This is a genomic window from Ruegeria sp. AL7 (genome assembly GCF_056536105.1).
In genome coordinates this window covers 1,362,764-1,478,106 of the sequence record NZ_JBQFJF010000001.1, presented here as the reverse complement: position 1 = coordinate 1,478,106, position 115,343 = coordinate 1,362,764, and the positions used below count along the sequence as shown (strand labels likewise).

At 56.7% G+C, this 115,343-nt stretch carries 102 protein-coding genes and 3 pseudogenes (1 of these 105 cut by a window edge); 62 read left to right on the top strand and 43 right to left on the bottom strand.

Annotated elements, in window-relative coordinates; genetic code table 11:
• Positions 1–1,190, top strand: partial view of an MATE family efflux transporter gene (locus ACR3E2_RS07350; RefSeq protein WP_480484274.1) — the 3' portion only. The gene continues 181 nt to the left of window position 1, outside the view; the window shows 1,190 of its 1,371 coding nt (coding positions 182–1,371); its start codon lies off the left edge, out of view; the stop codon is at positions 1,188–1,190.
• On the opposite strand, the gene ACR3E2_RS07345 is transcribed toward ACR3E2_RS07350, so the two are convergent.
• Both ACR3E2_RS07345 and ACR3E2_RS07340 read right to left on the bottom strand, forming a co-directional pair.
• On the bottom strand, positions 1,187–1,588 hold the full coding sequence (locus ACR3E2_RS07345) for a hypothetical protein (protein WP_480473472.1): 402 nt from the start codon (positions 1,586–1,588) through the stop codon (positions 1,187–1,189). The two genes, ACR3E2_RS07350 and ACR3E2_RS07345, sit on opposite strands and share 4 nt — an antisense overlap.
• Before the next feature lie 2 nt (positions 1,589–1,590).
• Positions 1,591–2,793 (bottom strand): pyridoxal phosphate-dependent aminotransferase, encoded by a 1,203-nt coding sequence (locus ACR3E2_RS07340; RefSeq protein WP_480484208.1) that lies wholly within the window; start codon positions 2,791–2,793, stop codon positions 1,591–1,593.
• Between the two features lie 92 nt (positions 2,794–2,885).
• Between ACR3E2_RS07340 and ACR3E2_RS07335 the strand changes: the two genes are divergently transcribed.
• From ACR3E2_RS07335 to ACR3E2_RS07325, 3 genes are all read left to right on the top strand, one after another.
• Positions 2,886–3,278 carry a helix-turn-helix domain-containing protein gene (locus tag ACR3E2_RS07335; protein WP_267366820.1) on the top strand — a complete coding sequence of 131 codons (393 nt, stop codon included), beginning with the start codon at positions 2,886–2,888 and terminating at the stop codon, positions 3,276–3,278.
• Positions 3,279–3,307: 29 nt separating this feature from the next.
• Positions 3,308–3,532: a succinate dehydrogenase assembly factor 2 gene (locus tag ACR3E2_RS07330; protein ID WP_480484273.1), complete on the top strand. Its 225-nt coding sequence runs from the start codon at positions 3,308–3,310 to the stop codon at positions 3,530–3,532.
• Between the two features lie 78 nt (positions 3,533–3,610).
• Positions 3,611–4,108 carry a MarR family winged helix-turn-helix transcriptional regulator gene (locus ACR3E2_RS07325; RefSeq protein WP_480484207.1) on the top strand — a complete coding sequence of 166 codons (498 nt, stop codon included), beginning with the start codon at positions 3,611–3,613 and terminating at the stop codon, positions 4,106–4,108.
• On the opposite strand, the gene ACR3E2_RS07320 is transcribed toward ACR3E2_RS07325, so the two are convergent.
• From ACR3E2_RS07320 to ACR3E2_RS07310, 3 genes are read right to left on the bottom strand one after another with little or no spacing between them, the layout of a single operon-like run.
• Positions 4,109–4,822, bottom strand: a complete 714-nt coding sequence (locus ACR3E2_RS07320) for a DUF1194 domain-containing protein (protein WP_480484206.1) — start codon at positions 4,820–4,822, stop codon at positions 4,109–4,111. It lies immediately after the preceding gene.
• Positions 4,819–5,520, bottom strand: a complete 702-nt coding sequence (locus tag ACR3E2_RS07315) for a DUF1194 domain-containing protein (protein WP_480484205.1) — start codon at positions 5,518–5,520, stop codon at positions 4,819–4,821. Before ACR3E2_RS07315 ends, ACR3E2_RS07320 begins: the two co-directional genes overlap by 4 nt.
• The gene (locus ACR3E2_RS07310) at positions 5,517–5,945 is read right to left on the bottom strand and encodes a VOC family protein (RefSeq protein ID WP_209503395.1); all 429 of its coding nucleotides are present in this window, start codon (positions 5,943–5,945) and stop codon (positions 5,517–5,519) included. Before ACR3E2_RS07310 ends, ACR3E2_RS07315 begins: the two co-directional genes overlap by 4 nt.
• Before the next feature lie 176 nt (positions 5,946–6,121).
• Between ACR3E2_RS07310 and thyX the strand changes: the two genes are divergently transcribed.
• Positions 6,122–7,030, top strand: a complete 909-nt coding sequence (gene thyX / locus ACR3E2_RS07305) for an FAD-dependent thymidylate synthase (RefSeq protein ID WP_480484204.1) — start codon at positions 6,122–6,124, stop codon at positions 7,028–7,030.
• A 61-nt stretch (positions 7,031–7,091) separates the two neighbouring features.
• Positions 7,092–7,400 (top strand): hypothetical protein, encoded by a 309-nt coding sequence (locus ACR3E2_RS07300; RefSeq protein WP_480484203.1) that lies wholly within the window; start codon positions 7,092–7,094, stop codon positions 7,398–7,400.
• Between the two features lie 84 nt (positions 7,401–7,484).
• Here ACR3E2_RS07300 and ACR3E2_RS07295 read toward each other — a convergent pair whose 3' ends face one another.
• Positions 7,485–7,691, bottom strand: a complete 207-nt coding sequence (locus ACR3E2_RS07295) for a cold-shock protein (RefSeq protein WP_008758035.1) — start codon at positions 7,689–7,691, stop codon at positions 7,485–7,487.
• Positions 7,692–7,905: 214 nt separating this feature from the next.
• Here ACR3E2_RS07295 and ACR3E2_RS07290 point away from each other — a divergent pair, with 214 nt between their 5' ends.
• Positions 7,906–8,223: an ArsC/Spx/MgsR family protein gene (locus tag ACR3E2_RS07290; RefSeq protein WP_480484202.1), complete on the top strand. Its 318-nt coding sequence runs from the start codon at positions 7,906–7,908 to the stop codon at positions 8,221–8,223.
• Between the two features lie 41 nt (positions 8,224–8,264).
• Positions 8,265–8,633: a hypothetical protein gene (locus tag ACR3E2_RS07285; protein WP_480484201.1), complete on the top strand. Its 369-nt coding sequence runs from the start codon at positions 8,265–8,267 to the stop codon at positions 8,631–8,633.
• 1 nt (position 8,634) lies between these two features.
• Here ACR3E2_RS07285 and ACR3E2_RS07280 read toward each other — a convergent pair whose 3' ends face one another.
• From ACR3E2_RS07280 to thrS, 5 genes are all read right to left on the bottom strand, one after another.
• Positions 8,635–9,153, bottom strand: a complete 519-nt coding sequence (locus tag ACR3E2_RS07280; protein WP_267365394.1) for a DoxX family protein — start codon at positions 9,151–9,153, stop codon at positions 8,635–8,637.
• On the bottom strand, positions 9,150–9,911 hold the full coding sequence (locus ACR3E2_RS07275; protein ID WP_480484200.1) for an HvfC/BufC family peptide modification chaperone: 762 nt from the start codon (positions 9,909–9,911) through the stop codon (positions 9,150–9,152). The genes ACR3E2_RS07280 and ACR3E2_RS07275 overlap by 4 nt, the downstream gene beginning before the upstream one ends.
• The gene (gene bufB / locus ACR3E2_RS07270; protein ID WP_480484199.1) at positions 9,908–10,765 is read right to left on the bottom strand and encodes an MNIO family bufferin maturase; all 858 of its coding nucleotides are present in this window, start codon (positions 10,763–10,765) and stop codon (positions 9,908–9,910) included. Before bufB ends, ACR3E2_RS07275 begins: the two co-directional genes overlap by 4 nt.
• Positions 10,766–10,837: 72 nt before the next feature.
• Positions 10,838–11,140, bottom strand: a complete 303-nt coding sequence (locus tag ACR3E2_RS07265) for a BufA1 family periplasmic bufferin-type metallophore (RefSeq protein ID WP_209503410.1) — start codon at positions 11,138–11,140, stop codon at positions 10,838–10,840.
• Positions 11,141–11,361: 221 nt separating this feature from the next.
• Positions 11,362–13,320, bottom strand: coding sequence for a threonine--tRNA ligase (gene thrS / locus ACR3E2_RS07260; protein WP_480484198.1), 1,959 nt, complete (start codon positions 13,318–13,320; stop codon positions 11,362–11,364).
• Between the two features lie 211 nt (positions 13,321–13,531).
• On the opposite strand from thrS, the gene ACR3E2_RS07255 reads away from it, so the two are divergent.
• The 4 genes from ACR3E2_RS07255 (at position 13,532) to ACR3E2_RS07240 (ending at position 16,729) form a co-directional block, all read left to right on the top strand.
• A complete protein-coding gene (locus ACR3E2_RS07255) occupies positions 13,532–14,281 on the top strand; it encodes an alpha/beta fold hydrolase (protein WP_480484197.1) in 750 nt (249 codons plus the stop codon).
• Positions 14,281–15,273: an alpha/beta hydrolase gene (locus ACR3E2_RS07250; protein ID WP_480484196.1), complete on the top strand. Its 993-nt coding sequence runs from the start codon at positions 14,281–14,283 to the stop codon at positions 15,271–15,273. The genes ACR3E2_RS07255 and ACR3E2_RS07250 overlap by 1 nt, the downstream gene beginning before the upstream one ends.
• A 41-nt stretch (positions 15,274–15,314) precedes the next feature.
• Positions 15,315–15,929, top strand: coding sequence for a hypothetical protein (locus ACR3E2_RS07245; protein ID WP_480484272.1), 615 nt, complete (start codon positions 15,315–15,317; stop codon positions 15,927–15,929).
• A gap of 83 nt (positions 15,930–16,012) precedes the next feature.
• Entirely contained in the window at positions 16,013–16,729 is a 717-nt protein-coding gene (locus ACR3E2_RS07240) for an alpha/beta fold hydrolase (protein WP_480484195.1), read from the top strand.
• On the opposite strand, the gene ACR3E2_RS07235 is transcribed toward ACR3E2_RS07240, so the two are convergent.
• On the bottom strand, positions 16,720–17,307 hold the full coding sequence (locus ACR3E2_RS07235; RefSeq protein WP_480484194.1) for a DUF6151 family protein: 588 nt from the start codon (positions 17,305–17,307) through the stop codon (positions 16,720–16,722). The genes ACR3E2_RS07240 and ACR3E2_RS07235 overlap by 10 nt on opposite strands.
• A 5-nt stretch (positions 17,308–17,312) precedes the next feature.
• Positions 17,313–18,584, bottom strand: a complete 1,272-nt coding sequence (gene phaZ, locus ACR3E2_RS07230; RefSeq protein ID WP_480484193.1) for a polyhydroxyalkanoate depolymerase — start codon at positions 18,582–18,584, stop codon at positions 17,313–17,315.
• Positions 18,585–18,695: 111 nt separating this feature from the next.
• Between phaZ and ACR3E2_RS07225 the strand changes: the two genes are divergently transcribed.
• The 3 genes from ACR3E2_RS07225 to phaR all read left to right on the top strand — a co-directional run bounded on the left by ACR3E2_RS07225 (position 18,696) and on the right by phaR (position 21,762).
• Complete coding sequence (locus ACR3E2_RS07225) at positions 18,696–20,498, top strand: PHA/PHB synthase family protein (RefSeq protein ID WP_480484192.1); 1,803 nt, start codon at positions 18,696–18,698, stop codon at positions 20,496–20,498.
• 130 nt (positions 20,499–20,628) lie between these two features.
• Positions 20,629–21,075 (top strand): phasin family protein, encoded by a 447-nt coding sequence (locus tag ACR3E2_RS07220; RefSeq protein ID WP_209503426.1) that lies wholly within the window; start codon positions 20,629–20,631, stop codon positions 21,073–21,075.
• 135 nt (positions 21,076–21,210) lie between these two features.
• Positions 21,211–21,762 carry a polyhydroxyalkanoate synthesis repressor PhaR gene (gene phaR / locus ACR3E2_RS07215; protein WP_480484191.1) on the top strand — a complete coding sequence of 184 codons (552 nt, stop codon included), beginning with the start codon at positions 21,211–21,213 and terminating at the stop codon, positions 21,760–21,762.
• A gap of 48 nt (positions 21,763–21,810) precedes the next feature.
• Here phaR and ACR3E2_RS07210 read toward each other — a convergent pair whose 3' ends face one another.
• From ACR3E2_RS07210 to ACR3E2_RS07190, 5 genes are all read right to left on the bottom strand, one after another.
• Positions 21,811–23,025 (bottom strand): DegT/DnrJ/EryC1/StrS family aminotransferase, encoded by a 1,215-nt coding sequence (locus ACR3E2_RS07210; protein WP_480484190.1) that lies wholly within the window; start codon positions 23,023–23,025, stop codon positions 21,811–21,813.
• Positions 23,026–23,138: 113 nt separating this feature from the next.
• Complete coding sequence (locus ACR3E2_RS07205) at positions 23,139–24,443, bottom strand: NAD(P)/FAD-dependent oxidoreductase (RefSeq protein WP_480484189.1); 1,305 nt, start codon at positions 24,441–24,443, stop codon at positions 23,139–23,141.
• 8 nt (positions 24,444–24,451) lie between these two features.
• Entirely contained in the window at positions 24,452–25,810 is a 1,359-nt protein-coding gene (locus ACR3E2_RS07200) for a glutamine synthetase family protein (protein ID WP_209596891.1), read from the bottom strand.
• A complete protein-coding gene (locus ACR3E2_RS07195) occupies positions 25,810–26,490 on the bottom strand; it encodes a type 1 glutamine amidotransferase (RefSeq protein ID WP_480484188.1) in 681 nt (226 codons plus the stop codon). Before ACR3E2_RS07195 ends, ACR3E2_RS07200 begins: the two co-directional genes overlap by 1 nt.
• A 59-nt stretch (positions 26,491–26,549) precedes the next feature.
• Complete coding sequence (locus ACR3E2_RS07190) at positions 26,550–27,869, bottom strand: glutamine synthetase family protein (protein ID WP_480484187.1); 1,320 nt, start codon at positions 27,867–27,869, stop codon at positions 26,550–26,552.
• A 754-nt stretch (positions 27,870–28,623) separates the two neighbouring features.
• Between ACR3E2_RS07190 and ACR3E2_RS07185 the strand changes: the two are divergent.
• The 6 genes and pseudogenes from ACR3E2_RS07185 to ACR3E2_RS07160 form a co-directional block, all read left to right on the top strand.
• Positions 28,624–29,357 (top strand): annotated as a pseudogene (locus ACR3E2_RS07185) (transposase); the annotation flags it as partial.
• 500 nt (positions 29,358–29,857) lie between these two features.
• Positions 29,858–31,201, top strand: a pseudogene (locus ACR3E2_RS07180) (IS3 family transposase).
• A 74-nt stretch (positions 31,202–31,275) separates the two neighbouring features.
• Positions 31,276–31,437: pseudogene (locus ACR3E2_RS07175) on the top strand (P-type conjugative transfer protein TrbG); the annotation flags it as partial.
• Positions 31,434–32,570 (top strand): TraB/TrbI/VirB10 family type IV secretion system protein, encoded by a 1,137-nt coding sequence (locus tag ACR3E2_RS07170; protein WP_480480261.1) that lies wholly within the window; start codon positions 31,434–31,436, stop codon positions 32,568–32,570. The pseudogene ACR3E2_RS07175 and the gene ACR3E2_RS07170, both read left to right, overlap by 4 nt.
• Before the next feature lies 1 nt (position 32,571).
• Positions 32,572–32,796, top strand: coding sequence for a DUF2274 domain-containing protein (locus tag ACR3E2_RS07165; protein ID WP_480480263.1), 225 nt, complete (start codon positions 32,572–32,574; stop codon positions 32,794–32,796).
• A gap of 426 nt (positions 32,797–33,222) precedes the next feature.
• Positions 33,223–35,220, top strand: coding sequence for an ankyrin repeat domain-containing protein (locus ACR3E2_RS07160; RefSeq protein ID WP_480480265.1), 1,998 nt, complete (start codon positions 33,223–33,225; stop codon positions 35,218–35,220).
• 109 nt (positions 35,221–35,329) lie between these two features.
• On the opposite strand, the gene ACR3E2_RS07155 is transcribed toward ACR3E2_RS07160, so the two are convergent.
• The gene (locus ACR3E2_RS07155; protein WP_480480267.1) at positions 35,330–37,468 is read right to left on the bottom strand and encodes a toll/interleukin-1 receptor domain-containing protein; all 2,139 of its coding nucleotides are present in this window, start codon (positions 37,466–37,468) and stop codon (positions 35,330–35,332) included.
• Between ACR3E2_RS07155 and ACR3E2_RS07150 the strand changes: the two genes are divergently transcribed.
• The 4 genes from ACR3E2_RS07150 (at position 37,403) to ACR3E2_RS07135 (ending at position 44,050) form a co-directional block, all read left to right on the top strand.
• Entirely contained in the window at positions 37,403–40,360 is a 2,958-nt protein-coding gene (locus tag ACR3E2_RS07150) for a S8 family serine peptidase (RefSeq protein WP_480480269.1), read from the top strand. The two genes, ACR3E2_RS07155 and ACR3E2_RS07150, sit on opposite strands and share 66 nt — an antisense overlap.
• A 20-nt stretch (positions 40,361–40,380) precedes the next feature.
• A complete protein-coding gene (locus ACR3E2_RS07145) occupies positions 40,381–42,045 on the top strand; it encodes a trypsin-like peptidase domain-containing protein (RefSeq protein ID WP_480480271.1) in 1,665 nt (554 codons plus the stop codon).
• Between the two features lie 141 nt (positions 42,046–42,186).
• Entirely contained in the window at positions 42,187–43,257 is a 1,071-nt protein-coding gene (locus tag ACR3E2_RS07140) for a hypothetical protein (protein ID WP_480492707.1), read from the top strand.
• A gap of 103 nt (positions 43,258–43,360) precedes the next feature.
• Positions 43,361–44,050, top strand: coding sequence for a toll/interleukin-1 receptor domain-containing protein (locus ACR3E2_RS07135; RefSeq protein WP_480480275.1), 690 nt, complete (start codon positions 43,361–43,363; stop codon positions 44,048–44,050).
• Positions 44,051–44,182: 132 nt separating this feature from the next.
• On the opposite strand, the gene ACR3E2_RS07130 is transcribed toward ACR3E2_RS07135, so the two are convergent.
• Positions 44,183–45,757, bottom strand: a complete 1,575-nt coding sequence (locus ACR3E2_RS07130) for a DUF4062 domain-containing protein (protein WP_480492706.1) — start codon at positions 45,755–45,757, stop codon at positions 44,183–44,185.
• A gap of 114 nt (positions 45,758–45,871) precedes the next feature.
• Here ACR3E2_RS07130 and ACR3E2_RS07125 point away from each other — a divergent pair, with 114 nt between their 5' ends.
• Positions 45,872–49,189, top strand: coding sequence for a hypothetical protein (locus ACR3E2_RS07125; protein WP_480480279.1), 3,318 nt, complete (start codon positions 45,872–45,874; stop codon positions 49,187–49,189).
• 100 nt (positions 49,190–49,289) lie between these two features.
• Here ACR3E2_RS07125 and ACR3E2_RS07120 read toward each other — a convergent pair whose 3' ends face one another.
• Positions 49,290–52,430 carry a toll/interleukin-1 receptor domain-containing protein gene (locus ACR3E2_RS07120; RefSeq protein ID WP_480480281.1) on the bottom strand — a complete coding sequence of 1,047 codons (3,141 nt, stop codon included), beginning with the start codon at positions 52,428–52,430 and terminating at the stop codon, positions 49,290–49,292.
• A gap of 918 nt (positions 52,431–53,348) precedes the next feature.
• On the bottom strand, positions 53,349–54,524 hold the full coding sequence (locus tag ACR3E2_RS07115; protein WP_480480283.1) for a tyrosine-type recombinase/integrase: 1,176 nt from the start codon (positions 54,522–54,524) through the stop codon (positions 53,349–53,351).
• A 108-nt stretch (positions 54,525–54,632) separates the two neighbouring features.
• Here ACR3E2_RS07115 and dusA point away from each other — a divergent pair, with 108 nt between their 5' ends.
• Genes dusA through ACR3E2_RS07095 form a run of 4 tightly spaced genes read left to right on the top strand, consistent with a single transcriptional unit; the run spans position 54,633 to position 58,030 of the window.
• Positions 54,633–55,643: a tRNA dihydrouridine(20/20a) synthase DusA gene (dusA, locus tag ACR3E2_RS07110; protein WP_480480285.1), complete on the top strand. Its 1,011-nt coding sequence runs from the start codon at positions 54,633–54,635 to the stop codon at positions 55,641–55,643.
• Positions 55,644–55,661: 18 nt separating this feature from the next.
• The gene (locus ACR3E2_RS07105) at positions 55,662–56,486 is read left to right on the top strand and encodes a sulfite exporter TauE/SafE family protein (RefSeq protein WP_480480287.1); all 825 of its coding nucleotides are present in this window, start codon (positions 55,662–55,664) and stop codon (positions 56,484–56,486) included.
• The gene (locus tag ACR3E2_RS07100; RefSeq protein WP_480480289.1) at positions 56,483–57,265 is read left to right on the top strand and encodes a hypothetical protein; all 783 of its coding nucleotides are present in this window, start codon (positions 56,483–56,485) and stop codon (positions 57,263–57,265) included. Before ACR3E2_RS07105 ends, ACR3E2_RS07100 begins: the two co-directional genes overlap by 4 nt.
• A gap of 39 nt (positions 57,266–57,304) precedes the next feature.
• Positions 57,305–58,030: a SpoIIAA family protein gene (locus ACR3E2_RS07095; RefSeq protein ID WP_480492705.1), complete on the top strand. Its 726-nt coding sequence runs from the start codon at positions 57,305–57,307 to the stop codon at positions 58,028–58,030.
• 622 nt (positions 58,031–58,652) lie between these two features.
• On the opposite strand, the gene ACR3E2_RS07090 is transcribed toward ACR3E2_RS07095, so the two are convergent.
• Genes ACR3E2_RS07090 through ccmI form a run of 3 tightly spaced genes read right to left on the bottom strand, consistent with a single transcriptional unit; the run spans position 58,653 to position 60,586 of the window.
• Positions 58,653–58,886, bottom strand: coding sequence for a DUF1289 domain-containing protein (locus ACR3E2_RS07090; RefSeq protein ID WP_209503450.1), 234 nt, complete (start codon positions 58,884–58,886; stop codon positions 58,653–58,655).
• Positions 58,887–58,904: 18 nt separating this feature from the next.
• A complete protein-coding gene (ruvX, locus tag ACR3E2_RS07085) occupies positions 58,905–59,369 on the bottom strand; it encodes a Holliday junction resolvase RuvX (protein ID WP_267365234.1) in 465 nt (154 codons plus the stop codon).
• Positions 59,366–60,586, bottom strand: a complete 1,221-nt coding sequence (gene ccmI / locus ACR3E2_RS07080) for a c-type cytochrome biogenesis protein CcmI (protein ID WP_480480293.1) — start codon at positions 60,584–60,586, stop codon at positions 59,366–59,368. The genes ruvX and ccmI overlap by 4 nt, the downstream gene beginning before the upstream one ends.
• 176 nt (positions 60,587–60,762) lie before the next feature.
• On the opposite strand from ccmI, the gene ACR3E2_RS07075 reads away from it, so the two are divergent.
• The 6 genes from ACR3E2_RS07075 (at position 60,763) to ACR3E2_RS07050 (ending at position 67,688) form a co-directional block, all read left to right on the top strand.
• Positions 60,763–62,007 (top strand): sarcosine oxidase subunit beta family protein, encoded by a 1,245-nt coding sequence (locus ACR3E2_RS07075; protein WP_480480295.1) that lies wholly within the window; start codon positions 60,763–60,765, stop codon positions 62,005–62,007.
• 75 nt (positions 62,008–62,082) lie between these two features.
• Entirely contained in the window at positions 62,083–62,412 is a 330-nt protein-coding gene (locus tag ACR3E2_RS07070) for a sarcosine oxidase subunit delta (protein WP_480473438.1), read from the top strand.
• A gap of 67 nt (positions 62,413–62,479) precedes the next feature.
• Positions 62,480–65,494, top strand: a complete 3,015-nt coding sequence (locus ACR3E2_RS07065; protein ID WP_480480297.1) for a sarcosine oxidase subunit alpha family protein — start codon at positions 62,480–62,482, stop codon at positions 65,492–65,494.
• Positions 65,487–66,053 carry a sarcosine oxidase subunit gamma gene (locus ACR3E2_RS07060; protein ID WP_480480299.1) on the top strand — a complete coding sequence of 189 codons (567 nt, stop codon included), beginning with the start codon at positions 65,487–65,489 and terminating at the stop codon, positions 66,051–66,053. Before ACR3E2_RS07065 ends, ACR3E2_RS07060 begins: the two co-directional genes overlap by 8 nt.
• A gap of 698 nt (positions 66,054–66,751) precedes the next feature.
• Complete coding sequence (locus ACR3E2_RS07055; protein ID WP_480492704.1) at positions 66,752–67,228, top strand: hypothetical protein; 477 nt, start codon at positions 66,752–66,754, stop codon at positions 67,226–67,228.
• Between the two features lie 7 nt (positions 67,229–67,235).
• A complete protein-coding gene (locus ACR3E2_RS07050; RefSeq protein WP_480492703.1) occupies positions 67,236–67,688 on the top strand; it encodes a hypothetical protein in 453 nt (150 codons plus the stop codon).
• A 71-nt stretch (positions 67,689–67,759) separates the two neighbouring features.
• Here ACR3E2_RS07050 and ACR3E2_RS07045 read toward each other — a convergent pair whose 3' ends face one another.
• Positions 67,760–68,515, bottom strand: coding sequence for an FkbM family methyltransferase (locus tag ACR3E2_RS07045; protein ID WP_480480303.1), 756 nt, complete (start codon positions 68,513–68,515; stop codon positions 67,760–67,762).
• 100 nt (positions 68,516–68,615) lie between these two features.
• On the opposite strand from ACR3E2_RS07045, the gene ACR3E2_RS07040 reads away from it, so the two are divergent.
• Positions 68,616–69,215: a superoxide dismutase gene (locus ACR3E2_RS07040; RefSeq protein ID WP_209503468.1), complete on the top strand. Its 600-nt coding sequence runs from the start codon at positions 68,616–68,618 to the stop codon at positions 69,213–69,215.
• Positions 69,216–69,219: 4 nt separating this feature from the next.
• The gene (locus ACR3E2_RS07035; RefSeq protein WP_480480305.1) at positions 69,220–70,098 is read left to right on the top strand and encodes a metallophosphoesterase; all 879 of its coding nucleotides are present in this window, start codon (positions 69,220–69,222) and stop codon (positions 70,096–70,098) included.
• Positions 70,099–70,202: 104 nt separating this feature from the next.
• On the opposite strand, the gene ACR3E2_RS07030 is transcribed toward ACR3E2_RS07035, so the two are convergent.
• On the bottom strand, positions 70,203–70,754 hold the full coding sequence (locus ACR3E2_RS07030; RefSeq protein WP_267366848.1) for an LOG family protein: 552 nt from the start codon (positions 70,752–70,754) through the stop codon (positions 70,203–70,205).
• 127 nt (positions 70,755–70,881) lie between these two features.
• On the opposite strand from ACR3E2_RS07030, the gene ACR3E2_RS07025 reads away from it, so the two are divergent.
• Genes ACR3E2_RS07025 through ACR3E2_RS07015 form a run of 3 tightly spaced genes read left to right on the top strand, consistent with a single transcriptional unit; the run spans position 70,882 to position 74,603 of the window.
• Positions 70,882–72,264, top strand: coding sequence for a LysM peptidoglycan-binding domain-containing protein (locus ACR3E2_RS07025; RefSeq protein ID WP_480480308.1), 1,383 nt, complete (start codon positions 70,882–70,884; stop codon positions 72,262–72,264).
• Between the two features lie 58 nt (positions 72,265–72,322).
• Positions 72,323–74,146 (top strand): ABCB family ABC transporter ATP-binding protein/permease, encoded by a 1,824-nt coding sequence (locus ACR3E2_RS07020; protein ID WP_480480310.1) that lies wholly within the window; start codon positions 72,323–72,325, stop codon positions 74,144–74,146.
• A gap of 43 nt (positions 74,147–74,189) precedes the next feature.
• Complete coding sequence (locus tag ACR3E2_RS07015) at positions 74,190–74,603, top strand: DUF2147 domain-containing protein (protein ID WP_480480312.1); 414 nt, start codon at positions 74,190–74,192, stop codon at positions 74,601–74,603.
• Positions 74,604–74,646: 43 nt separating this feature from the next.
• Here ACR3E2_RS07015 and ACR3E2_RS07010 read toward each other — a convergent pair whose 3' ends face one another.
• Both ACR3E2_RS07010 and ACR3E2_RS07005 read right to left on the bottom strand, forming a co-directional pair.
• Positions 74,647–78,498, bottom strand: coding sequence for an efflux RND transporter permease subunit (locus tag ACR3E2_RS07010; protein WP_480480314.1), 3,852 nt, complete (start codon positions 78,496–78,498; stop codon positions 74,647–74,649).
• A complete protein-coding gene (locus tag ACR3E2_RS07005) occupies positions 78,495–79,721 on the bottom strand; it encodes an efflux RND transporter periplasmic adaptor subunit (RefSeq protein ID WP_480480316.1) in 1,227 nt (408 codons plus the stop codon). The genes ACR3E2_RS07010 and ACR3E2_RS07005 overlap by 4 nt, the downstream gene beginning before the upstream one ends.
• 225 nt (positions 79,722–79,946) lie before the next feature.
• Here ACR3E2_RS07005 and ACR3E2_RS07000 point away from each other — a divergent pair, with 225 nt between their 5' ends.
• The 5 genes from ACR3E2_RS07000 (at position 79,947) to ACR3E2_RS06980 (ending at position 85,306) form a co-directional block, all read left to right on the top strand.
• A complete protein-coding gene (locus ACR3E2_RS07000; RefSeq protein WP_480480318.1) occupies positions 79,947–80,618 on the top strand; it encodes a hypothetical protein in 672 nt (223 codons plus the stop codon).
• Between the two features lie 44 nt (positions 80,619–80,662).
• A complete protein-coding gene (locus tag ACR3E2_RS06995) occupies positions 80,663–81,985 on the top strand; it encodes a PQQ-like beta-propeller repeat protein (protein WP_480480320.1) in 1,323 nt (440 codons plus the stop codon).
• Positions 81,986–82,034: 49 nt separating this feature from the next.
• A complete protein-coding gene (gene der / locus ACR3E2_RS06990) occupies positions 82,035–83,498 on the top strand; it encodes a ribosome biogenesis GTPase Der (protein ID WP_480480322.1) in 1,464 nt (487 codons plus the stop codon).
• A gap of 165 nt (positions 83,499–83,663) precedes the next feature.
• Positions 83,664–84,647, top strand: coding sequence for a fatty acid desaturase (locus ACR3E2_RS06985; protein ID WP_480480324.1), 984 nt, complete (start codon positions 83,664–83,666; stop codon positions 84,645–84,647).
• Between the two features lie 92 nt (positions 84,648–84,739).
• A complete protein-coding gene (locus ACR3E2_RS06980; RefSeq protein WP_480480326.1) occupies positions 84,740–85,306 on the top strand; it encodes a helix-hairpin-helix domain-containing protein in 567 nt (188 codons plus the stop codon).
• A gap of 58 nt (positions 85,307–85,364) precedes the next feature.
• Here ACR3E2_RS06980 and serS read toward each other — a convergent pair whose 3' ends face one another.
• Both serS and ACR3E2_RS06970 read right to left on the bottom strand, forming a co-directional pair.
• Positions 85,365–86,657 carry a serine--tRNA ligase gene (serS, locus tag ACR3E2_RS06975; protein WP_480480328.1) on the bottom strand — a complete coding sequence of 431 codons (1,293 nt, stop codon included), beginning with the start codon at positions 86,655–86,657 and terminating at the stop codon, positions 85,365–85,367.
• A gap of 72 nt (positions 86,658–86,729) precedes the next feature.
• A complete protein-coding gene (locus tag ACR3E2_RS06970; protein ID WP_480480330.1) occupies positions 86,730–88,394 on the bottom strand; it encodes a mechanosensitive ion channel family protein in 1,665 nt (554 codons plus the stop codon).
• Between the two features lie 201 nt (positions 88,395–88,595).
• On the opposite strand from ACR3E2_RS06970, the gene yajC reads away from it, so the two are divergent.
• The 10 genes from yajC (at position 88,596) to ACR3E2_RS06920 (ending at position 95,596) form a co-directional block, all read left to right on the top strand.
• Positions 88,596–88,883, top strand: coding sequence for a preprotein translocase subunit YajC (gene yajC / locus ACR3E2_RS06965; RefSeq protein ID WP_209503494.1), 288 nt, complete (start codon positions 88,596–88,598; stop codon positions 88,881–88,883).
• 33 nt (positions 88,884–88,916) lie between these two features.
• The gene (secD, locus tag ACR3E2_RS06960) at positions 88,917–90,578 is read left to right on the top strand and encodes a protein translocase subunit SecD (RefSeq protein WP_480480332.1); all 1,662 of its coding nucleotides are present in this window, start codon (positions 88,917–88,919) and stop codon (positions 90,576–90,578) included.
• Position 90,579: 1 nt separating this feature from the next.
• Positions 90,580–91,554 (top strand): protein translocase subunit SecF, encoded by a 975-nt coding sequence (gene secF, locus ACR3E2_RS06955; protein ID WP_480480334.1) that lies wholly within the window; start codon positions 90,580–90,582, stop codon positions 91,552–91,554.
• Complete coding sequence (locus ACR3E2_RS06950; protein ID WP_480480336.1) at positions 91,547–92,299, top strand: sulfite exporter TauE/SafE family protein; 753 nt, start codon at positions 91,547–91,549, stop codon at positions 92,297–92,299. Before secF ends, ACR3E2_RS06950 begins: the two co-directional genes overlap by 8 nt.
• A gap of 12 nt (positions 92,300–92,311) precedes the next feature.
• Positions 92,312–92,665, top strand: a complete 354-nt coding sequence (locus ACR3E2_RS06945) for an Mth938-like domain-containing protein (protein ID WP_480480338.1) — start codon at positions 92,312–92,314, stop codon at positions 92,663–92,665.
• Positions 92,666–92,809: 144 nt separating this feature from the next.
• Entirely contained in the window at positions 92,810–93,424 is a 615-nt protein-coding gene (ccmA, locus tag ACR3E2_RS06940) for a heme ABC exporter ATP-binding protein CcmA (RefSeq protein ID WP_480480340.1), read from the top strand.
• Positions 93,421–94,077 carry a heme exporter protein CcmB gene (gene ccmB, locus ACR3E2_RS06935; protein WP_480480342.1) on the top strand — a complete coding sequence of 219 codons (657 nt, stop codon included), beginning with the start codon at positions 93,421–93,423 and terminating at the stop codon, positions 94,075–94,077. Before ccmA ends, ccmB begins: the two co-directional genes overlap by 4 nt.
• Positions 94,078–94,138: 61 nt before the next feature.
• Complete coding sequence (locus ACR3E2_RS06930; protein WP_267366837.1) at positions 94,139–94,912, top strand: heme ABC transporter permease; 774 nt, start codon at positions 94,139–94,141, stop codon at positions 94,910–94,912.
• Entirely contained in the window at positions 94,909–95,067 is a 159-nt protein-coding gene (gene ccmD, locus ACR3E2_RS06925) for a heme exporter protein CcmD (RefSeq protein ID WP_480480344.1), read from the top strand. The genes ACR3E2_RS06930 and ccmD overlap by 4 nt, the downstream gene beginning before the upstream one ends.
• Positions 95,060–95,596: a DsbE family thiol:disulfide interchange protein gene (locus ACR3E2_RS06920; protein ID WP_480480346.1), complete on the top strand. Its 537-nt coding sequence runs from the start codon at positions 95,060–95,062 to the stop codon at positions 95,594–95,596. Before ccmD ends, ACR3E2_RS06920 begins: the two co-directional genes overlap by 8 nt.
• An 18-nt stretch (positions 95,597–95,614) precedes the next feature.
• On the opposite strand, the gene ACR3E2_RS06915 is transcribed toward ACR3E2_RS06920, so the two are convergent.
• Both ACR3E2_RS06915 and acnA read right to left on the bottom strand, forming a co-directional pair.
• Positions 95,615–95,899, bottom strand: coding sequence for a putative quinol monooxygenase (locus ACR3E2_RS06915; RefSeq protein ID WP_480480348.1), 285 nt, complete (start codon positions 95,897–95,899; stop codon positions 95,615–95,617).
• Between the two features lie 126 nt (positions 95,900–96,025).
• Complete coding sequence (acnA, locus tag ACR3E2_RS06910; RefSeq protein WP_480480349.1) at positions 96,026–98,716, bottom strand: aconitate hydratase AcnA; 2,691 nt, start codon at positions 98,714–98,716, stop codon at positions 96,026–96,028.
• A 226-nt stretch (positions 98,717–98,942) separates the two neighbouring features.
• On the opposite strand from acnA, the gene ACR3E2_RS06905 reads away from it, so the two are divergent.
• Positions 98,943–99,644, top strand: coding sequence for a DUF1223 domain-containing protein (locus ACR3E2_RS06905; protein WP_480480351.1), 702 nt, complete (start codon positions 98,943–98,945; stop codon positions 99,642–99,644).
• On the opposite strand, the gene ACR3E2_RS06900 is transcribed toward ACR3E2_RS06905, so the two are convergent.
• The 4 genes from ACR3E2_RS06900 to purB form a co-directional block, all read right to left on the bottom strand.
• A complete protein-coding gene (locus ACR3E2_RS06900) occupies positions 99,645–100,568 on the bottom strand; it encodes a lysophospholipid acyltransferase family protein (RefSeq protein ID WP_480480353.1) in 924 nt (307 codons plus the stop codon).
• Positions 100,569–100,688: 120 nt separating this feature from the next.
• Positions 100,689–101,789 carry a flagellar motor switch protein FliG gene (locus tag ACR3E2_RS06895; protein ID WP_480480355.1) on the bottom strand — a complete coding sequence of 367 codons (1,101 nt, stop codon included), beginning with the start codon at positions 101,787–101,789 and terminating at the stop codon, positions 100,689–100,691.
• A gap of 69 nt (positions 101,790–101,858) precedes the next feature.
• Positions 101,859–102,401, bottom strand: coding sequence for a tetratricopeptide repeat protein (locus tag ACR3E2_RS06890; protein WP_480480357.1), 543 nt, complete (start codon positions 102,399–102,401; stop codon positions 101,859–101,861).
• A gap of 378 nt (positions 102,402–102,779) precedes the next feature.
• A complete protein-coding gene (gene purB / locus ACR3E2_RS06885) occupies positions 102,780–104,084 on the bottom strand; it encodes an adenylosuccinate lyase (RefSeq protein ID WP_480480359.1) in 1,305 nt (434 codons plus the stop codon).
• 439 nt (positions 104,085–104,523) lie between these two features.
• Here purB and ACR3E2_RS06880 point away from each other — a divergent pair, with 439 nt between their 5' ends.
• Together ACR3E2_RS06880 and ACR3E2_RS06875 are read left to right on the top strand one after the other, a co-directional pair.
• Entirely contained in the window at positions 104,524–105,000 is a 477-nt protein-coding gene (locus ACR3E2_RS06880; protein WP_480492702.1) for a hypothetical protein, read from the top strand.
• 11 nt (positions 105,001–105,011) lie between these two features.
• Entirely contained in the window at positions 105,012–105,344 is a 333-nt protein-coding gene (locus ACR3E2_RS06875; protein ID WP_480480363.1) for a hypothetical protein, read from the top strand.
• 32 nt (positions 105,345–105,376) lie between these two features.
• Here the strand turns inward: ACR3E2_RS06875 and ACR3E2_RS06870 are convergent, their stop codons facing one another.
• Entirely contained in the window at positions 105,377–106,591 is a 1,215-nt protein-coding gene (locus ACR3E2_RS06870; RefSeq protein ID WP_480480365.1) for a bifunctional alpha/beta hydrolase/OsmC family protein, read from the bottom strand.
• 275 nt (positions 106,592–106,866) lie between these two features.
• Between ACR3E2_RS06870 and ACR3E2_RS06865 the strand changes: the two genes are divergently transcribed.
• A complete protein-coding gene (locus ACR3E2_RS06865; RefSeq protein WP_480480366.1) occupies positions 106,867–107,061 on the top strand; it encodes a hypothetical protein in 195 nt (64 codons plus the stop codon).
• A 10-nt stretch (positions 107,062–107,071) separates the two neighbouring features.
• Here the strand turns inward: ACR3E2_RS06865 and dddP are convergent, their stop codons facing one another.
• The gene (gene dddP, locus ACR3E2_RS06860; protein ID WP_480480368.1) at positions 107,072–108,415 is read right to left on the bottom strand and encodes a dimethylsulfonioproprionate lyase DddP; all 1,344 of its coding nucleotides are present in this window, start codon (positions 108,413–108,415) and stop codon (positions 107,072–107,074) included.
• Between the two features lie 122 nt (positions 108,416–108,537).
• Here dddP and ACR3E2_RS06855 point away from each other — a divergent pair, with 122 nt between their 5' ends.
• Positions 108,538–109,281: a heme-dependent oxidative N-demethylase family protein gene (locus ACR3E2_RS06855; protein ID WP_480480370.1), complete on the top strand. Its 744-nt coding sequence runs from the start codon at positions 108,538–108,540 to the stop codon at positions 109,279–109,281.
• A 36-nt stretch (positions 109,282–109,317) separates the two neighbouring features.
• On the opposite strand, the gene ACR3E2_RS06850 is transcribed toward ACR3E2_RS06855, so the two are convergent.
• The 4 genes from ACR3E2_RS06850 to ACR3E2_RS06835 form a co-directional block, all read right to left on the bottom strand.
• The gene (locus ACR3E2_RS06850) at positions 109,318–110,220 is read right to left on the bottom strand and encodes a hypothetical protein (RefSeq protein WP_480480372.1); all 903 of its coding nucleotides are present in this window, start codon (positions 110,218–110,220) and stop codon (positions 109,318–109,320) included.
• Positions 110,221–110,420: 200 nt separating this feature from the next.
• On the bottom strand, positions 110,421–111,209 hold the full coding sequence (locus ACR3E2_RS06845; protein WP_480480374.1) for a lytic murein transglycosylase: 789 nt from the start codon (positions 111,207–111,209) through the stop codon (positions 110,421–110,423).
• Between the two features lie 287 nt (positions 111,210–111,496).
• Positions 111,497–112,903, bottom strand: coding sequence for a type I glutamate--ammonia ligase (gene glnA, locus ACR3E2_RS06840; RefSeq protein WP_267366350.1), 1,407 nt, complete (start codon positions 112,901–112,903; stop codon positions 111,497–111,499).
• Between the two features lie 33 nt (positions 112,904–112,936).
• Positions 112,937–113,275: a P-II family nitrogen regulator gene (locus tag ACR3E2_RS06835; RefSeq protein WP_209503542.1), complete on the bottom strand. Its 339-nt coding sequence runs from the start codon at positions 113,273–113,275 to the stop codon at positions 112,937–112,939.
• Positions 113,276–113,444: 169 nt separating this feature from the next.
• Between ACR3E2_RS06835 and ACR3E2_RS06830 the strand changes: the two genes are divergently transcribed.
• On the top strand, positions 113,445–115,088 hold the full coding sequence (locus tag ACR3E2_RS06830; protein WP_480480376.1) for an NAD(P)H-hydrate dehydratase: 1,644 nt from the start codon (positions 113,445–113,447) through the stop codon (positions 115,086–115,088).
• The last annotated feature ends 255 nt before the right edge of the window (positions 115,089–115,343 follow it).

The window sequence follows — 115,343 nt, the reverse complement described above, 5'->3', positions numbered from 1 at the left end:
TTTTGTTTGGTGCGGGATTTGGATGGGCCGTCATGCCCATGGTTGCCACAGCGGCGGCGGAAGGGGATGAAACCAGCATTCGCCGCTCGACCCGGATGGGGCTATGGTTGTCGTTGCTGTATGCCGTGGTTGTCATGCCCTTGCTGTGGTGGTCCTATCCGATCCTGATCGCCATGAAACAGGAACCGCAAATTGCTGAAACCGCAGCCGAATATCTGCGAGTTGCCGGTTGGGGATTGTTTCCGGCCCTCATTGTGATGGTGTTGAAAAGCTATCTGGCGGCATTGGAGCGAACGCAGATTGTTTTGTGGATCACAATTGCGGCGGCGGCTGTGAACGGGCTGACCAATTATGCGCTGATCTTCGGCAACTGGGGTGCCCCCGAACTGGGCGTGACAGGGGCGGCAATCGCCTCAATCACGACACAAGTTGTTTCGCTGATCGCGGTCGTTATCTATGTGATCCGGACGTTGCCGGAGCACAGCCTATTCCAACGGTTCTGGCGACCGGATTGGGAAATGTTTGCCAGCGTATGGAAGTTGGGTGTACCCATCGGCTTGACCACATTGGCCGAAGTTTCACTGTTCGCGACTTCTGCGGTGATGATGGGCTGGCTGGGTCAGGTCCCGCTGGCTGCGCATGGGATCGCCCTGAATCTGGCTTCTGCCACTTTCATGGTTCACCTGGGGTTATCAAATGCGGCGACCATCCGGGCTGGCAATGCGCTGGGTCGTCGGGACAGGGCGCATCTGGAAAAGGGTGCAATTTCCGTGACTGGTATGTCGCTGGTCATGTCGGTGGCAACCATCATTCTGTTCCTGACCTGCGCCGAGCCTTTGATTTCCCTGTTCATGGAAACAGATGACCCGCAGCGGGGCCAAATCCTGACTATCGGTACCGGATTGCTTGCCATGGCGGCTTTGTTTCAGCTGGTCGACGGCGCGCAGGTGATTGCGCTGGGCCTGCTGCGCGGGTTGCAGGATGCCAAGATCCCAATGGTCATGGCGGCGCTCAGCTATTGGGTCGTAGGGATTCCCGCGTCGTATTATTTCGGCTTTGTCCGTCATATGGACGGCATCGGCGTCTGGCTGGGCCTGGTGCTTGGTCTCGCCTTCGCAGCCGTGCTTCTCATGACCCGATTCTGGATGTATTCGGTACAGCAGATACAGGCATCGGCCGAGCCCGCCTAGTCTTTGTCCAGCCGATCTGCCTTTTTTCGCACCAGTACCGTACGCAGGTCGTGCATGGCCATCAATAACCTGTCTGTCACATCCTCCAGCTGCGTGTCGCTTGCCTTGGACTGTGCCCATTGCGTGGTCAGATTCAGATAGTCGACCGCGCGATGGATATCGTCAATGTCGCGCTGGGCCAGCAGGGCCCGGCGCTCTTCCATCCATTGGGCAATCTCGGCCTGATCCCGGTCTGACAACGTCCGCTGCCCGTGCGGCTTGACCTCGCCATTGCGGATATTGATGACGGCAATCTGGTCCATCTCGATCCGGCGCTGACGGTTTTCCGTATCGATCCGAAACACCGCAGCACCGTTTTCACGTATGCGAAAGTAATACTCAGGCAGTTCGGCGGACATGGTCACCTCAGAGAAGCACAAAAACGCTGGATGCGGCTGCAAGCTTCGGTCAGTGCCGCGTCGGACGTAGCATAGCTGACGCGGAAATTCGGCGACAGGCCAAAGGCGGCGCCAAATACAACGGCCACGTCGGCTTCTTCCAGAAGTGCGGTTGCAAAGGCTTCGTCGTCTACCAGAACGGTCCCAGCGGGCGTCGTCTTCCCGATCAATCCGGCGATAGACGGATAGACATAAAAGGCCCCTTCGGGTGTGGGGCAGGTGACGCCATCAATCTCGTTCAGCATCCGAACCACCAGATCGCGCCGGCGCCTGAATGTCTCGTTATTCGGGGCCAGAAAATCCTGAGTTCCGTTCAGGGCCTCGACGGCAGCCCACTGACTGACCGAGCAGGGGTTCGAGGTGGATTGCGACTGGATCTTGCGCATGGCCGCGATGATTTCGACCGGACCGGCAGCATAACCGATGCGCCAACCGGTCATGGCATAGGCTTTTGAAACCCCGTTGCAGGTGAGGGTTCGGTCAAATAGACCGGGTTCAACCTCGGCCGGGGTGCAGAACTCAAACCCGTCATAGGCCAGATGTTCGTACATGTCGTCCGACATGATCCAGACATGCGGATGACGCATCAGAACATCGGTCAGCGCCTTCAGTTCATCCCGACTGTACCCTGCGCCCGTTGGGTTCGAAGGCGAGTTAAAGATGAACCACTTTGTCTTGGGCGTGATGGCGGCTTCCAGTTGTTCTGGGGTCAGCTTGAAACTGTTTTCCAGCGTCGTCTCGACCACAACAGGGGTGCCACCGGCCAAAAGCACCATATCGGGGTAGCTGACCCAGTACGGTGCAGGGATGATCACCTCGTCGCCTTCATTCATCGTCGCCATCAGAGCATTGTACAGCGTTTGCTTGCCACCGGTCCCGACCGAGATCTGGGCCGGCGAATAGTCCAGCCCGTGGTCACGTTTCATCTTGGCACATGCCGCTTGTTTCAACTCGGGGATACCGTCCGGCGCGGTGTATTTGGTTTTGCCTGCTGCGATGGCCGCAACAGCGGCGTCTTTGATGTTCTGGGGCGTGTCAAAATCCGGCTCACCAGCGCTTAGGCCGATGACATCACGTCCGGCGGCCTTCAGCTCGGCTGCCTTGGCTGTCATGGCGATGGTGGGTGAAGGTTTGACGCGTGACAGTGTCGCAGACAGAAAACTCATGCTCGGCCTCGGTTTGTATGTTCAGCCCGACTGTCATAGGGTGCGTCCGAGTGACGATCAAGCAGTATAGACAATGTGAGATGGAGACCCGAATGAATGATGAAAACGACTGGTACGGTCCGGATTCTGCGACATTCGGAGACCGTCTGGCAGGCGCACGCGAAGCCGCGGGAATGACGCAGGCGCAACTGGCGCGGCGTCTTGGGGTCAAAAAGGCGACAATTTCAGATTGGGAAAACGATCTGTCCGAACCCCGGGCCAACAGGCTGTCAATGATGGCGGGCATGGTCAATGTCTCAATCATGTGGTTGTTGACCGGCGAGGGCGACGGCATGGATGCGCCCGTGGATGAGGGCGAAGGCGGGATGGAACTGTCCTCGGCCGTGGCCGAACTGCGCGCCATCCGTGCGGAAATGCGCGCCTGTTCTGAACGCGCAGCGCGTCTGGAAAAGAAAATGCGTCAGATGCTGGAGCAGAAGAATTGAGCGAACCCCGGGATGTGCGTATCAAGCGCATGCAAATGCGGTCGATGCGACGCGGCATCAAAGAGATGGACATTATCCTGTCCGCCTATGCGGGGGGCAATCTGGCCGACATGGATGCCGCCGGGCTGGATGTCTATGACGCGCTGTTGCATGAAAACGATCAGGACCTTTATCAATGGGTCACGGGGCAGGTGCAGCCTCCGGCGCGATTTGCCAGCCTGATTGCAGACATAGCGCAAACCTTTCAGAAATAAGGCAAAGTTCCGCTTAACCGATTTTTCGGATTTTCGGTTCATCGTGTGTCAAACAGCGCGACTGAATCGGAGGGTCGGATGAGTATGGAAATGCAGGTCTCCACACCAGAGACTAAGGGTTTCATAACCAGCTATCTTGAGGCGCTGGCCCTGGTGGAGCGACTGCACCGGTTGTTGCTGGATGTCATCAAGGACGAGTTTGAGCGCGTCGGCGTATTGGAAATCAATGCGGTTCAGGCGTTGTTGCTGTTCAATATCGGTGATCACGAAGTCACGGCAGGCGAACTGAAAAGCCGTGGGTACTATCAGGGCAGCAATGTCAGCTATAACCTCAAGAAACTGGTTGAGATGGGCTATATGCACCACCAAAGATGCGAGATTGATCGCCGTTCAGTTCGCGTGCGCCTGACGCCGCAAGGCAGGGAAATCCGCAATATCGTGTCCAAGCTGTTTGCACGTCACGCCGAAGGCCTGCAAGGCAGGGGGGTGCTTGGGCTTGAAGGCATCGAAGATATCACCAGTTCGCTGCGTCGCGTTGAACGGTACTGGACGGATCAGATAAGGTATATCTATTGATCAGTGGCGGGCGTCAGACAGGACAAGACTGTCCAGCTCACGAAGAAGTTTGCGGGTCATGGCCTCTTCATACGCCTCAAAGCCCAGCGCCACTTCTACGAACGCGTTTGGCCCCAAAATGACCCAGGCTGAATAGTAAGCTGAAAGTTCACCGACCTGAACATATCTCCGATCACCTTCTTTCGGATCGTCGGCGCCGATCACCAGCCCGTTAATTGTGATCCCGTCATGTCGCAAACTGGCTTTCACATCACGTGGATGCGGTCCGAGGTTATGTTTGCCATCACCGGACAGATCCAGCGTACGGCGCCAGCACCCCCTTTGCTGATCAAGCAGGGAAGAGCCAAATAACATGGCCGACCCTAGCGCCGTTCCCTGCGGCGCTGTGCTGCGCGAGGTCCGGACCAAACGATCACTGATTGCGATCAGGTCGGCGGGGGACCGTACTTCTGTCCACTCCAACAGCATCCGTTCATGTCCCCGCTCGCTCCATTCGAAGATCGCCAGACGTAAGGAGGTTGCGCCGTCCGACAACATCAGCTGGCTGACCTCGGGGCGGCTCAGGGCCGACGCCAGCCCGTCCAGTTGCAGCCTGTATTCCCGGCTGTCCACCGAACCCGACACATCCAGCCCCAGCGCAAGGGCCTGCCGGCATTCGCCAAAGGCAGGTCCTGATATCAGGCAAGCCAGAAAGACGATCACCTGACGTATCATGGGCCTTCATTCCGTAATGCACCGATTTGCAGACCGCTCAGTTCCCGTTTCAGTTTCTTTCGCATGGCGCGCTCGAAATCTTCAAACCCGGTGGCAATTTCCAAAAAGGCGCCGGGCCCGTGCAGGACGTTATTTTCGAAGAAAGGGATCAAGAACAGCTCTCCCTCGAAATCCGCCGCGTTGATCACAAGCCCATTCACGACAGTGTTTTGGAAGGGAAAGTGCCGATAGGCGATCTGCGGCCCATAGCCATCGTTGTTCGTGCCGTCGCCGGACAGGTCAATGGTTTGAAACAAGCATTGCGGCGCTTGCTCCATAAGACTTGCACCGTATGCCAACGCATAGCCCATAGCTGTTGCCGATCCGCCGTCAGATCGGACGGATTGGCTGACCTGGCTGGATGCGAACAGCAGATCACCAACGTCATCGATCATTGTCCAGTTCAGGACGACATTTTGGGTTGAGCGGCCACTCCACTCATATACCGCCAGGGCAACGGGCATCGGTGAAGAAAAGAAGGCCTCTTGCACTTCGGGTGCAATCAAGGCGGCGGCTAACCCCTGCCGTTGCAACACATCTTCGGCCTCATCGACTGAAACGGAAATATCCATCGCCAAGGCCAGCGCCAAGCGACATTGCTCGGCCTTGACAGGGCTGGCCTGAACGACCAGCCCAAACGCTATCAGCCAACGGATCACCAGTGACCACTGCTCTCCATGCTGGCCCAGGGTTCGGCTGGTTCAAGTGCTTCGCCATTCTGCAGAAGCTCAACCGAGATATTGTCGGGCGATCGAACGAAAGCCATGCGACCATCCCTTGGCGGGCGATTGATCGTAACGCCGTTGTTCTGAAGATGTTGGCAAACCTCGTAGATATTATCGACACCGTAGGCCAAATGGCCGAAGTGACGGCTGTCGGCGGGCAACTCATCATCGCCGTCCCAATTGTACGTCAACTCGATCGGCGCGTCTTCTTGTCCCGGAGGGGCCATGAAGATCAGAGAAAATCGCCCGGCTTCACTGTCATACCGGCGTGTTTCTTTCAGACCCAGAAGCTCGTAAAACGCCATGGATTTTTCCAGATCCTTCACGCGGACCATGGTGTGAAGATATTTCAGCGCCATTTCGGCCATCCTTTTTCGACTCACATTGCCAAGAGCTTAGCGCTCCGCCTCGATGTGTCGATAGAGCCCTCAGCAGCAATTTGTTTTTTGCGTCCGCTGCGGCATATATCGCGGTTCCTGTGCCGGGATCGGCGATATATAGTAGCAGGCGACTCATTGCCAGAAAGGAAGATTCGATGCCGCTGTCCCCTGACCAACAGGCCGAGATCGACGCGCAACGCGCGCAATCGCATCCCACGCGTCGAGTTGTCTCGGCGGGAATGGAAGACCACCTGTACACGGCGCATCAGGTTCTGGATCATGGCTTTGTCCGCGTGATCGACTATATGGGGGACGATGCCGCCATCTGTCAGGCTGCGCGCGTTTCATATGGCACAGGCACCAAATCCGTTCAGAATGACGAGGGGTTGATCCGGTATCTGATGCGGCACTGGCATTCCACGCCATTCGAAATGTGCGAAGTCAAATTGCATGTGAAATTGCCTGTGTTCGTGGCGCGGCAGTGGATCCGGCACCGGACCGCCAATGTGAATGAATACTCGGCACGGTATTCAATTCTGGATCGCGAGTTCTATATCCCAGCCCCAGAACATGTGGCGGCACAGTCCGAAGTGAACAATCAGGGCCGTGGGGCAACGTTGGAAGGTGAAGAGGCCGCGCGCGTATTGGAAACCCTCAAGGCCGACAGCACGCGGTGCTATGACAATTACGAGTCCATGATCAGCCAGGACGGGCAGCAGGGGCTAGCACGTGAACTGGCCCGCATGAACCTACCCGCAAACGTTTATACGCAATGGTATTGGAAGGTGGATCTGCATAATCTGTTCCACTTCCTGCGCCTGCGGGCCGATCCGCATGCTCAGTATGAAATCCGCGTTTATGCCGAGGCGATGTGCAAGATCGTCGCTGATTGGGTGCCGTTTGCGTATAAGGCGTTCGAGGATTACCGGCTGGGTGCGGTGAACCTGTCTGCCCAGATGGTCGAAAGCCTGCAACGCATGCTGGCAGGAGAGGCGGTCACGCAAGAAAACTCGGGGATGACAGCGCGCGAATGGCGTGAGTTCGAGGCGATCATTCGCAAATAGAGCTGACGAGCTGCATAGCTTTTGTCTATACGTGTCGTCATGGAATTGTTACACTTGTTCCATGGCCCGCATTTTGCATTTTGCTCTGTTATGTCTGTTTTTTGGTCTCGCCTTGCCTGCGCAGGCCAAGTCCCCCATAGCTGAGGTTTTGTGCGAACCGACGCTCCGGTTGCACCAGAAACTGGAAAGGCAGTTCGGTGCGCGGCGCGTGGCATCGGGTGTTCGCGGGCCGGAACAGATTATGGAAGTCTGGGCAAGTCAGCACGGGGACTGGACCATGGTTGTCACCTACGCGACAGGCACATCCTGCATCGTTGCCATGGGCGAAAACTGGAATACCCACGCCGACGCCAAGCCCGCGCGAGGGTAATGGAACGAAACCGGTGGGGGATGGATAACGGCCGGAAATTGGCCGTCATCCTTAATGATCAACCGCGTGTTTAGCGGGATGTCGTTACAGTGGTTTCAAATCAGCTGCCATTTGGCGGCCGTCGCGTCCGTCCTGCAACTCGTACGAAACTTTTTGGTTGTCTGCGAGTCCGGTGAGGCCGGACCGTTCTACGGCCGAGATATGTACAAACACATCTTTGCCCCCTTCGTCAGGGGCAATAAATCCATAGCCTTTAGTGGTATTGAACCATTTCACGGTGCCGGTTGGCATGTCCCGTGTCTCCTTCTACTTACGCATTGTCCCACAAATTGGTGGGGGCTGTGGTCAGCGTCACCACGAAAAAGTTGTTTTGGCACTGGCTGAACAGTCCAATTCGTGTGTTTCGCCTTTTTCAACATTGCACGGTGAAGTAAAAAATCAAGAATAACCGCAAGAAGCGGGCAAGATTGCTTAAAATCAAAGCATGGGCAGGAGCGTCAAAGACATGCAGCTTTATGGATTGAAAAACTGTGACACCTGTCGCAAGGCATTGAAATCGCTGCCAGACGTCAAATTTTCTGATGTACGCAGCGACGGTGTGCCGGGTTCGGTGCTGTCACGGGCCTTTGCCGAGTTCGGCAATGACTTGCTTAATACCAGATCGACGACATGGCGCGGATTGGACGAAACCCAGCGTGCCAAGCCCCCTTTGGAGCTTTTGAAAGAGCACCCGACCCTGATGAAACGCCCATTGATCGAAGTCGATGGCAGGCTGTTGTTGGGTTGGACAGCTGAAACCCGTGCTCAGCTTGGCATTTCCTGAACGGGTGCTTATCTGCGTGAAAGCTACAATGAGGGTTTTCAATGCGTAATGCCGCAATGTTATTGGGTGTAATCGCCGGGTTGATCGGAATGATCGTCGGGTTCTTCGGCTATGCAAAGGTGGTCGTGGTTGACCATGTCGGCGAGATTGACGGAGTTCTAAGCCAGGTCGACAATCCTGATCTGGTGCAAGCCATTTCGATTATCGCGCCCTTGCTGGCAATCGCGGGCGGGGCCATGGCACCAGCGCGCGCGTTGATTGGCGGGGTCTTGTTGCTGGGGTCAGCGGCTGCGATGTACTACGCCTTTGGTTTTGGTGTTTTCACCATGTTCCCGATCACATTTGCCGGGATCGCCGGGATACTTGGGCTGGCCGCGGGAAAACCGGACCAGCCCAAGGCACATTTCTGAGTTACTTAAGGCGAAGGATCCGGTCGAGCGAGATCGGCCCTGCGCCGTTGATGACGATCACCAGCATCAGGAAGGTCCACATCGTGCGCTGATCCATCAGGGACGGCGCCGCGTCGAACAGGCTGCCCAGTTTCACGCCATGGCCGGTGACGTCGACAAGAGTCTGCACCCAGATGAAACCGATCATGCCCAAAGCCGCCAAACGCGAGAACAGCCCAACCAGTAGAAGTGCCGGGAGCACAAATTCGGCAACCGTTCCCATGAAGATGACGATGCGTTGGAAGAACGTCATTTGGGACACGTCATACAGAACAGCCTCCGCCGCTTTGGGGAATATCTGACCAAATGCACCTGCCGAAGGCGAAAAGATCGATCCGTCGATCTTCAGCATGGCTGAGTTCCAGTAATAAACCAGAAGAACCGCAACAAAGACCAGCCGTGCCAGCGTAGGGGTCAACCAGCCAGAGGCAAGGTCCAGTTTTCCCATGGTGTTATTGTAGGTTGAGATCAAAGCAGTCATGTCTCGGGCCTTTCGATAGTCACAGAGGTTATTGCACCGCCCTGCAACAGCAGTGCCAGAGTGGTTCCAAGATCAAATTCAGGCAGTTTGGCAGTCGTTTTTTCATATGCGTCACCGATTGTGTCGCCGTTCTGCATACAGGCGATCCAGTCTGCACCACCCGCCGGAAGTGGATTGGGTGTGGGATCGAACTCGGCGCGTGTGATCAACACGTCCTCTGCACCGGCATTCGGTTTCGGTGCGTTCTCTTCGCTGTTAAATCGCCAGATCGCGAAAATTGGCCAATCCGAGCGGATCACCTGCATGGCCGGTGCAAACTGCAACCGGGCCTGCATGACCTGTTCGGGTTCGACGGCTAGAACATCTGCCGGTGCAGGTTCGCTGTCGGCGGCGTGGTAGGACTTGCGCAAGGCAATCTCCAACCGGGCCACGTCCGGCAGGTATCCAAGATGGGCAAGTTGGGGCATTCCTGCCAGAAAATCAGGAAACGCCTCGCCATAAAACATCATCAGCGGAGATGAGGGCGGGTGCTGACGCAGGAAAATCCCGGCCAACCCATCCATGTTCTGCGCCCCTAGCAATTTGGCAATCACAGGAAACGCCTGATGCATCGCTTCGGTCAGCGACACCGCAACGTTGTTGCGGTAAACGCTGAATCTGCGACCGGCCGGTCGCGCACCGCCGTCCAGCAATCCACCGGGAACGGGCGCTGACGCATCCATCATGGCCGCGCGGAATTCAGATTGAGAAACGCTCATACCGGTATCCGGTCCAATGCGGTTTGCGCGCGAATGGCCTCATCCCGCAGAACGGGCCAATCAGGCACATCAGTGTCCCATTCGATCAGAACGGGTTTTGGCCCCGAACGCTCCAGCACATAATCCAGCAGGGCCCACACCGGATCGACCACTTCACGTCCGTGACTGTCGATTAGCAGCGGATGACCGTGATCGTCTTCATCCTCATCATGGCCGCCAAGGTGGATTTCCGACACCTTTTCAATCGGATAGGCGTCAATATAGCCTTGTGGTGAGAAATCCAGATTGGTCGCCGAGACAAAGACATTGTTTACGTCCAGCAACAAGCCGCAACCGGTGCGCTTGGCAATCTCCCTCAGGAAATCAGGTTCGGACCAGGTGCTTTCCTCGAAGGCCAGATAGCTGGACGGGTTTTCCAGCAGCATCTGACGCCCCACGGTGTCCTGCACCTGATCGATATGTTCACAAACCCGCGTAAGAGTTTCGTCGGTATAGGGCAGGGGCAGCAGATCGTTGTAGAAATGGCTGTCATGGGTAGACCAGGCCAAATGTTCGGAAAAGCTTGCAGGGTTCAGCCAGCCGACCAGGTGTTTCAACCGGGCCAAATGATCGGAGTCCAGCGCGCCTTCACCACCAATGGACAGGCCAACGCCATGGACCGAGATTGGGAACTTTTCGGAAAGGTGGCGCAGTTGCGCCAAGGGTCGCCCGCCGTCGCCCATATAATTCTCGGCATGGATTTCCAACCATGCGACGGGCTGTGCGTGTTCAAGTATCTGAGCGAAGTGTTGCGGCTTGTAACCAACGCCCGGCGCTGCGGGCAGGCGGTTTGACCGGCAGGTGTCATCCAACATGGGCCAGTTCCTTGATCACGAAAGGGAAAGGGCGGGCGATGGTGCCCGCCCCTTGAAATCGTCAGGCCAGTCTTATGCCGGCAGGTCGCGGTCCAGTGCTTCCAGCGAACCTTTGCGCGGTGTGCCGTTTGCTTCCGCAGGCAATTCGATGTCGGCGCAGGTGCCTGCGTCAACCAAGGTCCATGCGTTGCCCTGATAATCAACGGTCGAGGTGCCCGCGCAGGTGGTGCCGGGGCCTGCGGCACAGTCGTTCTGACCGGCCAACGATACGCCATAGCACTTTTCTTTTGCCTGTGCGCTTGCTGTGGTTGCGACACCCGATACGGCGGCTGCGACTGCGGTTGCGATAACCAGGGACTTAGCTGTGTTCGACATCTCGGTAATCCTCTTGATGACTGGGTATGTCTGCTTGTGACAATGACAAAGGTAGTGGCTTGGTGGGCAGAGTTGAATTCACGAGCCCGTGTCTCACAAGCGCGTCATGGGGCGGCCTGCCCCCTTGCAGCGTAATACACTGTTTTTGATGAAGAAAGGGTGAAATGTTACAATCCGACCCCTTAGTAGGGGTCGGATTTTTTTGGAAATGGTGCTGTTTGTTACAGCAGATCTGGCGGGGTGGCGGCGTGTGCCAGCTCTTTTGTTACAACATCAAGCGGTTGTACCTGGGTCTGTTTTTCACCCAGTCGCCGCACGCTTACGGTGCGTTCGTCAACTTCGCGGTGACCGACGGCCAGAATTACAGGTACTTTGCCGACCGAATGCTCACGGACCTTATAGTTGATCTTTTCATTGCGGATGTCGGCCTCGGCCCGCACACCCGCAGCACGCAGGGTTTCGACCACTTCGGTGACATAGTCGTCCGCGTCGGACGTGATGGACGCGACGACGACCTGACGCGGGGCCAGCCAGAACGGCAATTTGCCTGCGTGTTCCTCGATCAAGATACCGATGAAGCGTTCGAACGAACCAAGTGTTGCGCGGTGCAGCATGACCGGGCGGTGCTTGGCCCCGTCGGCGCCGATATAGGTGGCATCCAGCCGTTCGGGCAGAACGAAATCGACCTGGAAGGTGCCGCATTGCCAGTCACGCCCGATGGCGTCCGTCAGCACGAATTCCAGTTTCGGACCATAGAATGCACCTTCGCCCGGGTTCAGTTCCGGTTCGATCCCGGCGGCACGGGTGGCGGACAAAAGCGCCGCTTCGGCCTTGTCCCAGACATCGTCCGATCCGGCGCGGGTTTCGGGACGGTCTGAGAACTTCACCGAAAAATCCTCGAATCCCAGATCCTTGTAGATCACACTGAGGAAACGGATGAATTCGGCGGTCTCCGCCTCGATCTGTTCTTCGGTTGAAAAGATGTGGGCGTCGTCCTGCGTGAACCCACGCACCCGCATGATGCCATGCAACGCGCCAGAGGGTTCGTACCGGTTGCACGACCCGAACTCGGCCATGCGCAGCGGCAGGTCGCGATAGGATTTCAGGCCTTGCTTGAAAATCTCGACATGGCAGGGGCAGTTCATCGGTTTGAGCGCGTTAACGGCCTTTTCACGGGCATGTTCCTCGTCCACTTCGACGATGAACATGTTCTCCTGATACTTGTCCCAGTGGCCTGAACGTTCCCACAGTTTGCGGTCAACGACTTGCGGCGTGTTTACCTCGACATACCCACCCTTGCGCTGCTGACGGCGCATGTAATCCTGCAACTGGGTGTAGATGGACCAGCCATTGGGGTGCCAGAAGATCTGACCGGGGGCTTCTTCCTGCATGTGAAACAGGTCCATCTCGCGGCCCAGTTTGCGGTGGTCGCGCTTTGCGGCCTCTTCCAGCATATGCAGGTGGTCTTTCAGCTTTTCCTTGCCGGTGAAGGCCACGCCGTAGATGCGTTGCAGCATCGCGCGGTTGCTGTCGCCGCGCCAATAGGCACCGGCGATAGACATCAGCTTGAACGCATCACCGGGAACCTGACCGGTATGTTGCAGATGCGGACCGCGGCACAAATCCTGCCAGTGGCCGTGCCAGTACATGCGCAACGGCTCATCCCCGGGAATGGCTTCGATCAGCTCAACCTTGTAGGGCTCGTTATTGGCCTTGTAGAACTCGATGGCCCGCTCGCGGTCCCAAACCTCGGTGGTGACAGGATCGCGCTTGTTGATGATCTCTTTCATCTTTTTCTCGATGAGGCCAAGATCTTCGGGCGTGAACGGTTCTTCCCGGTCGAAGTCATAATACCAGCCGTTTTCGATAACGGGGCCGATGGTGACCTTGGTCGCAGGCCAGATTTCCTGCACGGCGCGGGCCATGATGTGGGCCAGATCGTGGCGGATCAGCTCGTTGGCCTGGACGTCATCCTTCATGGTGTGGATGGCAATCTGTGCATCGGCTTCGATGGGCCATTGCAGGTCCCAGTGTTTGCCGTCAACGGTGGCTGAGATGGCCTTTTTGGCCAGCGAACTTGAAATATCGGCAGCCACCTGCGCAGGCGTAACCCCTGCGTCATAGGAACGTGCGTTGCCATCTGGGAAAGTGAGAGAGACGGATTTTGAATCCAGGGCCATGTCGGCTCTCCTCGTCGGTTTGGCGCCCACTGAACGCCCGGTTGCGGGTTATTTGCGTCTGGCTGATGTGGCAGGTGGATATGCCTGTGTCAAGTGTAGGGGCGAGGGGCCAGCCCCTCGCGCTCCCCGGAGTATTTGAAAAAAGATGAAGTGGGCGGAATTGCACTCGGGGGTGGGGCGTGCATGATGCAGTAAAAGGAAAGAAGGTTTCATGGCAGCGACGAATTTTCTGGAGACGCCGCAGGGGCGGCGACTGGCTTATCACAAGACCGAAGGGGCAGGGCCGACCATCGTTTTTCTGGGTGGGCTCATGTCGGATATGGAAGGCACCAAGGCAGTCCATCTGGAAGCTTGGGCGCAGGCGCGGAGGCGGGCCTTTTTGCGGTTTGATTATTCCGGTCACGGCGAAAGCTCTGGTGCTTTCACGGATGGCTGCATTGGGGATTGGCATGAGGACACTGTTGCTGCGGTCGATGCCTTGACCAAGGGGCCGCTGATTGTTGTCGGCTCGTCCATGGGGGGGTGGCAGGCGCTTTTGCTGGCCAAGGCCATGCCGGACCGGATAGCAGGTATGGTCACGATCGCCGCCGCGCCGGATTTCACGGAAGATGGCTATTGGGCTTCATTCACCGATAACCAGAAAGCCGCCCTGGAAACGGTCGGGCATGTCGAGTTGCCGTCCGATTACATGGAGCCTTATATCGTCACCAAACGGATGATCGAAGATGGGCGGCAGCGTCTTGTTCTGCGCGACACGTTGAACCTGCCGTTCAAGGTTCGTTTCCTGCAGGGAACAGCGGATACAGCCGTTTCGACTGAAACGGCCGTTCGGTTGCTGGACCATGCAACAGGGCCGGACATGCAGCTTCTTTTAGTCAAGGATGCCGATCACAGATTCTCGGATGATGCATGTCTTGGCTTGATCGAGGCGGCGGTTCTGGATGTGTTGGGAGACGCGTAATGCGGCGTTTGGGATGGCTTCTGGGGCGCTTGTTCCTTGCGTTGATTGCCACCGGCGGCCTTGTCTACTGGTTTGGCCCGCGCGAAGAGGTGAACCTGCACCCAAGCTTTGATCCGCGCAAGTTTGGTGAGGGCGTACAGGTTTATTTCGAAAGCACCGAAGCCGCGTTTGACGATATCGTTCCGGGTGTCGAAAAACGAGTAATCTGGCAAGATGGCCATAACGAGCGGCGCACCCCGTATTCCGTTCTTTACATCCATGGCTTTTCAGCAAGTTCCGAGGAAATCCGGCCAGTACCAGACCTTGTAGCAGACGCGTTGGGGGCCAATCTGGTTTACACACGCCTGCAAGGTCACGGGCGAACCGGATCAGCCATGGCAGAAGGCACTGCCTCGGGCTGGATGCTGGACACTGCCGAGGGATTGGCAGCCGCACGTGCTGTTGGGGACAAGGTGATCGTGATCTCAACGTCGACCGGTGCGACGCTTGCAGCCGCCGCCGCTTTGGATGCCAGCCTCAGCAAAGATGTTGTCGGCATGGTCTTTGTCTCTCCCAATTTCGGGGTCAACACGTCTGTGGCATGGATCCCCACTTTGCCATGGGCAAGGGATTGGTTGCCGGTCCTGATGGGGGACGAACGCGATGTATCGGGGCCAGACCCGGAAAAGAACAAATATTGGTCTACCGTCTATCCGTGGGAGTCGGTCGTGCCGATGTCCGTTCTGGTCGAAAAAGTCTATGCGCTGGATTTCTCGAATGCCCTGGTGCCCGTGCTGTTCTGGTTCTCGGACAACGATCAGGTGGTGCGCCCTGACCGCACACACGAGGTCGCCAAAGCGTGGGGTGCGCCAACATCCGTCAAATTGGTGACAATGGGCCCTGAGGATGATCCGTCATCCCATGTTATTGCCGGTCGCCTGATGTCGCCAGGGCAGACCGACGCGGCTGTGGCCGGTATTCTGGACTGGCTAAAAGGGCTGGGGGTGGAATGATGGCGGCCTCGGGTCGAGGGACGATGCGTAAGCCGGGCAGTATGTGGAGCCTTGAGACGTTGGGGCGCGTTCGTCTGTCCCGGTATTTCTTCATGCGCGATTTCCTCTATTCCGAGATCGGGAACTTTCACCAGAAACAGAACATTCCAGACAACCCGGATCTGGCTATCGAGACAGGACGTGCGTTCTGCGAAACTCTGCTGGACCCGCTGGAAGAGACCTTTGGCAGGATCGCTGTGCGCTCGGGCTATCGCTCACCGTCGCTAAACAGGTTTGGCAATGAAAACAAACTGAACTGCGCCCGGAATGATCACCCGTTGGAATGCCACATCTGGGATCGTGGGGACGGGGATGCGCGGATTGCCGGGGCGTCTGTTGTAATTCCCTGGTTTGCGGATCAGTTTGCGCAGGGCCGGGATTGGCGGGATTTGGCATGGTGGATGCATGATCACCTGGATTATTCCGAAATCTGGTTTTTTCCGAAACTCTGCGCTTTCAATCTGGTGTGGCGCCCTAAACCGCAGCGGCGGATTGACAGCTACATTGCGCCACGCGGATGCCTTCTGAAACCGGGCGCTGAGCCCGAGGAAAGTGCGGCTTCACGACGGTCCCGCTATGCTGACTTTCCGGCTTTTCGGGCAATCGCCTATCCGTGACGTTCCGCTTGTTTGAATGTGATAAATTCTCAACCTGACTACAAACCCAAGGGCTCGGAATACCGAGCATATGGAGCCCCTGCGTGATCGAGCCGCTGGTACTGCTACCTGGACTGATGTGCGATGCCCGACTGTATCGCCCTCAGATTGAGGTGTTTTCGCGGACGCGACCCGTAACCGTTGCGCCAATCTCAGCAGGTGAGCGTATCGAAGAGATCGCCTCGGGTTTGCTGGACCAGCTTCCACATCGGTTTGCACTGGCCGGATTAAGCATGGGTGGTGTGGTCGCGTTAGAGCTGATCCGCCGGGCACCGGAACGTGTGTCACGCCTGTGCCTGATGGCCACTGATGCACAGGCGGACACGCCTCAAATGGCTGCCAGTCGCGAAGACCTGATCATTGGCGCGCAGGGTGGCCGGTTGGAGGAGGTCCTGCGGAAACTTGTGGGGTCCGACACGCTGGCACCGGGCCCGCAGCGCATTCCCATCCTGAACGGCTTGTTGGCAATGGCACAGGATTTGGGTGTTGAAACCTTCGTGCGTCAGATGCGTGCTCTGCAACGCCGCCCGGATCAACAAGCCGCATTGCGCCGCATCAAGGTGCCCACGTTGGTTCTGTGCGGTGCGCATGACACTCTGACACCGGTTAAACGACATTCTTTCATGGCAGAGCTCATTCCCGGAGCGGAACTGCTGGTTATTGAAAAGGCGGGTCACTTGCCGACCCTCGAAACGCCCGACATCGTCAATGAGGCGCTGCAAACCTGGTTGGACGCCCAGCAACGGTTTGATTACTGGTAAAGCGTCGCGCGTTCGGTCTTTGAAATGACAGTTGGCGTCACTACGGGTTTACCGGTTTCTCGGTCGAAAAACGGTGTGTTCTTCCATCGCCCAGACAGGCGCGATCCGACGGCCCTGCGCAACAGTCCAAAAATAGCGGGGCCGGGATTTTCGTGCTTTTGCTTTCCGTTCGGTTGGGGAACAAACCCACGTGTCGTGACGGGCCCAAGCGCTGAAGCACCTCCCGCAACCCTGCCGACGATAACGCCAGCAAACGGGAGTTTCGCGGTTTTGGGCGTTGCCGCCAAAGGTGCGTTACAGCAACTGGCGTACCAACGCAGCATGCCCTTGGGGCTGAGTTGCATCGCCGCAAGATACTGACTTCCGGTGCTGATTTCGATCGCATCCGGTGCGATCTGAAAAATCTCGACAGGCGCAGGTGCCGGGTCAGGTTGCTTGAAATATAGTTGAGCGGCACGGCAATCGTGACAGAAACACTCAACATGTGTCCCTTGCTGAACACCGCGGGGTGAAATGCGTCCCTGCAAGTTGCCGCATTGGCAGGAAAAGGTAAGGCCATTTTGCGCTGACCCACTCATTTCGGTTAGGCAACCTTGTTGGAATTGGCCGCGCGACGGTTTGGTTTTCGCGCATTTTCGTTCATGAAATCAATCACAAGAGGACGAATGTTGTCGCGCCAGCTGCGGCCTGCGAAGATACCATAGTGACCGGCGCCGGGTTCAACGTGGCTTGCCTTTTTGCTGTCGGGCAGGCCGGTGCACAAATCCAGCGCAGCAATACACTGGCCGGGTGCAGAGATGTCATCATTTGCACCTTCGACAGTCTTCACCGCAACATCGGTAATCTTACTGATGTCCACTTTGTGACCCGCGACCACGAACTCGTTTGTCGCAATCTCTCGATTCTTAAAGACCCGCTCGACCGTCGAAAGATAGAACTCGGCAGTCATGTCCATCACGGCCAGGTATTCGTCGTAGAAGCGGTTATGGGCATCCTGATCCGAGGCTTCGTCCCGCATGACGCGCTGGATCTGGTCGGAAAACGCTTTGGAGTGACGATCTGCATTCATGGACATGAACGAGGCCAATTGCAGCAGACCCGGATAGACCATACGTCCAACGCCTTTGTACTTGAAGCCAACGCGCTGGATCATTGTTTCTTCCAACTGGCCCATGGTGACGCGACGGCCAAAGTCTGTCACATCGGTCGGCGTTGCGTCCGGATCGACGGGGCCACCAATCAGCGTCAGAGTGCTTGGCTGCGCTTTGGGTTCGATTTCGGCCAGGTATGCCGTTGCGGCCAATGTCAGAGGCGCAGGTTGGCAAACGGCAACAACATGGGTGTCCGGTCCAAGCTCTTTCATAAAATCTACAAGGTAGAGCGTGTAGTCTTCGACATCGAATTTACCTGCGGACACAGGGATATCACGCGCATTATGCCAATCGGTGATGTAGACTTCGCAATTGACCAGAAGGCTTTTGACCGTCGAGCGCAGCAACGTTGCATAGTGCCCGGACATCGGGGCAACCAACAGCACTTTGCGGGGTTGTTCTTTCCGGCCATTGACGCGGAAATGTACCAGATCACCAAAAGGGCGTTCCAGAACAGTCGTGATTTCAACCAGATGATCCTTGCCATCTTCGCAGGTGAACGTGCGAATACCCCAATCGGGCTTTGCAACCATCCGCTGGAACGTACGCTCGGTCACTTCGCCCCAGGCGGCCATCCAGTTGAATGCGGGGTTCGGCACCATGGAAAACATCGGATAGGACGCCATCGCGCTGGCGGTTGCACCAAGCCACTGGTTGGTGTTTCGCGCAGTTTCCATCAGGTCGTAGGTCATCATATAGCGCATAAATGGGGCCTCCTGAGTGTCAGCCTGATAGTTCGGACCATTCGTCGCTTTGCCCCCCAGCACCCACGACGTTATTCTGCATAGCAGCGAGGTTAGGGGGGAATTGTTAAAATGACAACTAGTGAAGACCACATGCCAGACGTATCCGAAGAACACATTGAACGCCTTAAAGAAAATATGGATAAGGTCGAGAAGTTATCGAAGCGCCTGATTGAGGTCATGGCTGTAAAACGGCCCCACACGCCCGCGCTGGACGGCCCGAATCAAGAGCTTTTCGCACGAGCAGCAAGTGCCTATTGGGCAGAGGCTTGGCAAAATCCCGCCAAGTTGCTGGAACAGCAGATAGAATTTTGGGGCAAGTCAGTGTTGAACTTTGCCGAGGCGCAGAAAGCACTGACTGCGTCTGACGCGGAAAGCGAAGCACCCAAGCCAGAAGACAAGCGATTTTCGAACCCCCTTTGGGAGACCAATCCCTATTTCCGTCTGATCCGCCAGCAATACCAGACCAATGCGCAAGCGATCGCGCAGGCTGTTGCGTCCGTGGATGATCTGGATGCCAAAGACAAAAGGCGGCTGCAATATTTCTCGCAACAAATCGTCGACATGATGGCGCCGACAAATTTTCTGGCGACCAATCCGGATGCCTTGCAAAAAGCGGTCGAAACCGAGGGCCAGTCACTGATCAAGGGGTTGGAAAACCTTGTGTCAGATCTGGAGGCCAATAATGGAGAATTGGTCGTCAAACTGGCAGATGAAAGTGCCTTTGAGGTCGGCGGTAACCTGGCGACGACGCCGGGGGAGGTGGTTTATCGCAACCGGATGATGGAACTGATCCAGTACAAGCCAGCGACTGAAACGGTCTACGAGACCCCGATTGTTCTGTTTCCGCCCTGGATCAACAAGTTCTATATTCTGGACCTGAAAGCCCAGAACAGCATGATCAAATGGATCACCGAACAGGGGTATACCCTGTTTGTTGTAAGCTGGGTCAATCCGGACGAAAGCTATGCCGAAACAGGCATGGAAGACTACATTCAGGACGGTTTCCTGACTGCAATCGAGACGGCCAAGAAGATTTGCAAGGTCAAACAGGTCAACGCTGTGGGGTATTGCATCGCGGGCACCACCCTGAGCCTGACGCTGTCTCTGCTGAAACAGCGAGGAGACAAGTCGGTCAAATCGGCGACCCTGTTCACCGCATTGACGGATTTTTCCGATCAGGGAGAGTTCACGCCCTTCCTTCAAAACGATTTTATCGACGGAATCGAAGAAGAAGTGAAAAAGGAAGGTGTTCTGCGGTCGTGGATCATGGCGCGCACAATGTCCTTCCTGAGATCACGTGACCTGATTTATGGCCCGGCCATTCGCAGCTATATGATGGGTGAAGTGCCCCCGGCCTTTGATTTGCTGTACTGGAACGGTGACGGAGCCAACCTGCCGGCGAAAATGGCGGTGGAGTACTTGCGTGGACTATGCCAGCGCAACGAATTTGCCACCGATGGCTTTGAGTTGCTGGGGCATAAGCTAAAGCTTGGTGACGTTGATGTGCCCCTTATGGCCATTACATGCGAAACCGATCACATCGCGGCGTGGAAAGATTGCTATCGCGGTGTGCAAAAAATGGGCTCGCGATCAAAAACTTTCGTGGTTTCCGAGTCGGGTCATATTGCGGGTATTGTGAACCCGCCCAGCAAGAAAAAGTACGGGCATTACACCAACCCGGATTTGAAATCAGACGCCGCCACCTGGTTAAAGGAAGCCGATTTTCATGAAGGGTCATGGTGGCCCATGTGGGATGCCTGGCTGAAGAAACGATCAGGCAAGCAGGTACCGGCCCGTGAACCGGGCGATTCGAAGCACCCGAGCCTAGCTGCTGCACCCGGAACGTATGTAGTGGCAAAACCAAACGCCTGATTTCATTCTGAAACTTAATTATTTCTGCAGCGCAGCAAAAAAAACTTGCAATGCTGCGTTGCAGCAATCATATTGTCCTCAAGCTGATGAAACCCGGGGTGGGCCCGGACTGGCTAAAAGGATTAAGACAATGGCTAAGACCCAAGACTTTACCGCGATCATGAAAGACATGATGGGTGCATTCCCTGTGGACACAACCGCAATGGAAGGCGCATTCAAATCGACCGCCTCGCTGAACGAGAAGCTGTCGGGCGTTGCTCTGGAAGCAGCTGAGAAATCGGCAGAGATATCGAGCAAATGGACCAAAGACACGCTGGCTAAACTGACCGAGATGTCGAAAGCCAAGGCAGAGCCTGCCGACTACGCAAAAGCAGCAACCGATTTCGCAAGCGCGTCTGCTGAAGTTGCAGCCGAGAACATGGCCGCTTTCGCAGAAATCGCGAAAAAAGTTCAGACCGAAACCGTCGAACTGCTGATGGCTGCTGGTAAAGAAGCTGCGGAAGAAGCATCCGCCGCTGTTAAAAAAGCAACCAACGACGTGACCACAGCCGCTAAAAAAGCTGCTGCTGCGAAGTAAGAAAAGTCAGCGAAACGCACCCGACCCTCCCTATAGGTGCAATCGCGTTGGGCAGGTCCATTGACCTGCCCTTTCTTTTTGTGCTGCACTCGCATAACCTGTGCTGCAACGCATCATCCTTGGGGAGGGAACCCGGTGTCGGACCAAGAAAAACCGCTGCTGATCAAGCGCTATGCCAGCCGTCGGCTGTATAACACCGAGACCAGCGATTACGTGACGCTCGAAGATATCGCGGGGTTCATCCGCGACGGGCGCGAAGTACAGATTATCGACCTGAAGTCCGGCGACGACCTGACACGGCAGTATCTGCTGCAAATCATTGCTGAACATGAAAGCCGCGGCGAGAATGTGCTGCCTGTCAATGTTCTAAACGACCTGGTGCGCAGTTACATGCTGCCGGGCGGAGGCATGATGCCGCAATTCCTGCAAAGCTCGTTCGATATGCTGCGCGAAAGCCAAAGCAAGATGATGGAAAACATGAATGCCATGAACCCGATGTCTCAGATGCCGGGTTTTGACGCGTTGCAAGCGCAGCAGCAGGCATTTTTGAAGGCTATGACAGGTGGGTTGTCTGGCAGATGGTCCTCGCCAGAGAAGGAAAGCGAAAAGTCAAAGCCGAAAGAGGATCTTGACGATATCAAGAAGCAGTTAGCTGAACTACAACAGAAGCTTTCAAAGCTGAATTGAATTGAGCCCGAGTAAGAGGCCCACCAATTAAGTGGGCCAGTTTTAGTCTCAGGTGCCGTAGACCGGCATTGGGCCGGTCACTTCGCCGACGGCAGCCAGCAGAATATCCGCGATCACGTCCAGCTCTGCGCGTGTCAGGCGTACGGGCAGTCGGACGTCACACGCTTTCATCAGCATGTCACGTGTTTGCGGCAGTTCGAACGTTTCCGGCAGGAATTGCCAGTTCCAGAAGGCGCGTGCATTGTCCTGGCTCAGGCCAAAGACCTGAACTTTGACGCCGCGCGCCTCGGCTGCGGCGGCAAATGCGCGAATCTCGTGTTCCTGCAACCCAACCAGATTGAACTGAATCGAATCCGGCGCGCGCTGCTCAGGAGGCAGTGGCGCGGGCACGTCGATATGGGGTGAGATATTCAAGCGTCCGGCAACATAGTCGTGGTTCGCCAGACCATCGCGGACACGACGGGCCAGTTCCGGAATCTGCGGGCGGATCACAGCGGCGCTTAGGTTGTTCAAACGCAGGTTATAAAGCGGCAGTTTGTTCTGCCAGCGGACGAAGGCCTCTTCCAACTCGGGCGAGTTGTCACCGTGCGGTCCTTTGTGTTTCTTCCAGTTATGTTCGTACGCGCCCGACATGATGACGGCACGGGCCACCAGATCAGCATCGTTTGAGATCAGAATACCGCCTTCGCCCGCATTGATCATCTTGTAGGATTGAAACGAGAAACAGCCGACCTTGCCGATGGTGCCGATATTTTTGCCATGCCAGGTCGTGCCCAGCGAATGCGCGGCGTCTTCGATCACAGGGATGTCACGCGCGTCACACAGCGCCATGATCGCGTCCATATCAGAAGTGTGGCCGCGCATGTGACTGATGATCACCGCTTGAACACTATCCAACTTGGCCTCGAAATCAGCCATGTCGATGCGATAATTCTCGCCTACTTCGCACAGAACCGGAATGCAGTCCGCGTGGATGACTGACGAGGGAACCGCCGCAAAAGTGAAGCCGGGGATCAGGACGCGCGCATCGCGCGGCAGACCCAGTGCCTTGAGCGACAGGAACAGCGCAGCAGAGCAGGATGAAACAGCGAGAGCGTATTTTGTGCCCAGCAGTTCGGCAAACTCGGCCTCCAGCAAAGACACCGGGGCATCTTGCGGGGCGGTATAACGAAACAAGTCGCCCGACTGCATCAGGGCGTCGATGGCTTCTTTTGCTGCTTCTGGGATGGGTTCGGCGTCATGAACGTTTGGTGGAAGCGTCATATTTGGATTTCCCGAATTCTATCTTTGGTAAAGATAAAGCTATTCAGGTGGCAATCCAAGCCCTCAATCGCCGCGCCAGCGGAAATTCACCAATTTGTCACAAGTAACGTGGATCAGATCCCAAGCCGGTCCCGCAAGGCGAACCATGTCATTGCCAGCACCAGCAGCGGGTTGCGCAGGGCGGACCCGCCGGGGAAGGGCAGAGTTGGCACGCGGGCCATTGTATCGAACCCTTCTGCCTGTCCCTGAATGGCCAGCGCCATCAGTTGCCCGGCATGGGTCGCGGTGCCTACACCATGACCGGAATAGCCGGAAGCAGACAGAATGTTGGGTGCGATACGCACCAGATAAGGCATCCGCCGCATGGTAATGGCCAGCGTCCCACCCCATGCATAGTCGATTTTGGCGTCGCGCAGATGTGGGAAAATCTCGGTCATCGGCTTGCGGACCTTCGCAGCGACATCCGCAGGAAAACGATAGCCATAGCTTTCGCCGCCACCGAACAAAAGCCGGCCATCGGCGCTGAGGCGGAAATAGTTCACCACGAACTTGGTATCCGCGACCGCGACATCCTGAGTCAGGACCCGCGCAGCCTCGCTGCCAAGGGGTTCGGTCGCTGCAATGAAGTTGTTGATGGGCATGACACGGGCCGCGACGGTCCGGTTGAGATTGCCAAGATAGCCATTGCAGGCCAGCATAACATGGTCGGCCCTAACGTTCCCCCTGGCGGTCCGGATCAGGGCAGGCCGGGTTTCGTCAATACCGATGACTTCGGTACCCTCAAAGATGCGAACACCCGCTTTGGCCGCAGCCTGTGCCAACCCCAGCGCAAAGTTCAATGGGTGCAGATGAGCGGCCCCCATGTCCAGATACCCACCCTTATAAGCGGGCGAGGGGCACAGTTTGTGGCCTTCGTCTTCATCCAGCAGCTTGATCTGGTCATAGTGATACCGGTCGGACAGATGGCCTGCATGGTCATGCAGCTCTTTTCGTTCCGAAGCTGACAGACCCAGAACCGCGACACCGGGTTGCAAGTCGCACGCGATCTGATGCTTGGCGATCAGTGATTTGACCAGATCCTTGGCGTCTTCGGCCAGGTCCCACAGCTTTGCGGCATCCGGGTCGCCAACAAGACGCTCAAGGTCTTCCTGATCCATCCGCTGCGCGCTGCCCAGTTGACCACCATTGCGCCCCGAGGCACCAAATCCGACACGGTGGGCTTCAAGCAGAACGACATCGAACCCCGCCTCGGCCAGATGCAATGCTGCGGACAGGCCTGTGTAGCCGCCGCCCACAACGCAGACATCCGCCACAATATCTTCGGCCAAAACAGGAAAGCGTGCCGTTGGGTTTGCCGTCGCGGCATACCAGCTGGCAGGGTATTCGCCCTTGCGGTCATTGGAATAGAGCAGGTTCACGAAAAGTCTCAGACGTTGATCAGCAGATGTTCCCGTTCCCACGGAGAGATGACCTGCAGAAATTCTTCATACTCGGCCCGTTTCACGATGCCATAGACACGGGCAAACTCGGGGCCAAGGATTTCGTGCAGGGCGGTGGCTTCGTCAAACAGATCCAGTGCATCGCCCATGACCTGAGGGATATCCCCTTCGCCTTCATAGGCGTCACCATAGAATTGACGACGCGGACGCTCCTGTTCGACCAGACCCAGATAGCCGCACGCCAGCGACAGGGCGATGCCCAGATACGGATTGCAATCCATACCGGCGATGCGGTTTTCGACACGGCGCGATTCAGGTCCGGACAGAGGAACGCGAATGCCGGTAGTGCGGTTGTCGCGAGCCCATTCCAGATTAATCGGCGCCGCGTGGTCTTTCACGTAACGACGATACGAGTTCACATAAGGTGCCATCACGGCCAGACCGGCGGGCAGATGGTTCTGCAGCCCGGCAATGAAGTGATAGAACGCGTCCGTTTCGCCGCCCTGCGGGCCCGAAAAGATGTTCTGGCCGGTCTCCATGTCGATAATCGAATGATGGATATGCATGGCCGAGCCCGGCTCTTCCTCGATCGGTTTGGCCATGAAGGTTGCAAAACAATTATGCCGCAATGCCGCTTCGCGGATCAGGCGTTTGAAGTAGAAAACCTCATCAGCAAGTTTGACCGGGTTGCCGTGGCGCAGGTTGATCTCCAACTGGCCCGCACCGCCTTCCTGGGTGATGCCATCGATTTCGAACCCCTGATGCTCGGCGAAGTCATAGATATCGTCGATGACCGGGCCGAACTCGTCCACCGCAGTCATCGAATACGCCTGCCGCGCCGCAGCGGGGCGGCCAGAACGCCCCATCATCGGCTTGATTTCCTGTGCGGGATCGACGTTGGGGGCGACCAGAAAGAACTCCATCTCTGGCGCAACAACCGGTTTCCAGCCTCGGTTGTGATACAGCTGGACCACGCGTTTCAACACGTTACGGGGGCTATAAGGGATCGGATCACCATCCCGGTCATAGGCGTCGTGGATCACCTGCAGCGTCCAGTCCCCGGTCCAGGGCGCGGCTGAAGCCGTCGAATAGTCGGGCTTCAGGATCATGTCCTTTTCGATGAACCCGTCGTCACCCGCGGCTTCCCCCCAGTCCCCCGTGATGGTCTGGAAGAAGATGCTGTCGGGCAAGTGAAAGTAGGATTGCTTGGCGAATTTCGTCGCAGGCACGGCCTTGCCGCGTGCAATTCCGGGAAGGTCCGAGATGATACATTCAACCTCGTCCAGCCGCTGTCCGTGGAAATAGGCTTTGGCGGCTTCCGGCAGTTTATCAGTCCAATCAGCCATCAGGCTCTCTCTTTCTTTAAAAACTCGGCCATATGGCGCGCGATTGTGGCGTTGTCATCCGGAGCGGTTTCGCGATTTGCGGCTTCGCGCATCAGGTCTTCGGGGACGACGCCTTTTCCCCGTGTGCGCATCAGGCCCGCGACAAACCCATTGGTGAACTCAGGGTGGGCCTGAACTGTCCAGATCGTGTCTCCATAAGCCAGCATAGCGTTTTCGCAAAATGCGTTCTGACCCAGAACGCGCGCCCCTTCGGGTAGCTCGACAACCTGATCCTGATGCCAGGCATTCAGCCAGACAGTGTTGCCGTCAAATTCGTATTCAGTGCGTCCGACTGCCCATCCGCCCTTGAATTTCTCGACCTTGCCGCCCAGTGCCTGCGCGATGATCTGATGCCCAAAGCATACACCGATCAGTGGCTTTCCGCTTTGCTGTATCTCTCTGACCAAGTCTTCCAGTGGGGCGATCCATGGCAAGTCTTCGTACGCGCCGTGGCGCGAACCGGTAATGACCCAGCCATCTGCGTCATCCGCGCTGCTTGGGAATATGCCGTCGACTACGGCGAAGGTCTGGAACTCGAATCCGTTGCCACCGAGAAGTGCAGGAAACAGCTCATCATAGTCGCCGAATTCGCCATGCAACGCATCTGGTGTGTGGCCGGTTTGTAATATGCCGATTTTCATGTGTCACCAAATTTGATCAAATTCACTCTAGCTGAGTCCGAATGAGGCGGCAAGGGGGGTCAAACCGCCTCGAGATAGCTCAGCCAGTGATCTTCAGGAGTGATACGCTCAAATCGTTCAACTTCCTGTCGCTTAGTCATGGTCAGGTACTGGATCAGGTCAGCCGAGAAAAGTCGGGCGACCAGGGGGTCGGTTTCAAACCTGTCAATTGCAGTTGCCCAGTCCGGCATCAGTTGGGGCAGGTCTTCAATATCGTAAGCATTGCCTGTGATCGGGGCAGGGGGGTGCAGGCCGTCTTCGATCCCGACAAGGGCTGCGCCCAATACCGCCGTCAGCATCAGGTAAGGGTTGATGTCACCACCCGCGACGCGGTGTTCGATGCGCCGCGCTGCCGGTGCTCCACCCGGGATGCGAATTGCGGCTGTTCTGTTCTCATAGGCCCAGCAGGCCCCGGTCGGCGCATGCGCACCCGGTACAAGCCGGGTGTATGAATTGCCATGCGGAGCAAAAATCAACGTGCTGCCTGGCATGGCCGCCACACAACCCGCGACAGCGGAATGCAGAATGCTGGTCCCATCAGGCCCGCCATTGTCGAACACATTGCGACCGCGTTGGTCCAGCACTGAGAAGTGCACATGCATCCCATTGCCCGCATCATCGGCATAGGGTTTTGACATGAATGTTGCGGCAAACCCGTGTTTGCGCGCAAGGCCGCGTGTCAACGCCTTGAAAAGCCACGTATCGTCGGCGCAGCGCATGGCATCCTGATGATTCAGGTTGATTTCGAACTGGCCAACGCCACTTTCCGAGATGGCGGTTTGTGCGGGGATGTCCATGGCGGCGCAGCCATCGTAGAGGTCTGTAAAGAAATCCTCGAACGCATCCATTTCAGCGACCGACAGAACGGATTCGTGCAGCAGGCGGCGCCCGGTGATCGGGTTCAACGGAGGTTGCGGTTGCGCGCCCGAGGCATCGATGAGTGTGAATTCCAGTTCGGTCGCCGCGACGACCGACCAACCGCGTTTGGCATATCGGTCAAGAATGGCAGACAGAGCGTGACGCGGATCACCCGCAAACGGAGTGCCTGCATCGTCAAACAAGCTCATCGGAACCAGCGCCGTTTCTTTCGGAAGCCAGGGGACAGGCACCGGGCCCCGGTCGGTTGGTCGCAGCACGCCATCAGCATCGCCCGTTTCAAACACCAGCGGGCTGCCGTGGATGTCCGCGCCCCAGAGATCGACATTGAGCGCCGAGAACGGCATTCGCACTGCACCTTTCTCCAGCTTGCTCGCATATTCAGGGGGCACGCGCTTGCCCCGCATCTGACCGTTCAGGTCACAGGCAGTCACACGAAAACTGTGCAGGGCGCTCAGGTCCATTTGGGGCTCCGTCAATTCTGTTTCCCCGTGATGTACTTCAATGGATCGGATTTGTCACCAAATTTGATCAAATTTTGATTTTTGGGTCAGATGCGGCTGCTCGACATAGATTTTTGGTTGAGTGCAAAAGTGGTCCTGCCGACAAAGCTCGCGTCTCGCATTTCCAGCAGTGAAAACATCATGGGAGTATCTGTTAATCCATTGAACATATTCCACAATGGCGTTGTCTGCGGCAAGTCAGAGAGTGGTTAGATTTTCCCAGTGTTGAAAGCGCGGCGATCGGATTTGATGCGACGCCTGAATCCGCAAAGCAGCTTCTTTTGACCACTCCTCGAAAATTGGCTTATTTCGACGATTTTTCTATGATAGCTGCGGGTTTCGTACTCTTGAGGATAGTTGAGTTGACTGCACGTGGAAGAGATAACATTCAACACCATGCCACGCTGAGCATTGCGCCGATGATGGATGGAACAGGCAGTTCGAAATTTTCTTATTTATGTAAATACTTTGCGGGCCCAAAATAGCCATGTTGTAAAAAATGTTGTAGCTATCGGGCTCTTGTTCAGGAACGCTCCACTCCCCTATCAATACAAGCGCTCTCGTTATCATGTGCGTTGCCCGCTTGATCGCTGTCCACGGCGAGAGGCGTAGTCGGATCGCGCGTGTTCCAAGCATCTTCGGCCATGCAGAGCTTTTTCACGGGGTCATCACATATGAAAAAGGCGGAAGCGGTGCGCGCATCATGTCAGCTTCCATCTGGACCAACAGTGTCTACCTGCATGCGCGGATGGAGGTGCGGGCCGAGTGCATGCTGGTCATTCTGGGCGCCGCGCCCAAGGGCAAGAATGAGCTGGTCAGCTTGCACGTCGACGTGCGCGAGAGCGCCCAGAGCTGGCGCAAACAACTGATCAACATCAAGGTCCGCTGCCTCACGGTTCCGCCGGAGGTCGACGTGGGGAATGGGGCGATGGGGTTCTGAAAGGCGGTCAAGAGGGTTTTCCCGGCACGCGCCACCTACGCTGTTGCGTCAAGATCGCCAATGTCCTGAACACGTTCCCGAACTCGATTTAGCCTGCGGCGAAGGCCGACTTGCGCGAGATATGGGAGGCCGGAAGTCGCGCCGTGGCAGAAGCCACCATGGACATCTTCGCCGAGAAATACTGCGCCAAATACAAGAAGGCCGTGACCGGCCTGACGAATGACCGGGAGGCCTTGCTCGCGTTCCACGACTACCCGGCCGAAAGTTGGGATCAACTGCGAACAGGCAACCCGATCGAGAGCGTGTTCGCCACCGTCCGGCATCGGACCTTCCGCACCAAGTGCGCGCTGACGCAGAAGACCGCGAAGCTGATCGTCTTCAAGCTCCTACAGGCCGCCGCGAAGACCTGGCGCCGCCTGGCGGGCGCGGAAAAGTTGCCTCGGGTCATCGAAGGTGACCCATTCACCGATGGCGTCGCCGCAAACGACACCGAGAACCGCGCCGCCTGATCAGGCCGCGTCACCCAAAATCCAGCATAGCTCCACTCCTTCCACATTTAAATGTTGACGGAAGCAACCCCGATCCGGTCTACTTACTCTTGTCATGTACAGCGGAGTGGCGTCGATAGCGACACAGCGTGCAAAAAAGTCCCGCACCTGTTCTGATCTGAAGAGCAATAACATGGCCGGATCATCCTGCAAAAGAACAACAACATATGAGTACTCTTCGACATTTTTTTTCCTTGCGAGCGTCCGGAGATTTCCGCGTAGGTGACATTTTACTTCTCATCCTTTTCGCCATTATCGGCTTGCAAGGATACGCAAGATTTCCAGCATATCGTCTTGTATTGGAAGATATTAGTGCGGTGCCGTTTACTTGGACTATAGCCATCGCAACGTTCAATTACCTGCTAGTCCACAAGAATGTCCGCCATCAGCACCCATGGAACAGACTAGGTTGATTGCGTAGCGGAGGATTTCAGGCTCATCGTAACCATCAGAGAGTGGAGATGAGAATGAAATCCGGGAAACAGAAAGCGTCAGCAGAGAGAGTTGTCAAAGACATCCGCAGGAAGACACGGCGCCAGCATTCGGCAGAGGAGAAGATCCGTATTGTGTTGGATGGGCTTCGTGGTGAAGACAGCATAGCGGAGCTGTGTCGCCGTGAAGGAATAGCTACGAGCCTGTATTACAGCTGGTCGAAAGAGTTCCTTGAGGCCGGTAAGAAGCGGTTGGCTGGCGATACCGCACGCCAGGCTACCAGCTCTGAGGTGAAGGATTTGAGAGCGGAATCGTCGGCGCTGAAAGAGGTAGTCGCCGACCTGACCCTTGAGAACCGGCTGCTCAAAAGCATGTTCGAGGATGGGGAGACGACGAATGAGATATCCCGCATCCGAAAAGCTTGAGATCATCCGGCTGGTTGACGGTTCGCACCTGCCGATCAAACGCACACTGGAAAAGCTCGGCATTCCCAGAACGACCTTCTACCGCTGGTACGACAGGTATCTGTCTTTCGGCGAGGCCGGGCTTGAGGATCGCCATTCCCGGCGGTAGGGTTTGGAACCGCATCCCCGACAAGGTGCGCAAGCAGATCGTGGAACTGGCTCTGGAAGAACCCGAGTTATCGCCCCGCGAGCTTGCGGTGCGGTTCACCGACACCAGGCGCTACTTCGTTTCTGAGGCCAGTGTTTACAGGCTTCTGAAGGCACAAGATCTGATCACTAGCCCAGCCTGCATCACCATCAAAGCGGCGGATGAATTCCATGAGAAGACTGTGCGGCCGAACCAGCTTTGGCAGACCGACTTCACCTATCTCAAAGTCATCGGTTGGGGCTGGTTCTACCTGTCTACGATCCTGGATGATTACAGCCGTTACGTTGTCTCTGGCGCCTTTGCACCACGATGAAAGCTGACGATGTCACAGGAACGCTGGAAGACGCTTTGGCTGCATCAGGTTGTGACAGTGTCACCGTTGCCCACAAGCCCCGGCTGCTCAGCGACAACGGCAGCAGTTACATCTCTGGCGAGTTGGCGAAATGGCTGGATGAGCAGGGTATGGATCATGTTCGGGAGCGCCCAACCATCCGCAGACCCAGGGCAAGATTGAGCGATGGCATCAGACGATGAAGAACCGTGTCCTGCTGGAAAACTACTATCTGCCAGGAGCGCTCGAACAGGCCAACGGCGACTTCATCAATCACTACAACCACAACCGATACCACGAGAGCATCAGCAATCTGACACCCGCCGATGTCTATTTCGGTCGAGCCGAAACAATCCTCAGACGCAGAAAGGAAATCAAACACCAGACAATCCAGAAACGCCGCTTGCTGCATCATCAGAACGCGGCGTAGATTGAAACTGCGGCGAGCCTGATCCTCCTAAGCCAATCAAACGCTCGTGTTCCAAATCATTCGATGACGGACACAACTCCCGCATCCACGGCAATGTGCTGATCGTCGACCGGCTCTTCGGTGCGGCAGAGCTGCGCCTTGGGCGAGGTCCCCGGCAGGAGGTGGTCCGCATCCTGCGGATCGAGCCCCAGACCGAAGCGACCGTGGTGCGGCACGATGCGGAGCGCGGGACATGAGCGCAACGCCGACTGATACCGCCGCCGCCATGCGCCTGCGCGCCGATCCGCCCCGGGTGACGCGGATTTCCCGAAAGGTGATCGTTGGGCTTGGCGTCGTTGCGGGCCTCGGCATCGGTGCCGCGCTGATCTACGGCCTGCAACGCCCAGACCAAACGGCTGCGCCGGCGGAACCGATCACGACGGATCGCCGCCAACCCGCCGATGGTCTCCGCGATCTGCCGGGCAGCTATGACGCCATTCCCCGGCTCGGGCCGCCCCTGCCGGGCGACCTCGGTGGCGGTATTCTCGACGCGCAGCAACGGGGCCAGCCCGTCGCCGCCCCAAGCCTCGCGCCGCCTACTATGGACGCGGCCGAGCAGCAGCGGCTGGCGGAACTGGAGGCCGCCCGGGTTAGTGACCTGTTCTTCCAGACACGGCCCGGAGCGCCCGTATCCACCGGGTTACAGATGCCAGCAGCTGCCCCGGGGAGCGGTTTGGTCACTACCCCCGAAACCGATCCTCGTCAGGCCTTTCTGACCGGGCCGATCGACCGGCGCACGGTCGCCCCCGACCGCTTGCAGCCACCGGCCTCGCCCTGGCTCCTGCAGGCCGGCTCCGTTATCCCGGCCGCGCTGATCACCGGCATTCGCTCCGACCTGCCAGGCCAGATCACCGCGCAGGTCACCCAGAATGTCTATGACAGCTCCACGGGCAGCCTGCTCCTTATCCCGCAAGGCACGCGTCTGATCGGCGCTTATGACGACAGCGTCACCGTCGGCCAGCGTCGCGTGCTCCTCGTCTGGACCCGGCTGATCTTCCCCGATGGGCGATCTCTCGTGCTAGAACGCCAGCCTGGCGCGGATGCCGCGGGCTATGCCGGTCTCGAGGACCGCGTCGACAATCATTGGGTCAGCTTCCTGCGCGCGGCGGGGCTTTCGACCTTGCTCGCCGTCGGCGCGGAACTCTCCCTCGACGAGGAAGACCGCCTCGCCCGTGCCCTCCGCGACGGCGCCTTCGACACGATCAACGAGGCCGGGCAGCGCATCGTTCAACGCCAGCTGGAGGTCCCGCCGACGTTGATGATCCGTCCGGGCTTCCCCGTCCGCGTGATCGTCACGCGCGATCTCGTCTTCGCGCCGTATGGAGGCTGACATGACCAAGTTGAAACTTGGACCGATCCCGGACGACAAACCGGTGAAGTTGACCGTGCAACTGCCCGCAGAGCTGCATCGCGACTTGATCGCCTATGGTGAATTACTGGGCCGAGAGGCCGGACGGGGGCCGATCGAACCGAAGAAGCTGATTGTTCCCATGCTGGAGCGGTTCATCGCGACGGATCGCGGGTTTGCGAAGGCGCGGCGATCGCCAAGTCGCTAAATGGTCCAGAGATGGCGAAGCATAGATCTTTGTTGGTGGCTCCACGCTCCTAACCGAAACGAGCTGGGGCGCCCGAAGGACGAAAACATCGGTCTGGTGGTGGATGTTGAATCTTCAAATAGGGGTCAAAGGCTTTGCGAAATTCATATGTAGCGCACTTTTGTATTTCGATCAGATGACATGATAGAGCTTCGCGACGTTCTCTATGTTAGCTGATATTTTAGGCAAATTCGCTTCAGTCGAAATTAGAAATTGCGAGCAGAACCGTTGCGAGATCCCAAGGTGCGTATTTGCATAGTTATGCACGTAGCGCCTGCGGGAGAACATTGGCCGAAATACGTATACTTCCGCGGATGGCGAGTTCATGGTATGCATACTCCAGACAATGGAAATTGACTGGCATCTGCAGCCATAAGTGTTAATGCAATGAAGTTGTTAGAACTTTCGAACTGTTGCGGTACGGGCCATATGCCGCCGAGCAGCGTTCCGGGGGATCGCCTCAATCTACCTTGCTGCGACGGTCAAACGCTGTTGGGGAATGCCGCCGATCGCGGGGATGTTGCACGGATAAGAGAACTCATCGCCCGGGGAGCTGATCCTAACGGCATTGATCTTCATGGCCAGCCACCTTTGATTGTCGCAACCTTGAACGCAAAAGGCGCGAGCGTGCGTGAGTTGCTTGAGCATGGGGCCAGCCCCGATGCGCCGGATAACAACGGTAGAACGGCTCTTATGTATGCACTGTACTTTGGACATCTCGACGTTGCCGAAACGCTAAAATCGAGCGGAGCTAGTCAGTCGGCCCACGACTTGGATGGTCGAACGGCTGCGGACTATGCCGGCCATAAAGCTGCCGGCAAGGACATGAAGTCCACAATCGAGTTCGTCAAAGGCCTAGGCGTCGATCCCAAGACGGTCAAAGCTAAACTTTCGCCGATGAGATCGGATCCTGATTTTGTAACCTTGGAGTATGTTAAGCGATTGAGCTTTCTGCAATTACTACGCTTGGCTATTTTCATGTGGATCGGTTTGGCGGGACTTGCGCAGATAGGCGGGTTGTTGCGGTACGGAGAATTTCATTACGTCTTGGTTTCTATCCTAGAAACTTTTCCGCAGTGGACTTTGTATCCAGTTTTCTATTCGGCGCCGTTTCCGTTTGGATACAGCGGTTTCGGCTGGGCAGAAAGATTTCCGCTTTTTGTTGCGATTTTCGGATGGACAATACCGTTTGCCTTGCTGGTTTGGCCAATTCTCCGGCGGCGTAGAATTGCGCGTAGCACAAGAGTCGGTCAAGTTGGCGTGGCCGATCTCGAGCGTGCTTATTCCTCGATCGCGACGTCGGACAGCGCGGCACGCGGCGTTGCGAATATCCTGAAGCACGGGGGGCGAGAAGCATTCGCCAAGCTAAAGGAACAGCCACTTCCAAGATCGGACAAAAGGATGGTCTGGTTTCTATTGGTGGTTGCGCTTCTTGTGCCTTATCTGTTTGGGCTAGTGCAGAAATTGCTACCTTATCTGGACCTGCGCCTTCGCTTCTTTTGGCTCTATGAGTTGTACGTTTGGGTGCCGCTTAGCATCGTCATACTTCTTGCTCTGCTATTCGGCTTGAAAGTGATTGCGTCTTCTGTCTTCTCTCGAACTTTGATCGCAAAGCAGAACAGTCGAAACATTCTTATGTCCGAACGCCTCGATGGATTGTCGGAAGGGAAAACTGAAGCCGGGGACTACATTCTATACTTACGGGCCTTCTCGCAGGATGGGGCGGTGCAGGTCGGTAACTTCGACCTGGAGGCGGTACTAGCATATTCGTTTTCTGAGGTGACCGATGTTGTCGCTTTAGGAGATGAGACAGGGCGCCTAGGGCCGGTTGAGTTGCGGACCGATGACGATGAATGGGAAGAGCGCGTTCTTGAATTGGCGAAGAGAGCGCGTTTCATCGTTATCGTTCCTGCGGCGACGGAAAGCGTAGCCCGGGAAGTTGAAATATTGAAAGCAAATGGGCTGCTGGCGAAATGCGTTTTTGTAGCCCCACCTGAGAATAAGACAACGGGTGCCAATCTTCAGTCTAGCAATTGGGCCGCCATGATGAGCTTCGGGATCTTTGCGACGCTGGAAGTTCCTTCTTACGTGCCTTCGGGCTTCCTTTTTCGCCTGTCCGATGACGGGAGACTGGAAAGCTGGGACGCACTTGGGTTGCAGCTTGAACCGCCACCGATCGTCGCGGGGGTCGAATTCAATGATGGATCGGACTCCGACTTCTCTTCGGATTTCGATCCAAGTATCTCTGACGGAGGTTGGGAGAACGGCTCATTGTCCGACATGACAGCGGCTGTCATGGCGCAAGAACAAGCTGCGATGGATCAGAGCCATGCGCACAATATGCACATGCAAAACAATGATTGGGATGATCACCATCATTTGTAAATTGCAGGACTGTGGAAATGGAAGGCATGAATGCTAAATCGGGACCGCATTTCTTGATCCGCCAATTGGCCGAACCAGAGCAATTCAGGTCACTCAGTTTTTTTGTTGCTTATTGTGGAGGTCGCACGCCCAGAAAGAAGCCGATCGTCTCGACGAATTGCTTCCACAGATTGGAAGGGGCGCATACATCCTCAGCCTGACGGTCGGCGAGCAGCGGAGCGACTTCAGTGTCACTTACGTCAAGCACGGCGAGTGTTCCACCAAGGCGATCGCGACATACCCTTTGAATTAGTTCGGGCCCGGAAAGATTGACCGCAACCTCAACAGGAAAATCCAAGCCGGTGTACAGTCCTTCGCCATCGAGAATCTGAAGCAACGTTCCGTCTTCAGAGAAAGCTATGCCGTACTGAGGGTTGTGGGATGCATCGATCAGAGCCAGTTCCCTGTCGGTCGCTTTGTCACGTATCGTCACGATACCGTATACGTCTCCAATGGCGATGCGCAGTCCGTTAGGAGAGATTGCCGGTTGAGCGTTGAAACGGGTGTGGCCGTCCGTGAAGTCCTCGACATTTCCAACAAGGCCGATGCCTTGTGTTACCTTCAGGAATGACCGCCAGTCTTGCGCGGCCGCTGGCCCCCATATTTGCACAACCGGGTTATTATTGCCGCCGGTCGCGAAAACGGTACCGTCCGGCGAAACCGCGAGCGATCGGGCGTGGCGCTCCTGCGATCCAAATGTCTCAGCTGTCGTCCAGTTCGCATCCGCAGTCTCAATCCAGAGACGCGCGGTACTGTTGTTTCCATTCGTCAGGACCTGCGTCCCATCGACATCCAGAAACGCGGCATTGGTGATATCGGTAGCAGAGGCAACCCGAGCGCCCGCAACCCAGCCCCGCTCGTCCTCAAAGGAGGCGATGCTCATTGCCCCCAACGAGACTGCAAGCGCACGTTTCCCTGAAGTGGAGAAGTGTAGTCGGCGTACTTCACTGGGCATGAGTTCGATCAGAGGGGAGGGTGCAAATTTGCCATCGGCGCCTAGTTCGTACATCGTCAAATTGCCATCAATATCACCAACAGCAAAGCGGTCGCCATCTTCGGAGACCGCTGCGGCTGTGGGAACAGTCGGAGTTGCTTCATCCGTATAAATGAGGCGCCAGGTCCCGTCCTCATAGTTCCAAAGCTCAACCCGAGCGGATTGATACCCGAGCACCACAGTCATTCCACTTTGAGAAGAACCGAAGGCGCGGATCATGCCCGATCCACTTTCAAAAGGACTGTGGTTGTTCCAGCCGCTTCTACCCAGCTGCCAGTACGTAAGTCTCGATCCGGAAAGCGGAAGTGACAGTATTCCGTCATTGTCGCCGACGAAACGGGCTGTCGCGAGCTGCTCGTCGATATCTATGAAGTCGGTGTCTTCCCGCCAGCCGTCGCCATCGCGGGTGTAGAAGCGGACCGTTCCATCCTGAGATGCACTGAGCAAGCGACGCGATTGCCCGTCGAAGGACACATCGTAAATTGAAAAGTCGTGCCCGCGAAACTCCGCAAGAAGTGGCGTTGCGTAGTAGGCTTTGATCAGTGTGGGTTCTGCATCGGGAGCAACTGGAGATATCGGCGATTCCTGCGCGCTCAGGATTGCGAAGCGAAGCGCTCTACCGGCATCACCGTTTTCCAAAGCGCTGCTTGAGAGGGCGGCGAGAACGGAGGAGGCCTGCAAGTTCACTGCCCGGGCCTGGATGAGCAGAGATACGGCATATGCGGTCAGAATAGATACCACCACCGAAATGGCTATTGCGCCCCTCCAAGTAGCCCTTCTTCGATCACGGCGTTTCAGTTGATCGAATTCGAGCCCTCGGATGCCTGCCACCAACTTCAGTAGGGCATCCTGTTTACCCACTGCTCGAACATCCACAGCAAATGGCTCGGCTCGTTTGCCGTCGGCTCTGAACGCGGGTGGCAAGCACTCTGCTTGTGGATCGCCCGGTACACCATCGACGATCATGCCGAAAATCTTGTCGCCACGACCGAGCGACCTGAACTCTTGGACTTCATCGTCGACGTAGCTGCTCTTTGCGCTTTGAGGGCTACAGATCACAATTAGTGTGTCCGATCGCTTCAAGGTATCGACGATCTCGGCCCAAAGATCAGGACGAGCGGCCATATCGTCATCGTCTCGGAAGACCGGGTGCAGCCGTCGATCGCCCGGTTGCAGACCTTTGGGCATCCGATAGGTTTCAAGCTTTCTTCCCAACCACTTGCCCCAAGTTTTGTCGGCGTGGCTATAGCTTATGAACGCTCGATACTGTCTCTTCACAAGGCGGCTTATCTTGTTGTTCCTTTGAACGTACCGAGGGAGGGACTCCTCGACCGACGTTGGCAATCCGCTGTTTTTCTATCGAGTGAATCCCAAAAATGGTCTACTCTTGCGGTATATGTACGAGGTTTTTTCATGCTCGACTTTCTAAAAGATGCGGCACGCGTGGCGGTACAAACAGGTCAACAATCGCTTCCACCTGACATTTTGAGTTTTACACTGGAGTACGCCAACAGACCAGAGCTTGATACTGAGCGTCAGCGCTTGGAACAACTCCTAGAGGGAAGCGGTTTCGATCTTTTCGCCTATTCTGAAGAAGATGATCCGGACCTGCTTATCCTTCAATTTCAAGGCATTCAAATCCGTCAATCGCCGGGATTCTTATTCAAGGTTGCGGATGAATTGGCCTCGGAGCTTGACCTTGTGTCGGCCGTTCCCGAGGTGGGACCCGGGTGGATCGAGATCGAGACTGTATCGGATCAACCTGAGGCCGTCGGTGGCATAGTCTGGGCCGCTTGCCGTTCGGATGCACCGCCGCCAAGTGATCCCGATTGGGCAAGGAGGATGATCCAGGCTGACAAAGCGGAAAGTGAATTTTCCGTAACAGGGCATGGCGTCCTGATTGGCCAACCGGATACAGGTGTTGCGGAGCATGAGGAGCTCAAAGAAGGGGTCGACAAGGCACGCGGGTTTAACTTCGTGGACAACTCTACCGACCCGACCGATCCTCTCTCTGCGAGCATGTCCTCGCCCGGTCATGGGACTAGCACATCCAGTTTGGTCATTAGTCGAAGCGGCGGTTCAGTGAACGGAAGCGCGCCCGGTGCAACACTGGTACCTATCCGCTGCATCAACGGTGTGGTGATCGGATTAGGTGTCGCTGTTGCCAAGGCGATTGATCATGCACGAAAGCAAGGGTGCAATATCGTGACAATGAGCTTGGGCGGCGGGCTCCAAGGACTGGCTCTGAAGCGGGCAATCCGGAGGGCCGTTGACGCGGATATGATTGTTCTAGCCGCGGCAGGGAACTGTGTCGGCTTTATCGTCTATCCGGCTTGGGACGAAAACGTAATCGCCGTTGCAGGCATTGATGAACATGAAACCCGTTGGAAGGGATCAAGCCGCGGCAGGAAGGTTGATGTCTCTGCGCCCGGAGAGAACGTGACGGTGGCTCGGCGCAAGCCTGGGTCTTCAGATACGTCGGATATCAATCCCGAAGGACAGGGAACTTCTTTCGCCGTGGCCCTAACGGCTGGTTGTGCGGCGCTCTGGATCGAACGGTGTGGACTCGACGCAATTATCGCCGAGGCTAGACAGCGCGATTCCAGTGTACAGGAGCTTTTTCGTGCTGCGATCCGCTCATCGGCAAGGCGCCCGGAGAAATGGAATACGAATAAAATGGGTGCCGGAATCGTCGATGCCCATAATCTATTGAATACGCCACTGGACAAGATACCCGAACCAGAGGCCGTCACGTCGCAAGCGACAAGTGAGCTCGTTTTCGGAACGTCATCTTTTGGTAGATTTGAATCGGAAGCGACCTTTCTCGCAAGCGATCAACTCATTCGGAAGAGTGGTTCTTCGGTTCTGCTGGAAGGTGCGGACATGCCAAGACCGTCGCCTGGATTCGAAAGGCTACTTCGCGAACGGCACCCGGAAGCGCTCGGGCAACCATTTGTTGCAACCGGACCTGCAACCCCTGTCGAACTGCCCGAAGAAGTTATCGGCCGCATCTCGACCCGTAGTGGTGCCTTCCTTGAGTCACTAGGCAACTCGAACCAGGTCCTTGTCCAAGCCGAAGCCGTTCTAGCCTATCATGAAGGTATTCAATCGGAGTCCTTAGGCTCCGGTGCAAGGGGCGAGTTTCTTGCTGGAATAGAAAGCACGCTGGCCGACATCGGACGAAATGGGGCACAGGCGTTGGAGGGCGTCGACCATGACCGAGATGTGCGCCTTGAGGCCTTAGTTGAATTGGTGGGTCGACCCGCGCTGAGGCTGAGCAATGGAGAGACGCCGTTCGATACACAGCACCCTGGCATTGGCAAATTTGCTGAAGGCTTGTGGAACTCGCTCGACGATATCCGTGAACTATCCAGAACAGTCGGCAGGGTCGATATCGATACAGCCAGCGGGTGGCAGCATGTTGGCACCGGATTCGTCTCAGGCCCAAATCAGATAATAACAAACCGGCATGTGCTCGATGCATTTGCTGAGCCGTTTCCGATCGCGTCCGGCACATTCGAGATGCGGCTCACCGCCAATGCCTCCATCAACTTTGATGCAGACGCAGCCGACGACAAAATGCGCTACAGGATCAAGAGCGTGATATCAAGCGGTCGGGACCGCATCGGACGTTTTGTCGATCTATCAAAGCTCGATATGGCCATTCTGGAAATTGAAACCGAAAATGGGCATTCTAGCCATCCCAATACCTTTAGCACAAAATGGCTGCCGACCTCTGGCATTACTGAAGTTGCAGTCTTCGGTTTTCCCGCACGACCGGGACAATCGGCAGCGCCGCAGGGTCAAAGTGCTGCGCTCGAGTATTGGCGGAGGATCCGAGAAATCTATCAGCGAGACTTTGGAACGAAATACCTGAGTCCCGGGGAGATCAAATTCCGTCCAGGTGAGATGGAGGGGGACAAGCGAGGCTGGGCATTCAGCCACGATGCGACCACGATGGGCGGCAATTCTGGGTCGGTTGTGGTTTCAATTGGCGATCAGTTCGGTCCATGCGGTCTCCATTTCGGCGGGCGCACACTTGCGCGAAACATGGCCCACGATCTGACAAAGATCGATACCAGTCGAGACTTGGTTACGCAATTCTGATCCAAAAAGGATGATGACTTATGCTTGAGGACCTTGTCAGTTTAGTCTGCGAAGCAGCCAAAGACGACGATCTTGAGCGCTTGAATGAGGCTTGTTCTGTTTTGATCGCGCGACTTCCTGAGGAACCCGGAACCATCGATGATGAGCTAGCACGAAAGGCCTTAAAGTGTCTGCGTTCAAACCGTCGTTTCGAGCAAATGCGCCGCGTTGCGAACGCGTTCTTGGTTGATGGGAGTGAAGACGCGCTGGTGGTACATTTCCTCGCTCAGGGCATGATCGAGGCCGGCGAACTTCTACCTGCCATCAGGCTGTTGGAGAACGAGGTCGCCAATGAAAACCTCGCAGAGGACGATTGGGGAGAGTTGAAGGGGGCGCTTGGCCGGGCCTGGAAGGACCTGGCAATGCAGACGCGGGACCGGCGACCTGAGATCGCAAAAAACGCCATTCAGAATTCTTTCCGTCATTACAGCCAAGCTTGGATGCAGAATGGAGCAAAGTTCACCTACCAGGGAATTAACATGGTTGCCGTTGGAAATTGGGATGAACGCCAGGGGAAAGGGCAGCACCTGCTGACGACGGCCGATCATGAAGGAGCCCGAGCGGCTGCACTGAGTATCGTCGAAGACCTCACAAGCCGATCCTGTTACGAGCTTGAAAATTGGGACTACGCCATATTGGGCGAAGCACATCTGGGTGCCGGTAACCATGACGAAGCTCTGAAGTGGTATGGTGCATACACCAAACGCGAGGACTCGGCATTTGCGCTCGCAGGGTCGGCCCGCCAATTGCAGCAACTTTGGGATGCGGACAAGCACGATTGGGGCGAGAAGATCCTCGCTCCGATGATTGGCAAGCTCGGGATGGAGGCAGGAGGCGGCTTTACCGTATCGCCTAAAGCTCTCGAACGCCTTGCGTCCGTCACTAAACAACAGCATCAGGCCGTCTTGGGCGACGTAGGCACGAGAACTTACAGTTGGCTCCAGGAAGGATTGCGCGCCGCCAAGTCCGTCGCGATCATATTCAAAGACGGCGCGCCCCACGGCACAGGGTTTGCCGTAGTTGGGAAAGAGCTGGATCCAAAACTTGGAGATGAGATTGTTGTACTGACCAACGCACACGTTGTGAGTGGGACTGGCTATCCTGACGCTGCTAAACCGGCGGAAGCAACAGTAAGGTTCGAACTGATCCACCAAGAAGGTCTTGGACCGTACAGCTACAATGTGGACAAGAAGTTGATTTGGGAATCGCATCCCGACGAGCACGATGTTGCCGTGCTTCGTCTCGATCCGGCGGTGCCGAGCGAACAAATTTCAGAACGCATCTACCACGAGTTGCCGGAGCTCTCAGGGGACAAAAAGAGGGTCTATATTATTGGTCATCCAAGCGGTCGAGAGATCAGCGTTTCGTTTCAAGACAACGAATTGATTGCCTATGAGCGCGAAGTCTACGAGTCGCCGAACAGCATTGTACCCTGCCGAATTCAGTACCGCGCGCCCACTGAACCTGGAAGTTCAGGGAGCCCTGTTTACGATCAGAGTTGGCGCATCATCGGGATCCATCACGCGGGCGGGCGCTATGTGCAAAAGCTTGACGGTTCGCGCAACACTCATGCAGCGAACGAGGGTCTTTGGATCGAATCAATGCGCCGCGCGCTCAGGCAACGAAGTGACGGGCAAGATCACTGATGCCTTACTGACGACAGATCATTTCAATTATTTGCTTGCTAGGAAAGTCCAAAGGGGGGAAATACCGTGAGATTAATAGATCCATACTCACCATCTGAGCTGCCACCTGACGTTCTCGTGATGTCTTCTTCACATTACGAAGTGACGGAAACTGCACTAGCTGGAGTGGGCGGCGGAGCCCCCGTCCTTGATCGTTGGGATGTACTTACCCACAAATACCGGTTCACGGCTGATGCAAAACTTGGCTTTCTCGGAAAGCTGTTTAGTGGCAGTGGTAAGTCGGTAAGGGCTGGCGTTACGCAAGAGGCCAAGCAGTACCGCCTTGATCAAACGGACGACGGACGGGTGGTCGAAACGGGTGTGGCCGTCCGCCTCGCTGTCGCCACAACGAGCTTCGACGCACAAACCGAACTATCGGTGCCTAATCTCGCCGCTGCAGCCCAGTTGGGATTGGCGGAGACGCGGATTGGTATCTATGTGATGGGGTTCCGCGGCCCAATCGGTGACATCATGCCGGCACCCGCCGACCTGAATGTCGAAAACTTTGGCAGTTTCATGGACGCCTTCGAGGCGATTCAGAAGCGAGTCTTTAGTATCGAAAGTGTGCCGCTTTTGTCGCCAACGGTTCTTGGCTACCAGGACACGTCTGAGGACGCCACTGGGACCTTCACAACCGAGGCCGCTTTTGAGGTGAGTGACCAAACGGATCGCGAGAAAGAAATCGACTTGAGTGAGGACGCTCACCTCGATCCCGACGACGACGCCCGTTTATCGTTTCCGGAATACGAAACAGAAGCGCTGCGTCCATGGCGAGTGGCGGAGAGCCTTTTGCAGCTGCGTGACCAAGTGAACAAGCAAGCGCCGAACCGAAGCAAAAAGAGCGACGGTTCAATTGGCGACGCTGCCCATGCAACACGGGCATCTGACCACAACCCATGGGTGGTGGATGGGTCGCATGGCGTCGTAACTGCGATCGATATTACGCACGACCCAGACAACGGGTTTGATGCAGAGAAACTAGCAAAGGCATTGCAGTCGACCCAAGATCCAAGGCTCAAGTACATTATCTGGAATCGTCGGATTTTGAGTTCGACGAAAAAACCATGGAAGTGGAGGAATTATAGCGGAAGTAATCCTCACACGAAGCATATTCATATTTCTGTTCATTCCGAGAAGTCAAAATACGATGGGACTGGAGCCTGGACAATTTGAGGCTTTCGCGTTCTGGCTCCCTGCATGGTAGGACGATAACGGAGCGCCATCTCTCAAATAGTATTGGCTAGCATCTCTGACTAAAGAAAAGTGGGTTAAGACAATGAGCTTTCATTGGAAATTTGCGAGTTCCGAGATTGACGAAAGATATTCCGAGGACGCTATCGGGTTCTCGGCTTGGAAAGAGAGCATAGCGTATCTCGACAATCTGGATGACTATCAAAGAGATGCTTCCGACTACAGCGAGGAGCAGCGCCTAAGAGCTACACAGGCACTATCGATGTTCACTCAACCGAGTTCCGCACAGCAAGTAGCGCCGACGATTTTCATTTCACACCAAAGCAAGGACGTGGCCTACGCGGAGCGTGCGGCTTGGCTGGCTTGTCAGGAGGGGATTGGCTACTGGCTGGACGTGCACGATCCAACCCTGACTCATGCAAACAAAACGATACCTAGAAACAGCGCGGTGTATCCGGTGTTGATTGCTGCCATTATTGAAATGGCATTGTTGAACAGTTCGCATCTCATTGCGATTCACACTAAGAATAGCCAGAAATCATGTTGGGTTCCATATGAGTTCGGTCGGGTCCGTGATCAACGGATTCAGTCGAAGGATTGCGGTAGCTGGTTTCATCCGATGACACGCCAAGCGGATCATGGAGATTACTTGCAACTGGCTCGAGCAACGCAGGGGGGCGAAAGCGACATTACAAGATGGCTGCGCCAATGGTCTTCAAGCGGTTTGAGAATAAAATGGCCCTATCCTTACACGCCGCCCAAGCTCCCCATTTAGCTGCCATCTCGTTTGGCGATTCAAATATTGGATCCGTTGATTCGTTCAAACCTCCGGATTAGCTTTCGATTGTTGGATCGGGCAGAGCCGCTTTCGCACAGGAGAGGATATCCTTCGCGTTGTAATTATTGATCAACCTCTTCTAAGTTGATCAAACGCGCCAACGGCGGTCGCCGCAGCGATCTGGGCTTCCTCGCCATCTATTCGGAGACGTGTGTCCAAGAGCAGTCGGCCGGCTCGTGCAACCATTTTCCCGCCTTTTGCATAAAATGATCGACCGTTAGGTGTCGGATTTTGCGAAAGCAAGCGTAGACCATGGCGCATATCGGCCTTTCCTGTGCGAAGGCGGCCCGTGATGGCCTTGCAGAAGCCAAGACTTACCAGTGCTTCGCCGCGTCCGGTCAGATCACCAACGCCCATATCGTAGATTTCTAGCGCCTTGCGTGCATCGGCAAGGGCATCGGAAATGAGCAGCGGAGATCCGAGACCGGCCAACCGAATGTTGGCGTGACAACGGATCATCAAGCTGCCCACCGCGGCGTTGCCAAGCTGGTCGTAGGCGCGTGTTGCAAGAGCCCGTGACTGTTGGAAACCACGTCTTGTTTGTGCTCTCGTATGCATTCTCTGAGCCAATGAGTAGTATGCACTTGCGCGACTGGTTGTCAGTTCTTCCAGATTGCCGAATTTCTCTGAGTTTTGCTCCCAAAGAGCCTGTCGTGTGTTAATGACAGCCAAAGGACTGAGATAGATGCAACCGTGAAGCCCGAACCAAGAGGCGGCCTTCTGCCAGTGCGTTAAAAGGGTATCCCAAGCTTCTGGTCGTTCTGGTTTGCTCGCAATGAAATTATCAGATGCTGCCAGGTCTCGCATGGCGGCCCATACCCTAAACAGCATAGCTCCTTGTGTGACGGGAACCAAGCCTTCGCCGTCGCCGGTGCTTCTCGCATCGATTGCTGCAAGTGTTCGCTCAATATCTATAGCGCTAGCCCCAGGTGTTTTCGGGACGGACGAGCCATTGAGAAATCTAAGACGCGGATCGCGCATTTCGCGAACAAGGTCGTTCTGCAATCGCGTGGCGGCAAGGAAGTCGGGCACGCCACGTAGTGATCCAGCCCGCCTCAGGTCGCCCGCTTCTCCCAGGACCTTGGCGGCCTCAGCCAAACTTTCGCATAGGTCCACTACACTGCCGCTTCGGTATGCAACCGACGAAAACCGATCTTTGAAGAGCGTCAGAAGATCACGGAGCAGCGCGTTCGGCTCGACACCGGCTTCGTGCAAAACGAGTATCGGTTTCTTGAGGATCGCAGCAGTGAAAATCTCCATCTCAAGATAGCTCGCCGAAGAGGTACCTTGATCGAGCCTCACGCCGCTGCCGTGGCGCTTGCCGAGCAGAAGCACGAACAAGCTACAGGTTTCGATGGCCTGACGGCACAGCGTCAGGATGTCTTCGTCTTTCTGAAATCGCTCATTCAACGCCTCCCATGTCACCAAAGGCGCTGATAGGCTTGGGGCAAAGTCGAGCATCGCCTCCCGCAGTGGATAGCGTGCATCAAGAATACCTTCATTCTCCAACAAATTGGACGACAGAAAGATGGTTCCTTTACCTTCTGGGTTTGGGATCGTTCCCCGATGCGAATCCATGTCAAAGCCTACGAGGGTTGCCTGGGCGATGCGAATTGATGCTACAGTTTCAAAGCTAAGGTTCAAATTTGTGATTGGCGTTTATCCACACTTCGAAACGCAGTCCTACTGTTCTTCATTATGACGAACCTTGGCTGGTCAGGGCAGGCCGAACACGCCGAGATGAGACCAGGAGAAGGCATGAGCGATATCGAACGAAGTGGTGACCTATCGCCCCAAGGGATCGAGGGAAATCTTGTCCCCGCGGACACTTTTGTGGCTGATCCAGGGTACGATCTCTTTATAAGCTACAAGCGGTCTGATGCGGCTTCTCACGCGTCCGCTCTAAGGAAATGGCTGAAGAGATACCGGCTGCCCAGATCTCTTCAGACGGAAGAAAGAAAACGAAACCTCGAGGTATATCTCGACGAGATCAATGTTCGAGCAAAAAGCGACTTCCTCCAAGAGATTGTACCGGCTCTCGGACAATCACGGTTCTTCCTGGTCGTGAACTCAAAAGACGCAGCAAAGGCCGCTCAGGACGGTACACCCAACTGGGTGGTTCGGGAGCTTCTCGTCTTTCGAAATGATGGCAATCCACGTCGTGATCAGATCGTCGCTGCGACGCTGGATGCAAATTTTGATGCGCCCTTACCGGGCGGGCTGGATAAAGAGTTGCCTCGTATCGAGCGGATCGACATTCAGGAACTCACAAGCTGGTGGCGGTGGTGGCCACCGAAACGCCTGCGCATTGAGAGCGAGCTTTTGCCTCTGATCGCAACGCTGAGGGACATCGAGCCAGACGAAATGGCCACCCTGCGGCGAGAAGCACAGCGGACGGCGATGAATCGGCTGGTTGCACTGTCTGCTTCCGCGATCGTTGCGACGTTCATACTTTTTTTCGCAATGATTTGGAAAGTCGAAGCAACGCGGTCAAGCTTTGAAGCGATTTTCGCGCAAGCCGAGGCAAGTCTCAGCGGATCGGAGGCGCACACCATCACCGCTGCTAACGCTGCGAGAGACGGAGATTACCTTGGCTCGATTCGATTGCTAGCGGAGGCTCAGAAACTTGCCTGGACGACACGCGCTCAGGCGGCTGCTTTGTCGCTCGAGGAACCACTCGCAGTTTTCGATCATACCGTGGAATTCCAGGCTTGGAGGACGGCGTTTTCGTCGGAAGGAAAGCTCGCCTTGGGCGGCTTCGATGGCGAAGTTGTCCTCTATGATCCGGTGCAAATGACGCAAGTCACAGTCCGACAATCTGATGGCATTCCCGTTGTCGATTTGGCCTTCGAACCAAGCGGAGATCTTCTAGTTGTTCTGCGAAAACCGGCGAATGCCGCGTGGAACAGATCTGGTCTTAGCGAAATCGCAAGCCGTCTCGAGAGGATTTCGCCTTCAGGTGATACTGTTGACCTGGGCTCGCCTCCAAGCGGCGCAGCTTGGCTCTCCGTCGCGAGAAGCCAGAACTCTGCTGTGCTTCTCGCAGGTGCAGACGACGGTGTCTGGCTGCTGGATTACGAAGCCCAAGCTTGGCTAAAGCTTGACAATGGAGATAGCCGTGGGGGACCACATGGTCCAGTTTCTTTAGCTGCGTCATCAATGGGCGACTTTGTCGCTGCGTCAACCATCCAAGGTGCGATCACGGTTTGGCGTGTCGCAGACCGTCAGCTGGTCGATCGGTGGCTTGTCCCAAGGCCAGAGGGCACCTTTCCCTACAACCCGTTTGATCTTGTGTTCCTAGAGTCGGGCCCAGACCTTGTATTTGGCTCTTTCGACGGCTCCGTTCACCGCTGGGATTTCACCTCGGGTGCAGATCCGATGGTCTTGGCCATGCCTCATGAGCAAGCAGTTACGAGTGTCGCGCTGACACCAGACGGCCGTCGACTTGCGACTGGCGGATGGGATGCGGTTGCCACTGTGATGGGCGTTGGCTCAACGCAGACTGCTCAAGAACTGAGTGTCGGGCATGAGGGTTTACGTGCCGGTGTGATGGACATCTCATTGTCGCGGGATGGAGTGTGGCTGGCCACGAGCGAGGCCGTTCCGCTCAATCGAGGGGGTGTTGATGACCCGGGTGCATGGCTTTTCGGAATTGTGCGAGTGTGGCGGCTTCGTGCACCTGAGGAGCCAGATCCGACATGGCAGAGGCCTTGGTGGACGGTGGGCTTCGACTCTTCCGGCGCAATCCTGTCGGCAAGAGTCGAGAACCCTGTGAGATTCGTTAAAGAAGGGCAGTCACCAATATCCATACCCGCGGCGGTCAATGTTTGGGACGCAGTCGCGGAGAGTCAACGAGAGGGGGATTCAATCAGGGCGCTGAGGGTCGATGACAGTTTCGGCCGAGAGGGTGATTACGTTTCCGTTCAATTTGATCACCGGCCTGGCTCAACCCTCGTCGGCTCAGTTTCCTTGTCTCCAAGCGGCCAACGGGCTGCGTTTCTGAGCGCTAAGGTGAATATGGACGGAGCTTCGCTGGTTAATCCGGAGGTTGTCCTCGTCGACCTTACAACTGGTGAAGTTGTTCAAAGAAGAGAAATATCCCTGGCACCGATCCGAGCATTCGGACCTTTGGAATTCTTTGACGACGAAACGGTGATTGCTTCATTGATCGCAACTGTCGGCGCGCCCGAAGAGCAGCGCGGCTCCCATGTGTGGTGTTGGAATGTAAGTTCGAATTCACTGGAGTTGATTGTCAGCATAGAAGAGCAATCGATATTTGACATGGCTGTTTCAAGCTCAAATGGAATGATTGCCATAAGTGACGACTTCCGGACCATCATAGTCCTTGATCTGGCTGGACAAGAAATTTGGCGCGCCGACGCGGATCGCCGGTATGCAAACTCGCCAGCACAGCTGTCGTTTTCACCGGACGGAAGGACGTTGTTTGCGGCGACTACTTCTCAGCTGCATCGATGGGAAATCCGCGATGGATGGAAAGAAGTCCAGGGTTCCGTAGATACCGAGTTCAAGCCGCAGGACATGGCAGTCGATCCCTCTGGACGGCTATTGATTATCGCAGATCGGAATGGTTCGCTCAGATATGTTGATGTTTCCTCTTTCGAACAGCTGTTGGTCAAGGAGATGGGTATCGGACCGCTTCTAGAACTCTCTATCAGCCCCGATGGAAGGCGGATTGCCGCAATAGGCGTGAGTGGGCAGCGAGTTCTCGGAGGCATTCTTCCGAGTTCGGTTGAGGAAGCTGAGCGCATGTCCCGATTGACAATAATTGGCGGCAGTCTTGCCCGGCTTAGTTCAGAGGAAGAGTCGCGGCTGGTGGTTCAGTTCACGGAGCCAAATCTCGGCAGTTTGGCGAGCGCCGAAGATGCGGAGTTTTACAAGATTCTCCGATCTAGTGGAATTGCACTTCGGATCCCTGAAATGTGGCTAGAATGGCTTATTGCGACAGAACCACTCAAAATTTCGGAAGACATGGAGATATGGCTGAGCAAGCACCGTGACCACCCATTTGCATCTAACCTCGTGCATTGGATAATTCCGCAACAGCGTCAGAACTAGCTTGTTTCTGCGCATTGCGCTTAAGTAATCTGTCACCTTGAAATGCACCTGTGGTTGGATTTATCCGAAGGCGATTTTGGTTGAGATTCCTTATCCGGCCTCATCTCCGAGGCCCTGGTAGCTCAAGAGATTCGCAATCGACTTTGGGAGGCGAAAAAACGCCAGCTGTCAGTCGGACTTCCACCATGTCCAATGTGGCTTTGCGATGGCGCTCAGGAAGGGAACGGCACGCATGCCGAAACAGATTGTAATCACTTAGGCCGACGTTCCAATGCCGAAGTACGTCGTATGATGAAGCTATCGTCGTTAACGTTAGACCGAGACTGTCGAACTCAATGCTACCGGTCCCGAACCCATGCCCTCCCACAACGAAGACAGGCTCTTCGGTTTCGACATCGTGAAGCAGAACGGGGCCAGTGTCTTCGCGTGTTGCCACATGAAAACCAGAGTTGGAAATGCCGGCTTCAAGGATGCTGAGGCCCCGCCCACTTGAAAGGCGGCTGTAAAGCAGACCACTACGCAGATCATAAACCGCCGCGCCCTGGCTCACCGCAACGGCAAATCGCGGCAACTCGGCGGCGAAGGCAGAGCGTGATAGCGCGAAAACACCAAACAGACTTAGTATGGGTTCATCTGGTCTTTCGACATCCCATACCCGCACTGATTTGGACGTACTATCGTCATCTTGACTAAAGAGTGCAGCGAGGTAGCGGGCGTCGGGAGACAGGACAACTCGCTGCACTTCACCCTCGACGCTATATTCTAACCGTCTGTCCGCGTCGATGACCATGATCTCACCATCGCGGTTGCCGACTGCGATGACCTCTGCCCGGCGCGCGATGTGCACATCCGTCGGGCGAGGCGGTATGTCGACGATCTCGTTCAGTGCTTCGAAGGACGAATAACGGTAGAGATGCACCCGGTCAGCATCCCGAAGGATGACCGCGACCAAATCCTGCTCGTCAGAAACCACAGCTTCAAGCAAATCAGATTGTTGTACCGGCAATCGTCGTAACTCTCTGCCGCCCGGCAAATCATACACAACAAACAGCCTTTCGTGTCCCGGACCAAAAAGATCCCAGGAATCAATGTCGAATGTTGCGCGATCACCATGCAAAACATACGTCTCGTTTAACTGAGATGAATAGCCTCCGGAAATCACAGACAAACCTGTATCTCGGCGTCCCGAAAGGTCGAGTTCTTCGCGCATCGCCCCGAAGCCTACATCCCAGCGGCTTACAATACCGCCGCCACCTTCTGCCGTGAGCACACGCCCTTCGTCCGATATTTCGATGCCGCCGATTCCTCCAACTCGGCCACTTCGGTAGAACGCGCGGCCAACTGTGTCAAAGATCACTAGTGAATGATCTAAACCACCAACTATGTTGTTGTTTTGTGAGGAAATCGCTATGTAACGACTGTTTGGGGAGTAGGTCAGATCCATGATCCATCCGCCAGCGGTGGTGCTAATGACGTCAATTGTCCCGCTTTCAACGTCGAAGATCCTCAGCAAGTCTTCCCTATCAGTGTAAGCTAGTTGAGTGCTATCGGGTGAAAAGACCATGGGCCCGATGGTTGCGTTATAAAACGGTGTACTGCCCGTGAAAGAAGGATCGAGCAGGCTGCAGATCACTTCCACACCGGTGGATGCGTTGAAGATGCAGACCCTGGATCCTGCAGGGCCACCTATGTCATAGTCCACTGTCCCCGCCAGAAATCGTCCATCAGGTGAAAAGACAGTCGGCGACACAAACACAATTTTGCCCTCTTTTGGAGTCGAGGGGCGGATCGCAGTGTCAACACCTCCGACCAGATCGCGGATAACAGGTCCATCTTCGGTTTGAGCAATAACGCGTTGACCACGATGATCGAGCGCCGTGATGGTGCCAGATCTGCTCTCAGCGGCCGCTAGGTACGTTGCTTCGCCATTTGCGGGACGATAGACGAACAATTCCCCGTCTTTCATAGGCCAGACTAGTGCGGAGCCGTCGCCCGACATGACCACCGGACCCGAAAAACCGTCGGCTTCTTCAAACCCGGCTATAGGATCCGTGACCGTGGGTGCCTCAGGCATGGTCAATTCATTGCCCAAGTCTACAATCCTAGCTTGCCAAATGATGTCGTCCTCGTCTGTGAAAAGTTCGGGCGACACTACAACCAGATCCTCAAAGTTACCCTGATTGTCTTCGTGTGTCGTTGGTAGTGTCGGAGCGGTCGTTGGCTGATCTTGCCATTGAATAACAGCATAACGGCCACCGGGGGTCAGGCGTGTATTGAAGACATATTCGCCAAGCCCGTTCGGCAGTTGGGAGGCCTCTAGGATTGAACGCAACCGTTGATGGGAGAATGCTTCCGCCATGACCTCGACCGATTGGCTCCGCGGCATGCCTTCGGTGAACTTGTCGGGGTCGAGAAGCCAGGAAGCGATCGCGGTACGAACAATTTCCACAGGCGCCATGCCGTTATCAAGCATTGTCGCGGCATCCCTTGCCAGGATATCAGAATAACTGCGACGATTATCTAAAGAAATTTGGTAGAGCACAAACGCCCCAGCAATGCCCAACGCAGTGACGCTCACCATCGAAGTGCGAATGATCCGGCGCATGTTTCGACTCGCGCGTATGAACTGCGCGTGAAGCGGGAGTACCTCTGGTGCTTTTGGGGGTTGCTTAGTGACCCACTTTTTCGCGCTATCGACGTCGCGACCCCGCAACAATCGCCGCGCTCTTCGACCCGAGGCTAGCCAGTCTTGTGCGGCAACAAGATAGCGGGTGTGCTCGCGTATCCAATCCGCGTTGGTTACAATGGCAGTGTGCAATGCGTCGATATCAAGCGCACCATCTCCGTCTGCAAAAAACCACTGTATACCGCCTACGATCTCCGGCATTTGGTCGTCCAAATTGCGTTCTAATGCGATCGGAAAAATGCGCTTGCCTAGTGAGGCAGCATATTCAAGCTCCTCCTCACAAGCATCTGACGTCACTGATGAAGACGACGCGAAGTAGAGCAACAAGTCGCTCTGTGATATCAACGACCGCACACGTTCCGCCCACGGCTCCGACGGAAGGATGTCGTTCAGATCTTGCAGGAACTCAATATCTTTTCTGACAAGCTCACGAAGCGTGTGTAGGACAACGTCGAGGTCTTCTCTGGCGTAGCAGACGAAAGCCTTGAGGGGCGGCACGAAATCGTTTTGTTTTTGCGTTTCAGATTTCTCGATGTTCGGCAAAATGTTATTCATATTGCCGCGCCTAGGCTAGTAAGTTCTCGCGAACACTTTGTCGCGCCTGCTTTTCCAACGGGCATAAAGAAGGCCCATGGTTTGCCCAATACAAGACATCTGGAACAAATAGTCGTTGCTTGGATCAGCGCAATTAAATGTCGTTCAAAAGTCATTAGGTATTCGCAACCCAGGAAATTACGCGTGGTCTAGTAGTCAAACTCAGATGTCTATCATCTGGGAACGCTACGACCTTAGCACAAAGGTGATGAAGCTCGAAGGAGCTTGTTGGTTGCTCCTTTGAAATCTGCCACATCAGAAACGGGAGGAGTGCGGTCCCACTGGTCGATTGTTGCTGCCTGCGAAGCTAAGCATACCAGTTTGTCGAGGGTCAGGGTTGGCACTCAAGACAGCAGCATTCGGCATGCTGTAGCCGACTTCGAATATGCCAGAGACAGTGTTTGGGCCCAGTTTGTGGTGCCGAAGTCCTTGGCGGCCAAGGGGCTTTGTGATCTGTGTGCTTGCGATGGACTAGTTTTTCGTTTCGGTGAAGGATCGGACCGAAGCAGTAGTGATGCGAGGCGGTTGGGCAGCTCGCATGTGCGGCCCATGTGCACGGGATGACTTTCGCACTTTTCGGGCGCCAAGTCTGGATAGACGCCGATGGCACTTTGCACGCCACGCCTTCCAATTCTACGCCGCAACCCGCGGCACCACGCTCTCGACCAATCGCAGAAATCGTGAGTTTGCAAGCCCCTACAACCAACGATAATTTCGACCCCTGCGAACTGCTCCAGCGCAGTCGACATCTGTGTTTTCCCATAGCAAGTTGCCAACTTCTTGGTCACTTCTGGCGACGCATCTCCAGGCTAGGCAGTGCGCCAGCTCTTTATGAGACTAATTTGGGTTCAGAGCAGATGAACTAAATGATTTTGGGGTTCAGCCGGAGCGTCGAATAGGTTTAGTTCTAACCCGGGCCGCGGAAAGAGGCCGCGCCGGTCGTCTCATGCGTTGTCTTGGGTCTGGTGTGGTGACTTCCGCGATCCATGACCAAGCCTCGAATTTGTCTCCGGTCTGGCGCAGATGGGTATAGCGCTTCAGAGACGTCCAGGACCGATGACCTGAAACGGCAGCCGCGTGTGGGACGTTGTATCCGATCTCGAACAGGCGTGAGACGCCTTCGTGCCGCAGGTCATGGAAGCGCAGATCCTCGATCCCGAGAAACTGCGTTGCCCGAGTGAACGCAGCGCTGATCGCATCGGTGGAGTAGGGGAAGATCTGGCTCGTGTGTTTGGGCATCGCTTCGATGATCGCCAGCGCCGGATCGGGCAGGTCGCACCAGACGTCGTTGCCAATCTTGTCTCCGGGGTTCTTCATGTCGCGTACTAGGACCCGTTTGCCGTCCTTGTCGAGGTCCGCCCACGTGATCCGGGTGATCTCTTCCTGCCGCCGGGTCGAGAAGATCGCAAAGGCGATAACGCGATGCATCGGGACGGAGGAGGGGCGGCGGATCGAGCGGTCGAGGAAATGCGCCATCAACTGGTCGAGTTCGTCCAGCGTAGGTCGCCGGTCGCGGTGGCGGCTCTTCTGCGTCAGCCCTAGCTTCTTGGCGACGATCATCGCATTACGCATCGCGCGTTCGTCCAGCGGATAGTTCCAGGCCGGACCGGCCACCGTGAAGACCGCGCTAAGATGGGAGAGGTAGTTGGCCACGGTTTGCGGTGAGACACCCGACTTTAGCTTCTCCTGAGCGAAGGCCACGATGTCGGCGCTGTCGATCTGGGCGCAAGGCTTGTCCGCGATGTCGAACTCCTTGATGCTCTTGAGAACCTGCGCCTTGGTCCGACCGATTGCCTTCGCACTGTCTTCGACATATTTGTCGATTGCGTCGCTTAGGGTCACTTCGCGGCCGCGGGTCTCTCCGATGGGCAGGTTTTCGAGTGCGCCGGGCTTGGTGAGGTCCTTCTCGCGCTTCTCGATCCAGGCCGCGGCGGTCGAGCGCAGTTCGAAGGTCCGGTTCTCGCGCCAGACAGTTTTTCCAGCCCGCCGAACTGCGATTTGGGCAAGCCAGGCGGCAGAGCCGTCTTTGCGCTTTCGCTTGATAATGGTACCCATGGGGTTACAACATTTGGCCAAAGTTACAACATTTGTTGTAAACCTTGCCCAAAATGGACGAGAATTACAACATATGAGACAGTAATGGGGCGGATAGATGAGCGGTAAATGGCTGATAAAAATATAAAATATAATGTTCTCAATGCGTCCCGCTTATCGGTCGCGCCTATGATGGATTGGACCGACCGCCACTGTCGGTATTTTCATCGGCTGCTTAGCTCGGAAACCCTGCTGTATACCGAGATGGTAACCGCACCGGCGCTTGTTCGGGGTGGGGCGCTGCATCTGTTGGATCATTCACCGCAGGAACATCCCGTGGCTTTGCAGTTGGGTGGGTCCGATCCGGAGGAGCTGGCGCAAGCGGCGCGTTTGGGTGCTGATGCAGGATATGATGAGATCAATCTGAACTGTGGGTGCCCGTCGGACAGGGTGCAGTCTGGTACTTTCGGGGCGGTTCTGATGAAAGATCCGGCGCGGGTTGCAGAATGCGTCGCAGCAATGCGCGACGCGGTTAATGTGGATGTCACGGTCAAATGCCGCATCGGTGTGGATAATCAAGAGCCCGAAGAAGCTCTGCCTGCGTTTCTTGAGCAGATCAGTGCGGCAGGTTGTCAAAGAGTAACGATCCATGCGCGCAAGGCGTGGTTGCAGGGGTTGAGCCCCAAGGAAAACCGCGATGTTCCACCGCTTGATTATGACCTTGTGCATCGGATGAAAGCCGCGTTTGCGGATCTGCATATATCGATCAATGGTGGTATCGCCAGCTTGGATGAAGCAGCAGCACATCTGGACGCGGGTCTTGACGGTGTCATGATCGGTCGGGCGGCCTATCATCAACCCGGTGATATCCTGGCAGATGCTGACCGGCGCATATTTGGCGTTGGAACCGTTCGCGATCCGATGACGGTTGTTCAAGAAATGGTGCCCTATGTTGAGGGGCACCTTGCCAATGGCGGGCGTTTGCACCAGATCACGCGGCATATGCTGGGTATCTTTGCGGGGCGTCCCGGTGCGCGGGCATGGAGGCGCGCCTTGTCCGAAGGGGCCGTGCATGAAGGGGCCGGGCCAGAAGTCATGCTACAGGCCCTGAACCACATAGCGCCGATGGTCGAGGTTTAGACGGCAAAAGGGGGGACGATGCCCGAGACAATTTTGCTGGCCCAGATGATGGGCCTTTTGCTTGTGATCGGCGCGCTGGCCGGTGTGCTTGCCGGGCTGTTGGGAGTGGGCGGCGGTATCGTTCTGGTCCCCGCGTTCTTCTATGCGTTTCAAACGCTTGGCTATGGCGGCCCGCAACTGATGCAGCTCTGTCTGGCGACGTCGCTGGCCACGATCATTGTAACGTCGATGCGGTCAGTTCTTGCCCACAACAAGAAGGGTGCGGTGGACTGGGATATCCAGCGCGATTGGGGGCCGGGTATTGTCGTCGGCGCAATTGTCGGAGTGTTGGTCGCATCGGCCCTGCGGACCGAGGCTTTGCAGGCACTGTTCGGAATTCTGGGCATGGTGATCGGTGCCTATCTTGGGTTGGGTCGCGCAGAATGGCGGTTGGGCGACTCAATGCCCGGCGGTATCAAACGGGCCGTCCTATCCCCGCTGGTCGGGTTTCTTTCCGTTCTGATGGGCATCGGCGGCGGCAGTTTCGGTGTGCCGCTGATGAGCCTCTATAACACCCCTATCCACCGCGCGGTCGCGACCGCGGCCGGGTTTGGGGTGATCATCGCCGTACCGTCGGTCATTGGGTTCTTGTTTGTGGATATCGCGCCCGAGCATCGCCCCCCGTTGACCATTGGCGCGGTTAATCTTGTGGCCTTCGGGATCGTTGTCGCAATGACAATGATCACCGCGCCATGGGGGGTAAAGCTGGCCCATGCAATGGACCCAAAACCGTTGAAACGTGTCTTCGCCGTGTTCCTGACGCTGGTCGCGCTGAACATGCTGCGCAAGGCTGTAGGCTTATGAGCGATTTTTCGGCCCGGGGCTGGGTGAAATTCCCGTATGATCCGGTGCTGGCCGAATGGGTGAGCCACGCTTTGCCTGCCGCACGGGCGTCTACAAAGGATCCGGTCCACGCGGAATGGTTGGATTGCGAAGGGACGTGGTTCATCGGTGTCGACGCACTGCCCAATGACACGAAGGGCAGGGTCGGGCAGTCCGGGCCGTTGAACGGCAAGGCCATGGCGTTCATCGACAAACACTTTGGAGATTTACCGCTGCACAAGGGGCAGGTTTCTGTTGTTTATCCGGGTTATCCGCGCCCGCGCCGGGGTGAGAATGAAGCGGCCACCCGCTACCGTCGAAACAGGGATGCGGCCCATGTGGACGGTTTGCGCCCAACAGGGCCGGATCGCCGCCGCCGGGTTGACGAACCTCATGCCTGGATTCTGGGCATTCCACTGACCGAGGCCAGCGCAGACGCGTCTCCGATGGTGGTGTGGGACGGCAGTCATGACATTCTACGGGCCGCGTTCAGGCAGGCGCTAGAAGGGATGCCGCCTGAGGTCCTGCACGACGTTGACATAACGGATATCTACCAATCCGCCCGTCGCGAGGTGTTTGCGACCTGCCCAAGGATCGAGGTGCCTGCAAAGCCGGGAGAGGCCTATCTGCTGCACCGCCATTGCCTGCACGGGGTTGCACCTTGGGCCGCAGGGGCGACGGCGGGGCAGGATGGTCGAATGATCGCCTATTTCCGCCCCGAATGCTCCGGTGGAGTAGCCGAATGGATCGAATCCGCCTAACGTCCTGTCATTATTTGGCTTTGGAGGTTTTGACCGATGATGACGGTTCATACGAATTCTGACGGTGCACTCATAGAAGTCGAGTTGTCGGGGCAAGTGACCAGCGCCGACTACGCCAATACTCTGGTTCCCGCGATCGAGGCTGCGCTGACCGAACATGACACGGTTCGGCTGCTGGCAATAATCCAACCGGAATTTCAGGGGTACGATCTGGGCGCGGCCTGGTCTGACACCAAGCTGGGGTTAAGCCATTGGCGCGGGTTCGACCGGATCGCTGTTGTGGCGGATCAGGGCTGGGTGCAGACAAGCGTTCGTCTGGCGGCCCCCATTCTGCCCTGTCCGGTTCAGGTGTTCGATCTGACCGAGCTTGAGGCGGCCCGACGCTGGATGCGTGAGTCCCTAGGATCGATCCACGTGACTGACCTGAGCGGCCCATGTGTTCAGATCAGCCTATTGGGCAAGCTGGACCCTGAATGGTACAAACAGGCAGAACGTGATCTGGATGCATTGTTACAGGACCGGCCAGGGTTTCGCCTGCTGATAGACCTCAGGGAGTTTGACGGCTGGCAAGGGCTGTCAGCGCTTGCGGCGCATTTTCGGTTGGCCAGCCGGAATATCGGGCAACTGGACCGAGCTGCCATCGTTGGGGACAAAAGCTGGCAGCGTATGGCGCAGAAGGTCGCGAGCCATGTTTTAGGAACCCGGACTCAGTTTTTCCCGTCTGAAGAATACGACAACGCCAGGGCATGGCTTGCCGCCGGATAAAACCCTCGACTGTGAAACGCCTGAGCAGGCATCACCCAATCGGTCAAGGTCCGTGACGCAGTCACTGATCCGGTTGTGCGATGTCAGGCATGATTCGGCTACTGACGGCGGATTTTCACAGCTTCAGCCCCAACTTTCCCAGTCTTGGCAAAGTCGGATCGAAAAGTGACGTAAGGAAATTATGTGCTTTTGTGAGTTTTTCTTGATTGAGGCGTCAAAAACGATCAAAGGCCGCGTGTTTTCCCCCTACTTGTGACGGGAAATACCTTTAGCCACACCCTGTCGCTGCGGGTTACCACTCACGTTGAACCACAATGTTCAAGAGCTGGACCCCCTCGGAGCTCGAACTCGACCCGCAGTGGCACGGTTACTGGAAACGGGACGTCCGCAATGCCACTTAAGACTTTGATCGGAAGACTCACTAATACCAGAAAGACCAAACGTGCGGCTGACGTGCTGCAATCAGAATGCGTGCGCAATTTTGATCGGCGGTCCAAAACCAGCCAATCCGAGATTGCGCTTCTGTTTCAGAAAGAATTACGGGGCACCGCGCCGAACGCACCTATCCCGAGACGGGTCACACAGCCGGCAGAAATGTCATCAAAACGTCTACGCTGATCGGTCAGGAGCCATTCATGCGAGCGGCACGCCCGCCGCGCCGCTTGCTGAGCCGCGGTTTACGAGACGGCAGGTCGTTCATGATTTCAGCGCGTTCACTGCTGTCCATCCTGGACCAGCGAGAGATCTCGTCAATCGTGCGGTAACATCCGGTGCAGATACGCTCGGCTGGATGGACAACACAAATCTGGACACAAGGGCTTTCGACCTCATTGCGCTTCCAAACCATGTTCGTCATCGATCGGTCTCCGACCTGTTACAAAAAGCGCAGCCTGTCCAGCGCTCCCTGCAAGATATAACCTGCTGCAACGTGATCAATAACCTGTCCGCGACGTTTTCGTGACGTATCCGCCTCAAGCAGTGCTTTTTCTGCCGCAACCGTACTCAGCCGTTCATCCCAGAATCCGATAGGTAATTCCGTCAGACGGGACAGGTTTCGCGCAAATGCCCGCGTAGATTGGCAGCGCGGCCCCTCTGTGCCATCCATGTTTTTGGGAAGACCCAACAGAATGCCGCCAATCTCGCGATCCGTAGCAATTTCAATCAACCGGGCGGAATCGAGTGTGAATTTCTTGCGCCTTACAGTCTCCAACGGGCTGGCCACGCCCCGCATCCGGTCGGAAACTGCGACACCGATGGTCTTTTCGCCCAGATCCAGCCCAATCAGCGCTTGCATCGGGGGCAGCGCCTTGGCGAAGTCTTCGAAAACGTCGTGGATCATTTCGCAATCCCTGCTTGCAGGGCTGCGGCATCAATGATCTGCAAGGCCTCGGTGTTTCCGGCAAACACCTCCAGCGCCTCATTGTGGATATCCATGGCCCGTTGGCCCTGACCCAGAACACCCAGTGCGGCGATCAAACGAGCCCATTCTTCCGGCGCGCCGCCTTCTGTCGCCAGGCGGTCGGACAACTGATCCACCATTCCCTGAATCATCTGCTGCCGTTCCTCGGGGCTCATTTCCGCTGCTGCGGCCATGTCTTCGCGACTTGGGCCGGACGGAGCGCTCAGGTCCGGTGCGTTGAAAACCCCTGCCCGAAAGGCCAACTCACCTATCTGATCCCGGATCGCGCCTGCCCATGGTGCGCCTGTTGGGGCTTCCCTCAGCGTTTCAACCCAAATGCGGTAGGCAAGGTCTGGTCGTCCGGTCTGAACCAGCATTTGCCCCCAATAATACCGGGCCGGACCGTGATGAGGATCGCGTTTCAAAGCTTCGGCAAGGGCCTGTTCAGCTTCGGGCGACACATATCCACCCGCAGCCAGGATCATCATCTCGGCAAAATCCGCGTAATGCTCGGCTGTGGCTGCGTCGCCCGACAGTTCGATCACCCTTTGTTGCGCGGAATATCCGTCCTTGAAGTTCCCTGAATTGGTCTCATGCTGCGCCAAAAGCATCTGCCCCTGCAAATCATCCGGGCGGGCCGCAACGGTCTCTCGCAACTGCTTGAGAAGGGACGCGTAATTTTCGTCAAGCTGCGCCGCTTGAGCTGGGGTTGCCAGTTCTTCTGCGGCGCTCTGGGACGGACGATTGGCGCGCACCTCCTCGGCCAGTTCCAGCCTCGCGGTCAGGGGCATGTCGGGCAACCCGACGGCACCAATACGATGATACATCGCCATCGCGCCCCCGATGATGATCAGCATGACAACCGGGATTGTCACAATCGAGACGGTCCGTGATGGTCCGGCACCCGAGCCACCCTTTTTCATCTGTTCGTCAGCGGCAAGAATTCGTCGGGAGATTTCGGTGCGGACCCGTTCCGCATCTGCCTCACCAATCACGCCGCGCGCCAGATCCCGGTCCACACCGGTCAGCTGTTCGCGATACACCCGCAGATCGTACGCCGCCGCAGGCTCATCCCCGCGGCGTTTGCGCAGCAATGTGAAGCTCAGAAATGCCGCAATCAGAAGCGCGACAAGAAAAATCAGAACCCAGAACGTCATGGCCCCTCCGAAGATACTGCCCTGACTTAGACCTGTGGGGCGTCCGACAAAAGGGACAAATGGCCGCGAATGAACGACATGTCGCAATAGTGCGATATTGCGGCGTTGCGCGGCGCGGTTAAACTGTCGCCGCGCGGCATATCTGCGCGCAATCACCGAACCGGATGGATTCGCTTATGAAACACTACTCAGCCTTTGCTGTCGCGCGGGAGGCCCTGCGCTATCACACCGGATGGGAACGCGCCTGGCGTTCGCCCGAGCCAAAGAAACGTTATGACGTCATCATCATCGGTGCTGGCGGGCATGGTCTTGCGACCGCGTATTACCTTGGCAAGAACTACGGCATTCAGAATGTCGCGGTGATCGAAAAAGGCTGGCTGGGTGGTGGTAACACGGGTCGAAACACAACGATCATCCGCTCAAACTACCTGCAGGATCCTTCGGCTGCGATCTACGAGAAAGCACGCGGCCTTTATGAGGACCTGAGCCAGGATCTGAACTACAACATCATGTTCAGCCCGCGTGGTGTTATCATGCTGGCGCAGACCCAGCATGAAATTCGCGGCTATCAGCGCACGGCCCATGCAAACGCCCTTCAAGGTGTGAAGACTGAATGGATCGGGCCTGAACGTGTCAAGGAACTGGTACCTATTATCAATCTGGACGGCCCCCGTTATCCGGTTCTGGGTGGGCTCTGGCAGGAACGCGGTGGTACCGCCCGTCATGATGCCGTCGCGTGGGGCTATGCGCGCGCCTGTTCAGCGATGGGTATGGATATCATCCAACAATGCGAGGTCACGGGTGTCCGATCGCAGGATGGCCGTGTCGTCGGTGTAGACACCACCAAGGGTGCCATCGATTGTGACAAGCTGGGTATCGTCGTTGCGGGCCACTCCGGTCAACTGGCCGAGATGGCTGGTTTCCGTCTCCCGCTGGAGGCCGTCGCATTGCAGGCACTGGTATCCGAACCCATCAAACCCTGCATGGACGTGGTCGTGATGGCCAACACCGTTCACGGCTACATGTCGCAGTCTGACAAGGGTGAGATGGTGATCGGTGGTGGTACCGACGGGTTCAACAACTTCACCCAACGTGGCAGCTTCCATCATATCGAGGAAACCGTCCGCGCCTTGGTCGAAACCTTCCCGATGATCTCGCGCCTGAAGATGCTGCGCCAGTGGGGTGGGATTGTGGACATGACCGGTGACCGCTCGCCTATCCTGTCGAAAACTCCGCTGCAGGGCTGCTTTATCAATGGGGGCTGGGGCACCGGCGGCTTTAAGGCAATCCCGGGCTCGGGCTGGGGCATGGCGCAGCTGATGGCCACAGGTCATTCACCTTTGACCGAGGCCTTCTCGCTGGACCGCTTCAAGGAAGGCCGCTTCATCGACGAAAGCGTGGCCGCCGGGGTGGCCCACTGAAGGTGGGTCCGAGGTTGCCAAGAAACAGAATTCTGGTTGGCCGCTGCGCCAACCAACCGCCAAAAGGATGACAACATGCTGATCCTGAATTGCCCTTACTGCGGCGTTGATGCCGAAGAAACAGAACTGGCCGCCGGTGGCGAGGCGCATCTGAAGCGTTTTGGTCCCGGCTCGTCGGATGACGAGTTCCACGACTACCTGTTCATGCGCGAAAACCCCAAAGGCGTGCACTTTGAACGTTGGCGCCATGCCAATGGCTGTGGCAAGTGGTTTCACGCGGCGCGCTGCACAAGCACGCTAGAAGTGTTCGGCACTTACACGGCTCAGACCTCCGAGCCACCGCAGGACATCAAAGAGGCCATCGCCGCAAAGCGCCCTGGATGGACCTGGAGAGAGTTCTCCTGATGCTTCATCTTTTCACAAATACTCCCGCCGGAGGCTCAGACGCCTCCACCCGCGAAAGGTCCGCACAATGAGCACCCGTCTCGCAAAACAAGGCCGGCTGATTGACCGGTCGAAAAAGGTCACGTTTACCTTCAACGGCACGTCGATGCAGGGCTATGAGGGCGACACGCTTGCCTCGGCGCTGCTGGCCAACGATCAGATGATGATGGGCCGGTCGTTCAAATACCACCGCCCCCGCGGCGTTGTCGCCAGCGGTGCGGAAGAACCAAACGCTCTGGTCGGGCTGGGGCAGGGCAACCGGTTTGAACCGAACCAGCGCGCCACCACGACCGAGCTGTTCAACGGCCTGACTGCGATTTCGCAAAACCATTGGCCAAGCCTTGAACACGACATCGGCGCGGTGAATACGGCATTCGCCCGGTTCCTGCCGGCTGGCTTCTACTACAAGACGTTCATCCACCCCAAACCGTTCTGGAAGCACGTCTACGAGCCGTTCATCCGTCAGTCTGCCGGTCTGGGCAAAGCGCCCGACAAGGACAGCCGCGATGCCGATACCTATGAGCACTTCTATGCCTTCACCGATGTTCTGGTCATCGGTGGCGGTGTGGCTGGCCTACAGTCGGCAAAGGCGGCGGCAGCTTCGGGTGCCAAGGTTCTGCTGATTGAGCAGAGCGCACATTGGGGCGGTCGCGCTCCGGTTGACGGTGGCACGGTCAATGATGAGCCTGTGGATAAGTTCGTGGAGCAATTGGTTTCCGAACTCGAAACAATGGACAACGTCACCATGCGCTCCCGCTGCATGGGTGCGGGCGTATATGACCATGGTTACGTGCTGGGCTATGAACGCCTGACAGACCACACGCCGGGCGTGCAAGGCCCGCGCCACCGCCTCTGGCGTATCCGTGCCAAGCAAATTGTGACTGCAACCGGCGCAATTGAACGCCCGTTGTCCTTTGCTGGTAACGATGTTCCGGGTGTGATGCTGGCTTCTGCTATGCGCGATTATGCCGTGAACTGGGGTGTCACCCCGGGCGAGCGTGTCATCGTCGCCACCAACAATGACGACGCCTATCGCACCGCGATTACGCTGAAGCAAGCGGGTGTGGATGTTTTGCGTATTGTTGACGCACGGGCAACGGCTGGACCTTTGGCAGAGGAAGCCCGCCAGTTGGGGATCCGCGTTGATCCGGGCAAGGCCATTGCCAAGGTCAAGGGCGGCAAGCGCGTCAAAAAAGTCGCCATCTGCAACCAGGAAGGTGTTGGCGGCGCACGTGAAGAGGTTGAAGCAGATGCAGTGGCCATGTCGGGCGGCTGGTCGCCGGTCGTTCATATGTGGTCTCATTGCGGTGGCAAGCTGACCTGGGATGACGCGAATGCCTTTTTCCGCCCCGATCCCTCGCGCCCGCCGCTGGGCGCAAACGGTGAGGGCTTTGTTCTGGCCGCCGGGGCATCGAATGGTGCGTTGGCGCTGGGCGATGTTCTGACCGACGCCCACACGGCGGGAAAAGCCGCAGCCAAGGCCGCAGGTTTCAAGCCGAAAAACATCAAGGCTCCTGTTGGCGAAACCACTGCAGAAGCTCCTATGGAGGCTGTCTGGCTGATGCCAGTAAACGCAGAAATCCAGCTGCGCATGAAATCCTGGCTCGACTTCCAGAATGACGTCAAAGTCTCGGACGTCCAACTGGCTGCGCGCGAGGGCTATGAGAGCGTTGAGCACACCAAGCGTTACACCACACTTGGTATGGCGACGGATCAGGGTAAGTTGAGCAACATCAATGGCTTGGCAATTCTTGCTGATGCGTTGGAGTCCGAAATCCCGAAGGTCGGCACCACGACCTTCCGCCCGCCTTATACACCCATCTCGATGGGCGCGATCGGCGGTGAAGCGCGGGGTGAAGTGTTCCAGCCGATCCGACAGACACCAATGCACAACTGGCACGACAAGAACGGCGCCGATTGGGAGCCGGTCGGCCACTGGCGCCGGACCTACGCCTATGTCCGTCCCGGTGAATCCGTGCATGACGCCGTGAACCGTGAGGTGAAGAACACCCGCGAAAACCTTGGCCTGCTGGACGCCTCGACGTTGGGCAAGCTGATCGTCAAAGGCCCTGACGCAGGCAAGTTTCTGGACATGTTGTACACCAACATGATGTCCACGCTGAAGGTCGGAAAATGCCGCTATGGCCTGATGTGCTCGGAAAACGGCTTTCTGATCGACGACGGTGTTGTCGCCCGCATAGATGAGGACACCTGGCTGTGCCACACCACCACCGGCGGGGCCGAGCGTATCCATGGTCACATGGAAGAATGGCTACAAACCGAATGGTGGGACTGGAAAGTCTATGTCGCCAACGTGACCGAGCAATATGCTCAGGTCGCTGTAGTCGGCCCCAATGCCCGTAAGGTTCTTGAAAAGCTGGGCGGCATGGATGTCAGCCGCGAGGCGCTGCCCTTCATGGAATGGCGCGATGGCAAGATCGGCGCGTTCGACTGCCGCGCCTATCGCATCTCGTTCTCGGGCGAGTTGTCCTACGAAATCGCCGTTCCTGCCTCGCAGGGTCAGGCGTTCTGGGACGCCCTGGTGGAGGCAGGCAAGGAATTCGGTGTGATGCCTTATGGCACAGAATGTCTGCACATTCTTCGGGCCGAGAAGGGCTTTATCATGATCGGCGACGAGACCGACGGCACCGTGATCCCGCAGGATCTTGGGCTGCACTGGGCGCTGTCGAAAAAGAAAGGGGACTACCTCGGTAAACGCGCCCATTCACGGACTCACATGGCCGATCCAGAACGCTGGAAATTGGTCGGTTTGGAGACTGTGGATGGATCAGTTTTGCCGGACGGTGCCTATGCGGTCGGTGAGGGTGTGAATGCCAACGGTCAGCGCAACATGATCGGGCGTGTGACCTCGACCTATTACTCGGCCAACCTCGGTAAAGGGATCGCTATGGGCCTGATCAAGCACGGCCCGGACCGGATGGGTGAAATCGTCGAGTTCCCGGGCACGGACGGCAAAACCTACAAAGCCAAGATCGTGGACCCGATCTTCTTCGATAAGGACGGGGAGAAGCAGAATGTCTGAACCTATCAGCGCATTGAACCACGCCAGCTATGATGGCATCGCTAATGTCAGGGAATGTGGCCTGCAAGGCATGATCACCCTGCGCGGTGACTTGTCCGACAAAAGCCTCGCCAAGGCCGTCAAGGACGCGACTGGGCAGAACGTACCCGGTCAGCGCGAGGCGCTGGTCAGCGGAGATACCGGCGTATGCTGGATGTCACCGGACGAGCTGCTGGTGCTGGTCCCTTATGCCGAGGTCGAGGCCAAACTGGCCGCAATTATCAAAGCTTTGGGAAAAACTCACGCACTGGCCGTCAACGTCTCGGATGCCCGCGCGGTCTTCACAATATCAGGCGCCAGCGCACGAGAAGTGTTGGGCAAAGTCGCTCCGGTTGATCTGTCGGCCGAGGCCTTCCAACTCGGCCAAATCCGCCGTTCGCGCCTGGCGCAAGTGGCAGGTGCGTTCTGGATGGACGATGCCGAAACTTTCCGCGTGGTCTGCTTCCGTTCGGCTGCGGATTACGTTTTCAAACTGCTGAAGGTTGCGGCGCAACCGGGCAGTGAGGTTGGCGTTTACTGACCTGTCTACACATCTGACGTTTTATTCGATGGCCGCCTCGTCCTGGACAGGCGGCCATCGAATTTTGTGCTGCTGCAAAGCGATTTGAGTGTGGACACACAACAGGGTCTGTCGAGAATTTCGTTGCGCGATTTCTCCTGTTGCGGGAGCGGTGTGATTGGGCTAACGATCACCAAAAGGCTGAAAAATAAGAACTTTATTATGAATTTCTTTAGACTAATCGCAAGCGGCTTAATTGCTATTTCAACTATACCTAGTGTGACCATAGCCGAGACTTATTCAGAGACATTTGAGTGTGTTTTTGCCAAAGGCCTGGCAAATCGGCCAACTCCGACCCGCGTTGTTTTTTCAGTTGACGTGTACGGGCGCCAGGCGTTGCTCCACGAAGTTGAAATGCGGGGTATAGACACGCCGAAAAGATCGGCTTCTATCAACAGAAACAGCTTTCGGGTACTTTCGATCAGTTGGCCGGGCGACGCCTATACGTTTTCACGAACTGGCAGACGAACCAGAAGCGGTGACCCTCGCAGGATGGTTCTTGATTTAGGGCGCCAAGAGTTTTCGATTTTCCTGAATCGCGAAACAATGAAGGCAATAGCCAGCTCGAATTCGGATGTACAATCTTCACATGACGGAAACGCAAACGGGATCTGCGTTGAGATACCATTCCAAAGGTAAGGAAAGAGCGGAGTAATACTTTGAAAAAGATAGCATTTGCATTGACGCTTGGACTGTTGTCCACACCTGTTGTTTCAGCTTCTCAAACCTTTACAGAGACGTATGAGTGCAAGTTTGGCCATGGCCTTGTCAACAAACCGACTCCCGAATTCCTTGTGTTTTCGGTCGATGAATATGGTCGTTCCGCCTATATCCATGAGATCGAGATGCCAGATATCGATACACAGCCAGGACCAGCCAGGGTCAAGCGCGACAGTATTCGAAACTTGTCGGTTGCCTGGGTCGGTCGAGACTATGTCTATTCTGCGACTGGCAGAAGCTACGCGTCGAACGAGTCGCGTATTGACGCGATCGATCTACTCAATCACGAGTTCACAGTGTTTCTGGACCGCCGAACTTTGAAGGCGACCACACGATCAACCTCACACAGTGCGTACCTGCCGCGAGATGGTTTTGCCCGAGGAAAATGCAAACAGATACCCACACCATCCAGTTGACAAAAAGGTGCTGAAAATGAAAAGAAAATTTCTTGCTATTGGTTTTTCTGTATTGGCCGCTGCCGCGCAAGCCGAAGTTGCGAACTATATGTGTGAGCTTCATAGTATGGAAGCTCGGGGGTGGATCCCGCCCGAGGTTTGGCTGAGTGTTGATGCTGAAAACAAGCGTGCTCGGGCTTATGATTGGGTGATCGGCGAAGACAACAGATCGGCGGGTAGGAACGAACAGCAACCCAAGGACACCAAGTTCAAGGTCAACCGACGCGGTGAATACCAGATGAATTGGCGGGTCAGCCTCATGGCGAACTCGGGCGGTCAAGTGCGTGTGTCCTACACCGCAATGATGAACCCGCAAACGAATGAGTTCGAGATGATTGCGCGTTTTCCGCAGGCGAATGTAACTAACCGGCCAAGCGGTGTCGGACGCTGCAAAGCGGTCAATACCCACACGCTATACTGATATTCGGATCGCGGAAGGGGGGAGCGTTTCGCGCGTTCTTCCCAATCCGCAGACAGCTGTTTCTGATCGTACTAGGACGTGAAAAGATAGGTCTGGAAGCGGGTCAAGGCACCCTCATCCGTCATCGAGTGATCTGACGCAGCACCTTCCCGCTGGCATGTATCGTAAAACGACAATAGGTCGGCCAGATGCTTCATTCTGTCGGCTCGGTCTTCCTCATTCAGTAGTGGCGCATGTGTTGACAGCAGCAATGGGGGACGATGCTGTTTGAGCCAGGGTATTAGCGTGGGAAGTACAAAAAACTCCGCCCCTTCAATGTCCATTTTGACCAGTGAAACCTTCGACAGATCACAGGTCGACTGGAACTGCTCCCATGTAATCGTCAGCGCGTCATTCCCATGGGCTTCATTGTGCAGCAGGGATGTGGTCGAATCCCCGGGCTCACCCCAGACCGACGCCATGCGGGCCACGCCGAACTTGTCAGACAAAGCGACCCCGAAGGCTGAGACATTCCTGATCTGGTTCAGGTCCAGATTCCACGCCAGAAATCGATAGGCCGAAGGATCTGGCTCAAAGCACCAGACATGGCGTGCCTTACGCGCACCATAAAGAACTGTGGGCCCGATCCATGCGCCGATATCCAAGTAATCGCTTTCAGGCGAGAGATACTGGTCCATCACGGCAAAGGTTTCAGGCTCCCACTGGCCAGTGGAGGCTTTACGCCAGAACTTTGAATGATAAGGGTCCAGACGAAATGGCTCGCCGTTCAGGTTGCCCGCATAGTAACCGCGGGCGCGGTAGAACATCTTGCGCGCCTGTGTCAGCATCGCCTGCCTCCGGGTTTTCTTGTCTCGGCCCTTGACCTGCGGCGGCTGCCAAAGCATTTAACCTTGGGAACCGCAACTCAAATTTAAACAGGGGGCCGACATGGCTTTTGAACTTCCTGATCTTCCTTATGCACATGACGCGCTGGCAGCCAAGGGTATGTCCGCGGAAACACTGGAATATCACCACGATCTGCACCACAAAGCCTATGTCGACAATGGCAATAAACTGATCGCCGGCACCGAATGGGACGGCAAGTCGCTGGAAGAGATCATCGTTGGCACCTACGACGCAAATGCCGTCGCGCAGAACGGTATCTTCAACAACATCAGCCAGCTGTGGAACCACAACCAGTTCTGGGAAATGATGGGCCCCGGCGATAACGCCATGCCCGGTGAGCTTGAGAAAGCTCTGACCGAAAGCTTTGGTTCGGTTGATGAATTCAAATCGCAGTTCAGCGCCGCTGGTGCCGGTCAGTTCGGCTCGGGCTGGGCGTGGCTGGTCAAGAATGCTGACGGCTCGCTGACCGTGACCAAGACTGAAAACGGCGTGAACCCGCTTTGCTTTGGTCAGACTGCGCTGCTGGGTTGTGACGTTTGGGAACACTCATACTACATCGACTTCCGCAACAAGCGTCCGGCTTATCTGTCGAACTTCCTCGACAATCTGGTGAACTGGGAAAACGTCGCGTCGCGGATGTAAGTCATTGAACCGACGCCGGTTTATCAAGGGCCTGCTGGCGGTGACGCTGGCAGGCCTAATCACATCAGTCTACGGGTTTTTCATCGAACCCGCCCTGCGGCTGCGCGTGCGAAAATGGCGCGTCCGGCGGGAGGATTGGACTGCGCCGCCGCTCAGGATTGCCGTACTGGCAGATTTGCATCTGGGCGAACCTTTGGTCGGGCTGGACCGAATAAAACAGGTGGTACGGCGTACGAATGCGCTTGCGCCGGATATGATCCTGCTGCTGGGTGATTTCTTCGCAAGCCACAAAGGCGTTTTGCGTCCTGTCGAAATGAAAGATCTGGCACCGGTTCTTGCCAACCTTGAGGCCAAGAACGGTGTCTTTGCTGTACTTGGCAATCACGACTGGTGGGATGACCGGCAGGCGCAGCGCCGTGGTGCTGGCCCCAACCAATATGTCGATGCGCTGGAGCAGAGCGGAATTACGGTTTTGTCGAATACCGCCATCAAGCTAGAAGCTCTTGGTTTCTGGTTGGCGGGTCTTGAAGACCAGCTTGCGATCTGGCGCAACGGTAAACCGCAGGGGCTGGATGATCTGTCGGGGACACTGGCGCAAATCACCGATGATGCCCCGGTTGTGATGATGGCGCATGAGCCCGACATCTTCCCTCAAGTGCCCGACAGGGTGGCTTTGACGCTATCCGGTCATACGCATGGCGGTCAGATTCGTCTGTTTGGCTGGTCGCCGATCGTGCCCTCCAAATACGGCAACAGATATGCCTATGGGCATGTGCGCGAAGGCGGGCGTGATCTGGTTGTGTCCGGCGGCATTGGATGTTCCATCCTTCCGGTTCGATTTGGTGTAACCCCCGAGATCACGGTTATCGAACTGTCTGCCTAAAGACCTGAGGCTTCACCAAATCGACCAGCCCAATGTCTTGCCCGCATATGTGCGGCAACGATGCACAGCTGCGTTCGGTCAGACACTTTCGCGACCTGCCGGGCTTACCGCAGCTTATCGCGCAGGGCCGTCATTGCTGTTTCTGCATCTTCAGCCCAAATGACAAAGTCACCCAGTGATCGATCTGCAAAGCCTTGCCCGATCACCTGATGCAACAGGGTTTTCAACGCATCCCAATAGCCGTTCACATTGACGATGACGATGGGTTTGTCGTGCAGGCCCAGCTGCCGCCAGGTCAGCGCTTCAAAAAGCTCGTCCAGTGATCCCGGCCCGCCGGGCAGAACAACGACGGCGTCAGCATTCATGATCATGACCTTTTTCCGCTCGTGCATGGTTTCGGTGATCACGAAATGGGTCAGGTCGGTCTTGCCGACCTCTCGTTTGACCAGATGCACCGGAATGACACCAAAGGTCTCGCCACCGGCTTGTTGCGCGGCCCGGGCGACTTCGCCCATCAGCCCGACATCTCCGGCACCGTAAACCAGCCGCCAGCCTTCCTGCGCAAGCAGGCTGCCAAACTGTCGTGCGGTTTCAGAATAAGCTTTCTCGGCCCCATTGCGTGACCCGCAATACACACAGACGGATTTCTGAGACATGAAAGAGACGCTCCGGGGTTGTGTCAGAGGTTTTGACCCCTGATAGCGGGATTGATAGATTGGCTCAACTGTCCGCTGGAAGGCTTTTGAAGACAAAGCTTTTGTACGGCGGGGTGAAAGGAAAACAATGGACGCCAAATCGGGAAACGGAAGCTCGGGCAATTTTGTCTGGGGTGTGATTGCGGGTCTGGTTGCCGTGCTGGGTGTTGGGGGTTTGTATCTGTCCGGCGCTTTCACCAAAGCGCCAGAGCCTGAGGCGGGTGCACCGCAGGAACCCGTGTCTGTTGCAGCTACGCAACCGCAGGAACAAGCGGCCGAAGCGCCTGCGGAAACTACCACAACAGAACCAGCTGAGCAGGCCGCCGTGACACCGGATGAGGTACCAACCGCTGATCCCGCCGAAGACACGGCTGCGGCAACAGATGTTGTTTCAGACACAGATACCACAACGGCCCAATCGGAAGAGAATGTACAGGCACCCACGGCCCCCCCGGTTTTGGATCAGATTTTTGTTGAAGCAGACGGAACGGCGCTTTTGTCAGGTGACGCCGAACCGGGCAGTCAGATTGAGGTTCTGTTGAACGGTGAAACCGTGCACACATTCACGGTGGACAGCAGCGGGCAGTTCGCCGAGTTCGTCTCGATCCCCTTCAGCGATGCCGCGCAGGGGCTAATCCTGCGCAGCAAAAGCGGCGGGCAAACAACCCGGTCTGACGACTATCTGATCGCCGCTCTGCCGAAGCCGGTCGAGGAAGAGCCGGTTGCGCAGCAAACTGATGCTGCCGATCAGGGCGAAACAACCGAAGCTGAAGAACAGATAGCCTCGGCGGTTGTCGATCCAGAGACCGAAACCCCAGCTGAGACCGAAACATCAGACCCTGTGGCGACCGCGCCAGAAGTCAGCGAAGCGCAGGTTGCCGACCAGTCGGCAGAGACATCTGAAACGGGTCAGCAGATCGCGGTACTGCGGTCGGGCGAAGAAGGCGTTGAACTCGTGCAACCGCCCGTGGTTCGGGATACCCCGCCGGAACAGGTCGCGCTGGATACCATCGGGTATTCCGAAACCGGTGATGTCCAGTTGACCGGGCGAGTACAGGACGGGGCGGCCATCAGGGTGTATCTGGACAATCGTCTGGTTGCCGATCTTGCTCCGGAACAGGATGGATCCTGGCGGAGTGATCTGGACGGTATCGACCCCGGTGTTTACACGTTGCGTGTTGACGCGGTGAACACGGACGGGAAGGTCCTCAGCCGGGTCGAAACCCCCTTCAAACGCGAGCCTGTGGAAGTTTTGGAAGCAGCATCAGGTGGCGGTGACGGAACGGCCGCGCAGGACAATGCCCCGGCAATTCGGTCGGTCACTGTGCAGCGGGGCGACACGCTGTGGGCGATCTCGCGTGACCGCTTTGGCGATGGCATCCTGTATGTGCGCCTGTTCGAAGCCAACCGCGACTTGATCCGCGACCCGGATCTGATCTATCCGGGGCAAATCTTTATGATACCGGAATAATCAACGCGCTGGCCCTTTGCGGGCCAGAGCCTTTCTCTGACCGCAGACAAGGTACGTGATGAGACGAACATCTCCGATGGCCTCGAGTGACGGGGTGCAGAGCGGCGAGCGCAGTTCAGGCTGGCGGACGATCCGCAAGGTTGCGCCCTACCTTTGGCCGCAGGACGAGGTTTGGGTAAAGCGCCGCGTGGTTATCGCAATGGCGATGCTGGTTCTGGCCAAACTGATCGCGGTCTATACCCCGATCCTTTACAAAGGCGCCGTTGACTCGTTGGCAGGTGAAGGCGTGCCGCCGCTGGCGCTGGGCGCAGTGGGCGTGACGGTTGCCTACGGCGTGGCGCGCATGATGACAGTTGGGTTCCAGCAATTGCGGGACGCCGCCTTTGCCCCTGTTGGACAGCGGGCCTTGCGGGCGCTGGCACTGGAGACGTTCAGACATATCCATAACCTTTCCATGCGTTATCACGTCTCGCGCCGCACCGGCGGGTTGAGCCGTATCATCGAGAGGGGCGTCAAAGGCGTTGAATTCCTGCTGCGCTTCCTGCTGTTCTCGATCGGGCCGCTGATCCTTGAGCTGTTGTTGGTTGCGATCATCCTGATGTGGTTGTTCGACGTCTGGTATCTGGTGGTCGTCGCCGTCACCATCGGCCTTTATATCTGGTTCACCTTCGCGGTGACCGAATGGCGGGTAAAGCTGCGGCGTGAGATGAACGATCAGGACACCGAAGCCAATCAGCGCGCCATTGACAGTTTGCTGAACTTCGAAACCGTCAAGTATTTCAACGCGGAAGCCCGCGAAGCTGCACGTTACGACGTGTCGATGAAAGCCTATGCCGGCGCGGCGCTGAAAACGGCCTATTCGCTGGCGTTTCTGAATTTTGGCCAATCCTTCCTGATCACCTGCGGCCTGATCGGAGTCATGGTTCTGGCCGCAATTGGCGTTCAGAATGGGAACCTGACCGTGGGCGATTTTGTCATGGTCAACGCCTACATGATCCAGATCACCGTACCGCTGAACTTTCTGGGGACGGTCTATCGCGAGATCCGGCAATCGCTGGTTGATATGGGGCAGATGTTTGATCTGCTCGAACAACCTGCCGAAGTCACCGATCAGCCCGATGCACCCGACCTTGCGGTCAAAGGTGGTGAGGTCACACTTGAAGATGTGCATTTTGGGTATGACCCCGAAAGGGAAATCCTCAAGGGTGTTTCCTTGATGGTTCCGGCCGGACAGACGGTCGCAATCGTCGGGGCGACTGGGTCTGGCAAGTCGACCATCGGGCGGCTGTTGTTTCGGTTTTACGACGTGACCAAAGGCGCGCTGAAGATCGACGGGCAGGATGTGCGGAATGTGACCCAGACCAGCCTGCACGCGGCCATTGGCGTTGTGCCGCAGGACACGGTGCTGTTTAACGACACCATTCGCTACAACATTGCGTATGGGCGCGACGATGCCACCCCGGAGGACGTCGAGGCCGCAGCCCGCGCCGCCCAGATTCATGACTTCATCTCATCGCTGCCCGACGGATACGACACCATGGTGGGTGAACGCGGCCTGAAACTGTCCGGCGGCGAAAAGCAACGGGTTGGCATAGCGCGGACATTGCTGAAGAACCCTCCGATCCTGTTGCTGGACGAGGCGACCTCGGCCCTGGATACCGATACGGAACAGGACATCAAGGATGCGCTGGCGCACGCAGGAGAAGGGCGGACCGTGATCACGATTGCCCATCGCCTCAGCACGATTGCCGAGGCGGATCGGATTGTTGTTCTTGAGGCCGGTGAGATCATCGAACAGGGCACACATGACGAGCTGTTGGCGCTGTCCGGGCGATATGCTCAACTGTGGAACCGCCAGCAGTCGGACAGTGAGGCCGCCTGAGGGGCTCATCTTGCCCCGCGGGATGTGCTAGGATGCGCCGTGAATGAAGGTGGACGCCATGATCAATGGTTTAGCAAGACGATTGTTACCTATAGCGGTCGTGGTTCTTCTTCCGGCTATGGTAGCAGCTGACCCGATCGAGGGCGTTTGGAAGACCGAGCCTGATCGCAAGAACCTGATCTCGCACATCAAGATATCCGCCTGCGCGGACAAGTTCTGCGGCACGATACTTTCGGCTTTTGATTCATCGGGCAAAGAAGTTCAAACGCCGAATATCGGGAAAAAGCTGTTCTGGGATGTGTCCAGCGAAGGCGGTGGAAAATACGGCGGGGGTGAGTTCTGGGTTCCCCTGATCGACGTTGATGCTGTTCCACAGATGACGTTGCAAGGTGACAAGCTCATGGTCAAAGGCTGTGAACATGCGATTTGCGCGCACCAGACCTGGTCCCGACTGTGACGGCAGAAAACGAAAAGGACCGGGAATCCCGGTCCTTTCATCCTTATTCTGCAGCTTTTAGCGGCGATCCCGGAACCTGATCTATAGGCTCGTCTCGCGGCCGGGTCTCGGATTGTGACGGCTCATCCCACACAATCTCGGTCGCCTGTAGTTTGCGAGCCGAGCGACCAATAGCCATATCCTGCGCGATCTGACTGGACCGCCCCGCAGTCACACGGGCAAGCCCGCGACTGAGCCAGACTGCGTAAGTTGTCACCCAGACACGCAGTGCCAGAAGCGACGGCGTCACGATCAGCGTGAGAACAGTGGCGATGCCAAGACCAAAGACAACCGCTGTGGCCAGCTGTTTCCACCACAGGGCGGTGGGACTGTCGATGGAATAGCCGCCATTGATGAAGTCCAGCGAAAGCCCAAACATCATCGGGGTCAGACCTGCCATAGTCGTCAACGTGGTCAGCAAAACCGGGCGGATACGCGATTCCGCAGTGCGGACGATTGCATCGATCCTTGGCATATAGGCGCTGTATTCCTGATAGGTATCGATCAGAACAATGTTGTTGTTCACCACAATTCCTGCCAGCGCAACGATGCCGGTGCCGGTCATGATGATCGAAAAGGGTTGCTCCATCACGATCATGCCGATCAGCACCCCGGTGGTCGAAAGAACAACCGCCAACAGCACCAGCACCGAATTGTAGAACGAGTTGAACTGGGCCAGCAGGATCACGAACATCAGCCCCAATGCGCCCATGAAGGCGTTCACCAGAAATGCGCCGGATTCAGCCTGCTCTTCCTGATCCCCGGTCCATTCCCAACTGATTGAGGTGGGGAACGGGTCCGTGTTCAGCCACTGCGTTAGCTTCTCGATCCGCTCGTTCGCGTTCATCGGGACGAGTTGCACTGTGGCCTTCTCGGCATCTATCTGGCTTTGAACAGTTGAGATATCAATCGATTGGGTGACTTCTGGAACATTGTACCGAAGTACCTGTGGACTCCAAAAAAGCGAGAACGGGAAAGATCTGGGTTGTATCATGGTGACGTTGTACGCTTCACCATTTCCAGCTCCTTCATCAGTGACCTCGTAACCGAAACCAACGTCGAGCGCTCCGTTCTCTACTGGTTCGCCATCTTCATCAAGTGGGATCATCTGAAGGATCTGAATTCCGTCAATTACATCGGCCTTCACATCGTAATAACGTTGCTGGTCGACACGGTTGATCTGGGCCAGTTTGGCCACGGGTTCCCGGGTCACGAAGTTCGACAGCGGAACCAACCCGTCCGGCGTGCGGACCTTGAGCGTGTCCAATGTTGACAGCACGCGATCCTCTTCCGGCAATCGGACACGGATCTCGATCTCTTCATCTGTGCTGTCGGGGCGCATCTCACCCAGCAGGATGCCGCGTGTCACCAGCTGCACCATGGCACCGACGGTGGCCACATCAGCACCGAACCGGCCGGCCTTGGCCACGTCGACGTCGATCTGCCAGTCGATGCCCGGCAAGGGCAGGGTGTCTTCGGTTTTGATCAGCCCCGGCGTTTCGTCAAAGACCTGGCGCGCGGTGACGGTGGCCGATGTAAGCTCGTCCCAACCATCCCCCTTGATGCGCAGGTGAACGGGCTTGGCCGAGGCCGGGCCCTGTTCCAATGCCAGGATTTCAACAACGATACCGGGTATTGTCGCAAGTTTGTCGTTAAGATCGTCGATTACGTAATCGCCATCATATTCGGGTGCCACAAAGTGGCGCTCAAACAATCCCCACAAAGCGGATTCCGAAACGTTCGGGCGATCTTCCCATGGGATAATTTCGAACTGGACGCGCCCCACCGTATCGGCCGGTGCCTGCGCGCCGCCGGTGTTCTGGTTCAGACCGCCTTCGCCCGCAAAGGAAAAGACGTTGATTACTGCCGGATGAGATCCAATGATCTGTTCGGCCTGCAGCACCATTTCGTCTTTTTCGGCCAGTGACAGGTTGCCACGGGCGCGGACATAAGCAGTTGCCTGTTCCGGTTCGCTTTCAACGAAGAATTCGACACCTCGGGATTCCTGTGGGAACCAGACGAAGGTCACGAAATACACGGCAGAGAAAACCGCCGCCAGCGACACGATCGGCATGATCGGGTTGCCGACAAGGAACCCGATCACATGTCCGAAAGGTGTGTGTTCGTCAGCGGTGTGGACGTGGTCTTCTTCCGCTCGTTCGAACTTGGCCGCGCTCAGCGTTACAGACCCGGCAAAGGCCCCGAACAGGAACAGCAGGGCACCGGCGACCACTCCTCCGGGCAGCAGATAGTCAGGGTTCAGAACCTGCATTGCGCCAAGGAAAATCATGTAGAGCGACGGGGGCACCATCACCGCCCGAACCCACCACCGGGTACGCGCCCGGAGCCAATTCGAAGACCGGTCAAAAACGCGGCTCAGACGCCCCGAAACGCCTCCCATGACCGGCAGGTAGATCAGCGCCACAATCAGCGAAGCCGACAGAACAAAGATCAGCGTGACCGGCAGCATCCCCATGAATTCACCCGGAATACCGGGCCAGAACAGCATGGGCAGAAAGGCACATAGCGTCGTCGCGGTCGAGGATACGATGGGCCAGAACATACGTTGGGCCGCCTCGACATAGGCATGCATCGGGCCGACACCTTCCTTGATGCGTTTGTCTGCGTATTCCACCACCACGATGGCACCGTCGACCAGCATCCCCACGGCCAGGATGAGGCCGAACATAACGATGTTCGAGATACTGATGCCCATGACCGCAAGAAACGCGAAACACAGAAGGAACGAGGTCGGGATCGCAAAACCGACCAAAAGCGCGGCCCTCGTACCCAAAGATGCCAGAACCACGATCATCACCAGGGCGATTGCAGTCAGAACCGAGCCTTCAAGCTGGCTGACCATTGAACCGACAATGCGGCTCTGGTCGTTTGACGTCCCAAGCTCGACCGCCGCCTGAAGCTCGGGCGGCCATTTTGTCTTGGCCTCAGCAATGGTTTCCTTCACCTGCGTTACGGTGTCGATCAGGTTATATCCCTTGCGTTTGACAACCTGCAGCGCGACGGTCGCTTCGCCGTTGAAACGGGCGGTACCTTCGCGATCTTCAAAAGTGTAGTTGATCTGTGCAAGCTCACCCAGCGTTACAACCCGGTCGCCATTGACCTTGACCGGCAAGGCATAGACATCCTGCGCCGTTTTGAATGACGATGGGATCTTGACCGAGAATGTACCCTGTGCGGTTTCGACTTCGCCCGCTGCGATCAACTGGTTGTTGTTTCGCACGACATTGATCAACTCGGCCGCGGTCACGTTGTACGCCTCAAGCCGCAGGGGGTCGATGATGACCTCAAGCAACTCGTCACGATTGCCCGCGATACCCGCTTCGAGAACGGAATCCAGCGCCTCAAGCTCGTCCTGCAAATCCTTGGCGACACGGGCCATTGTGCGTTCCGGAACAGCTCCGGTCAGGTTGACGATGACGATCGGGAATTCGGAAAAGTTGATTTCCGTCAGCGAGTATTGTTCCGCACCTTCAGGGAAATCAGCCTGGGCCGTGTTCATGGCATCGCGCACGTCCGCCATGATCGAGGTCTTGTCCCAGCCGAATTCAAACTCCAGCGCGACCCCGGCATAGCCTTCGGCCGCAGTCGACGTCATTTCCTTGAGCCCGTCGAGATCCGCCAGCTCGGTCTCCATCGGCTTGACCAAAAGGTTTTCCGAGTCTTCTGCTGAAATTCCGGGAAACTGCACCGAAACGAAAAGGGCAGGGATTTCGATATCCGGTTCACCCTCTTTCGGAAGCGAGACATAGGCTAAGCCGCCTACGACCAGTGAAATGGCGATGAACGCCATAACCATTCGGGCCCTGCCTGCGGCCCATGCGACGATACCCGTCATTGCGAGGCTTCCCGATAAGTTGGTGCAACGGTAACACCGCGGATCACGAATTCCTGCCCGACCACGATGATATCAACCGTTTCCGGAAGACCGTCGATCCAGACACCTTCGGCGGTGTCGCGCAGGATGCGGACTGGCATGAAGTCAACAACGTTGCCTGCGCCAACTGTGCGCACACCCAATTGCCCTTCGTTGCTAAGAGTCAGCGCCGATTGCGGCAGCAGGTGGGCTTTCGCGCCCTCGGCGGCGATGCTGATTGTCGCCGTCTGACCGTCGCGAATGGTCAAGTCGGGGTTCGGAACGGTGATTTCCACCTCGAATGTACGTGTTGTCTCGTCCGCGGACCGGCTCAGGAACGTGACCCGACCGCCCAGTTGCCGACCGGTCACAAGTGTTGCCGATGCTTCGGACCCAACAAGCACCCGATTGACTTCGGTCTCGGGTACGAAGCCGACCAGCTTGATCGGGTCCAGTTGAATGACAGTCGCGCAAAGTGATCCAGGCTGCATCAGGCTTCCCAGTTCTGCAGTGTCGCTTTCCAGCAAGCCCTTGAAGGGGGCTTTGATGGTCAGGCGGCCAACCTCTCGCTGTGCGGCCTCGACTGCTGCCGCGGCTGCTTCGATGCCTGCACGCGTGGCTTCCAGTCCGGCTTCGGCTGTTTTCACACCGGCTTCCGCTGAGCTCATCACCGCTTCGCTGGAGATGCGACGGGTTTCCGACGCATAGCCGGTTTCAGCCAGTTTGCGCGAGGCTGTCAGATTGATCTCGGCCTCGGCAACAAGCGCATGTGCCTCTGTCAGGCGTGCTTCGGCTTCGGGTATGCGGCTCTGGGCTTCCAGTTTGCCCGCCATGGCTTCGGCCAGTTGTGCCGGGCGCGTGCCGGGATCAAGCTCGCATAATATATCGCCCGCCTCAACAAACGCACCTTTACGTTTAGGTTCAGAGATAACGGTGGACGTGGTTTCCGAAAGTACTTCGACCTGCCGGTTTGCCTTGGTCTGACCGCGCAGCAGCACGGCGCTGTCAATTTCACGCGCTTGCGAGCGCAGGGCGACAACACCCACTGCAGAGATATCGGAGTTATCGGTTTCCGCTGCTTCGTCTTGTGTTGCTTCCACGGCATCACCGCGTCCGGCAAAGGCGAACAAGGTGTCACGTTCAAACACCAGAAAATACAGTGCAACAATCACGAGAAGGGCGTTGATGAATGAAATCAAACGCATACAGTGTTTCTCCTAAGAATCTGCGCCATTAATACTTGGGCTGTCACGCCATGAAATGGGGTCTGTTCGGCATCTTTTCCATACTGAACTGAATAGTTCGGTTTGCATTTTTTCGCAAGAGGGAAGCAAAGCGGTCAAAATGTGCAAAATCGGACCCTTGGCTTGGCGTTGGTGCCGGGGTATGACATGGCGCACTTATACAAGATAGACAGCCCGGGGGCTTGGATGAGCGATATTGACAGTTTCATTGATGAGGTCACCGAAGAGGTGCGCCGCGACCGGATCTATCTGTTGCTGCGCCGCTGGGGCTGGGTGGGTGTCGTCGCCGTCGTGTTGATCGTAGGCGGTGCCGCTTTCAATGAATACCGCAAGGCGCGGGACACGGCGCAAGCTCAGCAATTGGGTGACACCATTCTTGCTGCGTTGTCCGAAAATGACCCGGCTGCAAGGGCTGCAGGTCTTGCGCAGGCAGAGGCGATGTCACCGGGCGGGAAAGCCGTGCTGGATATGTTGCTGTCCGCGTCACAGGTCGAATCCGGATCCCGAGAGGACGCGGTCAACAGCCTGAACGCGGTGGCCGTACAGGGCGACCTGCCCGAGATTTACCGCGCGATTGCAAGCTTCAAATCGCTGCTTTTGCAGGGTGACACCTTGCCTGCCGCCGATCGACGGCAACAGTTCGAGGCGTTGGCATCCCCCGGAGCTCCTCTGCGGCTGCTGGCGGAAGAACAGTTGGCCCTGATTGACGTGGCCGACGGCAATGTCGATGCTGCGCTGGACCGGTTGCAGGCGCTGCGGCAGGATGCCGAGGTGGGTATCGACCTGCAACAGCGCGCCGCGCAAATGATCATTGCTTTGGGTGGGGAACCTGAACCATTGGTGGCGCAGCAAGGCTGACCAGGCGGGACAAAAGACTTAACGACAGGCGAGTTCGGAGTATCATGGTAAAAAGATTTTTTTCCCGCACGGGAATGCCTTTTGCGGCGCTGGCCCTGATCGCATTGGCGGCCTGTGAACCGCCCGAAGCCATTCTGCCCGGTGAACGCGAGGATATTCGCCCTGTTTCAGATCTTGAAACGGTCGAAAAGCGCGGCTCGCAACCGATCAGCCTGCCGGGGCAACAGGTCAACGCCAGCTGGTCCCAAAGTCCGGGAACGCCCGCGTACCGGACCACGCATGCCGCCTTGCGCGCGACGCCACAGCGGATCTGGTCTGTTTCGATCGGGCAGGGTGACTCGCGCAAGCAGCGCATTACCGCCGAGCCGGTGGTTGCGGGAGGATTGATTTTTACACTGGATTCGGAGGCGACCGTTTCAGCGGTCACACCGCAGGGGCAGTTGGCATGGGAGACCGACCTGATCCCGCCAAGTGATGGCGACTCGGATGCAACAGGTGGTGGCTTGGCTTATGCTGACGGCGTCCTTTATGTGTCGTCAGGGTTCGGTCGGCTGACTGCGCTGGACGCCAAATCGGGTTCTGTGCGCTGGCAAAAACGCTTGGAAGCGACTGGCAGCGGCGCTCCGCTGGTGAACGACGGGCTGTTATACGTTGTGGCCGGAGACGAAACCGGCTGGGCTGTAAACACCAAGGACGGACGCATAGCCTGGCAATTCGAAGGCACACCAAGCGTCGGGAACGTTCTGGGTGCGCCTGCGCCTGCAATTGCGTCTGATCTGGCCGTATTTGCCTTTGGCTCGGGCGACGTAGCCGCCACGTTCCGCCGCGGCGGTATCCGTCGATGGAACGCGTCTGTGGCAGGGGGGCGTCGCGGGCGCGCTGCGGCACAAATCGTCGATGTGACCGGCGGTCCGATGGTTGTTGGCAACAGTATCTACATCGGCAATCACTCGGGCCGGACCGTCGCATTTGATGCCGCTTCCGGTGAGCGCCAGTGGACGGCGGATGAAGGTGCGGTCGATACAGTCTGGCCTGCGGGCAACAGCATTTTCCTGATCAGTGATCGCAGCCAGCTGGTGCGTCTGAACGCGGCGGGCGGGTCTGTCATATGGGCGCAGGACCTGCCGGGCTTTGTCAAGGACAAGCGTGGCCGCCGGGGACCGATCTTCGCGCACTACGGCCCAATTCTGGCCGGGGGTCGTATTGTCGTTGCATCCAACGACGGGTATCTGCGGTTCTTCAATCCAGTTGACGGAACACTGGTACATCAGGCTGAAGTTCCCGGAGGCGCGACAGCATCCCCCGTTGTGGCCGGGCAGACGCTGTATGTTGTTTCGACCAAAGGTGATCTACACGCTTTCCGTTGACGGCAAGATGCGTTAAAGGGCGCAACTTGAGTCTTGAAAGTAGAGTATCATGTCGCTGACCCTCGCCATCGTGGGGCGCCCGAATGTGGGCAAATCCACATTGTTCAACCGCCTCGTGGGCAAACGTCTGGCCCTGGTCGACGACCAGCCTGGTGTGACGCGTGACTTGCGCGAGGGCGAAGGGCGTCTGGGCGATCTGCGCTTTACCGTAATCGACACGGCCGGGCTTGAAGACGCGACAGATGACAGTTTGCAGGGCCGGATGCGCCGCCTGACCGAGCGCGCCGTGGACATGGCCGATGTCTGCCTGTTCATGATCGACGCGCGGGTCGGGCTGACGCCCACGGATGAGATGTTTGCAGAAATCCTGCGCAAGCGGTCCAAGCACGTGATCCTTGCGGCCAACAAGGCTGAAGGCAGCGCAGCGGATGCCGGGGTGCTCGAGGCATACAATCTGGGTTTGGGTGAACCGGTGCGCATGTCGGGTGAACATGGCGAGGGGATGACCGACCTTTATGCTCAGCTGATGCCATTGGCGGATGCAGCCGAGGAAAAACAGGTCGAAGAAGCCCCGGAAACAGATATTGAGCTGGATGAAGACGGTGAGGGCGAAATGCCCCTGATCACCGCTGCCAAGCCGTTGCAGGTGGCCGTGGTCGGCCGTCCGAATGCGGGCAAGTCCACGCTGATCAACAAGATCATCGGCGAAGACCGCCTGTTGACGGGGCCCGAGGCCGGGATTACCCGTGACGCTATCAGCCTGCGGATCGATTGGGCCGACCCGGACGGAGAAAGCACTCCGATGCGGATCTTTGACACGGCGGGAATGCGCAAGAAAGCAAAGGTACAGGAAAAGCTTGAAAAGCTTTCGGTGTCAGACGGTCTGCGCGCGGTGAAGTTCGCCGAGGTTGTCGTCGTACTGCTGGACGCGGCCATTCCGTTTGAACAACAGGACCTGAGAATTGCCGACTTGGCCGAACGTGAAGGCCGGGCTGTTGTTGTTGCTGTAAACAAGTGGGACGTCGAGGAAAACAAGCAGGAAAAGCTGCGGGAGCTGAAAGAAGCCTTTGATCGCTTGCTGCCGCAGCTGCGCGGTGCCCCTCTGGTTACCGTCTCGGCGAAAACGGGCCGCGGGCTTGAGAGATTGCGCGCCGCCATCCTGCGCGCCCATGATGTCTGGAACCGCCGTGTGCCAACCGCGGCGTTGAACCGGTGGCTGACTGCCATGCTGGAACAACACCCGCCGCCGGCCCCGCAGGGCCGCCGCATCAAGCTGCGCTATATGACCCAGGCGAAAACGCGGCCGCCGGGTTTTGTTGTGATGTGTTCTCATCCCGATAAGATGCCCGAAAGCTATACCCGCTATCTGGTCAACGGGCTGCGTCAGGACTTTGACATGCCTGGCACCCCAATCCGTCTGACGCTGCGCGGGCAGGGTGACAAGAACCCATATAAGGGGAGGCGCAAGAAGAATGCGGGCGCCTTGGCCAAGCATCTCAAAGGCCGCGCGTAACTGCGCCAATTTTCAGCATCTTACCTCACGGGGGCGTGACAGTTTCTGTTCACCACGCTAGCATTCATGCGTGTGCATTTGTTTGGGCACGCACTGCTTGCACGCGGACTAGCCGCACCTAGATTTGAACAGAAAACTGAACGGCCATCGTAAGGAGACGGCTGGATGGATTTGAGGGAATATACAAGACATTACGCGGTGCAGGACAACAGATTGGCCGCGGCAAGTTATTTTGGCACATTTGCGGTGTATTTCGCGTCGCTGACCGTTGCGATCACATTTGTTGATCGATGGTACATCATGATACCCGCCGGGATCGTGTTCGCCTTTGCCGCAGTACGGCTTTATGTGCTGCAACATGATTGCGGGCACCACTCTCTGTTCGAGACACGTATGCAAAACGAATGGGCAGGGCATGGCCTGTCTCCCTTCACTTTCGCCCCGTTCGAGGTGATGAAACAGAACCACAATTTGCACCATGCGGGCATCGGAAATCTTGAGCACCGCGAGACAGGTGAAATTCACACGATGACCCTGCGAGAGTGGAATGCAGCTGATTGGAAAACACGTTTGTTTTACCGGCTGTATCGCAATCCGTTCATCCTGGTTCCGGCCGGCGCGTTGTTCACCTATTTCATCCGATACCGCTGGCCCAAGAATACGGCGCGTTTTGGCGCCAAAGGTGTGGTGTTGCACAACCTGTCGATCGTTGTTTTTCTTGGATTGTTGTATCTGATCGCGGGTATGACGGGCATTTGGGTCTGGCTGGTGTTTTCCTTTTTGGGTGGAATGCTGGGCGTCTTCCTCGTTTATCTTCAGCACAATTTCGAAGACACCTATTGGGATCGCCGCCCCGATTTGAACCCTCAGACAGCAGCGCTTGAGGGGTCATCCGCGCTGGATTTCGGATGGTGGTTCGATATGGCTGTGGCTTGCATCACGTTGCATGACATCCACCATTTCAACGCGCGTATCCCATCATATCGCCTGCGTGCCTGCCACTATAACCTGCCGCCGGAATATACCCCCCGCCGGATCAAATTTCCCGAGGCCGTGGCAGCATTGAACCTGAAGCTATGGGACGAAAATGCCAAGCGCCTCGTACCCTTTCCGAGAGACAACCGAACCGCTGGTCTTGCTCATAACTAAGCTGGCAGAACAGAGGCGACCACCACACAGCTTGCGGGCTCGTGTATCTTTTGTATATACGAGTCGGTAACGAGACAGAGAGAGGACCTATAATGACCGCAGTGACCGACATAAAAGGTGTAGGAGAGGCACTTGGCCAGGCCCTTGTTGCCAATGGCTTCAAGACGGCCGAGGCGATAGCCAAGGCCACTCCTGCTGATTTGGTCAAGGTCCCTCGGATCGGTGAGGCGCGCGCGCTGGTTTTGATTGCATCTGCCAAAGATGCCGTTGCTGCAAAACCGCCTGCTGCGAAACCGGCAACACGCCGAACTGCGGCCCGGACGCCCGCGACGCGCAGACCGACCGCACGCAAAGCCGCACCCCGCAAAACAATCGCCGCAGCCGCAGCCGAGAAACGGGTCGAGGAAGCCGCACGCAAGGCGGCAGAAGAAAAAGCAGCCGCCGAAAAAGCCGAGGCTGCTGAAAAGAAAAAGGCCAAAGCCAAGGCTAAGGCCGAAAAAGCCGCGAAGAAGCGCAAAGAGATGGAAGCCGCCTTTTCCAAGGCCAAAGACAAGGTGAAAGCCAAGTCCAAAAAGGACAAAAAGTCAAAAAAGGACGGAAAAAAGAAAGACGGCAAGATAGGCGGAAAGAAGAAGGACAAGAAAAAAGCGAAGAAGTAAAACCTCTTCGCCTTCAGTTGATGTCCTAACCGGTGCCTGACGGTGCCGGTTTTGTGTGTCAGGCCAAAGTACCGTCAAGTTGCAGGGTCAGCTTGCCGCCCAGATAGGGGCCAAGTACCTCGGGCAGCGAAACAGTGCCGTCTTCATTCTGCCCATTCTCCAGAACTGCGATCAGACAACGCCCGACAGCCAGACCGGAACCGTTCAGAGTATGAACAAATTCGGGTTTGCCACCACTTTCAGGCCGGAAACGGGCATTCATCCGACGCGCCTGAAACGCACCTGTGGTCGAGACCGAGCTGATCTCGCGATAGGTGTCCTGTCCGGGCAGCCACGCTTCGATGTCATAGGTGCGGCGCGCGCCAAAGCCCATATCACCGGTGCACAAAACAACAGTGCGATAGGGGATACCCAGCTGTTCCAGCAGATCCTCGGCGCAGCGCAACATGCGCTTTTGTTCGTCATCTGACGCGTCGGGATGGGTGATCGAGACCATCTCGACCTTTTCGAACTGGTGCTGGCGCAGCATTCCTGCAGTGTCCTTGCCCGCGCTTCCTGCCTCGGACCTGAAACAGACGGTATGGGCGGTCATACGGATGGGCAGGGCAGACTCTTCAAGAATGTCACCGGCCACTGAATAGGTCAGCGTGACCTCGGAGGTCGGGATCAGCCACCAGCCATTGGTCGTCTGATAGCTGTCGTCACCGAATTTAGGCAGTTTATCAGTGCCATACATCGCCTCATCCCGAACCAGAACCGGTGTCTGCATTTCTGTCAGCCCGTTCTTGTCGATATGTGTGTCCAACATGAACTGGGCCAGCGCACGGTGGAGCCGGGCAACCCCCTTGGACAGGTTCACAAACCGGCTGCCGCTGGTTTTAGCGGCGGTTTCGAAATCCATTGCGGCTGCGACGGCGGGAATGTCGTAGTGCTCTTTCGGTGCAAAGCTGAAATCGCGCGGGGTGCCCCAGCGGTTGGCTTCGACATTGTCGTTTTCGTCCGCGCCTTGCGGTACGTCATCGGCGGGCAGGTTGGCGATGCGGGCCAGTTGATCGGTTAGCAAGGCATCCAGATCCTTGGCCTCGGTCTGCATCCGGGCGACTTCGGCCTTTTTCTCGGCGACCAGCGCGCGCAGGCGTTCGAATTCAGCCTCGTCGCCGCGCCCTTTGGCTGCACCGACTTCCTTGCTGGCCTTGTTTTGTTCGGCCTGTGCGGTTTCGGCAGCCAGAATCTTGGCACGCCGGCTTTCGTCCAGCCTCAGCAGATCTGACGACACCGGCGCGTCCCCACGGCGCGCTAAGGCGGCGTCGAAAGCGGCAGGGTTTTCGCGAATGGCGCGGATGTCGTGCATGTCTCAGATCCTTGAATGCGTGAATCACTGAACCCGCTTATGCACCATCTGCGGGGCAGGGTGTAGCACCGGTTACGTCTTATCAGCGTCTTCGTGGGTTTCATGCGCCAGATGGCCCTCCCATGCCCCGGCCGGTATTTTAGGCTCAGGCGGGTCAGCCACATAAGAAGGCGTCATGATCTGCACATTGTTTTCGTTAAATACCGCAACAATGTTTCGATGCAGGTCCGAACGGATTTTGGGAATGATGCTGCCGCGGGTGGTATAGCCGTTGATCTGATAGTTGATCGCGTAGTCGGCCAACGCCGTCCACAGCACAAAAGGTTCAGGATTGGCCTTGATACCTTTGGTGCGGTTGGCGGCCTCAATCAGCATCGCCTCAACCTTTTCAGGGGGTTCTTCGTAGCCGATGCCAACGGTCGTGTGCAGCAACAGCCCGTTACCATCAGTTTTCTTCGAAAAGTTCACGACATCTGAATTCATCAACTGTGCATTGGGGATTGAAATCAGTTCGTTCTTGATCGACTTAAGATGGGTCTCCATCAGTTTGATCTGAACGACATCGCCGATATGGTCTCCGATTTGGATACGGTCGCCGATTGAGGTAGACCTGCGGTAAATCACAAAAAGCCCGGCCAGCATGTTGGACACGACTGAATTCGCGCCCAAAGACAGCATGGCGCCGACCAGAAGGGTTAACCCCTGGAACGCGGCCGAGTCTGAGCCCGGAATATAGGGAACCGCAAAAACCAGCGCGATCAGAATAACGACGACACGGGCAATGTTGAACGTCGGGTTGACCCAGTGTTTTTCGAAATCACCCATTTCGAACGAACCGGCTTCGACCGCATCAAAGAACACGCGCAGACCTTTGATGATATACAGCATGACCCATGTGATCAGGCCCAGCATAATCAGATTGGGGATATAGCTGAGGATGCCCCGGAAGATAAGCAGCACCGGCTCGGTCAGATAGGTTAGCAGAAGCTGTGCGAAATATCTGGTTTCCGCAAAAGCCAAAAGAACAAAGGACAGGTAATAGTAGAAACCGAGAAAGAAGATGATCAGCAGCACGAAGTTCAGACCATAGCGGATAAGGGCCGCGATTGCTTCGGCCTGAACGCTTTTGGCTGTCGCCGTTTCGACATCCTTTAAGTAGCGTTTTACCAGCTTCAATGTGCGACGCCTGATCCGACGGTGCAGCCACAGGATTGTGACAACAAACAGGGCAAATCCCAACGTCCAGGCAGCCGCTTCGATAGCACCGGAAACGCGCGCCTGATCGGTTCGGTTGGCTCGATACGCCTCAATGGATTGTTTGATCGCATTGCCATGCAAAACGCTCAGAACACTTAGTTCCATCTGATCCAGTTCAGAGTCAGCTTTAGTAACGATCGAGATTCTTTGGCCATCGGCCAGAATCCAGATGCCAAATTCGGTCTCTTCATATGTGATCTCGACCAAAGGTGCTTCCGACGCTTCCGCAACCGCAATGATCTTGTTCTGTACGTCCTCGGCGCGCTCCGGAGCAGGCAGAGCGCTTGATCCTCGCACCTGAAACAGAACGTCCCCGTCCACGATGACCGGGGCCATGAACGTGTCCGATTCCGAAGTCTCGGACAGGGGCGATTCAGCGGGTGCTTCCTGCGACAAGGCCGCACCAGACAGCCACACGCTCACCGACAGGGCAGTCAGTAAATAAAGCAACGAAAGGAAAGGCTTGAGTGGCCGTGTCATGTGTCCCCCTTCAGATAAACTATACCCGGTTTCGGTTATGTTCCTAGGACATATCTGCAACGCTTTGCCCGTAGTTGCCGGGACATGCCTGTATTCAAGTGGGTTACATGACCGCCTTTGCTTGCAAACCGACATTTCAAAGCATAGGTTCCGCCCAAATTTGCGGAACTGTGCCGCAAGACTAGAACAAAGGAATGTCCCATGGATGGTGGCGCAATCGCCCAGTTTCTCCCGCTGATCCTGATCTTCGCGATCATGTATTTCCTGCTGATCCGTCCGCAGCAAAAGAAGATGAAGGAACATCAGGCCATGGTTGATGCCGTGCGTCGGGGTGATCAGGTGATCACGCAAGGCGGCGTGATCGGCAAGGTATCGAAGGTCAAGGAAGGCGATAACGAGATCGAGGTCGAAATCGCCGAGGGCGTCAAGATTCGCGTGGTCAAATCGACCATCGCCCAGGTTCTTAACAAGACCGAGCCGGCGAAGTAACTTCGCGCGACAATTCCTTGAAAAGGCAGGGTAATGCTGCAATTTGATACCTGGAAGCGGGTTCTGATCTGGCTGGTCTGCGTGACCGGTCTGCTCATGGCCCTGCCAAACGCGTTTTACACGCGGGTCGAGCAATCCAACGACGCCAAGGCTGCGATCGAGCTGGGCAATGACACGCCGCAGATACAGGCTGAAGCCGCGCAATGGCCGAACTGGCTGCCGTCATCCCTGGTCAATCTTGGCCTCGACCTGCGCGGCGGTGCGCATCTGCTGGCTGAAGTTCAGGTGCAGGACGTCTACGAATCCCGGATGGAGGCGATGTGGCCGGAAATCCGCGACGCGCTGCGCGATGAACGTGCCACGGTGGGAACCATCCGCCGTCAGGACTCGGCCGCGGATGAGATTCGCGTGCGCATCAGCCAGCCCGAAGGAATGCCACAGGCGTTGGAGGTTGTTCGCGGTCTGGCCCGGCAGGTGCAGACACTGACAGGTGTAGGTGCCACAGATATCGAAGCCCGTGCGGATGGCGACACGATTGTTGTTCAACTGTCCGAGGCAGAAAAACTGGCCTCGGATGATCGCACGGTGCGTCAGGCGCTGGAAATCATCCGCCGCCGGATCGACGAAGTCGGTACGCGAGAGCCCACAATCCAGCGCCAGGGGACGGATCGAATCCTGATTCAGGTGCCGGGTATCGGCAGTGCGGGCGAACTTAAGGAAATCATCGGAACAACGGCACAGTTGACGTTTAATCCGGTTGTCGGGCGCGGAACCGATCCGGATGCCGTCGCAGGCGTCGGTGAAAAAATCGTGCCGTCGATTGACGAAAACGAAGTTTATTACAACATCGAATCCGCTCCGGTCGTGACAGGAGAGGAACTGGTCGACGCCCAGCCGTCCTTCGATCAGAACGGCCGCCCTGCGGTCAACTTCCGGTTCAACACATCCGGTGCGCGCAAGTTCGGGGATTATACCCGTGACAACATCGGCGCACCCTTTGCCATCGTGCTGGATGATGAAGTGATCTCGGCCCCCGTGATCCAAAGCCATATCCCGGGCGGGTCGGGCATCATCACCGGTAACTTCACCGTTGAGGAAAGCACCAATCTGGCCGTCCTGCTGCGTGCCGGTGCTTTGCCTGCAGGGCTAGAATTCCTGGAAGAACGCACCATCGGCCCCGAACTGGGGCAGGACAGTATCGACGCAGGTAAAGTTGCCACAATCGTGGCCTTTGTCGCGGTGCTGGTATTCATGGCGCTCAGCTATGGCCTGTTCGGTGTCTTCGCCAATATCGCGCTGATCATCAACGTGGGCCTGTTGTTCGGCTTGCTGTCCCTGATCGGCGCAACACTGACACTGCCGGGGATTGCGGGGATCGTTCTGACGGTCGGTATGGCAGTGGATGCCAACGTGCTGATCTTTGAGCGCATCCGCGAAGAACTGAAATCCGCCAGAGGTCCGGCCCGCGCCATCGATCTGGGCTATGAAAAGGCGTTGTCGGCCATTCTGGACGCCAACATAACCACTTTCATCACCGCCGTTATCCTGTTTGCCATGGGCAGCGGCCCTGTGCGCGGGTTCGCGATCACTCTGGGCCTGGGTATCCTGACATCCGTCTTCACCGCGATCTTCGTGACGCGCCTGATGGTTGTCATGTGGTTCGAACGCCGCCGACCGAAAACGATCGAGGTTTGACATGAGACTGAAACTCGTACCGCAGAACACCTCGTTCGACTTCTTCAATCGTTGGAAAATCTGGCTTGGAATCTCCGGCCTGATGATGGTGATTGCGTTCACCTCATTTCTGCTGCAGGGGCTGAACTTCGGCATCGATTTCCGCGGTGGAACCACGATCCGGACCCAAAGCAATCATGCAATCGACGTGGGTGTATACCGCGATGCTTTGTCTCCGCTGCAACTGGGTGACGTCACCATCACCGAGATTTTTGATCCAAGCTTCGGTCCCGATGAAAATGTCGCGATGATCCGTATTCAGGCTCAGGAAGACGCCGAAGCGGTCACCGCAGATGTGATCACCCAGGTCGGCGAAGCGCTGGCTGCCGCAGACCCCGGACTAAAACTGCCCTTTGAAAGCGTCGAATCCGTTGGCCCAAAAGTGTCGGGCGAGCTGATCCAGACTGCTGTTATCGCGGTTGTCTTGGCCATCGGCGCCGTTCTTGTCTACATTTGGCTGCGCTTTGAATGGCAGTTTGCACTGGGGGCAGTTGCCGCATTGGTGCACGATGTGATCCTGACCATCGGCATCTTCTCGGAACTGCAAATCCGCTTCGATCTGGCGATCATCGCGGCGCTGCTGACCATCGTCGGCTATTCGCTGAACGACACGGTTGTCGTCTTCGACCGGGTGCGCGAGAATCTGCGGAAATACAAAAAGAAGGACCTGAAAGAGGTTCTGAACGTATCGATCAACGAAACCCTGAGCCGAACGGTGATGACCTCGGTCACAACTTTACTGGCGCTGATCTCGCTTTATCTGCTGGGTGGGGACGTCATCCGCGGATTTGTCTTCGCGATGATCTGGGGTGTCGTTGTCGGGACCTATTCGTCGGTCTTCGTGGCCTCAACCATCCTGCTGTGGCTGGGGGTCAAGCGCGACTGGTCCAAACCGTCGAATACGGCGGGCAACCAGTTTGCCAATATTGATGCCTGAGGCTCTACAACAGGCCTTGGCCCTGCCGGGCCTCACTTGGCTGATCCTTACCATCGGAGCCGCGGGACTTGTCCGCGGCTTCACAGGTTTTGGCACCGCGATGATCTTTGTGCCGGTGGCGACCCAGTTCCTGCCTATTGCAGAAGTGGTCTTTCTGATGGCCGCCACCGGTATTGCATCAACCTTTGCCTTGGCTCCGCAGGCGTGGCGGGATTGTGACAAGGTCGAAATCAGCACTCTGGGCTTTGCCGCAACGATAACCGTGCCGCTGGGGCTGTGGATCATGGTGCAGGTGGACTCGGTTGCGCTGCGCTGGGTTGTTTGCGGCATTACCGGTCTGACCCTGCTGGCCGTGGTTACTGGCTGGCGGTGGGAGGGTAAACTGGGACTGCCCGGACGTCTCGCCATCGGCGGTAGCGCAGGCGTTGTCGGCGGCATGACCGGGCTGACCGGCCCGGTTGTCATCGTGTTCTATCTGGCCAGTTCCACAGATGTGCGCAAGATTCGTGCCAACACCATCATTTTTCTGGCATTGCTCGACGTTGTCATCGTTTTCAACATCCTCATCAGCGGTGCCGCAGATTTGTCGATCCTATGGATTGTCCTGCTGCTGTGTGTGCCTTATCTGATCACTACGCTTATCGGCAAAGCATTGTTCGACCCGAAACTGGAACGGATCTACCGCCTCGCGGCCTATTCGGTCATCCTGATTGCGGTCATTTCCGGACTGCCGCTTCTGGATTGAAGAAGGGACATCATGCGTCTGAATCAGATTACTTTTACAGATGCCAAACCCATAGACGGTTATGGCCCCGGTTTTTTTCGAATTGGCGGCGATGTCTTCCACGGCGCTGTCCTGACAGGCCCGGCAGGCCCGGCAGAGTGGGGCGGCTATGACGACCGACACCCCCTTCTGGACCTGGCGGGCAGGATCGACGTCCTGCTTATCGGCACGGGCGCAGACATGGCCCACATCCCCCAATCGCTACGGGTTGAGTTGGAAAATGTCGGACTTGGTGTTGAAATCATGAACTCCCCCGCCGCCTGCCGCACCTACAATGTGCTGCTCGCCGAAGGTCGCCGCATCGCACTTGCCCTGATCCCTGTCTGACGGGATTCTCTTCATCTGGCCAAAAATATCCCGGGGAGTGTGAGGGGCTGGCCCCTCACTCCGACATGTGCCGGCTGTGGTGCGCTGGCATCCTGCGGCAAATCTCGCCTTTTGCCCCTGCGGACAATCCGCTAAGCGGGTCTCATGACTTTGACTGTAACAGATCTGTCGATCACACGTGGCGGTGTTCCCGTCCTTGAGGGCCTCAGCTTTCAGCTGTCGCCGGGCAAGGCTCTGATCCTGCGGGGCCCAAACGGGATCGGCAAAACGACGCTTCTGCGCACGTTGGCTGGCTTGCAGCCTCCGCTGGAAGGCAAGATCGAAGGGGCCGAGGACCGGATCGCCTACGCGTCCCATTCGGACGGGCTCAAACCGACATTGTCGGTGACTGAAAACCTGACATTCTGGGCAGCGGTCTTTGGTACATATGACATCCAGCCGGCGCTGGACGCTTTTGAGTTGAACGAACTCGCCGACCGTCACGCCGGCAATCTGTCGGCGGGCCAGAAACGGCGGTTGGGGCTGGCGCGGATGCTGGTCACAGGGCGGCCAATCTGGATGCTGGACGAACCGACCGTCTCGCTGGACAGGAACGCGGTGCAAATGTTTGCCGATGCGGTGGGGGCACATCTGGGGCAGGGCGGGTCAGCCCTGATCGCGACCCATATCGACCTTGGCCTTGATGGCGAGGTTCTGGACGTCGGTCCTAACAAGGCCAAACCCAAACCCATCGACGATTTCGACGGAGGTTTCCTGTGATCGCCCTGTTGCTGCGCGACCTGAAACTGGCTTTCCGCGCAGGCGGCGGGTTTGGGCTGGGTCTGGCCTTTTTCCTGATCGTGACTGTGATGGTGCCATTTGCCGTGGGGCCGCAATCCTCGCTGCTGTCCACGATTGCGCCCGGTGTGCTCTGGCTGGGGGCCTTGCTGGCCTGCCTTCTGTCGCTTGACCGCCTGCTGGCACTGGACTGGGAAGACGGCTCGCTCGACCTGCTGGCCACGGCACCGCTGCCGCTTGAATCGGTTGTCACAGTCAAGGCGCTGGCCCACTGGCTGACCACTGGTCTGCCGCTGGTTCTGGCCGCGCCGTTTCTGGGTGTCTTGCTGAACCTGCCGCTACCGGGGTTTTTCTGGCTGGTGATCTCGCTCCTGATCGGTACCCCGGCCATGAGCGTCATCGGGACATTTGGTGCTGCGCTCACCGTTGGTCTGAAACGTGGCGGGCTATTGCTGTCGCTTCTGGTGTTGCCGCTTTACGTCCCCACCCTGATTTTCGGGGCCGAAGTTGCCCGGCGTGGAGCAACAGGGATGGAGGTGCAGACGCCACTGCTGATGCTGGCCGGGATCACGGCGGCAACCATCGCATTGTTGCCCTTTGCCAGCGCTGCCGTGCTACGTATCAATCTGCGGTGAACCGCGACAAGTTTGATGGATGTCAATTGAGAACCACCCCAACTCGGACTAGATAGGGCCCATGTCAATCGCAGCCAAAGCCAACGCCCTCTGGGAATATGCCAACCCGCGCAAGTTTCTTGAAACCAGCGAACGGGTCCTGCCGTTTTTCTGGATCGTCTCGATCCTCTGCATCGTTGTCGGTCTGACCTGGGGCTTTTTCTTTACACCGGACGACTACAAGCAGGGGTCGACGGTCAAGATCATCTATTTGCATGTTCCGGCGGCCCTGATGGCGATCAATTGCTGGCTGATGATGCTGGCCACCTCATTGGTCTGGCTGGTGCGTCGCCACCATGTCAGCGCGCTTGCGGCACGGGCTGCTGCACCGATCGGGATTGTAATGACCCTGATTGCGCTGCTGACCGGGGCCATCTGGGGACAGCCCATGTGGGGCACATGGTGGGCCTGGGATCCGCGCCTGACATCGTTTCTGATCCTGTTTCTGTTCTACCTTGGCTATGTCGCCTTGTGGGAAGCTATTGAGGACCCTGATACCGCAGCTGATCTGACCTCGGTTCTGTGTCTTGTTGGGTCGGTCTTTGCGATCCTCAGCCGGTATGCGGTGAATTTCTGGAATCAGGGCCTGCATCAGGGCGCATCGGTCATGCGGGCCGGGGCCGTTACCGGGGCGGATACGGAAGAGAAAGTCAGCAACGTCTTTTTCTACCCCCTGCTGGCCTGCATCATCGGATTTGTTCTGCTGTTCATCGCCTTGGTGTTGTACCGCACCGGAACGGAAATTCGCGCCCGTCGTATCAAGGCGTTACAGGCACGGGAAAGGGTGGGCGGATGATCCCCGATCTTGGAAAATATGCAGACGCTGTTTTGTCGTCTTATGCCGTTTCCATTGCCCTTATCGTGGTACTGGTTGCGTTCAGCGTGATGCGCGGGCGCAAGGTGCGTGCGGAAATGGAAAAGGTCGAACAGAGGATGTCGCGCAATGGCTAAAATCTCGCCCCTGATGATTGCGCCACCTCTGATATTTGGCGCATTCGCGGTTCTCGCAGGCATCGGCATGTTTCGCGAAGATCCCAACGCTTTGCCCTCGGCCCGCGAAGGCCAACCGGCGCCGCCCGTGGTTCTAACCGAGTTTCCGGGAAAGACCCTTTTCGACGACGAAACGCTGCGGGACGGAGAGGTCAAGCTGGTCAACTATTGGGCCAGCTGGTGCGCCCCATGCCGCGTCGAGCACCCCAATCTCGAAGCGCTGGCAGCTGAAGGCATCCCTGTTTATGGCATCAACTACAAAGACAAGCTGAGCAGTGCCGAGGCTTTTCTGGCTGATCTTGGCGATCCTTACGTCGCCATGGGCCGCGACGAACAGGGCCGCATGGCAATTGATTGGGGTTTGTACGGTGTTCCCGAGACCTACGTGATCGACGGTGATGGAACGATCATTCTGCGCTTTGCAGGCCCGATCACGCAACGTGTCATCGAAAGCACCATCCGGCCTGCGCTTGAGAAAGCGGCTGAGTAGGGCCTTTCAACCTCTGGTTCAGGCGAGCTGGTAGGTTTGGAAATCCTGCTCGACCTCAAGAAACTCGTTGATTCGCAGAAAATCGCCTTTGTCGGCACGCCAGTTCAGGTAGGCTTCAAGCGCGTCGGGGTTTTCCCAGATGTGAACAACGACTTGTTCGTTGTTTGCGGGCGAGAGCAGAAGATAAGCGGCACGACATCCGGGGAATTTTCGGGTTTCGGCAACCAGATCCCCGATCAGTTTGGCAAGCGCCGCGAATTTCCCCGGCAGGGGCGTGGATTTGACAATGACGACTTCCTGCATACGCGTCTCCGGTTTTTGTAGCAGGGTCAAGGAATCCACTTAAAAATGCGTGAACGGGATACTGAAATACAGAAAAGGAAAGAGCGCCCCGCAGGCGCCCTTGTCATTTGTCCAGACTGGTCAGGCTTAGTTGGCCTTCGCCAGATTCCTCAGCACGTATTGAAGCACGCCACCGTTTTCGATGTATTCGATCTCAGGCGCGGTATCGATCCGGCATTTCAACTGGATGGTCGTCTCAGCCCCATCTGCGTAGGTGATGGTGCAGGGCACGTCCTGCAACGGCTCGACCGTATCCAGCCCGTGAATTGAGACGGTTTCGTCCCCCTTCAGACCCAGAGTTTTGCGGGTATCTCCACCGGTGAATTCGAACGGGATCACGCCCATGCCAACCAGATTGGACCGGTGGATACGCTCAAAGCTCTCGGCGATTACGGCCTTGACGCCCAGCAGCGCCGTGCCCTTGGCCGCCCAGTCGCGGCTTGAGCCCGCGCCGTATTGTTCGCCGCCGAACACGACCAGCGGGGTGCCATTGGCCTGATAGGCCATCGAGGCATCGTAGATCGACGTCTGTTCGCCATCCGGACCTTTGGTGTATCCGCCTTCAACTCCGTCCAACATCTCGTTCTTGATGCGGATATTGGCGAAGGTGCCGCGCATCATGACTTCGTGATTGCCCCGTCGCGAGCCATACGAGTTGAACTCGCGCGGCTGAACCTGACGGTCGGTCAGATACTTGCCAGCCGGCGTCGTGGTTGCGAATGATCCCGCAGGTGAGATGTGGTCGGTGGTCACCATGTCGCCCAGAATGGCCAGAACTTTAGCGCCTTCGATGTTCGAGATCGTGCCCGGTTCCGCCCCCATACCCTGGAAATAGGGCGGGTTCTGGATGTAGGTCGACGTTGGCGGCCAGTCATAGGTTTCCTGTTGCGGTACCTCGACGCTTTGCCATTTCTCATCCCCCTTGAAGACATCCGCATATTTTGACTGGAACGCTTCGCGGGTTACGGTCGCTTCAACCAGTTCCGCGATTTCGCTTTGGGTTGGCCAGATGTCCTTCATGAAGACGTCGTTGCCATCCTTGTCCTGACCGATAGGCTCGGACGTCAGATCGATGTCGAGCGTACCTGCCAGCGCATAGACAACAACCAACGGCGGTGAAGCCAGGTAGTTCGCGCGGACATCCGGTGAGATACGGCCTTCGAAGTTCCGGTTGCCGGACAGAACCGACGTGGCGACAAGATCGCCCTCGGCAATGGCTTCCGAGATTTCCTTCTGGATCGGGCCCGAGTTGCCGATGCAGGTGGTGCAGCCGTACCCAACAAGGTTGAAACCAACCTTGTCCAGATCATCTTGCAGTCCAGCGGCCTCAAGGTAGGCCGATACAACCTGCGAACCGGGTGCCAGCGAGGTTTTGACCCAAGGCTTGCGGTTCAGACCCAGCGCTGCGGCTTTGCGGGCCACAAGGCCAGCACCGATCATCACGTAAGGGTTCGAAGTGTTGGTGCAGGAGGTGATCGAAGCAATTACAACCTTGCCCGACTCCATGGTGTAGTCTTCGCCCTTGACGGCGACTTCCTTGCCCATGGGGCGCTTGAAGGTCTCTTTCATTTCCCTGGTGAAAGCGGCCTTGGCGTCGGTCAGTGCGACGTAGTCCTGCGGGCGTTTCGGTCCTGAAATTGCAGGAACGATCAAGCCCATGTCCAGCGATAGCGTGTCCGTGTAGATCGGCGCATAATCCGGGCCTCTCCAGAACCCGTTTTCCTTGGCATAGGCTTCGACCAGCGCGATGCGGTCTTCGTCGCGGCCAGTGTTGCGCATGTAGCGCAGGGTCTCGCCGTCGATCGGGAAGAAGCCGCAGGTCGCGCCGTATTCCGGCGCCATATTGGCGATGGTTGCACGGTCAGCCAGCGGCAGGCGGTCCAGCCCTTCGCCATAAAATTCGACGAATTTGCCCACCACGCCCTTGGCGCGCAGCATTTCGACAACCTTCAGAACAAGGTCCGTACCGGTGGTGCCTTCGACCATCGAGCCGGTCAACTCGAAGCCGATCACCTCGGGGATCAGCATCGAGATCGGCTGACCCAGCATTGCGGCCTCGGCCTCGATCCCGCCGACGCCCCAACCCAGAACGGCCATGCCATTGACCATGGTGGTGTGGCTGTCGGTGCCAACCAGCGTGTCAGGATAGGCAACTTCTTCGCCGTTCTGATCGGTGTCAGTCCAGACAGTCTGTGCCAGATATTCCAGGTTCACCTGATGACAGATACCGGTGCCGGGAGGCACAACGCGGAAATTATTGAACGCGTTCTGACCCCATTTCAGGAACTGATAGCGTTCCATGTTGCGCTCGTATTCGCGGTCGACGTTCATCTGGAACGCACGCGGGTTCCCGAACTCGTCGATCATGACCGAGTGGTCGATAACCAGATCGACCGGGTTCAGCGGGTTGATCTTCTGTGCGTCGCCGCCCAGGCCTTTGATTCCGTCGCGCATGGCGGCCAGATCGACCACCGCAGGAACACCGGTAAAGTCCTGCATCAGCACACGGGCAGGGCGGTACGCAATCTCGCGCGGGTTCTTGCCGCCATTGGCACCCCATTCGGCAAATGCCTTGATGTCATCGACCGAGACCGAAAAGCCGCTGTCTTCAAATCGGAGCATGTTTTCCAGCACGACTTTCAACGCGGCAGGAAGGTTGGAGAAATCACCCAAACCGGCCTGCTGCGCGGCGGGGATCGAATAGTAGGAAATGGATTTGCCATTCACGTTCAGGCTGCGGCGTGTCTTGGCGGTATCCTGTCCGACTTTAATGGGCATCTGGTGGCCTCCCTTCTCAAATGACTTGGATTTCGGGCATCGCTGAGTGTTATCTGCATCACCCAAGCCGTTGGTTCAAGGTTCAATGACACTGGATTTGTAATTTTGTATACCATTGCACACATTTAGGCGGAGAATTGCAGATACCGCCCTCAAGAAACGTTGATTGGCGGTTGAAGGGCAAAACGGCTATCCCAGAGAACACCCGCTTTATCCGAGAGTTTTGATGTTCAGACCCGCTGCTTTGACCGCCCTGATATCCTGCCTGCTCGCCACCCAGCCCATGGCCGGTGGGGATCCTGTGGTGGTTGAGCTGTTCACCTCACAGGGGTGTTCGTCTTGCCCGCCGGCAGATCGGATCATGCATGAGCTGGCGAAACGCGACGATGTCATCGGGCTGGCGTTGCATGTCGACTATTGGGATTACATCGGCTGGAAGGACGAATATGCCGATCCTGATCACACGCTGCGGCAACGGGCCTATGCCCGCGAAAACGGAAAATCCATGATCTATACGCCCCAGATGATCATAAATGGTCAGCACGATATTGTCGGCGCTCAGGCTCAGGAGCTCGACCGTCTGATTGATGCGCATCTAAAGGCCGCCCCCGAGGCAGCGGTGACAGCAACCCGAGACGCTGACGAAGTGACCGTGAGTGTGACGCCTGTGGAATTGCCCGCAGGTGAGATCTATGACGTGCGTATCGTTCAGTATTCGCCTCTGCGCCATGCCTCGATCCGCCGTGGTGAACTAGCCGGGCGGGAATTGGATTATGCCAATGTTGTTGAGACATGGCAGATTGCAGGCCGGTGGGACGGGAAAGCGCCGCAGACTTACTCGGCGCAGCTGGAACCAGACTTGCCAGCCGTTGTGCTTGTGCAAAGGGCCGGTCACGGGCCAATTGTTGCCGCGACTTGGGCCAAATGATCAGGGCATGTCGTCCGGTTGAACGCCAAGGCCGTTCCAGCTTTTCCAACGCCGGTGGATCCAGAACCACTGTCCCATATGCTGCCGCACGATCTGTTCCAGATCGTCATTGGTGAACTGGGTCATCGTCTTTGGGTCCGTGTGCGGCACGGGATCATGCAGGATGATTTCAAAGTCGATGCCGTTTGGCTGGCGCACGGCATAGCACGGTATCAGTACGGCCTTGTATTTGATGGCCAGCTCTGCGTTCAGCACGGATGTCACGGCAGGCTTGCCAAAGAATGTCAGCTCTTCGCCCCCCAGCGCATGCAGGTCGGACACGATAGCGATAATTCCACCGTTCTTGAGTGACCGAACCATTTCGACCATACCGCGCCGCCCCTGTTCAAACATCGGTGCGCCGGTTTTGTAAAAAGCCTCGACATAAGCGTCGTTGAAATAGGGATTGGCCATCCGCCGGTAGAGGCATCCAATCGGCTTGCCGCTGTGTTTCTGCAGGGCAACACGCGCGGCCAGATAGTGACCGAAATGCGCCGTGATCATCATCACCGGACGCCCTTCGGCAATCGCGGCGTCAAACGCAGCAATACCGGGCCCGGATATCTTGGCGTTCACCTGACGTTCGATGAAACCTTCGGGTGAGAAATGCTCCATTATTGCCCGACCGGCATTATCCGACACGTCACGATAGATCTTTGTGATCTCGGCGTCAGACAATTCAGGGCAGGTGAGCTTTAGATTCCGGCGGACACGGGTGCGAAATCCAACGACGGGCGCAAGGGTTTTCATGATTGCACCCATGGTTGCTATGCGCCTTTCATAAGGAAGCAGGCGCATAGCGCCGATGATTCCCTGCAGGAGCAGATTGGCGACATAGTATTTTCCAAGCTCAAACCGGCTGAGCTCCGACTTTTCGACGGGCATGGAGGTGTCTCACCGCGTGTTGCGAAATGTTGCCTCAGACATACAACCCGGTACCCGTAACCTCAAGCACCCTGGCGAAATGGCTGCCCTAACGATCTGGCGGGTGCGCCTGTTCCTGCCTCAACCCGTGTTTTCGTCGTCTTCCTTTTCAATCAGCGTAATTGTTCCGGCGTCAGACAAGGTACGAACCGCCCCAACGATCTGGGTCATGGCATCTTCGGCCTCAGATTGCTTGACCCGCCCGCGTTCCGCGATTTCCTCGCGCAGGTTTTCTGCCATGCGAGAGGAGATATTCGACAGCAGAAACTCGACAGAAGCCTTGTCATCATCCGCGGCGGCACCGGCCAGGGCCGCGACCAGAACAGGCTGATCGACTTCCCGCAATATGGCTGGAACATCACGGGGCGAAATCCGGCTGGAGATATGGGCGAAGGTAAAGATCGAGCGGCGCACCAGATCGGCAAAATCGGCGTCGTCCTCATCCAGCGCGTTCAGCAGGTTGTCGCGCGTGGCGGAGGCAGACTGGTTCAGAATTGCACCCACCCGCGCGCCTGGACCGTCATTGAAGGCCTGAACAGGCCGCTGATCCAGCTGAGCAGCCAGTGACCAGCCGATCCGCTCAACCGCTTCGGGCGTGACATTTGCTGTTTTCGAGATTGCGTAGGTGATCCGCCGCGCCACCGGACCCGGCATGTGGCCCAGCATCTGCGCCGCCTGTGCCGTATCCATTTTTGAAAGCATCACAGCGGCCACTTCAGTGCTTTCCGCCTGTGCCATGGCCGCAAGGTCCTGGGCTGGTATGTCGCGCAACCTTTGCCAGGGATCACCGATCTGACGAACTCCGGCAACTTTGCGCAAACGCGCGGCTGTCGCGGGTGTGATTTTTCCACTGACGGCATCCAAGGCCCCGGCAAGACCATGTGGAAAGGCCAGACCGACATTGTCCAGGGCTTCGCTGAATTCCTGCGCCACAGCACCCAGAGTCGCCCGGTCTACAAGGCCCATTTCCCCCAATTGATGTGTCAGTTTCTCTTGCAGGTCATCGGGAAGCTCCTCCAGCGGAAGATCGGCGCCGTCGTTCAACAACAGGCGCACGACAACAGCCGCCTTTTGACGGCTGGTCAAAGATCGGGGAACAAGGCGCGGGCTGTCGCCACCTCCTGCGGAAAATGGGGCCGAAGCCCCTTGAACCGTTTGAATTAATGCGTTGGTGTTCTGCATCTGCCTGTGGAGCTAAAGTTTTCAAACCACAGGCAGATTAGAGAGAGTTGGGTTAAATAACCCTGAACCTTAATAGCTGTATGTCAGGCCCGTTCGGATCGCTTCGCGCAACGATGCCTCGGCCCAGGTGCCTTCTCCGCCACGGGACTTTATTTCGCGCCATTGCTCGATCGCCAGATCGGTTCGGCCTTCGGACACAAACCCCTGCGCCATGTAGCTGCGCGCCAAAAGATTGTCTGGGTTGGCATTGATCGCGTTTTGGTAAAAGACATTTGCCAGTTCCAGCTCGCCCATCTTGCGATAGGTGAAACCCCAATAGGTCAGGACACGATCATCGTCCTGATCCATGATGCGCAGAATGTCCTGAGCGTGCCCGTATTGCCCGTCATACGCCAGTTCGCGGACCGCATCATACAGCTGATCATCTGTCAGGCTTGACTTGTCGGGTTTGACGCATTTTCCACGGGTTTCGTCATATACACGGCCGAACAGGCATTTCTTGGTTGTATTCGTCGGTTTCGGCGGGCTGCTGCTGTCACCACCTGCGGCATGGACAGCTGGCGCGAAGGCAAAGGCTTGCAAAGCAAGGGCAGAAGCTAACAAAAGGCGCATTTCTTTACTCCGTTCTCGGGGCTCTTATTGAAATCATAGTGTGATCTACAAAAAAGCTAACAGGGGAACGGTCGCTTTTATTCACGAACTGGACAAAAATTGTCAGCTGTTAACAGATTTCGCGCAGCTTTTTGTTTCAGTATCCCACGTTGTCCCGGGTGCGCAGGATTGGGTCTGTTTGGAATGTTGTTCGCAGGCAAGCCCGGCCGAGGCCACAAGAACCAGTGCCAATGCGCTTAGGAGTGTTCGGATCATGATGTTTCCCTCGTATGGAAAAAGCACATGCAGGATACCGCATTTCCGTTGGTCTGGCAAAAAACAAGGGGGTACAATGCACGTGGCAGAACACCCCCGGCTAACAGACTGAAAAGATAACCGTTAGTCGCCAAACACGCGCGCAAAGATCGTATCGACATGCTTGGTGTGATACCCGAGGTCGAATTTCTCTTCGATCTCCGCAGGGCTGAGTGCGGCAGTTACATCAGCATCCGCCAACAGTTCCTCCTTGAAGTCGGTGCGGTGTTCCCAAACCTTCAAAGCGTTGCGCTGTACCATGGCATAGGCGTCCTCACGGCTGACACCTGCCTGGGTCAGGGCCAAGAGAACCCGCTGGCTCATAACAAGGCCTGGGAACTTGTTCATGTTTTCCAGCATGTTTTCCGGGAAGATCAGCATTTTGTCGACCACACCTGTCAGGCGGGCCAAGGCAAAATCCAGCGTGATTGTGGCATCCGGACCGATCATGCGCTCGACAGATGAATGCGAGATGTCGCGTTCGTGCCAGAGCGCGACATTCTCCATCGCCGGTATTACGGCCGCGCGGACCATGCGCGCCAGACCGGTAAGGTTCTCAGTCAGCACCGGGTTTTTCTTGTGCGGCATCGCCGAAGAGCCTTTCTGGCCCATCGAGAAGAACTCAGCCCCCTCCAGTACCTCGGTCCGCTGCATGTGGCGGATTTCGATGGCGATGTTCTCGATGCTGCTGGCGATGACGCCCAGCGTTGCAAAAAAGGCCGCGTGGCGGTCACGCGGAATGACCTGCGTGCTGATCGGCTCAGGCACCAGACCCAGCTTGTCACATACATGTTCCTCGACTTGCGGGTCGATATTGGCAAAGGTACCAACCGCGCCGCTGATCGCTCCGGTGGCGATTTCCGCACGTGCGTCACGCATCCGGGACAGGTTGCGGTCCATCTCGGCGTAGAAGCGGGCAAAGGTCAGACCCATGGTTGTCGGTTCGGCGTGGATGCCGTGGCTGCGTCCGATGCGAATCGTGTCCTTATGTTCCAACGCCCGGCGCTTGAGCGCAGCCAGAAGCCCTTCAAGGTCGGCAATCAGGATGTCGGCGGCGCGGGTCAGCTGTACGTTGAAACAAGTGTCCAGCACGTCCGAGCTGGTCATTCCCTGATGCACAAAACGCGCCTCTTCACTGCCGACATGCTCAGCAAGATGGGTCAGGAAGGCGATAACGTCATGCTTGGTGACGGCCTCGATCTCGTCGATGCGGGCGACATCGAATTCCACATCCTTGGCTTTCCAGACGGCTTCGGCATTTTCACGCGGGATCACGCCCAGATCCGCCATGGCGTCGCACGCGTGCGCCTCGATCTCGTACCAGATGCGGAACTTGGTCTCGGGCGACCAGATGGCAACCATTTCGGGGCGGGAATAACGGGGAATCATAGGCGACGGCACCTTTTTTGCAGATTGGATGAGGCGTTGGCGCGGGGTTTAGCCGCGTGCGGGGTAGGGAACAAGATGCGAGAGCGTATATGAGACGGTTTGCCCTGATTCTTGCCGGTTGTTCGGGCTTTTCAGCAGCAGACGGGTTCGGAAAACTGTCTTGCAAAGGATATAGCAAGGCATTGACGGGCAGGGTTCCGCAATAAGGCAGGTTTTGCGCCTGCAACTAGGTCTCACCGGATCATGCCGCCAGTTGGGGTGGATGCCTGTCCTGCCCTTGCTGCCAAGCGATGCTGGACAAACAGCGCTGCAACAGTTCAATCTGATCGGAAGGAAATAACCAGGTTATTGAGATATGCGTTTTTTATCATGTTCTGTACTTGCCCTCTGTGGTGTGTTTTGGGTCGGCGCAGCTGCACCAGCACTGGCTGACACACCCGTGACATACACCGATGAAGGCCAAGCGCTCTTTCGGTTTGACGTTCCAGACTTCTGGGTCCTTCGTACCGGCGGCCCGCGCGAGATTCAGGATACCGAACTGGGCGACGCCCGTGCGGTCGCGCGGGTCATGGGGTTCCGGCCGGTGACAGACGACGCGGTGTGGATGGGTTTCGTATCACCTGCGGGGGTTGGAACAATTCAGGGCGGCGTCCGGTACTTGCAGGATATCGACAAGTTTCTGGTCAAAGACCCTACGACGACCAGCACCAGCGATACCCGTATCGGCGGATTGCCAGCCCGCGTGTTTCGGGGCACCGGGCACCGGGACGGCAAGGGAGTAAGCTTTACCGCCACCGTCATTGACCTTCCGCAAGGCCGGGTTGCCATCGCAGTTGCTATTCTGCGGGACGGGGCAGACCCGATTTATGCAGATGATCTGAACGCCGTTTTCGCGTCGTTCCGGGCACTTCAGTGAGGGAGGGAGCGATGAGCGTTAGACTGATCAAACGGATGTCCCTTACGCTAGGGTTTGGGATCGCGACTTTGACGCTGTCGGCCTGTGACGGTGTGACGGTTGGGGTCGGGTACGGGTATGACCCGTTTTACGACTCGATGCTGTGGAACGACTACTACCATGACGTTAATGTGGATATTGACGTTGATCGTCCCAACCGACCTGATCGACCAGTGCGCCCCGAGCGTCCGAAACCGCCTGTTGCCAAACCTCCCGCGCGCCCGCGCCCACCTGTCGCGCGCCCACCTGTCGCGCGCCCGCCGGTTGCCCGCCCGCCCATTCATCGACCGAGCCCGCGACGCTAAGGAACAAAAGGCCGCCTGTCAGGCGGCCTTTCTTATGAAAGAAGCTCGGTCGTTATGTGGGCCGAGCCTTCAAGCGTCCGGTGAACCGGGCACTTGTCCGCAATCTCAAGCAAACGTTGCCTTTGCTCCTGATCCAGCGGGCCGCTCAGGCGGATTTTCCGGCGAAACTGGTCCACCTTGCCGTCATTCACCAATCCGGCATCCTGCGCGTGAACCTTGTCATGACACACATCGACGCTGACATTTGTCAGGGGCCAGCCCTTGCGCCGGGCGTACATGCGTATTGTCATCGACGTGCAGGCCCCCAGACCGGCCGAGACAAAGCCATAAGGCGACATGCCCTTGTCCGTACCGCCATAAGATGCGGGCTCATCCGCGACCAGATGGTGGTTTGGACCGGCCTGAATATCCTGCATGAACCCGCCGGGATCTGCTTCGGTTATGCGCACGACGCCTTCTGGCGCACCCGGTGGCGGCGCGGGTGGGCACAGTTTCACATAGCGCGAAACCCATGCGGCAATGACATCGGCTGCATATTCGGCGTCAGAGGCGCGGGTGATCAGGTGATCGGCATCGTCAAGGGTAACAAAGCTTTTGGGGTGTTTCGCGGCCAGAAAGATCGCGCTCGCATTGTCGATGCTGACCGTTTCGTCGCGTGGGGCATGAAGGATCAACAGGGCGGCTTTGAGGTCGGCGATTGCAGATGACAGGGCCGATTTGGCAATGTCGTCCACAAAAGCTTTGCCAATTCGGAAGGGGCGACCACCCAGAGAGACCTCGGCACTGCCATCCTCTTCGATCTGAGGCAACGCGGCCTCAAAGTGATGCGACACATGGGCGGGGTCCGACGGTGCACCCAATGTCACGACGGCTTTTACAGTGGGAATACCTGCCCGCGCCCGCAACACCGCCGCGCCCCCAAGCGAGTGGCCGATCAGCAGGGCAGGTGCCATGTTTCGACCGGCCAGATATTGCGCGGCTGAAATCAGATCCTCGACATTCGAAGTGAAGGTCGTATTGGCAAACTCGCCTTCGGAATGGCCCAGTCCGGTGAAATCGAACCGAAGCACCGCGATACCCATGGCAGCCAGACGGGCGGAAATGCGCCGGGCGGCCGGTATATCCTTGGAGCAGGTAAAGCAGTGGGCGAACAGGGCCGTTGCCAGCACGGGTCCATCCGGCAAATCCAGTCGCGCCGCCAATTGGCTGCCGTCATGTCCGGCAAAAGTGATGCGTTCCGTGGGCATGTCGGCTCCTTGAATGGTACGGGGGAACACGCCCAATACTGTGTATTTGCCCCTTGGGTCACAACCCTTAAGTCACACGCGTAACAGGAAGGTGAGAACAAACGGGCGTTGCACGGACGGCGCAAGATCCCTGTCGCCTTCGGGCCGCATGACGGCGGAGCTCTTACCTTCTTTTATTATCAAGAATAGTGATGGCGATGCAAACAAACATTCGTTTCACTTATGATCCTCCTCATCCCATCTGTGGTTCCTGAAAGCTGAAACAGGAGACACAGATGTCACATGCAGATATTACGCCCCAGATACACGACCTGCGTTCACGTATGATCCTGGCTATTGTTCTGGTCGGCCTTGCCGGGTTCGCGGTCGGCCAATCCTGGCCCGCGCCCCAAGGTGGTTCACAGGTTCAGGTCAGCCCTGCCACGGAAGACTGGCATGGAAATGTCCGCCGGTCCCATTGGTCGAATTGAAGGCTCGGCCTTATTCGATCCCCATCAATTGGGGGTCAAAGGGATATCTGGACAGGTTCTCAAACCCGGTTTCGGTAATGAGAACCTGATCCTCAAGCTTGATGCTGAAATCGCCACCGACTTCGCCAACGCAGGCTTCGACGCACAGCACCATGCCGGGCTCCAGCGGATAGTCATATGCGCCTTCCACGGCTTTGTCCGGATACGCGACCAGCGGCCATTCATCACACAATCCCACTCCGTGCATCAGGCAACCGTATTTCTGCGCCTGAAACTTGTCGTCAAGCCTGTGCGACATGGCGGTAAGTTCCGGGATCATCACACCGGGCTTCAGCATCTGCATGTTGGTCATGATGTGTTCATGCGCGTGCTGCATGGCATAGATCATGTCAGGGCGAGGTTTTTGGTCGCCAATCCACCATGTGCGCGAGATATCGATGCAAATCCCGTAAGACCCGATCAGGTCGGTGTCGAAGGCGATGATTTCGTTTTGCTGCGTGATGCGTGGGCCGCATTCCTGGAACCACGGGTTCGTGCGTTGGCCTGACGCCAGCAGGCGGGTTTCAATCCATTCGCCACCGCGCCGGATGTTTTCCGCGTGCAGAACAGCCCAGATATCATCCTCGGTTGTCTTGCCATTGCCGACATTCGCGCGTGCAAAGCTCTCCATCTCCGCCACAGCGGTTTCGCAGGCGTGATTGGCACAGCGCATGGCCAGAATCTCATCCGGTCCCTTCACGGCACGGGTCTTTTCGGTCAGCTCTTCACCTTCCATGACCTCAAAGCCCTGCGCCTCAAGCGCGCGCAGACCATGCAGCATGATCTTGTCGACAGCCAAACGTTTGTTGCCGCCGCCATGCGCATCGATCAGCACGCGCACCTCGTTCGAAAAGACATCTGCCGCGATATCCACCTTGTCGCCACGGTCGAAGTAAAACAGGTCCGCACCTGAACGCTGTTCGCGCACCAGCGGATTGAACGTGCTGAGGAAAGGCGAGTTCTTGTAGTCCCATATCACCATATAGCCATCGGCACATAACAGCACGGCGCGAAACGGGTTATGCGTATTCCATAACTGCATGTTCGTGCTGTCGGTCGCATAGCGGATGTTCAGCGGGTCAAAAACCAGCAAACCTCCGTATCCGCGATCAACGATGGCCTGCGTCAGACGCTTCCAGCGATGTTCCCGCATCCGTGCAAGATTGGGCAGTTCCAGACCTGCCGCAGCCCATTCGTCAAAAGCCAGCTGTGTCGGCCCGATCTCGATCCGGTCATTTTCGTTTGGCGTGCCATCACCCAGCGTAGCGCCTCGGCTGGGGTCAATCTTGCGCGTGTCTCGGTAATGCTTGTTCATGACGGACCTCGTTGCTTGTTCAGTCAAACCTAAGGTGCCCATGTGGATCGTCTTGGAAAAATGCGACGGCGATCCTGTCGTTTTCGACCGACAAATATTTCGACCCATGCTAAGTCGCTGGTATGAATAAAATTCTGCAAGATAAAATACCGTATGATGTCGGCGACCCGCGTGCTTTGCCGGGTATCCAGCCTGCAACGATGGAAAACTGGTTGCATCGGGACGAGGCTTTTGCCGGTCAGATGCGACGCCGGGAAAAGCTGCTGACGGAACGCCGTGATGACGTTCTGGCGCTTGATCCGCAGGCAGAACCCGCCGCTCGGGAACTGCTCGACCTTGTGCTGTCGCAGGTCTATCCCAATGCAGCTGAAGAAGCCGTCAGACCCGACGGAGTAAGTGTCGCAGTCGACCGGGCGCAGCCGCTTGATACATTGTGCAGGCTGGTTCAGGAGGATTTTTGCATCCTGCAAAAGCGCGGAACTGAACATGTATTGACCGGCGCAATCCTGTGTTTCCCGGCCAGCTGGCTTTTGTCCGAAAAATTCATGCGACCACTGATCGACATCCATGTGCCTGTCGCAAGTTACGACGAAAATATCGCCAAGCGGGTGCAGCGCCTGTTCGACGGGATACAGCCCGGCCGTCCGCTCTGGCGTTTTAACGCGCTTTGGTATGAAGACCCCGAACTGTTTCAGCCCCGAAGCGCCAGTGACAGGAGGGGCGACACAGGTCGACGTAAAACGTCCTACTTGCGAAGTGAGCGGCAAACCCTGCTGCGCTTGCCGAAAACGGATGCGGTCGTCTTTTCAATCCACACTTATATTCTGGCCGCGAACGCGGTTCCCAAAATGGAAAACCCCGCCTAAAGGCGGGGCATCCAAGGAGGGTCTTCTGTAATTCTCTTATTGGCCCAAGGCGGCCGCAACATCGGCAAACGCGTTCGTTGCGTTCAGAGCAACTATCGCGAAGGTAAAGACAAGCACCTGTGTGTTGAGGCGAAAATCCTCACCCCGGATCAGATTGACGGCAGCCATTGACAGGGCAATCGGGGTCGAAACGCCAGCCAGTACACCCGTCATGCACCAACTGCTGAGACGCAAAACGTCACTTGGCTTCGCGACACCATCTTCGTCATCGAACGTTTCCTGACCTGGCCTGTTTGTATCTTCACTGCGAAACGCGATGCTGAGCAATTGTTCATCTGTCAGTTGGATCGGGCGGGACGTCGAAGTATGAAGAACACTTATGGTGTCATCGTTCTCGGGCACATTCACCCCCGAGAATTGCCCGGTCAGCGACTGAAAAATTTGTTTTCTGTCGCGTGTTCGGCTGGGGGCCAGAGTGTCAAAGGCGCTCATGAACTGCTCGACCGTCAGAACCGTGTGTGGCGACAGCCATTCAACGCGCCGGGTCGAACAAATATCGACCATGCGATACAGAATGACGACCATCATCAGTTCCGAAATCTCGGAGTCATCCAGCAGGGGGGAAACCGGCGTGATCGAAAGAACCAACCTGTTTTGCGGATTTGCGGCGCGGGGTTTTGTTATCGTTTTTAGCCCCGCGGCGCGATCCATACGCTCGTACCGGTCTTCCTGCTCGGGGGTGCCTGTGTCCAGGGTCAGTCGCACAAGGTACTGACTTGAAACAATGCTTGCTTCGGAATTGCTCAGCAACGCCTTGCGTTCGACCAGATGGCCGTAATCTTCCAGCGTCGTGGCAACGATTGTGCCAAAACGCTCGATCGCGCCATTTGCGTCGCCATTGAATTGCAGGCCGCCATGGTAGCTGTGCTTCCGAGCCACTGCACTGTCCTTTTTTGCGTACTGTTCAGCAAACACTGTAACAACCATTCGTGAGGAGAATTTGGCGGAAAATGCAAAAAAGGTGATTTTACCCCGGCATTGGTTACGCATTGGAAACCAAGAAACTAAAGGCTTTTGTTTGTCACTGTGGCGGAAATGTGGCGAAAGCGGGTGCGGAGTGTGTTTTTGGTGCGACCGGGCTATTGGTCGATTCGGGCGGCCATGATTGCTATGGATTGCTGATAAACAGAGGCCGCGTTCCACTGTTTCAGCACTTGAAAATTCCGCTCCTCTGGCTGATAGCCACGCCCTGGCTTCCACCCTTTCTTGCGAAGAAAATTGGCGGTCGAGGCAAGCGCGTCGGTCATGTCATAGAAGTCCACCCGACGGTCGCCAGTGGCATCGACGCCATAGGTCAGGGCGTTGCCCGGCAGGAACTGAGTGTGACCCAACTCGCCATGTTTTGCCCCTTTTGTCGCCACGGTAATGCTTCCTGCATCGACCAGTTTCAGTGCCCCGATTGCGTGCGGAACAAAGAACTCGGACCGGCGACAATCATAGGCCAGTGTCGTGATTGCGGAAACAACCTGACTGTCTCCCATAAAATTGCCAAAGCCGGTTTCCATGCCGTGAATGGCGATCAGAACACCCGCCGGAACACCGTATTGCCGTTCAAGAGCAGCATAGAAATCGGGATTTGCCGCCTTGCGTTTGCGCCCCTGCGTGACGATTGCATCAGCGCCTCTGACACGCATGAATTTGTCCAGCGTGTATTTGAAGCTTTTCTGATTGCGATCCGCCGCGATTGTGCCCGTGGCGTATTGCGCCTGGGCAAGCGCCTGAAGGCCCTTCTTTTTCACACCAGCCTTGCGGGCCTGCTGGGCGAAATCGGCCTTCCAGGCCTCGAACCCCGCGCTGGTATTCCCACAAGGCGCGGCCAGAAGGGGCGAAGACACAAGCAGGGCGATTAACACGTAAAGACGAAACATAATTATTATCCGATGGTGTTGAAATCTGTGGCCAGCCTACCTTGAGCTTTGAATTGGGCAAAGCAGTTCGTTGGAGTGGCTCCAACCGCTCCTGCAAATGCCTGTTGATTGGTCTGCGGAGTGCCTTTGAAGGATTTCAGATCCTCAGCATCGGGCACATAGCAAGGCGAAGGTAAAACGTGTGAATTCTGCGCCATGGCGCCCGAAAAGGCTGAACAGCGACAGACCGGCGCAAATGAAACAGGGGCGCCCGTTTGAGCGCCCCTGCAAATCCATGCCGTGGTTGCTTAGCAGCTGTAATACATGCCGTATTCAACCGGGTGTGGTGTGTGCTCGTAGGTTTCGACCTCTTCCATCTTCAGGGCGATATAGCCGTCGATCTGGTCCTTGGTGAACACGTCACCTTGCAGCAGGAAGTCGTGATCCGATGCCAGTGCTTCCAGAGCTTCACGCAAGCTGCCGCAGACAGTCGGGATACCGGCCAGTTCCTCGGCAGGCAGATCGTACAGGTTCTTGTCCATGGCTTCGCCCGGGTCGATCTTGTTTTTGATGCCGTCAAGGCCAGCCATCAACAGAGCCGCAAACGCCAGGTAGGGGTTTGCAGCCGGATCGGGGAAACGAGCCTCGACACGTTTTGCTTTAGGGCTTTCGGTCCATGGAATACGGACACAACCCGAACGGTTACGGGCCGAGTAGGCGCGCAGAACGGGGGCTTCGAAACCGGGGATCAAACGCTTGTAGCTGTTGGTGGCCGGGTTGGTGAAGGCGTTCAGGGTTTTGGCGTGCTTCAGGATACCGCCGATGAAGTACAGCGCTTCGTCCGAAAGATCAGCGTATTTGTCGCCCGCGAACAGTGGCTTGCCGTCTTTCCAGATTGACATGTTCACGTGCATGCCGGTGCCGTTGTCACCTGCGATAGGCTTCGGCATGAAGGTTGCCGATTTGCCGTACGCATGAGCCACGTTGTGGATGACATATTTGTACTTTTGCAGCTCATCCGCCTGCTTGGTCAGGCTGTCGAAGATCAGGCCCAGCTCGTGCTGGCAAGACGCAACTTCGTGGTGGTGCTTGTCGACCTTCATGCCCAGACGCTTCATGGTCGACAGCATTTCCGACCGCAGGTCCTGTGCTTCGTCGATCGGGTTCACCGGGAAGTATCCACCCTTGACGCCCGGACGGTGGCCCGTATTTCCCATTTCGTATTCGGTGTCGGTGTTCCATGATGCGTCAGTTGCATCAACTTCGTAGGATACCTTGTTGATTGTGTTCGAATAACGGACATCGTCAAACAGGAAAAACTCGGCTTCGGGACCCATATACGCGACGTCACCGATTCCTGATGCCTTCAGGTATGCTTCGGCTTTCTGCGCTGTGCCGCGCGGGTCACGCTCATAGGCTTCGCCTGTATCGGGTTCGACAACCGAGCAGTGCACGCAAATGGTTTTCTCTGCGTAGAACGGATCAACATATGCACTTTCGGTATCGATCATCAGCTTCATGTCCGAAGCTTCGATCGACTTCCATCCTGCGATGGACGAACCATCAAACATGAAGCCTTCGTCCAGGAAGTCTTCGTCGACCTGATCGGCCATCAGGGTCACGTGCTGCAGCTTGCCGCGGGGGTCGGTGAAACGGACGTCGACATATTCGGCGCCCTCTTCCTTGATCAGCTGAAGAACTGCGTCCTTGCTCATTCTCTTGATTCCTCTGACTTGAAGATTGGTATGTTAGAGCGCGTCCGAGCCGGTCTCGCCGGTGCGGATGCGAATGGCTTGTTCAACCGGAGAGACAAAGATCTTTCCGTCGCCGATTTTGTCGGTCTTGGCAGCCGACACGATGGCTTCGATGGCGGCATCAACCTGGTCATCGTCCAATACGACCTCGACTTTTACCTTAGGCAAAAAGTCGACAACATATTCCGCGCCACGATACAGCTCGGTATGGCCTTTCTGACGGCCGAAACCTTTGACTTCGACGACGCTGAGACCCTGAACACCTACGTCCTGCAACGCCTCTTTCACTTCGTCCAGTTTGAACGGCTTGATGATCGCTTCGATCTTTTTCATTCCGGCTCACCTTGAATGGTTGTCTCAGGCGCAGTGATCACGTCTAAGATCGGGCGGCAACGTGATTGCGGTATCGGTCGGGTCGGTATCCGTTGAAATCAGGCTCTGTGCTAAATTTTAGGCGGTTTGCACAAAAAGTAATCGAAATTGAATCGTGCGAAGGTGTGATATGACGGAATTGCTGACAGCAGCGCAGATGAAAGCCATCGAGCACGCGGCCATCAGGTCCGGTGAGGTTACGGGTTTGGAACTGATGGAGCGGGCAGGGCAATGTGTTGTCGAGGCGATCTTCGAGGAATGGCCGGATCTGGACAGGCGAGGGGCCAGCCCCTCGCGCTCCCCGGAGTATTTGGAAAAAGATGAAGAGGATCCGCTGCGTGCAGTCGTATTGTGCGGGCCCGGAAACAACGGCGGTGACGGGTTTGTCGTGGCGCGGCTTTTGCGGGAACTGGGCTGGAAGGTTGAGGTATTCCTGTATGGCGATCCCGAAAAGTTGCCGCCGGATGCCCGGGTGAATTATGAGCGATGGGGTGGTTCGGCAAAGGATGTATCTGAGATCGCACGGGGCAGAATCTTTTATCCGGATATTCTCATCGACGCATTGTTTGGGACCGGTCTAACAAGATCGATTGAAGATGTGAGGCTATGGGAAGTTCTTTGGGCATATGATGACGCAGAGACGGCATGGGAGTTGCGGCGTCAGGATGGAGGTACGCACATAGTTCCTCCACGCACGGTCGCGATAGACGTTCCTTCAGGTCTTTGCGCAGACTCAGGTAAAGTCGTGGGAGTACTTTTCCCTCAGCATGGACGTCGCTGTGCACGATCAGCACTTACGGTTTCGTTTCATTCGAGAAAGCTTGGCCACGTGCTGAGTGAGGGACCATATTTTTGCGGACATGTTGTCACGAAAGATATCGGGTTGAGGCAGGATGCGGGGGGCGACGAGATTTCGAAGGCTGTGGATAATCTGCCTGGGGTTTGCCTTGGTAAGAGTATGAATGAGCACAAATACACCCATGGGCATGCCCTGATCCTTTCGGGTGGGCCCGGCAAGACAGGTGCGGCGCGACTGGCCGCGCGGGGGGCGTTGCGGATTGGGGCAGGGTTGGTGACGCTGGGGGTGCCATCCTTGGCTTTAGCAGAGGTTGCGAGCCGGATCACCGCCCTCATGCTACAGTGCGTTGATGGGTCTCAAATGCTGTCAGACGTACTGCAGGACGTGCGGATGAACGCCCTTTGTCTTGGCCCTGGTCTGGGGTTGGAGCGAGCCCGGGACCTGGTGCCGGTCTCCCTGATTGCGAAACGTGCGACGGTTCTGGATGCGGATGCGCTGACGGCATTTGCGGGCGATCCCGGAAACTTGTTTGAAATGCTGCATGACCGCTGCGTTCTGACCCCGCATGGCGGTGAGTTTGCACGGCTGTTTCCCGATCTGGCGGAGAAGCTGAGCGAAACGCCGGTCAGAGGCCCCGCCTATTCCAAGGTGGACGCAACGCGAGAGGCATCGGCGCGCGCGGGATGCATCGTGTTGTTCAAAGGGCCGGATACAGTCGTTGCTGCCCCGGACGGGCGATGTTCGATCAATGCCGCGTGCTATGATCGCGCAGCCCCTTGGCTTGCAACCGCCGGGTCAGGCGATGTGTTGGCCGGTTACATCGCCGGGCTACTGGCGCGGGGATTCGATGCGATGGCGGCGGCTGAGACAGCAGCGTGGCTGCACGTGGAATGCGCGCGTCGTTTCGGGCCGGGATTGATCGCCGAGGATCTGCCTGAGCAGTTGCCCGATGTTTTCAAACAGCTGAATATCTAGTTATTTTGGGCAGAAAGCAGCTCAGGCTCTGTCAGAATGGCATGTTTTCGCTGTCAAGATGTGCGCAGATGCATACCGCATATTTGCCAGGTGCATAGGCAGGCATCACTAATCGTTTGCAAGCTGCCAGTACGCGCTGGGGTTATATCTTGTAAGTTAATGAAAAATAATATAAAATAGCAAAATTCTTTGTATGTTCTGTTGCTAAAATACAATTCTTGCGTAAGACAAGGCGCAGACCACTGGAACGCTCGG

Bases quoted from the DNA above. Each gene is read 5' to 3' on its own strand.
- dddP (WP_480480368.1), bottom strand. From the start codon at position 108,415: ATGAACAAGCATTACCGAGACACGCGCAAGATTGACCCCAGCCGAGGC.
- ACR3E2_RS06930 (WP_267366837.1), top strand. From the start codon at position 94,139: ATGTCAATCGCAGCCAAAGCCAACGCCCTCTGGGAATATGCCAACCCG.
- ACR3E2_RS07325 (WP_480484207.1), top strand. From the start codon at position 3,611: ATGAGTATGGAAATGCAGGTCTCCACACCAGAGACTAAGGGTTTCATA.
- ACR3E2_RS07105 (WP_480480287.1), top strand. From the start codon at position 55,662: ATGCCCGAGACAATTTTGCTGGCCCAGATGATGGGCCTTTTGCTTGTG.
- ACR3E2_RS07145 (WP_480480271.1), top strand. From the start codon at position 40,381: ATGCTTGAGGACCTTGTCAGTTTAGTCTGCGAAGCAGCCAAAGACGAC.
- ACR3E2_RS07280 (WP_267365394.1), bottom strand. From the start codon at position 9,153: ATGACTGCTTTGATCTCAACCTACAATAACACCATGGGAAAACTGGAC.
- ACR3E2_RS07285 (WP_480484201.1), top strand. From the start codon at position 8,265: ATGCGTAATGCCGCAATGTTATTGGGTGTAATCGCCGGGTTGATCGGA.
- ACR3E2_RS07210 (WP_480484190.1), bottom strand. From the start codon at position 23,025: ATGACGCTTCCACCAAACGTTCATGACGCCGAACCCATCCCAGAAGCA.
- ACR3E2_RS07265 (WP_209503410.1), bottom strand. From the start codon at position 11,140: ATGTCGAACACAGCTAAGTCCCTGGTTATCGCAACCGCAGTCGCAGCC.
- secD (WP_480480332.1), top strand. From the start codon at position 88,917: ATGCTGCAATTTGATACCTGGAAGCGGGTTCTGATCTGGCTGGTCTGC.
- ACR3E2_RS07025 (WP_480480308.1), top strand. From the start codon at position 70,882: ATGGACGCCAAATCGGGAAACGGAAGCTCGGGCAATTTTGTCTGGGGT.
- ACR3E2_RS07040 (WP_209503468.1), top strand. From the start codon at position 68,616: ATGGCTTTTGAACTTCCTGATCTTCCTTATGCACATGACGCGCTGGCA.
- ACR3E2_RS06950 (WP_480480336.1), top strand. From the start codon at position 91,547: ATGCCTGAGGCTCTACAACAGGCCTTGGCCCTGCCGGGCCTCACTTGG.
- ACR3E2_RS06945 (WP_480480338.1), top strand. From the start codon at position 92,312: ATGCGTCTGAATCAGATTACTTTTACAGATGCCAAACCCATAGACGGT.
- ccmD (WP_480480344.1), top strand. From the start codon at position 94,909: ATGATCCCCGATCTTGGAAAATATGCAGACGCTGTTTTGTCGTCTTAT.
- ACR3E2_RS07010 (WP_480480314.1), bottom strand. From the start codon at position 78,498: ATGACGGGTATCGTCGCATGGGCCGCAGGCAGGGCCCGAATGGTTATG.
- ACR3E2_RS06920 (WP_480480346.1), top strand. From the start codon at position 95,060: ATGGCTAAAATCTCGCCCCTGATGATTGCGCCACCTCTGATATTTGGC.
- ACR3E2_RS07195 (WP_480484188.1), bottom strand. From the start codon at position 26,490: ATGAAAATCGGCATATTACAAACCGGCCACACACCAGATGCGTTGCAT.
- ACR3E2_RS07060 (WP_480480299.1), top strand. From the start codon at position 65,487: ATGTCTGAACCTATCAGCGCATTGAACCACGCCAGCTATGATGGCATC.
- ACR3E2_RS07275 (WP_480484200.1), bottom strand. From the start codon at position 9,911: ATGAGCGTTTCTCAATCTGAATTCCGCGCGGCCATGATGGATGCGTCA.
- dusA (WP_480480285.1), top strand. From the start codon at position 54,633: ATGGCTGATAAAAATATAAAATATAATGTTCTCAATGCGTCCCGCTTA.
- ACR3E2_RS07090 (WP_209503450.1), bottom strand. From the start codon at position 58,886: ATGACGAACATGGTTTGGAAGCGCAATGAGGTCGAAAGCCCTTGTGTC.
- ACR3E2_RS07020 (WP_480480310.1), top strand. From the start codon at position 72,323: ATGAGACGAACATCTCCGATGGCCTCGAGTGACGGGGTGCAGAGCGGC.
- ACR3E2_RS06870 (WP_480480365.1), bottom strand. From the start codon at position 106,591: ATGCCCACGGAACGCATCACTTTTGCCGGACATGACGGCAGCCAATTG.
- ACR3E2_RS07075 (WP_480480295.1), top strand. From the start codon at position 60,763: ATGAAACACTACTCAGCCTTTGCTGTCGCGCGGGAGGCCCTGCGCTAT.
- ACR3E2_RS07250 (WP_480484196.1), top strand. From the start codon at position 14,281: ATGCGGCGTTTGGGATGGCTTCTGGGGCGCTTGTTCCTTGCGTTGATT.
- ACR3E2_RS07135 (WP_480480275.1), top strand. From the start codon at position 43,361: ATGAGCTTTCATTGGAAATTTGCGAGTTCCGAGATTGACGAAAGATAT.
- ACR3E2_RS07320 (WP_480484206.1), bottom strand. From the start codon at position 4,822: ATGATACGTCAGGTGATCGTCTTTCTGGCTTGCCTGATATCAGGACCT.
- ACR3E2_RS06915 (WP_480480348.1), bottom strand. From the start codon at position 95,899: ATGCAGGAAGTCGTCATTGTCAAATCCACGCCCCTGCCGGGGAAATTC.
- ACR3E2_RS06985 (WP_480480324.1), top strand. From the start codon at position 83,664: ATGGATTTGAGGGAATATACAAGACATTACGCGGTGCAGGACAACAGA.
- ACR3E2_RS07335 (WP_267366820.1), top strand. From the start codon at position 2,886: ATGAATGATGAAAACGACTGGTACGGTCCGGATTCTGCGACATTCGGA.
- ACR3E2_RS07125 (WP_480480279.1), top strand. From the start codon at position 45,872: ATGAGCGATATCGAACGAAGTGGTGACCTATCGCCCCAAGGGATCGAG.
- ACR3E2_RS06995 (WP_480480320.1), top strand. From the start codon at position 80,663: ATGGTAAAAAGATTTTTTTCCCGCACGGGAATGCCTTTTGCGGCGCTG.
- serS (WP_480480328.1), bottom strand. From the start codon at position 86,657: ATGCACGACATCCGCGCCATTCGCGAAAACCCTGCCGCTTTCGACGCC.
- ACR3E2_RS06900 (WP_480480353.1), bottom strand. From the start codon at position 100,568: ATGCCCGTCGAAAAGTCGGAGCTCAGCCGGTTTGAGCTTGGAAAATAC.
- ACR3E2_RS06835 (WP_209503542.1), bottom strand. From the start codon at position 113,275: ATGAAAAAGATCGAAGCGATCATCAAGCCGTTCAAACTGGACGAAGTG.
- ACR3E2_RS07030 (WP_267366848.1), bottom strand. From the start codon at position 70,754: ATGTCTCAGAAATCCGTCTGTGTGTATTGCGGGTCACGCAATGGGGCC.
- ccmI (WP_480480293.1), bottom strand. From the start codon at position 60,586: ATGACGTTCTGGGTTCTGATTTTTCTTGTCGCGCTTCTGATTGCGGCA.
- acnA (WP_480480349.1), bottom strand. From the start codon at position 98,716: ATGCCCATTAAAGTCGGACAGGATACCGCCAAGACACGCCGCAGCCTG.
- ACR3E2_RS07220 (WP_209503426.1), top strand. From the start codon at position 20,629: ATGGCTAAGACCCAAGACTTTACCGCGATCATGAAAGACATGATGGGT.
- purB (WP_480480359.1), bottom strand. From the start codon at position 104,084: ATGATTCCCCGTTATTCCCGCCCCGAAATGGTTGCCATCTGGTCGCCC.
- ACR3E2_RS06890 (WP_480480357.1), bottom strand. From the start codon at position 102,401: ATGCGCCTTTTGTTAGCTTCTGCCCTTGCTTTGCAAGCCTTTGCCTTC.
- ACR3E2_RS07015 (WP_480480312.1), top strand. From the start codon at position 74,190: ATGAAGGTGGACGCCATGATCAATGGTTTAGCAAGACGATTGTTACCT.
- ACR3E2_RS07255 (WP_480484197.1), top strand. From the start codon at position 13,532: ATGGCAGCGACGAATTTTCTGGAGACGCCGCAGGGGCGGCGACTGGCT.
- ACR3E2_RS07200 (WP_209596891.1), bottom strand. From the start codon at position 25,810: ATGGCTGATTGGACTGATAAACTGCCGGAAGCCGCCAAAGCCTATTTC.
- phaZ (WP_480484193.1), bottom strand. From the start codon at position 18,584: ATGCGCTATATGATGACCTACGACCTGATGGAAACTGCGCGAAACACC.
- ACR3E2_RS07190 (WP_480484187.1), bottom strand. From the start codon at position 27,869: ATGGACCTGAGCGCCCTGCACAGTTTTCGTGTGACTGCCTGTGACCTG.
- thrS (WP_480484198.1), bottom strand. From the start codon at position 13,320: ATGGCCCTGGATTCAAAATCCGTCTCTCTCACTTTCCCAGATGGCAAC.
- ACR3E2_RS06895 (WP_480480355.1), bottom strand. From the start codon at position 101,789: ATGCAGAACACCAACGCATTAATTCAAACGGTTCAAGGGGCTTCGGCC.
- ccmA (WP_480480340.1), top strand. From the start codon at position 92,810: ATGACTTTGACTGTAACAGATCTGTCGATCACACGTGGCGGTGTTCCC.
- ACR3E2_RS06855 (WP_480480370.1), top strand. From the start codon at position 108,538: ATGAATAAAATTCTGCAAGATAAAATACCGTATGATGTCGGCGACCCG.
- secF (WP_480480334.1), top strand. From the start codon at position 90,580: ATGAGACTGAAACTCGTACCGCAGAACACCTCGTTCGACTTCTTCAAT.
- ACR3E2_RS07245 (WP_480484272.1), top strand. From the start codon at position 15,315: ATGTGGAGCCTTGAGACGTTGGGGCGCGTTCGTCTGTCCCGGTATTTC.
- ACR3E2_RS07345 (WP_480473472.1), bottom strand. From the start codon at position 1,588: ATGTCCGCCGAACTGCCTGAGTATTACTTTCGCATACGTGAAAACGGT.
- ACR3E2_RS07330 (WP_480484273.1), top strand. From the start codon at position 3,308: ATGCAAATGCGGTCGATGCGACGCGGCATCAAAGAGATGGACATTATC.
- ACR3E2_RS06830 (WP_480480376.1), top strand. From the start codon at position 113,445: ATGACGGAATTGCTGACAGCAGCGCAGATGAAAGCCATCGAGCACGCG.
- ACR3E2_RS07225 (WP_480484192.1), top strand. From the start codon at position 18,696: ATGACAACTAGTGAAGACCACATGCCAGACGTATCCGAAGAACACATT.
- ACR3E2_RS06905 (WP_480480351.1), top strand. From the start codon at position 98,943: ATGTTCAGACCCGCTGCTTTGACCGCCCTGATATCCTGCCTGCTCGCC.
- ACR3E2_RS07095 (WP_480492705.1), top strand. From the start codon at position 57,305: ATGACGGTTCATACGAATTCTGACGGTGCACTCATAGAAGTCGAGTTG.
- ACR3E2_RS07070 (WP_480473438.1), top strand. From the start codon at position 62,083: ATGCTGATCCTGAATTGCCCTTACTGCGGCGTTGATGCCGAAGAAACA.
- ACR3E2_RS07340 (WP_480484208.1), bottom strand. From the start codon at position 2,793: ATGAGTTTTCTGTCTGCGACACTGTCACGCGTCAAACCTTCACCCACC.
- ACR3E2_RS07160 (WP_480480265.1), top strand. From the start codon at position 33,223: ATGAAGTTGTTAGAACTTTCGAACTGTTGCGGTACGGGCCATATGCCG.
- ACR3E2_RS07165 (WP_480480263.1), top strand. From the start codon at position 32,572: ATGACCAAGTTGAAACTTGGACCGATCCCGGACGACAAACCGGTGAAG.
- ACR3E2_RS06845 (WP_480480374.1), bottom strand. From the start codon at position 111,209: ATGTTTCGTCTTTACGTGTTAATCGCCCTGCTTGTGTCTTCGCCCCTT.
- ACR3E2_RS07005 (WP_480480316.1), bottom strand. From the start codon at position 79,721: ATGCGTTTGATTTCATTCATCAACGCCCTTCTCGTGATTGTTGCACTG.
- ACR3E2_RS06980 (WP_480480326.1), top strand. From the start codon at position 84,740: ATGACCGCAGTGACCGACATAAAAGGTGTAGGAGAGGCACTTGGCCAG.
- ACR3E2_RS07100 (WP_480480289.1), top strand. From the start codon at position 56,483: ATGAGCGATTTTTCGGCCCGGGGCTGGGTGAAATTCCCGTATGATCCG.
- ACR3E2_RS07045 (WP_480480303.1), bottom strand. From the start codon at position 68,515: ATGCTGACACAGGCGCGCAAGATGTTCTACCGCGCCCGCGGTTACTAT.
- ruvX (WP_267365234.1), bottom strand. From the start codon at position 59,369: ATGATCCACGACGTTTTCGAAGACTTCGCCAAGGCGCTGCCCCCGATG.
- ACR3E2_RS06865 (WP_480480366.1), top strand. From the start codon at position 106,867: ATGTCACATGCAGATATTACGCCCCAGATACACGACCTGCGTTCACGT.
- ACR3E2_RS07000 (WP_480480318.1), top strand. From the start codon at position 79,947: ATGAGCGATATTGACAGTTTCATTGATGAGGTCACCGAAGAGGTGCGC.
- yajC (WP_209503494.1), top strand. From the start codon at position 88,596: ATGGATGGTGGCGCAATCGCCCAGTTTCTCCCGCTGATCCTGATCTTC.
- ACR3E2_RS07065 (WP_480480297.1), top strand. From the start codon at position 62,480: ATGAGCACCCGTCTCGCAAAACAAGGCCGGCTGATTGACCGGTCGAAA.
- glnA (WP_267366350.1), bottom strand. From the start codon at position 112,903: ATGAGCAAGGACGCAGTTCTTCAGCTGATCAAGGAAGAGGGCGCCGAA.
- ACR3E2_RS07170 (WP_480480261.1), top strand. From the start codon at position 31,434: ATGAGCGCAACGCCGACTGATACCGCCGCCGCCATGCGCCTGCGCGCC.
- thyX (WP_480484204.1), top strand. From the start codon at position 6,122: ATGCCGCTGTCCCCTGACCAACAGGCCGAGATCGACGCGCAACGCGCG.
- ACR3E2_RS07290 (WP_480484202.1), top strand. From the start codon at position 7,906: ATGCAGCTTTATGGATTGAAAAACTGTGACACCTGTCGCAAGGCATTG.
- ACR3E2_RS07120 (WP_480480281.1), bottom strand. From the start codon at position 52,430: ATGAATAACATTTTGCCGAACATCGAGAAATCTGAAACGCAAAAACAA.
- ACR3E2_RS07115 (WP_480480283.1), bottom strand. From the start codon at position 54,524: ATGGGTACCATTATCAAGCGAAAGCGCAAAGACGGCTCTGCCGCCTGG.
- bufB (WP_480484199.1), bottom strand. From the start codon at position 10,765: ATGTTGGATGACACCTGCCGGTCAAACCGCCTGCCCGCAGCGCCGGGC.
- ACR3E2_RS06875 (WP_480480363.1), top strand. From the start codon at position 105,012: ATGAGCGTTAGACTGATCAAACGGATGTCCCTTACGCTAGGGTTTGGG.
- ACR3E2_RS07310 (WP_209503395.1), bottom strand. From the start codon at position 5,945: ATGGCGCTGAAATATCTTCACACCATGGTCCGCGTGAAGGATCTGGAA.
- ACR3E2_RS06970 (WP_480480330.1), bottom strand. From the start codon at position 88,394: ATGACACGGCCACTCAAGCCTTTCCTTTCGTTGCTTTATTTACTGACT.
- ACR3E2_RS07235 (WP_480484194.1), bottom strand. From the start codon at position 17,307: ATGAGTGGGTCAGCGCAAAATGGCCTTACCTTTTCCTGCCAATGCGGC.
- ACR3E2_RS07295 (WP_008758035.1), bottom strand. From the start codon at position 7,691: ATGCCAACCGGCACCGTGAAATGGTTCAATACCACTAAAGGCTATGGA.
- der (WP_480480322.1), top strand. From the start codon at position 82,035: ATGTCGCTGACCCTCGCCATCGTGGGGCGCCCGAATGTGGGCAAATCC.
- ACR3E2_RS07300 (WP_480484203.1), top strand. From the start codon at position 7,092: ATGGCCCGCATTTTGCATTTTGCTCTGTTATGTCTGTTTTTTGGTCTC.